The sequence below is a fragment of the Aeromicrobium sp. genome, assembly GCF_037719875.1.
In the GTDB taxonomy this organism is placed as follows: Bacteria; Actinomycetota; Actinomycetes; order Propionibacteriales; family Nocardioidaceae; genus Aeromicrobium.
In genome coordinates this window covers 56,867-167,959 of record NZ_JBBJMJ010000002.1, presented here as the reverse complement: position 1 = coordinate 167,959, position 111,093 = coordinate 56,867, and the positions used below count along the sequence as shown (strand labels likewise).

Sequence of the window (111,093 nt, the reverse complement as noted above, 5' to 3'; positions counted from 1 at the left end):
CCGTTGATGAGCAGGTTGTAGCCGTTCGCGGCCTCATCGACGGCCCGGGCCTGCTTGCGGGCCTTCGCAGCGGCCTTGTCGTATTCGGCGTTGAGATCCTTCAGGGCGTTGCGAACCTGCGCCGCGCGCTCACCGTCTGTCTCCAGGAACGGGACAAGGCTGCCCGCCTCCTTCGACCAATTCGTCCACGACGACTGGTCGTTGACGATTTCGCTCATCACCTCTCGGACGTACTCCCCCTCGGAGCCGCTGCTGGCCAACGACTCAGCAAGCTTGTCGAGATTGATGCCGAGGTCGCCCGCGTACTTGCCTACGCTGCCGCCATCGAGGCTCTTCTGAATCGCGGCGAGCGTGTCCTGGGTCGCTCTCCCGCCCTCTGAGAAGGTTCGCGTGAAGTCTTTACTCTGGTCGCCCGTCGTCTTGAGCAGGTCCTGTACGTTGCCGAATACGTGTCCTGCCTCGGCCAGCCCGAAGGTGGCGCCGATGAGCAGCGCGTTCCCTTTAAGGCTGCCCGCGAGCGCGCCGAATCCGCGGGCACCCTTCGCGGCGTCGTCGCCACCCTTCTTGGCGTTGCCGCCGAACAGCATCAGACTGCTCCCGGCGCTGTCACTGAGTCCGGGCAGCGGGCCGAGCCGGTTGGAGAGGGTCTTCGCGCCTGCCGCAAGGATCAAGGCCTGCTGGGCGGCGTCAGGAAGGCTGTTGAACCCCTCGACCAGGGGCGTGACGACGTCGGCTGCGGCCTCGAGCACGTCGACCGCGAGGCCCGCAGCTGTGCGGAGGGCGGGGAAGCCTTCCTTGGCCAGCTCGGCGAGGGTGGAGGCCAGTGGGGCCATCTCGTCGAGAAAGTCCGAGATCGCGGCGCCGCCGTCGGCTGCCCAAGACTCGAAATCGCCGTCGGCGGCCAGGCCTGAGGCGCGGTCAGCCAGGTCCTGGATGGTGGGCGCGAGTCCCTTGCCGATCTGGATCTTCGCGGTCTCGACAGCACCGTTGAGCTGCTCGAGGCTGCCCGCGGTGCCGCTCATGCCGGCATCGGCGAGCTTCTGCGCCGCCTTCAGGTCGGAGGTCTCCTTGACAAGACCTCGCACACCTTCAGCGCCCTCGTTGACCAGCACGTTCGCCGCGCGTCGCGCGTCAGCGCCGAAGACCGTCGACAGCGACGCCGACCGCTCTTCGGCGGACATGCCCTTGTAGGCCTGCTGCAGGCGACCGGCGATCTGCTCAGCGGACACGAACTCACCGTTCGCGTTCGTGAACTTCAGACCGAGCCGCCCCATCTCGTTGGCGGCCTCAGATGTCTGCGGCACCAGCCGCGTCAGCATGGTCCGCAGCGACGTGCCAGCGTCCGACCCCTGAATACCCGCGTTCGAGAAAGCCGCAAGGATTGCGGTGGTCTCCTGGACTGACAGGCCCACCGAGTCGGCCTCCGTCCCTGCCTGCGCGAGGGCCTGCGTGATGTCCTGCACATCAGCGGTCGACGCGTTCGCCGCACCAGCGAGAGCAGCGACCGCTGCCCCTGTGTCCTCAGCGCTCAGACCGAACGCGCCCATCGTGTTGACCACAGACTCCGCGGCGTCGCCGAGCTCAAGCCCACCTGCAGCGGCAAGCGTGAGGGAGTTCCGCAGCGCGCCGGCCTCGATCTGCGCAGTCGACAGACCGCCCTTCGCCAGCTCGAGCATCGCCTCCGAGGCGTCCTTGGCTGAGAAGACCGTGTCGGCGCCGAGCTTCATGGCCAGGTCGTCGAGCCGTTCCATGCCGGCGGCCGGCGCGTCGGTGGCTACCGCGACCTGCGCCATGGTCTTGGAGTACACAGCTTCCAGCATCGCGGAGTCCCGGATGAGGTCGCCGATCTTCCAGGCGGCCCCTATCCCGACGCCGGCGGCGAGGAATTTGCCGACCGACAGTGACGACCTGTCCATCTGCTTGCGCAGACGCTCGGTCTCCGCTTCGGCGGAGCGCATTTGCCGCTTGTACTGGTCCATCTCCGCGCGAAGCCGGACGATGACCTGACGGGTCTCGACACTCATGTGCTGTCCTCTCAGATCCCAGTCGCCTGGGAGATCGCCTTCATCAGGTCCGGGACGCGCCGGTCGAACGCCGGCGACATGAACGGCTGCGGGGGGTGCGCCTCGGTGCCGAACTCCACGAAGCCGGCGTACTCGGCAGTCGGACCAATCAGGGCACCCATGCCGTCGTCGTCGACGGTGACGCCGATCGACCCGACAAGAAATCCCGTGTCGACGGGAGCGAGCTGTTGTGCGTCGTGCTGGATGTCGAACGCGGTCTTTCGGATCGCAGCCGACACCAACGGGCGGGCCTTCGCGGGAGCCCCAGCGAGGTCAGCGATGAGCGTGTTCATCTGCGAGGTGTCAAACATCGGCGGGCACCTCGTCCTGGACTTGCGCTGCCAAGACCCAGGCGCGTAGTGCCTGGAGCATGAGCGCGGGGTCAGCGTCCTTTTCGCTCGCGAACTCCCGGATCGCAGCGTGGCCGAGCAAGAGGAGCGCGAATATCGTTTGGTGTGCGTCGGTCAACACCTGACGCAATCCGTCATACGACACCTCGGGCGGATCGATCATGATTCTCGTCAGCGCCTTGACGTCGCCATCCGCGAACGCCGCTAGGAGCTCCTCCGCGCGAAGGATGGCCTCAACAGTCGCGACGAACTTCGCGCCATCAGGATCAGGCGGTGGCATGCTCACGATCACCTGTCAGCGCCTCGAGCTCCGCCACGATCTCAACGCGCCGCTGCGGTGCCGACGCATGCTCCGCCTCGAGCTCGCGGATCCACGTGCCGAGGCTCGCGGTCTTGCTCCGCAACTCCTCCACCTCGTAGGTCACCTGACCGCCACGCGAGGGCGGTTGTGCATCGAGCTCCGCCTGCAGCGCGGCGAGACGCTCGCGCTTCTCGCCGATCATCGCGTCGAAGTTCCCAACGTCCGAGTCATGCTGGGCAAGGTGGCTGCGGAGGTTGTCGACCTCGCGCTCGTACGCTGGCGCCGGGACTACAGCGCCCGGGCCCCAGACCGACGCGGTGAAGTAGTCACTCTGGGGAAGACCATGGACCAGGCCATGAACGTCCGCGAGCCTCGTGAGCCGGCCGTCAGGGCCCGGGTCATGCAGGTAGACCTGCGCCGTGGGGTCGTGGCCCTCGGCGAGATCGCGCAGGACGCCCGCTTTGGTCCGTGCCTGAAAGACACGCTGCTCGAGCTCGTGCGACTGCGGCAGATCGCCCTTGACATCGAGCAAGCCGTCCATGCCAATGGCAGCTCGCCGTTCATGTACAAACACACCCTCGTGCCGTTCGAGCTGTGCAAGGAGCTTCGCAGTCTTGGCTCGATGCGTCCGCAGAATCTGCTCAAGGACCTCGGCTTCGGTGTCGAACCCGCAGGCGTCGTGCTCAAGCACCTCAGACCGAGCCGCCGTAAGGTGCGGGGCCGCGGCGGCCGCAGTCTGTCGCGCGATGTCCCTACGATCGGAAAGCTCACGCAGCCTGGTCGACAAGACGGCCGCCTGAGCCTCGTCAGCGAGGACCGTCTGCCCCATCCGGCTGCGGATCCCCTCACCTTCGGCGGCGCACGCGATGGCCTCGGCCTCCCAACGTGCGTGGGTCTGCGCCCACTCGTTGACGGCGGCCACCAGCTGGTCTCGCTTCTCATCTGTGTTCACTCAGCTCCTCCTCCTGTGGTGCGGGGTTGGGTTGCTCCGGCTAGACGCCGGACTTGCGCTCCGCGATGACTTCCGCGAGCACCGCGGTGTTCAGGCACTCGACCGCGCTGCCGTTGGCCTTGACCAGGGTCGAAGCCACAACCGCGGCCTCTCCGAACGAGTCGAACGTGCCGGCCTCAAGATCTCGTGCGGCCTTCTCAGCAATGTCAGACGGCAGACCGACTCGCTCGAGGTCCTTCACGTTCTGATCGAGCGCAACCAGGTCGTCGACGGGAGCTCCGCCGCCGAAGATCGCGTCGAACTGGGCCTCGGACACCTCACCCCCAGGAGAGGGCCAGCGGGTGGCTGGGCGTCCGAAGATCGCGTCGTACTCGGCTTCCGTCACTTCTCGCTTAGTCATCGGTTCTTCTTTCGCGTCATCAGGTATTCGTCGACCTCGGACCGATCGATCACCCACCGCCCGTTCAACCGGGTGGCGCTGAGGATCTCATCCGCGCACAACTTCCGAACCCAGCGCGGCGATCTCCTCAGCAACCCGGCCACCACGGTCGTGTCCAAGGAGGAGGGACGTTCCAAGCCTGACCCAACTTCCGCAACCGCTACTTCCGCGCTTCCGATGGCGGAAGCGGCCGAGTCAACCTCAGCCCGCCACCACCTGCGCCCCTCGCGGAGATAGGTTCTTGCCTGCTCCAGTTGACGGGCGTACTCCGGCCGCTCGAACTTCCTCGCACGCGCGATCATCGCGTCCCACCGCTCGCGCGGAATCTCGCTCATGATGAAAACCGCTACGTACGGCGGGACGACCGCGAGCGGCGGCGGAGGAGGTCGCTCAGTCATCGCTGAACCGATCGGTGATGAGGAAGAATTGGCGCTCGTCAGACCATGTATTTAGGTAGCGCCGGCCGGCGGCGGTCGATGTCTGCGCGAAGTCCCGCGCCATCAGCATCAACATCAGATAGATCGTCGACTCGTCCAGCCCCTCAAGGACCGTGCGCGCCGCTTCCAAAGCTGCGGCACCGTCCGCGGTGGCGCTCACGGCGCGAACAAGCCTGAGCTGGTGCTCCCACGGATCCTCGTCGAATGGTGGCTGCACAGCGTTCGAGAAGCGGTGCAGCTTATCGGCGATGAGTGCCCTGGCCTTCAGCAGCGGCTGAGATCCCCAGAGCCGCCTCGCCACCGCGCGGCCGAACGACTCGACGAAACATGCCCGGCTGTGTTCGCCGGCCACTACCGTTCACCCCAGACCCAAACACTGGAGCACTCCGTGACCGAACCCCTGCCCGACACCTGGCACTCACGCGACCTCGTCGTCCTCCGCGCCGTAGTTCGGCAGTACGACAACAACCTGCAGCCCGTGAGTGCCGGCGAAATTGAAGAAGCGACAGGACTCGATTCGGGAAACGCGCCACCCCGCGATGGATCTTCTGGCGCTTTTAGCCGACGACCCAGTGTCATATCTGGTCCCGTAGGAGCCGTATCACTGCAGCAGGTCACGGAGTGCCCAATCACGGGATGTTCACACATCGGACTCCCCAACCGCCCGAGCCAGGACCCCGAACCGGCGCAACTGAATCCACTCCCGAACGGCCCGCCGGCTCCTCCGCGGCCGCGAGGTCCAGATCGACTCCACCGCCAGCATCGTCGCTACCCGCCGCAGATCATCAGCGCCCAGATCGGAAGCCAAGACGCGGACGGCCTCGATCGCAGCATTCATGTCCGTCGCATCCACCGCAGCGGTCAGCATGTCCAGCCCGTACGTGTAGATGTCCTCCGCCGAGCTGCTCATCTGTTCGGTCCTCTCAGTGTGGTTACATGCCCGACGAGTGGCACGTTTGCGCAGGTCACAGGCTTGGCGGTCACGCACTGGTCACGCATCCAATCCCCCAGCCGCCGGCGGCCCGGCCGCGATCGCGCGCAGCTCACGAGGAACGACGACCGCAACCGTCGGCTCCCACATCCGAACTACGAGCCTCTCAGCCTCGTGATGGCCAGCCAGTGCCTCAAGCACTTCGTCACGCAAACGATCAAGCGACCGCCGGATGACCCCAGCGACCAACAGACCGTCCGACTCAGCCAACTGAGTGCGCCGCTCCTCGATCCGGGCGTCGAGCACCGTCTTCGCCAGCCGGTTGGTCCGATCGACCCAGGCGCCCATCGCAGCGACGTCAGCGTCAGTCGCGATGCCGGCCCGGAACCGCCGATAGAGGTGTTGGTAGATCGTGTCGCCGTCCTGCATTGTCGACACCAAGATCTCGCCCGCGTCCCTAGTGGACTGCGGAGCAGCCCGCGCAGCCTCGGCCGCCGCGATACGCGCCTCCCTCGACGCCCGCACCTGCGGCGCGTTCCCGCCGTGCAATCGGCAAGGACCGCCACCGACAACACGGATCCGACAACGTTCGCCGGTCATCTTCGATGTCGCGGTGCATTGTTGGGCCAACGGGTTCGGAACAGCCATCACAACCTCCCTATGAGGTCGACCTGCTTATGAGGTCGACGACCGAAATACCGTCGTACGCCAGGCCGGCGGGGCCGGCGGCGCTGGCGTCGGTTGGATGGTCCGGGCTGGGGGTCATGAGATCTCTCTTTCGTCGGTGTTGGTGCCGTCTTGGTCCCAGGTCTCACCTATAAGGGCGGTGGGACCTGTGGGACCTTCCACCGGATCTTGTGGGACCTCGTGGGACCTGTGGGACTCCTGCAGGTCAGGGCGTGTCTGGGGGGTTGGGACCTCATGGGACTTGACGAGTTCGAAGTGGGGGCGGCTTTTGGTGCCGGTGTCGATGACGTGGCCGGCTTCCATGAGCTCGGTTCGGGCGCGGTAGAACGTGGACTTCTTGAGTCCGGACGCTTCTTGTAGCTGGGTGGTTGATGCGCCGTTGGGGAAGGTGCGACGAAGGGTGTCGATGAGTCGTATTTGGGACTCGGTGGCGACGGGCGTGGTGGTCCCGGCTTCTTCGAGGACGAGGGAGGGGCCAACGACGCTGGCGTGGAGGCGGTGGATGCGGCCGCCTGGTCCGTCTTTCATTTTGGTGTTCTCGAGATGGAGGTTCGTGTCGTCGCGTTTGGCGTGCCAGACGACGTCGGCGTCGTCTTCGATGCCTGAGTAGCCGCGGGAGTCGTTGTCGCCTTTGTCGGTGTGTGCGACGACCAGGACTGATCCGTTGTCGGTGGCGTGCTTGAGGCGGTCGATGTTGTCGACGACGGCGCCCATTTCGGAGCTGTTGCCGTCGGCGGTGCCGGCGACTCGTCGGAGGGTGTCGATGATGACGAGGCCGTAGCCACCTTCGGTGACGGTGTCGAGGAGGTGGTCGAAGGCGGCACCGGGCTTGAACATGGAGGGGGCGGTTCGACGGATGGTGAGCATGTGGGCGGGAATTTTGATGCCCCAGGCCTGTTCCCAGGCGTCGGCCCTGGCGGCGAGACCGTAGGCGCCTTCCCCGGCGATGTACAGCACGCGGACGGTTTGGGCGGGGTGCCCTTGCCAGGTGCGGCCGGTGGCGAGGGAGAGACCCCAGTCGAGAGCGACGAACGACTTGAACGAGTCGTCGCGACCGCGGAGGATGCCGTAGGCGTGGCGGGTGAGGACTCCGTCGATGAGCGGCTCGGGTGCTGGGAGGTTGTTCAAACCGTCGCGATCGAGATACTCCTGTTGGAAATCAGCGGCCGGCGCTGGTGGGCCCGCGTCGGGCGGCTGTCGTCCGTGGATAGCGAGGTATCTGGCGGCGCGACCGACTGTGGTGGTGCGGGCGTCGGCGGCGTGACCTTCCCAAGCGTCAAGATCTGTGAGGTAGTCCCGACAGACTTCGATCACGTCTGGTGGGATGTCCGGGTGGTCATCGACCTCGAGGGTGGCGTCGGTTTCCCATGCGGCTTTGAGCTCGCGGAGGGCTGTGTCGGTCGGGCTGATGCCAGCTTCGAAGAGTTCGGCTGCGGCCTCGAGGGGAGTGACGAGGGGGTCGTTTCCTTCGTTGAGGCGGGTGGCATTGGTGAGCCTGGCGACGCAGTCCAGGCACCAGGGGTGGTCGGCTGTGGCGTGGGTGCCGGCCGTGTGGTCTGCTGTGGCGTTCTCAGCGAGGAGCCGGGCGCGGAGGATGTCTCGATCGTTGAGTGCGTGTGATGTGACTCGCCAGTCGTCGGGGTCCTTGAATGGTGGGTAGGGCTCAAAAGGGTAGTCGCGCGGTGTCAGGGTCATGCGGCGGCCACGATCGCGGCGGCGACGCTGACGAAGAGGGCGAGTTCACTTTCGGTGGGTCCGTACATCTCGGCGTAGAGGGCGCGGTTGCGGCAGGCCCGGGCGGTGGCGGTGAGGCGTTCCCACCGGGCGTTGACCTCGGCGGGCGCTGAGCGGCCGTGGAAGCCATCCCGGGCCGGGCGGGCTGCCTCGAAGGCTGCGGCGCGGCGGCGCCAATACCGGGCGGTGGCTGCTGCGTATGCGTCGAAGAGGTGCTGTGAGTCCAGCAGCTCGATCCGCTGCGCGAGGGCGTCGGCTAGGTCGTCTGTTGATGCGCCGATCAACTCCCGCGACGTCTCGATGGTGGCGGTCATGCGGCGCCGCCAGGTGTCTCGTTGCGGATCTCGCCGAGCGTCCTGAGGAAGCGGGCACGAGCGAGGTCGATGACCACACTTTCGTGGCAATCGTCCGACGATGCCGGGTCAGACGGCGGGACGGAGGGTACGATCATGGGGAGCTTTCTCCTGGCCGGGGTGAGTTTCAGCGGACGACGAGGTTGGCGCCTCGTCGTCTCGCATGTCAGGGGCTAGACCGCAGGTCTCGTAGAACGCCGCGGTCGGGATCCGCACGTACCGGCCGATCCGCAGAACCGGCAGTTGGCCAGCGCCGATCGCCGCACGAATGACCTTCTCGCCCTCGTGGCTGATTTCGGCGACTTCAGCGACTGAGAGCCACGGACGCTCGCGAGGTGTCGGGAGCCTCATGACGCGGCCACGCCAGGCTGGCCCGCCCGGAGCATACGGAGCGCCTGGAGGTATCGCGTGGCGTCGTCGCCACGCGGCGCACGAGCTCCGGTTTCCCACCTCCATACAGTTGATGAGTGGACACGGCAGGGGGCTGCCATTTCGCTGAGGCTGATCCCAGCTGTGATCCGAAGACGTCGGGCCTCGCCCGTGGCGATCAACTGCCGGACCTCGGCCAACCGCTCTAACTGATTCGTTCCCATGCCGACAAACGCTATGCCATTTCTTAACCATTACATAGCCGTTGACTTGCCCTTTTCTTGGTACTTTTCTTTGGATAAGCCTTGCCACTTCTTTGCCACTTGTGCACACTAGTGTCATGTCACCCCGAGAACACGATTACAACGAACTCCGTTGGCGAATCGAGAACATCGTCGAAGCACGCGTGAGCATCGAAGGTCAGTCCTTTCCTCGACGATTCGATGCTCGCCTCAGCCACCCCAACTGGCCACTCACCGCGGTCGTGACGGTCGGAATGGACGCCGAGCGGGGACCGGTACTGACGGGCGTCCGCGCCCTCGTCAACCCCGACACCTCGAAGCCCATCCATACGGTTCGCGAGGCGACCCGCCTGATCAGCGACACCATCGACGAGGCGCTGCTGCTGAGAGAGCTCGCGTCGGACGCTGTCGGCGAGGTCGTGAAGTGGGCCCTGTACAACGACGGGCCTGCCGCGATTCAAATGTCAGAGGAAGAGATGCAGGAACGCATTACCGAAATGAACAGCGCCGCCGAACTGGCCCGTCGGGATGCATACCCCGTCAGCCAACCTCGACGCAGACGCCTAATTACGACTGCGTACCTCCAAGAGGTGGCGCGGGTGTACCGCGACGCCATGTCTGAAGGTCTTGCGCCGACGAAGGCTGTTGAGAAGCACTTCCAGACGTCGTACTCCAACGCCGCGAAGTACGTAGCGCGCGCACGACAGGCTGGGCAGCTGGGAGAAGCGAAGGGCACGCAGCCAGGAGAACAGTCATGAGTGACGGGCGCCGCGGCAGCGTAAAGCAGGCTGAGAACGGGACCTGGTTCTTCGCGGTCGACATCGACTCCACGGAGTTCGGCCCCTCCGGGAAACCGAAGCGCCGTCAAACCCGCCGGCGCGGGTTCAAGACGAAGCGGGAGGCTCAGGCCGAGCTCACTCGGATCCTCACGTCGATCGAGAAGGTCGAGTACGTCATCCCCAGCCGGCAGACACTGCGAGAGTACCTCGAGGCGACTTGGCTGCCCGCGATCGAGCACACGGTGAAGCCGTCGACGTTCGACTCGTACAAGCGGAACATTCGCCTACACGTCTCCGGCAGGTTCATCGGGTCCCGCCAGCTGCAGAAGCTCGACGGCGCACAGCTCAACGCGCTGTACTCGCTGCTCCTGCAGGGCGATGACGATCACCGCAAGCTGTCGGTGAAGACAGTTCGCTATATTTCCCAGATCCTCCACCGCGCCTGCAAAGACGCGATGAAGTGGGGCGCGCTCAGTCACAACCCGGTCGAGCGTTCTGACCCGCCTAAGCCGGTGGCGTCCAGGGAGATGAACGTCTGGACCCCGGCGGAGGCCCGTACGTTCCTCGCATCGGTCGCGGACAGCCGCCTGTATGGCGCCTACCAGCTGCTGCTCTACACCGGCATGCGCCGCGGGGAGATGCTCGGCCTGCGGTGGTCTGACATCGACCTCGAGGCGAACCGTCTGCAGATCGTTCGGTCTTACGTCGCCACCGGTGCGCAGCGCAGGGGTGAGCTGGCGGCCGAGTTCAGCAGCCCCAAGACCACGAAGGGCCGCCGGCACCTGGCGCTCGACGTCGACACGATCGCCGCTCTCCGCGCACACAAGGCTCGACAGAATCAGGACAAGCTCCTGCTCGGCGAGGGGTATGACGACCAAGGGGTCGTGTTCGCTGAGGCCGATGGCCGCCCGATCCACCCCAAGACGATGTCGTGGTACTTCGTGCGCGACATCGCGAAGGCCGACGTCCCGGAGATCCGGCTCCACGACCTGCGCCACACTTACGCCACGGTTTCACTCAACGCCGGCGTGCACCCCCGCATCGTCCAGGAGCGCCTCGGCCACGCCTCCGTGGCCATCACCCTCGACGTCTACAGTCACGTCGACATGAACATGCAGGCCGAGGCCGCCGCCCGGGTAGCCACTCTCCTGACGGGTGGACCCTCATGAGCCGCGAGGACGACATCGCGGCAGTCCATAAGGCTGCCACCACCAAGGACTACGTCGGGCTCCGCATGCTCGAGCTCACCCTGGATCCGGAAGTCTTCGAGGCTGGCGCCGCCCTGATCCTCGCAACGCTACCGCTTCAGACGGAGGCAGAGGACCGCAACATGGCGATGTTGGTGTACCTGGCGCAGCACGCGCCCGACCTACCGATTGGTAAGGGCATCGCGTCGCTGACCGCAGACGAGCTCCTCGAGCTGCACCGGATCATATTCGGAGACGACGAATGAGCGTCCGTGACCAATCCGTGACCATTCGGGTCGTGCACCGCGTATCGAGCACCACCGCCCTTACGCTGACCAGCGCAAACGTGGACCGTGGGCGGTGCTCCCGGTGGGGGTCGAACCCACACTGCGACGGTTTTAAGCCATCTGCCTCTGCCAGTTGGGCTACGGGAGCCTCGCTCAGCCTATGCGGGACGAGAGAATCTGGTCTTGTCAGACCCCTTCCGGACAGAACCAGATTCTCTCGTCCCTCCACAGGGTTTGCGGCCTAGACCGGGATCCACAGCCCGCCAGCGCGGAGCCTCCTCGGCGCGGCGAGATCGACCAGCCTCAGGGCATGTCGATCATCGAGGACCAGCACGGCGTCCTCACACGCATCCAGGCGCTGGAGCTCATGAGTCGCCATCACCTCTATCGACTTGTCGAGTCCGGCATATGGCGCAGCCCGGCACGGGGCGTATTCGTCAACCACAACGGCCCACTCACTCCCACGCAGCGTGACTGGGTCGCACTGCTCGCCGCGCCGCCGGGGTCCGTGCTCGGAGGTCTGACCGCGCTGTCCCACGAGGACTTCGACGCATTCCGGGTCGGCAGACCGACGGTCGTGGCGAAGATGGGCGCTTCGCCGTTCGCGTACGACGACGTCGACCTTCACTGGTCGACGTACCTCGACACCCGGGACGTGCACCCGCTTCGGCTCCCTCCCCGCACCCGGCCGGCGCGCAGTGTCGTGGACGCCGCGTCCTGGGAGAAGAGCGAACGGCGAGCTCGTGCCATCGTCCTCGCCGCAGCCCAGCACGGAATCGTCTCGACCCGTCACCTGCGCGAGGCCCTGACCCGGCGCGGAGCCTGCCGCCATCGCGCCCTCATCGTCGAGTCCTATCTCGATGCTGCTGGAGGCATCCAGTCTTTGCCGGAGCGCGACTTCGACCAGATCCGCCTGGAGTGCCGGTTGCCGACACCCGATCGCCAGGCCGTCGTCCGGCGCCGGGACGGCAAGTACTACCTGGACGCCCGCTGGCGACGGTTCAACCTGTCCTGCGAGGTGCACGGCATACCCCACATGCGGGTGGAGAACTGGGACGAGGACCTGCTCCGACTCAACGAGGTGTCGATCCGCGGGGATCGCACCCTCGTCTTCAGCTCATACGCGATCCGCCGGCTGCGCAGCACCGTCAAGGACCAGCTGCTCCGGATGACCGCCTGAGGGACGGGAGAATCTGGTCTTGTCAGACCCCTTCCGGACAGAACCAGATTCTCCCGTCCCTCAGGCGGTCAGACTGCGACGATGTCCCACGCGATGCCGTCGAGGATGTCGTGCTCGCTGACCACGAGGGTCTCGGTGTCGAGCGGCAGGAGGTCGATCAACCGGTCCAGGATCAGCGCGCCGGCACCGATCACGTCAGCACGACCGGGATGCATGAATGGCAGGGCGCGGCGGTCCGCGACGGACATCTGGACGAGAGACAGGCACGCGACGCGTACGTCATCGAGCGCCAGCACGGCACCGTGGATCCTGCCCGAGTCGTATGACGGGAGGGCCAGCGAGTGGGCGGCGACTGTCGTGATCGTCCCCGCGACCCCGACGATTGATCCGAGCGGGGAGAGCCGCGCCGCAGTGATCTGGTCGACGACAGGTGCCAGGACGCTGTCCAGGTGGTTCATGCAGTCAGTGACCTCCGCGACCGACACAGGATCACTCGCCAGGTATCTCTCAGTGAGACGCACCGAACCGACGTCCAGGGAGACGGACCACTCGATCTCCTCGCCGGACCCGACGACAAGCTCGGTGGACCCGCCGCCGATGTCGACGACGAGCGTGCGTGCACGCTCCAGGTCACGCGTCGCGCCGAGGAACGACGCCCGCGCCTCATCTAGTCCGGCCAGCACGATCGGTCGAACGCCGAGTATGCCCTCGACGGCGTCCTCGAACTCTGTTGCGTTGTCGGCGTCCCGCACCGCCGAGGTGGCACAGAACCGGACGTCGTCGGCGCCGAACATCGCGATCAGCTCGGCATACTCGCGGGTCGCCTGAAGTGTGCGATCGATCGCCGCGCCGGAGAGGTGTCCGCTCACGTCGACTCCGGCCCCCAACCTCACGACCCGCATCTCACGCACCAGGTCGGTCTTGGAGCGGCCCTCGACGTCGGTGATCAGCAGGCGGATGGAGTTGGTTCCGCAGTCGATCGCGGCCACGCGTGTGCGCTGGTCAGACATGGGACGACCCTATCGGCACGCTTCGCGACAGGGGCGAGGCTCCGGGAGTCATCCCGGTACCTCGCCCCTGTCGCGCACGGCGCGAGCGTCAGAGCTGAGCCGGCGTGCGCTCGGTCTGTCCGGCCCCGACGACCACGACGTCATCGATCTCATCGTCGTCATCGATCATCGACTGCTCATCGAACGGGCTCTCACCGGACAGGGCCCGGTCGAGCTGTGCCCGGTCGAGGGTGCTGGTCCACGAGGCGACGAGCACCGTCGCTACCGCGTTGCCGGCGAAGTTGGTGACGGCGCGGGCCTCCGACATGAACCGGTCGATGCCGACGATCAGGCCGACACCGTCGAGCAGCTCGGGTCGATGCGAGCTGAGCCCGCCGGCTAGTGTCGCGAGGCCCGCCCCGGTGACCCCCGCGGCGCCCTTCGAGGCGATCATCATGAACAGCAACAGCGAGATCTGCTCGCCGATCGACAGCGGGGAGCCCATCGCCTCGGCGATGAACAGCGACGCCATCGTCAAATAGATCATGGTGCCGTCGAGATTGAACGAGTATCCGGTCGGAACCACGACGCCGACGGTCTGCTGCGAGACACCGGCGTGCTCCATCTTGGCGATGAGACGCGGCAGGGCCGACTCCGACGAGGATGTCGAGAAGATCAGCAGGAACTCCCGACCGAGATACTTCAGCAACGCGAACAGGTTGATCCCGGTCGCCACCCGCAGGATCGCGGCGAGGATCACAAAGACGAACACCGCGCACGTCGTGTAGAAACCGATCATGATGACGGCCAACGCCTTGAGCGCGTCGACCCCGGTCTCGCCGACCACGCCTGCGATGGCGCCGAACGCGCCGATCGGGGCGGCCCACATGATCATCGCGAGGATGCGAAAGACAACCTTCTGGATGTGCCCGATTCCCTTGAGCACCGGCTGGCCGGCCGTACCCATCGCCTGCAGGGCGAAGCCGACCAGCAGAGCGACGAGGAGTGTCTGGAGGATCTGCCCCGAGGTCAGCGAAGAGAGCAACGTGTCGGGGATGATGTGCAGGACGAAGTCGGTGGTCGACTCCGTCTCGGTCGAGACCTGCTCGCCTCCGGCCGCCGCCACGTCAGGGGTGATCTTGAGTCCGTCGCCGGGCTTCAGCAGGTTGCCGACGACCAGGCCGATGCTGAGCGCCACGAACGACATCGTCACGAAGTAGCCAAGTGCGAGGCCACCGACCTTGCCGACCTGAGAGGCCTTGGCGACCGAGCCGACGCCGAGCACGAGGGTGCAGAAGATGACCGGCGCAATCATCATCTTGATGAGCGAGACGAAGCCCGTGCCGATCGGCTTCAGCTCGACCGCCACATCGGGGGCCACGAGACCGAGAGTCGCTCCGGCGATGACGGCGCCGATGACGGCGAGGTAGAGGTAGTGCGTGCGGTCCTTGCGGGCCGGGCGCATCGCATTCGATGACATGAGTCCTCCTGGACGGTCGGGGTGCGTCCTCAGCATGGGTCGGGATGTGATCCGGCTCACCGTTGTGTTCGTAAAGTTCGTGATCGCCGTCACAGTGCGGCTCCGACCCGCCGCCGGGCATCAGCGACAATGAGGGATGGCCCGAGCTCGCGGACATACCGTTGCCCGGCAGATGCTGGTCTGGCAGCTGCTGGTCGTGCTCGTCATCGTGATCGGCGGCACCGGGCTGGCGTGGTTCGACGCCCGACGAGACAGCCGCGCCGATGCGCGGTCGCAGACGCTGGACGTCTCGCTCGCAGTTGCCGCTTCACCGACCGTCGCGGACGCGCTCGACGACCTCGAACCGAGCGCGGTCCTCCAGCCATATGCCGAGCAGGTCCGCACCTCGACGGGCACCGACTTCGTGGTCGTGATGAGCACCGAGGGCACCCGCTACTCACACCCCACTCCGAGCAACATCGGCAAGAAGTTCTTGGGCCACATCGAGGAGGCGCTTGCCGGGGAGCGGTTCACCGAGGACTACACCGGGACGCTGGGACCGTCTGTGCGCGCCGTCGTGCCGATCGAGCAGGACGGCGAGGTGCGCGGGCTCGTGTCGGTCGGCATCACCACTGAGCGAGTCGACGACGAGGTTCTCACGGCCCTCCCCCGCATCGTGGCTGCGGCGCTCGCGATCGGCCTGCTGGGCGCACTCGGAGCAGCCCTCGCCAACCGCCGACTCCGCCGCCAGACCCACGGTCTGGGTGAGCAGGAGATCACTCGGATGTACGAGTACTACGACGCCGTGCTGCGAGCGGTGCGTGAAGGCCTGCTCCTGCTGGATCCGACCGGCCGGTTGACGTTGATGAACGACGAGGCTGCCCGCCTGATCGGGCTTGAACCTTCCGCCGTTGGATCCACGGTCGATCGACTCGGGCTGGAGCCGGCACTCGTCGCCGAGCTCACCTCGGGGAGCTCGCTCCAGGACGCTGTGCACGTCGTCGGCGACAGGGTGCTCGTCGTCAATCAGGCGCCGGCTCGCTGGGATGGCCGCGACGTCGGGTCGGTCGTGACGTTGAGGGACCGGACCGAGCTGCAGAGTGTCACGGCCGAGCTCGACACGGTCCGCGGTCTGGCCGAGGCCCTCCGGGCGCAGAACCACGAGTCGTCCAACCGTATGCACACCATGGTGTCGCTGATCGAGATCGGCCGCACGAGCGACGCGCTCGACTTCGCGACCCGCGAGCTGGATGTCGCGAGGCGCCTCACCGACCGGGTCGTCGAGTCGATAGATGAGCCGGTCATCGCCGCGCTGCTGCTCGGCAAGACCACCCAGGCTGCCGAGCGTGGGGTCGCGTTGACGATCGAGCCGGCAACGACAGCGACCGGGCTGACCACCACGGCTCACGAGGCCGTGACGATCCTCGGGAATCTCATCGACAATGCGATCGATGCGGCCCAGTCCTCGGACGACCGCCGCGTGTCGGTCACGATCACCTCCACCAACCACCTCCTGCACGTGCGGGTCGAGGACAGTGGGCCCGGCATCCAGCCTGCGGACCGTGACTCGGTGTTCGTCCGTGGCTGGTCGACCAAGCCGGACGGCGACAGTGGGCGTGGGATCGGCCTGGCGCTGGTCGGCCAGGTCGTCCGACGGCGTGGCGGACGCGCCACGATCGGGGAGAGCGCGCTGGGAGGCGCAGCCTTCGACGTCACGATCGGGGCGGACGCATGACGATCCGGGTCCTGATCGTCGAGGACGAGGCCATCGCGGCCGAAGCCCATCGGACCTACGTCGGCCGATTGGTCGACTTCGAGGTCGCCGCGGTCGCCGCGTCGTTCCAGGAGGCCGTCCGGGCGCTCAGCAGCCAGCCGGTCGACCTCGTGCTGCTGGACATGAACCTGCCTGACGGACATGGGCTCGACCTGCTCCGCCAGCTCCGCGCGACCGGAGGACCATATGACGTGATCGCCGTGACGTCGGCACGCGACGTAGATGTGGTCCGTCAGTCCGTGTCGCAGGGCGTCGTGGCCTACCTGCTCAAGCCGTTCACCTTTGCGATGTTCGAGGCGAAGCTGCGTCAGTACGCGGCGTTCCGGCGCACTCTCGATGCCGGTGATGACGCGATCGACCAGCGAGGGGTCGACGCGGTTTTCGGCGCCATGCGCCCGGCACCCGATGACGAGCGACTGCCCAAGGGGCTGAGCGCGGAGACGTTGGGGGCCGTGCGGCGCACGGTCGGCGACGCGGAGCACGGCCTCACGGCCGGCGAGGTCGCCGAGACGATCGGCTCGTCGCGCGTGACCCCGCCGTACCTCGAGCACCTAGCCGATCTCGGCCAGACGACCCGGTTCACCCGATACGGCGGGACCGGACGCCCCCACGTCGAATATCGAGCCGTCAGGCCGTGACGGGGCCGCAGGCGTTGCCTGCCCACCAGTCGCCGAGCAGCTCGAGCGCCTCGTCTCCCAGCGGATTGGCGCCCGCCCCCCTGGCGAGCGAGTGGCCGATCAAGACGTGCAGGCACTTGACCCGCGTCGGCATGCCGCCGGCGCTGATCCCGGCGATCTCCGGGACGTGCCCGATGGCCTCGCGCTCGGCCAGGTATGCGACGTGAGCTTCGTGATAGGCCTCGGAGAGAGCCGCGTCCTCGGCGAGACGATCACTCATCTCCTTCATCAGGCCGGAGGCCTCGAGCGTGCCGATCTCGGCCGCAAGCCGGTCGCAGGTGAGGTAGAACATGGTCGGGAACGGCGTGCCGTCATCGAGCCTCGGCTCGGTCTTGACGACGTTGGGGTGGCCGGACGGGCACCGGGACACGACCTCGAGGATTCCCCGGGGCGTACGTCCCAGCTGCTCGGCCACCGCGTCGAGATCGGCTTGCTCGACTGTCACTTGTCCTTCAGCACCTTGTCCGGATCGGTCGTGGGCTTGGCCGGCTTGGGAGTCTTGCCGGACTCCTTGACGCTGCCATAGAGCTTGTCGTACCACGGCGTCGTGGCCGCTGCCTGCGGAGGCGCGTCCAGTGTCGGCACCTCACCCTTGACGGCGCCGTCGCTGCCGATCACGCGATAGCCGACCTCCCCGGGCGTGACCCAACCGAAGCGCTCCTTGGCCTGCTGCTTGACGTAGGCAGGGTCGTTCCAGCGGACCTTCTGGTCCTCCAGGTCGACGATCTGCTGCTTCTTCATCACGATCTCGGCCTTGGTCGCCTGGATGTCCCCGCGCTGCTCCCACCAGGCGTGCAACGTCGAGGTGTAGGAAGCGATCAGCAGCAGGACCACCGAGAGCAGCACGATCGCCCGCGTCGTGAGCTGCGGGCCGGTCCCCGCACTCGCGGTCGCCTTCTTCGGCGTACGACTGCGGGCCGTGCTCCGCCCACCACGCCCCGCCGGAGGCCGCCCACGGTTGGGCGGCCTCCGACCGGGACCACGGGGCGGACGCGAGGCCACGGGACCTAGATCGCCAGCCGCGGGAACGCCGAAGCGCCGGCATAGCTCGCGGAGGACCCGAGGGCCTCCTCGATGCGCAGCAGCTGGTTGTACTTGGCGACGCGATCGGAGCGGGCCGGGGCGCCGGTCTTGATCTGGCCACAATTGGTCGCGACCGCGAGATCGGCGATCGTGGTGTCCTCGGTCTCGCCCGAGCGGTGGCTCATCATGCAGGCGAAGCCGTGGCGGTGCGCGAGGTCGACAGAGTCAAGGGTCTCGGTCAGCGAGCCGATCTGGTTGACCTTGACGAGCAACGCGTTGGCGGCGGCCTCCGAGATGCCTCTGGTCAGCCGCTCGACGTTGGTCACGAACAAGTCGTCACCGACGATCTGGACGTCATCGCCCAGATTCTCGGTGAGGGTCGTCCACCCGGCCCAGTCGTCCTCGTCGAGTGGATCCTCGATCGACACGATGGGGAAAGCCGCGGCGAGCTCGGCGTAGTAGGCCGACATCTCCTCGGCTGACCTCTGCTCCCCCTCGAAGGCGTAGGTGCCGTCGGCGAAGAACTCCGACGCGGCGACGTCGAGCGCGAACGCGATGTCGGTGCCGACCGTCAGCCCGGCCGCCTCGACCGCGGTCGAGATGAGCTCGAGCGCTGCCCGGTTGGAGTCGAGGTTGGGTGCGAAGCCACCCTCGTCGCCGAGGCCTGTCGAGAGTCCCTGCTTGTTGAGGACCGACTTCAGGCTGTGGTAGACCTCGGCGCCCATGCGCAGTGCCTCGGAGAAGGTCGGGGCACCGATCGGGGCGATCATGAACTCCTGTACGTCGACATTGCTGTCGGCGTGCGAGCCACCGTTGAGGATGTTGAGCATCGGGACCGGCAGCACGTGCGCGTTGGGGCCGCCGACGTAGCGGAACAGCGGAAGCTTGGCGGAGTCGGCTGCGGCCTTGGCAACGGCCAGCGAGACGCCGAGGATCGCGTTGGCGCCGAGCTTGGCCTTGTTGGCGGTGCCGTCGAGGTCAAGCATCGCCAGGTCGATCGCGCGCTGGTCGTCGGCGTCGAAGCCCTCGAGCGCGGGCCCGATCCTGTCGTTGACGCCCGCGACGGCCTTGAGGACGCCCTTGCCGACATACCGCTTGCCACCGTCGCGGAGCTCGACCGCCTCGAACGCACCGGTGGAGGCGCCGGAAGGCACCGCCGCTCGCCCGATCGTGCCGTCGTCGAGGGCTACCTCGACCTCGACGGTGGGATTGCCCCGTGAATCCAGAATTTCCCGTGCGCCGACGGCGTCGATGCGTGCCAAGACTGCTCCTCGTTAGCGGTTTGAACGTGCGCCCACAACCCTAGACCCGTCGCCCTCGGCACCCGCACCGCCTCGCCCGCAGTGGGCAAGCCATGAGGCGGCTATCGCCCGACGAAGGCAACCGGCGGCTCGCTGCGATAGCGCGACGAGGGCCCGTCGATCTTGAGGAGCCTCCACATCCACCGAGCGGCAGGGTTCATGAGACCGGACTGCTCAGCCAGCATCCGGACGTCCGCGAACAGCTCCTGCAGCCGATCACGCGACCCTGGCGCCTTCCAGTAGAGGTCCTTCATGACCGACCGCGGGATGCCGAACTCCTTGCGGAACGAACGGGGCGGGACCATCAGCAGGTCGCATCCGGCACGCATGATGATCGGGAAGGCGATCGAGGAGATCAGCCGATTGATCCGGCCCATGCGCGGACCGCGACGCTTGACGTACTCATGGGCGAACGAGATGTGTCGCGCCTCCTCTGCGACATGGATCTGCATGATGCGTCGCATGACCGGCGGCAGGTCCCGGCCGCTGCGCAGGATCGCCTTCTGGGTGTGGTCGATCGGCTCCTCCCCAGCCAGGACCATCATGAAGAAGCCAACGGGGGCAAACGACGCGACCATCGGGAGAAATGGCACGACCATCTTGATCGGACGAGTCATCCCCGGGACGTCGACCCCGATCCGGTTGACGGTCTCCTGGAACATCTGCGTGTGGTGGCACTCCTCGGTCGCCTCGTGCGTCAGGTAGCGGAACTCCGGCGAGCCGTTGCGCAACGAGAAGACGTACTGCATGATCCCGCGGATCAGGATGTTCTCGAACTGCAGCCCGACCTTGAGGATGTTGGCCTGACGCCACAGGCCGATCTCGATCTGCCGCTCGATGGGAAGCGCGAGATACCACTCGTGCCCGCCGAGCGGATCGGTGTCCGGAGGCAGGACCCAGCGCGGATCCTGGTGGTCGATCGCGAAGTCTGGTGAGTCCCAAGGGACGTCCACGAAAGCGTCGAAGTGTCGATCGACCGACGCCTGCGACAAGCCCTGCAGGACGTCCGCGTATTCGTCATAGGTGAGCCGTGCCGGGATCGCTGGAGCCGGGGCAGAACCCACATCCATCGTGTCGGTCATCGCGCATCCTCCCTGACCCGTGGCCGGGTTCCTTGCTTCATCTTCGTCCCGGCCCTGCCATTCGTCAATGGAGATGTCACATCGGCTGATGTCCTATCGGACCCGGCGACGGCCCATCCCCGTCTGCCGCGTGGGACGACCCTGGGCAGGCGCTCGTAGTCGGCGCGACGGAACGCTGACATCTGACGGGCGAACTGGGTCGCGAAGCCGGGATACATCGTTCCGTTGTAGCCGTCCTCGGTGAGATACCAGCTGCGGCAACCGGAGTTCCACGTCGTACGGGACAGCCGCTTCTGCAGGCTGGTGTTGTAGGCCTCTTGCACCGAGGCTCGTACGTCCAGCACCCGCAGGTCCTCCTCCAGCACGGTCTCCACGCCTTTGACGGCATAGCCGATCTGGTGCTCCATGTAGACCAGCGCGGAGTTGTGGCCGGGCCCGGAGTTGGGGCCGAACGTCAAGAACAGGTTGGGATAGCCCGAGACGCTGACGCTCTTGTATGCCGACACGCCCTGCGACCACTCCTCGCCGAGCGACCGGCCCCCGACGCCGGTGATGGGGAACGGCGTCCCGGTCTTGCTGACGTCGAAGCCGGTGGCAAAGACGATCGCGTCGAGGTGGTGCTCGACCCCGTCCGAGGTGCGGATGCCGGCCGGGGACAGCGTCGCGATGGGCCAGGTGAAGAGCTTGCAGTTGTCCGCCTGCAGCGCCGGGTAGTAGTCGCTCGACATCAGCATCCGCTTGCATCCGGCCCGGAAGTCCGGCGTCAGCTGGCGCCGCATCCACGGATCCTTGACCTGGCGCCTCAGGTGCTGCTTGGAGATCTCCTGGACCACGGTCGTGATGGGGGTGTCCCACACCAGGCCGAGCGCCACCGCCTCATGGCCCCAGAACCATGCCTGCCGTGCGGCGGTCTGCACGGCCGGTCGACGCCGGAACACGCTCTGGACCCAGCCGGGGTGGCAGAAGTCGGCGCGCGGCATGACCCAACCGGGCGTGCGCTGGAAGACCTTGACGAAGCCGGCCTCCTTGACCAGCTCGGGGATGATCTGGACGGCACTGGCGCCCGTGCCGATCACGCCGACCCGTTTGCCGCGCAGGTCGATGTCGTGGTCCCACCGGGCACTGTGGATCTTGTGGCCCTCGTACGTGTCGATCCCCCGGATGTCCGGCAGGCTCGCATTGGCCAGCGGACCCGACGCGAGGGTCACCGTCCGGGCGACGACATCGTCGCCACCGCTGGTGCCGATGTCCCAGCACCCCGAGACCTCGTCGAAGGCCAGGGACTCGACCGTCACCCCGAACCGGATGAACCGGGCCAGCCCGAACTGCTCGACGATGTGGTCGACGTAGTCGAGGATCTCTGCGCTGCCGGAGTAGGCGCGGGACCAGCCGGGGTTCTGCACGAACGAGTAGGAATAGAGCAGCGACGGGATGTCGCACGCCGCACCCGGGTAGGTGTTGTCGCGCCAGGTCCCGCCGACCCGGTCCCCGCGTTCAAGGATCACGAAGTCCTCGATTCCCGCCTGGACGAGGCGCACGGCCATGCCGAGGCCCGCGAAACCGGCTCCGACGATGACCGCGGAGACGACTTGTCGGTCGTTACGCGGGGCGCTCATGCGTGCGGCTCGTAGGTGAGCTCCTTGGACCACAGCGGCACCTTCCGCAGCAGGCGTCGCGGATAGTACGTCGACATCGTCACCATGCGGTCGGCCAGCAGGTGGTAGGGATGGGTGCGGTCGATCACCATCGATCCCTGCCACTTGATCACCTGATAGAGCGGCAGCCGCCGGGTGAACTCGCTGCGGTCCCCGACATTGGAGAACCGCTGGAGCGCCGTGTAGAGGCGCTCCTCGTCGATCCCCATGTGGGCGATGTTGTCGCGCATGCGGTTGAGCAGCGGGATGTACATCAGGGCACCGATCAGCAGCGCTGGGCTCATGACGTTGCCGGCGAACTCGATCAGGATCTTGCGCATCCTGGCGTGGCCGAGCATGTCGAGCACCTCGAAGTCGACCGCGAGGTGCCGGGACTCATCGGCATTGATCTTCTTGAAGACCTCGTGGCAGATGGGGTCATCCACCTCGTCCATGAGGAACTTCACGAGCGCCCCGTCCAGAGCCACCTCGAGCATCGGGATGACCGTGCCGAGCACCGACAGCGACATGTCGTCGGCGTGCTTGTCCAGCCAGTCGATCGCCAGCCGGACGTTGATGTTGGGCTCGGGGGTCTGGTCCTCCTCCAGCATGTCCCAGCGGCGCATCAGGGCGAGCTCGGCATTGGCGTGCCGCTGCTCCTCGGCGTGGAAGTAGGTATAGATATCCCGCAGGGTGTCGGTTGGCGCCTTCTTGGCCATCGCGGCGAACCCACGGGCGCCGATGTTCTCGATCCAGACCAGGTCCGACATGAAGTCCTTGAGCTTGGCGCGCTGCTCCGAATCGACCTTCTCCGCTCCCGGAGCGTCCCAGTCGATGTCGGCGAGCGCCCACTGACGCTCCTTGATGGTCTCGAGCGTGCGATCCAGGTCCAGTGCCATGATCAGCTTCCTGTCGTCGTGGTGGATGGGTCCGTGAGCCGGCTCAGCCGGTTGAGGTGCCCCGCTGCGCGGGTGTAGGTGGTGGGGGCATGTCGTTTGAGCTGCCAGATCAGCCGCGCGTCTACCTGCGGCACGACGTAGAGCCGCCCATGGTCATGGGCATCGAGCGTCGTCCGGGCTACGCGGTCGGCCGAGATGCCGGTCCATCTCATGAGATTGGCCGCGAGGTCTGCCGAGGGGCCAGAGATGCGCCCGTCCCGGGCGACATTGGTCTTGACGAATGTCGGGCACAGCACCGAGACCGCAACTCCGGTGCCGGCGAGCTCGGCGCTGAGGGTCTCGGACAGGGCCAGCACAGCGGCCTTGCTGACGTTGTAGGGGCCCATCAAAGGTGCCGCGGCGAAGCTCGCCGTCGAGCCGACGTTGATGATGCCGCCTCCGCCAGCGGCGCGCAGCCGTGGCGTGAAGACGTGGCACCCGTGGACCACACCCCACAGGTTCACGCCGAGCGCCCACTCCCAGTCATCCAGCGGTATGTCGCCGACGACCGCTCCGCCGATCCCGACACCGGCGTTGTTGATCACCAGAGAGGGTGGCGCCGCAAACCAGGTCTCGGCCTCGACTGCGAGAGCCTCGACCTGCTGCCGGTCGGCCACGTCGCAGGTCACCGCGAGAGCGCGACCACCGTCTGCCTCGATCATCGCGACTGTCTCCGAGGCTCGAGTGCCATCGATGTCGGCACACACGACTTCGCCTCCGCGACGGGCGAGCTCGGTGGCGAAGGCTCGGCCGATGCCGCTGCCGGCGCCGGTCACCACGGCCCGCGCATCGTGTGATCGACGCGCTCGTGGCAGGAAAGGGATGGCAATCATGGGCGGACCTCCGCGGTCGTTGGTTGGGTCGTGGCGGGGAAGGGGTCCTGCGGACCCAGGGCTGCTGAGATGAAGGTCGCCGCGGCACGTACGGCCGCTCCGGCTTCGGGAATGAGTCGGGGCATGGCCTGGAAGACATGCATCTGATCCGGCCAGACCTGCAGCTCGCAGACCCCGCCGGCGGCCTCGAGGTCTTCGGTCAGCTGCTCGGCATCCCCCACCAGCATCTCGGCGCCTCCGGCCTGCACGAGTGTCGGCGGCAGGGGCGACGACGTACGCACCGCGAGCCGTAGTCGCTCGTGGAAAGGGTCGATGCCGTGCGTGTAGTGCTCGACGAGCGTGCGGGCGCGACGCGCCGAGATCATGGGGTCGCGCCGGATCCGCTCACGAGTGGCAGAGAGCTCGAACGTCGGGTCGTAGAGCGGGGACAGCAGCACCAGCGCACTGGGCGGCTCCTCTCCACGACGTGAGAGCTCGAGCGCCAGGTCGATGGCCAGGTGCCCGCCCGCCGAGTCTCCTGCGACGACGATCCGGGTGTGCCCCTGCTCCCGGAGCCACCGATAGGACGCGAGGGCATCATCGGCAGCGGAGGGAAATCGGTGGCGAGGTGCGCGGCGGTAGCGGCAGCTGAAGGCCGGCACGGATGACTCGGCCGAGAGCTGCGAGACCAGTCCGCGGTGGGTGCGGGGCGAGCAGGCGACGAACGCGCTGCCATGCAGATAGAGGATGACTGCGTCGGTGCGGATCGACGCCGGCGTCTTGACCCACTCACCCATGACCCGGCCCGCCTCGGATCGCATGTCAACCGGGGTCGCTGACGTGCCGGGCACCGTCCGGCCGAAAGCTGCCATCGCTCCGGCGATGATGCCGCGGGTCACCAGGACCCCGACCTGGTTCCCGGGCACGATCTGAGTCAGGGGGCGCAAGGTGGCCGCCGTGACGACGGCCGCGAGTCTGGTGCGTCTGGCCGCTCGGTGCATCGTGTCCTACTCTCATGAGGTCGGCTCCACCGGTGATCCGGTGTGCGTATTTCGACATTAGAGAACGTAACATTGGTCAATGTCGAATACAACGTCCAACCAGGCTAGGAGCGCGGCGTGACCGATGCACCCCACGATGGAATCTCGACCGGTGACCTCGACCAGGCGCTCGCAGGCATCGAGTCGTTCCTGCTGGGTGAGGCCCCGACGCTGACCCGCGGCGAGGTTGCCGAGCTCTCCGGCGTGTCGATCGAGCTGGCCGAGGAGCTGTGGCGCCTCCTCGGGTTCCCTCACGCCGCCGACGACGAGGTCGCGTTCACCCCCCGCGACGTGCAGGCGCTACGCCTCACCAAGGACCTGATGGCACTGGGAATCCTCAGTCCTGAGCGCCAAGCCGCGCTCGTACGCACCTGGGGGCGCAGCTTCGCGCGGCTCGCGGAGTGGCAGACCGCCCTCCTTGCCGACGTAGCAGCCGAGTCCGCCGACCCGGCCGCCCAGATCTCCGAGCTGGCTGAGCAGGTGCTGCCGAGGGTGGAGGAGCTGCAGGACTATGTGTGGCGCCGTCACCTCGCTGGCGCATCGTCGCGCCTGCTCGCGATGGACGCGTCCGGCGACACCACCTCGACCCTGGCTGTGGGGTTCGTCGACATCGTCGGATTCACCTCCCGCAGCAAGGAGCTGACCGAGGCCGAGCTGGTCGGCTGGCTCGAGGACTTCGAGTCGCAGTGCTCCGACATCGTGACCGCCCACGGTGGACGGATCATCAAGAGCATCGGCGATGCGGTCCTCTATGTCGCAGAAGACCTCACGTCCGCGATCGAGGGCGCACTCGAGATGGTCGGGCGCGGCGCGGACGAGCAGGCCGGATTCCCCGAGGTCCGCGCCGGTCTCGCCTATGGCGAGGTGGTGCCGCGCCTGGGCGATGTCTTCGGTCCGACCGTCAACATCGCCTCCCGACTGACATCGCTGGCACGGCCCGGCACAGTTCTGGTCGACGTGGGCGCGCACGACGCTCTGACGGGACACACTGGCGACCCCGACGACCACCACGAGCACGGCCCCGACACACCGTTCGAGCTGCGCCGACTGAGGCGCACATCCGTCAAGGGCTACTCACGCCTGCGATCGTGGGCAGTTCGTCGTCCACACGCCCCGCGATGAGCGCAACAGATGCATCATTGGATGATGTCCCATACCCGGTCGTACGAAGGAGGCAGGCCGTGACCGAATATCGCATCGACGACTTGGCCCGGCTCGTCGGCACGACGGTTCGCAACATCCGCGCCTACCAGGACCGAGGACTGCTCGCCCCGCCCCGTCTCCTGGGCCGGGTCGGCCTGTACTCCGAGGCCCACGTCGCGCGCCTGCGGGCCATCACCTCGCTGCTCCAGCGGGGCTACGCATCCGCTCAGATCCACGAGCTGCTGCGGGCCTGGGAGCAGGGCAAGGACGTCGGCGCCATCATCGATCTCGAGGGTGCAGTCACGGACCCGTGGAGCGACGAGCGGCCCGTTGAGATGCCGACCAGCGAGCTGCGTGAGGTGCTCGCCTCAGACACTGAGGACTTCTTCGACCGATTCGTCGAGATGGGGTGGGTCGAGCCGGCTGACGACATCAGCCGGGTACGCAGCCCGCGGCTCCTGGAGGCGTTCAAGGAAGCCGCCAGCCTGGGGTTCGACAAGCGCGCGCTCGTCGAGCTCTACGAGGCGGTCGATCCGGCCATGGACGACGTCGCGCAGCATCTCGTCGGCACCGCTGTCGAGCACCTGCTCGCCGACCATGGCGATACGTGGATGCCCGACGACAGCGAGTCGACCGAGCTCGCCGCGATGCTCATGCGGCTCCGCCAGCTGACCGTGTCGACGGTCCGGGTGACGCTGGCCAAGGCCATGGAGCGAGCAACCCAGCAGGCGGTCGAGGAGCACCTGCAACGGATCGCGGACAAGAACCGCCCCACTGGCTAGCGCAGGTCGACGTCGTCGACGAGCCAGCGACCATCGCGCTCGACCATCGACATGACCACCCGGCTCTTGTCACTACGCTTGTCCCCATCTGCCCGGTTCGTGACCCGCTGATCGATGAACATCACGACCTGCACCTTGCGCGGCCCCTTCGCCGTCGCCGCCGAGGCGACCACGGACCCCCGTGCCGTCGCCTTCAGCTTGGTGATGACACCCCGAAGCGGTTTGTTGGCGTCGCGATACTGCCGGGCGAATGACTCGGTCGCCGCATCGTCGGCCCAGGCGAAGTCGGTGTCGAGGCGGCGATAGTCGTACGACGTCATGGAGACCGCCGAGGTCCGGGCCGCCTTGAGGGCGGCAGCCTCGGCGGCAGCCTGGTCGGTCGAGTCGGCGGCATCGCCGCCCCGGACCAGCAGCGCAACCATTACGGCGAGCGCGACCAGGAGCACGACGAGCACCGAGAGCACCGCACGGTCCCGGACGAAGCGAGTCCATACGGGCTCCGGCAGGTCACGCATCGGACCACACTCTCATCGTCTGAGCTCTCATCGTCGGACCGGCGGCGTGTGAGCCGAGCCGCGTTGCTGAGCCTCGAACGACGGGTCGCAGCCCAAGTTCGTCACGACCGGTCTGCGCTGGGCTTGTTTGGGCGGGTCGAGGTCGCGACCGTAGTCGCACACCATGCTCGGTGTGGGGACGAGGTCAACCCGCAGTGATCCGCCTTGCAGGGTCGAGGCGAGCTCGCCCGAACCCTGCGGGAACGCCTTGAGCAGCGCACGGAAATGCTCCTCCCGTTCCGCCACGATCGCGGTGACCCCCTCAGTACCGTCGAGGAAGCCGGGGAACTTCTTGGACACGTCGGTCACCAGCCGGTTGACCTCCGCGATCTGGGCCGGACTGTCATCGAGGGTCGAGCGGAGCTTGGGATCATAGTCCCGCAGCCACGCTGCGACGCTCTTGGCCGATGCTGCGAAGTCCCGGAACTCATCACCCTTGTCGACGCCCGTACGCAGGACGGTCCGTCCGTTGACGAGGACTCGTTCCGTCGCGGGCCAGTTCTCATCCAGCATCGCGATCGTGGACTCCGCTTCGGTCATCAGCCGGCTGAGGTCGTCAGGGTCCTCGAATGCGACCGCCATCTCGCGCAGGACGACCTTGACGTCTTCGTCGTCGACCTGACTGAGGAGCCCGTCCATGCTGCGCATCGCCGAAGCGACGGACGTCGGTGTAGCCGTGTCGCTGCGACCGAACAAGTGGCCATCGACGAGGTAGGGCGGTCCGTCCGTACGCGGCTGGATGTCAAGGAACTGCTCACCGGCCGGTGACAGTGAGCGGACGACAGCGGCGGAGTCCGCCGGGATGTCACGGGTCGTGTCGAGCCGGGCCTTGACCGTCACCCCCTTCTCGCCGAGGGTGATGTCGTCGACGGTACCCACGCGCACGCCGCGATACGTCACTCCGGATCCCGGGAAGAGCCCACCAGTGACCTCCAGCGACACCGTGAACGTGTCGGGGCTCCGGGTGACCGATCGGTTGAGGATCCCGCCGTAGAGGTAGGACACCGCCAGCACCAGGATCGCCAGGAGAGCCCCAGCCGACACCAGGTTCTTGAGACTGATCTGCCGCTTCATCGGCCTGCTCCCATCAGCTGGTCGACCAGGCCGCCCAGACCGATGTCCGGCTGGCCGCCGGCGCCTGGATCGAGCAGGTCTCCGAGCTCTGGCACATCAAGGCCCGGGAGCAGCCCGCCGGGCACGACCTGCGAGGGCCCCTGATCGGGCGCAGCGGGACCGGTGATCGACTCGAGGCCCAGTGTGCCCTCGATGTTGAGATAGGTGTTGAGGTAGTCGGTCGGGACCCCACGGTCGAGCAGCTCTGCCAACCTGATGAGGTCATTCAGTCCCGGGCCGAGCTCGCCACGGATCGACAGGAGTCTGTCGAGGATGGGCCCGGTCTGGTCGAGGATCTGGAGGAAGTCCGCCTGCGTGCGGTCGATGACGCGGCGCGACACCTTGCTGACGCTCGTGACCCCATCGAGCAGCTCGGTCAGCTCCTCGGTGTTGTCCCTCAGGACAGCGGCTGCCGGCGCGACGTCCTTGAGCGCAGCGTTGATCGTGCTGCGCCGCTCATCCAGCTGGCCCGACACGTCGCGCAGGGCACGGAGCAATCGGCTGATGTCCTCGCTGCTCGATGCGAATGCCGCCGTCGTGGTGTCGAGCCGCTCCAACACGCTGCGCGCCGTTCCGGCGCGGCCATCCAGTGCCGCATTGGCTTCTTCCACGATCGTCCCCAACTGCGTGAGGCTACCGCCGGTCAGCAACATGGATGTCGCGGCCATCGAGTCCTCGATGCTCGGCGCCACACTCGTCATCTCGGTCCCGAGCTTGGCTCCGTCGTCCAGGACCGGGCCAGCACCGTTGTCCTGGACCTCGACGAAGAGCTCACCGAGTGGTGTCGTCGACCGTAGCCGGGCCGTCGTGCCGTCATGGAGGCGACTGGTGGAGCGGATCTCGACCTCGACCCGGGCAGTGAAGTCACGAGACTCCACCGTGCGCACCTTGCCGATCGGCACTCCCTTGAGCTTGACCTGGGCACCGATCGGCAGGTTCAGCGCGTCCTCGAACTCCGCAATCAGCTGGTACGTGTCTCCCCCGACGGAGGTGCCGGGCAGTGGCAGGTCCTCGGCACCGACACCGCAGCCGGAGGTCACCAGTGCCAGTGCGAGCGCTGCGAGTGTTGTGCGGTGCCAGCTCATTGCCCCTCCCCCCTCAAGATCTTGAGCAGATCAAGCAGGCCGGCCGTCGAGTCGAGCCCGGCGCACAGGTCCCCCGCCACGGGCAGCTCCTTGCAGAGCGCCTCGAGCGCAATCTTGCCCGGCACGAGGTCGCCCGGACGCACCTTCATCGTCAATCGGCCGCCGTCCACCGCGCGATCGAGGTTCTGCATGAACAGCGGCATGGTCTCCACCAGGTCACCGAGCTCCCCCTGGTGCTCCAGCAACGACTGCGAGAGCGTCGTGATGTCGTCGAGCTGCGAGCCGATCTCGGACCGGTTCTCCCGGACGAACGCAGCGACCTCGCGAAGCATCGCTGTCAGAGCGTCGATCGTGTCCTCCATGGCCTGGCTCTCGTCGTCGAACAGGTCGGTCGCAGATGTGAGCTGATCGGAGAACCTCCGCACGGTCTTGTCGTTGGAAGCAAGAGTCGACGTCAGCGCGTCGAGGTCGTTGAGCACCGCGATCGCATCACCCGAGCCGTCGTTGAAAGCGCCCAACGCCTTGCCGAGGTCGGACACGGTCTGCGCGATCCGAGCACCATTGCCGTCCAAGGTGTCCGCGCCGACCGAGAGCATGTCGCCCAGCGCATTTGACTTGCCATCCGGGCCGGCAACCGCCGTGGCCAGCTCATCGACCGATGCGAGCACCTCGTCGAACTCGACCGGATTGCGAGTTTGGCCCAGCACGATGGTGGCACCGTCCCGCATCGTGGCTCCGGACTCGTAGACCGGGGTGAGCTCGACATAGCGGTCGGTCGCCACCGAGCGGGAGACGATCACCGCGCCGGCATCGGCCGGGACCTTGACACCGGGATCGATCTTCAGGGTGACCCTGACCTTCGACCCGACCGGATCGATCTGGGTGACCTCGCCGACTCGTACGCCGAGAACCCCGACGTCAGCACCGTCGAACAGACCCGCAGAGTCCCGGAACTCAGCAGTCACGGTCGTGCCATCGCCGCCGCCGCAAGCGGAGAGGAGACCCACGAGCATTCCCACGACGATCGTCGCGGCGAGGCGCCTGGTCATTCGCAGCCTCCCGTCGGGTTCACGCAGGTGAAGCTGTCCGGAATGAGCGAGGGCACGTGGACATCGAGCCAGGGACCATTGCCCGTCGCGTTGGCGAAGTAGATCGAGGTCGTCGCCAAGCCATCGATCGAGTCGGTGAGACTCTTGTCGTGCTCCTGGAGAAGTCGAAGCGTCGACTTGAAGTTCTTCATCATCGACGTCAGCTCGGTCTTGTTGTCGCTGATCACGTCGGAGATCGCCTCGGCCAACCGCCGGCTGTCGATCAGCATCTGGTGGATCGCGTCCCGCCGTGACACCAGCTCGTCGAGGATCAGGTTCGACTCCTCCATGAGCTTGATGATGTCCTGACGATTGGCCGCAAGTTTGCCCGTGACCGTGCGGGTGCTCGAGAGCAGGGCGCGCATCTCGCCGGACCTGTCGGCGGCGATCTTGGACAACCGGGACACTCCCACCAGAGCGCGGCGGCCGGAGACCGATGTGCCGCGCAGTGCGTCGGCCATGACCGTCATCGACTTCGCGAGTGTCTCGCTGTCCAGCGCCTCGAGAGTTTCCCCTGCGGCCTCGACGACATCTTGCAGGTTGTATGGCACCGAGGTGCGGCTGCGCGGGATGGTGTCATCAAGGAGTGTGCCGCCGCCCTCGGGGGTCACCCCGAGGTAGTGCGTGCCGAGCAACGTCAGCACCTTGACGCCTGCGGTCGTCTTGTTGCCAAGCCGGATGTCGCTGTCGACCGTGAATCCGACCTCCACCTGCCGTCCGCGCAGCTTGACGTCGGTCACCTTGCCGACCGCGACGCCAGCGACCTGCACTGACTCGCCGACCCGGAGCCCAGCAGTGTGCTCGAGATAGGCCGTATAGCTGCTCTTGCCGATCGACGTCGTGCTGATGTATGCCAGCAGCAACGCCATCACTACCAAGAAGACCCCGCCGCCCAGGCCCAGGCGCCGAATGCGGCGGGCGCGCCGCTCGTCAAAGGTACTCATCGGCACACCTCGGAGTAGGGGCCATTGGCTCCACCGAGATTGATCTTCTCGGGTCCGAGGCCGATCGAGAGATTGCAGAGATAGATGTTGACCCACGACCCGAACGACAGCGGGCGCGAGAACGCCCCGGTTGCCACGGGCAGGGCGTCGAGCACGTCTCCCAGCTCTCCCCGAATGGCGACAAGCGTCTTGGAGAGCTGGTTGAGCCTCGTGATGTCGGCGTCCAGGTCGGGCCGAGACGCGTCCACCAGATCTGCCGCTGCTTGGGACAGCTCACTGACACCGTTGATCGCAGAGCCGATGCTCTTGCGTTCCTTGGCCAGGCCCGATGTCAGCTCGCGGAGCCGCAGGATCGTCTCGTCGAACTCGTCATCGCGCGCTGCGAGGTCCTCGAGGACGGGAGTCAGGTTCGTAATGACCGCACCGACCACCTCGTCGTCGTCCGCCAGTCGCGACGAGACGGTTGCCGTTTGGTCGAGCAGCGACTCGATCGTGCCACCCTCGCCCTGCAGGACCGAGACGATCGAGGACGCCAGACGGTTGATCTCCTTGGGGTCGATCGTGGCGAACAGCGGCTCGAAGCCATTGAGCAGCGCCGTGAGGTCGAAACCCGGGCTGGTGCGCGAGAGGGGGATCGTTGTACCGCCCGGAATCGTCGGCGCGCCCTCTTTGCCAGGGACCAGCGCGACGTATCGCTGGCCGAGGAGATTCTGGTAGCGGACCACCATCGAGGTGTTGGCGTAGATCTTCTGGCGCTCCGAGAGGATGAACTCGATCTCAGCCGCTCCCTTGTCGGTCACCCCGACGGACTGGACGCGACCGACCGAGACACCGGCTGCGCGGACATCGTCGCCCGAGCGCAGACCGCTGACGCTGGTGAACTCAGCCTTGTACGTTCGGCTGTCTCCGGAGAGCTGGTTGGACATCGTGTTGTAGAGCAGCAACATGAGCAGCGTCGCCACGGTGGCGAAGGCGAAGAACTTGATCGCGGTGAGCTTCATGGCGTCGCCCCGATGAGTGGACGGGACAGCAGCTCGCCGACCCCGCCGGATTCGAGCTCGCCCAGCCGACCCCGCACCGAGTCCAGGACTGCGGCGTCAGGCTGGGAGGCGTCCGAACCCGAGGAAGCCGTGGCGCCCGAGCCTCCACCTCCGCCTGCACAGTTGTCTGCGGCGAGCGAGCCGTAGCGCGGGCAGTCTGCCGCCGTGTAGGGGGCCACGTCGGACACCACGAAGCGCCCATCGACCCGGATGAAGGGGCCATCCGAGAGGGCGTCGCTGGCTCCCCGACCGAAGTCCACGAAGCTGCGGAAACCCGGGACCATCTGCGCCCGCTCGTCATAGAGCACGTCGGTGATCACGGCGGTCTGCCGGATCGTGCGTACGAGTGATTCCTCATTGTCAGTGAGCAGGTCGTCGGCGTTGGCGACGAGTGCCCCGGACCCGGTGAGGAGCGAGGTGAGACTGGCCCGCTTTGCCGTGATGGTCCGCGCGGTGACGAGGCCGTCGTCCACGGCGTCCAGAAGGTCCGGCGTGACCCGCTCAAGATTCTCGAGGTTGTCGGCCAACAGGCGAATGTCCTCCTGCAGGGTCGGCAGGCGCGGTTCGAGGCGCCCGAGGTAGCGGTCCAACCGCGCCATCGTGGCCCCGATCTCGTCCCCTCGACCATCCAACGCCGTGGAGATCGCCGTCAGCGTCGTCGACAGCTCGGCCGGACGCACCGCGGTGACCACCCGGTAGAGGTTGTCGAGCGTCTGCTGGAGCTCCAGCGTCTCGACCCGGCGATCCTGCGGGATGATCTGTCCGGCCTTGAGCGTGTCTGTTGCTCGGTCGGTGGGAGCGACGAGGTCGACGTAGGAGGTGCCGAACACAGTGGCAGGCAAGACCCGCGCCACCACGTTGCCGGGGATGTCTCGGGCGGCTCGGCCTTTGAGCGTGAGCGAGATCTTGACTCCGTCATCAACCAGGCGCAGGTCTGTGGCGCGTCCCACGATGACCCCGCTGGACTTGACGTCGGCGCCTGGCGTCAGTGATCCGCCCGCGTTGTCGACAATGGCATCGACCTCCACCGTCGAGCTGAAGTTGCCCTTGGTGTACGCCGTCACGAAGGCAGCAATCAGCACCAGGACCACCGCGGCGACGCCGCCGCGCAGGAACATGACCCGTGGTCCGCCGGAGTCTCGGCCGAGAAATTCTTCCATTCGACTACCCCGATATCCTCACGCCGGAGTCCGCGCCCCAAAAGGCCAGAGTCATGACCATGTCGAGGATGATGACCAGCACGATGCTGGCGCGAATCGCTCGGCCGGTGGCCTCGCCAACTCCCTCAGGGCCGCCAGTCGCGGTGAAGCCGAACCAGCAGTGGATGAGGGTCACGATGAGCGCGAAGACCATGATCTTGACGACCGACAACACGATGTCTCGGGGGTTGAGGAACGCCTCGAAGTAGTGCAGATAGGTGCCGGACGGTTGCTTGAAGACGAAGGTCACCGCAAATTGAGTCGCCAAGTACGATCCGATCAGCCCGATCAGGTAGAGCGGGAGGATCGCGATCATCGAGGCGACGACCCGAGCCGTGATGAGGTAGGGGATGGGCTCGATGCTCATCACCTCCATCGCGTCGATCTCTTCGCTGATGCGCATCGAGCCGAGCTGCGCGGTGAAACGGCAGCCCACCTGTGCGGCCAGTGCGAGCGCGGCGATGATCGGAGCGAGCTCGCGGGTGTTGACGGTCGCCGAGACGAATCCGGTCAGTGGTGACAAGCCGATGAGCTCGAGTCCGTTGAAGCCCTCGATGCCCAGTGACGTGCCCGCCGACAGGGAAAGCAGCACCATCACGCCGATCGTGCCGCCGCCCACCACCAGGGCACCACTTCCCCAGCTGATGTCACTGAGGATCGAGAACGTCTGCCCGCGATACTTCACGAGGCAGCGAGGGACGGATCCGAGAACTCGCATCACGAAGGTCAGCTGCGCTCCGAGCGTACGGACGGCGCCGGCCGGGCGCTCCAGCACATCGAGCGCCATCAGGCGATCGCCTGCGGCACCAGTGAGACGTATGCCTGGGTCAGCGCGACATTGATCACTGCGAGCATGATGAACGCCAGCACCACGGTCTGGTTGACGGCGTCAGCCACGCCCTTGGCTCCGCCCGAGGCGGTCAAGCCCTTGTGGCAGGCCACGATCGTCGCGACAAAGCCGAAGATCGCCGCCTTGCCTTCAGCGAGCCACAGGTCGGAGATCTGGGCGAAGCCTGTGAAGGATCCGAGATAGCTGCCCGAGCTCGTGACGCCGGTGCCGACGTTGAGGGCGAAGCCGGTCATGATGGCGGTGACTGCGACGACCACGTTGAGCATCAGTCCGACTGCCACGGCAGCGACGACCCGGGGGGCCACCAGGCGTTGAACCGGATTGAGGCCCATCACGGCCATCGCGTCGATCTCCTCACGCACGGTCCGCGAGCCGAGGTTGGCGCACAGAGCGGACCCGACGGCACCAGCCATGAGCAGCGAGGTGACCAGCGGTGCCCCTTGGCGCAGGACGCCGATGCCGTTGACTGCTCCGGTGAAGGACGATGCGCCGATCTGCTCGGCCACCGCACCCACCTGGACGGCCACGATGATGCCGAACGGGATCGCGACGAGCACGGTCGGCAACAGCGACACCCGGATCATGAACCACCCCTGCAGGAAGAACTCCTCCCAGGAGAACCGCCCGCGCACGATGTCCACCACCGCGAACCGCGTCGCGCCGATGCCAAGCGCGATCATCGCTCCGAAGGTGTGAAGGCCCTCCTCGAACTTGGAGCGCGCAAAACTGTCCGGGCCGAGTATCCGTCGTGCCGCGGCAGCGCCGGGCCGCGGTCGAGCGGTCTTGGCGGCAGGATCTGACACCCAAGATCCCCTTCCACATTTCCTACCCGACGGTAGGTTCTAGAACCGTAAGTGAAGAACATGCCTGCGTCAACAGCCCCAAGGGCTCGACGATTGCAGTTGCGAACAACTCTCATCGAAACCGTGACATTGGCCAATGTCAAGTATACGCTCCGAATCATGAAGCTGCGAGAGTTCGTACTATTGCCGGTCCGCGTATCCCTGGCTGCCACCGAAGCCACGCTCGCGCTCGGTCAGCTCGCTTCGCCGAAGGGACCGATCCTGCGCGAAGGCGGCTATGCCACTCGATTTGCCTCGATCTTCGGTGACGGCGGCCTGGCCGATCAGCTGAGCAAGCTGTTGGGCGACGAGCGCGGCGCTCTCGCGCTCGTCAACACCCTTGCCGACCTCACCTCCGAAGATCGCCCGATCGGCAAGGCCCTGGCCCGCGACGGGCTGGTGGACCGGCTGACCCACGAGAACGGGACGCTGTTCCGCTACCTCGAGGCCGGCGGACCGATCGATCGGCTGCTCGCCGAGGAGGGTCCGCTCTACCGGTTCCTCGAGCCCGGCGGGGCCCTGGACCGACTCTTGGCCGAGGAGGGAGCGGTCGAGCGGGTCCTCGCCCCCGGCGGACTGGTCGAGCAGCTCCTCGCCGAAGACGGGATCCTCGAAAAGCTGCTGGAGCCGGGTGGGACCGTCGATCGGCTCGTCGCGCTGGGCGACACCTTCGACGCGCTGGTCCCGCGCATCGAGATCCTCGGCCAGGCGATCCCGGAGCTCAACGGCGCCGTCATGGCACACAACGTCGCGGTCGAGCCGCTGAGCGCCCTGGCGGGACGGCTCCCGGGCAACCGTCGTGGCAACAGGGGCTCGCCGCCCGTGATCCCGGCCGTTGTCGACCCACCGCCCACTGACGTCGAGCCCCAGCCAGTTGGTGCCGACTCGAACTAGACCCAGTCGCGGCGGCGGTGCTGGGCGATGAGCGGCGCCTGATGTCCTCCGTCGATCAGCCGCAGTAGGCGGGTCTGGACGACAGTGGCGACGAGGTGTCGAGTGAGCCGCCGAGGTTGATCGCTCGCAGCAGGCCGGGGCCGCCCGGCCTCCCCCACCAGTTGTGGCGTGCCGAGACCCGGTAGCGCGTGACCTCGGCCGCGAACAGACCACCACGCAGGCAGTTGCCCCCGACGCTGCCCAGCGACCCACCGCCGATGTCGAGCCTCGATGAGGTCGTACGACCGAGGTCCTCGGCCGCGAAGTCGGCGATGCTCGACCCCACGCTCGAGCTGCCCGCGAGATTGCTGCGCTGCACCTTGACCGACAACTCGTCCAAGCCCGTGAAGTTGCGGATCGCCAGATTGCCACCGCGGTTTCCGGTGATCGTGGCGCGGTCGACGTCGACCGCGATGCGCTTGGTCGACCCGGAGCCGTTCACCACGTTGCTGCCGACCGACAGTCCATTGTTGGAGCACTCGCGCAGCGCGCTGTCACGCACCGTGAGCTCGACGTCGTTGCGAGCGCCGAGGCTGCCGGCCAGGAGGCAGTCGCCATTGTTGAACGGCACGACGAAGGTGTTGCCTACCCCCGTCGACCGCTCGGCTGTGACGCGCTCGAGCACCATCTTGAGCCGGGCATCGGTGCCCAGCGCGCCCTCCTCGATGACGTCACCGGGCGAGCCGGAGAAGGAGCTGTCCCGGACGATCGTCGTGACGTGCGAACCCTTGCCCATCGTCACCATCTCGAGGCCGTTGGCCGAGAACCCGCCGAGCCCTCGCGCGTTGGTGTAGGTGTTGTGAGTGATCGTGGCGTGCAGGCGCGACGGCCCGACCCCGTTGACGAATACGCCTTCGGAGTCAGCCCCCTCGACGATGAGGTTGAGGTCGTCCTCGTTGCCGAGATCGGCCTGGGTGTTGCGGTCGACCACCGCTGTCAGCCGAGAGGTGTCGCTGGTCTGCAGGCCGATCGCGAGGATCGACTCGAAATCGGGGCCCTGACGGAGGTGATGCACATCGTTGTCCGAGATGGTGGCGGTGGCCTGGGAGGCCCCGAACGTACGGACGTCGATCCCGTCACCGCACTCAGCGTCGTGCACCTCGTTGCCGGTGATCGTGGCAGTCACGTCCGTGCGGGAGCGGGAGTCGACCATGATGCCGGCCCACCCGTTCTGCAGGCCGTCGCTGATCGGGATTCCGACGCCGGGCACGTTGGTGGGTGCGTTGAACGCCGGGATGAGGAAACCCGGCGTGCACGACGAGTTCTGCCCGGAGACGTCATTGCCCCGTACGACGACCCCTGAGACGTCGACGCCGTAGACCGCTCCGCGACGGGCATCGACGATCCGCAGACCCGTGACCGTGGTGCGGTCGGCGAGCCGCACGGCGTCCCCGTCCAGTCGCGTGGTCGAGTTGGTCAGCGTCGGTGCACCACCGTCCCCGGACACAGCAGTGCCATCCCCGGCGAGGGTCTGGCCAGGTTGCAGCGCGATGCCCCCGTCGAGCGGCGTGGTCGAGGCCTGGACGACGATGCGGTCGCCAGGGCTGGACGCCTGCTCCACCTCAGCGAGCGAGCCGAACGGGCGCGCCACGGTGCCGTCGCCGCCTTGGGCGCCGGCGCGCACCTGCCACGTGGTGGGCACGGCAACGGCGGCGGTGGGTATGGCGAGCAGGGACGCCATCACCAGGCCGGGCAGAATGACGCGGGCAACAGATCCGGACATGTGAAGCCTCTCGATGGTTCAGCGAACGACGGTGCGGCAGGTGTTGATCGGCGTCTTGCCAGCGAAGCGCCGATCCAGGAAGCCAACGGCTCCCGGCGCGCCGAGCGCGAGCTCGGTCAGGTGCTCCCCAAGGATCTTCTCCCTGCTCTCCACGATCGTCCCGGCGCGGCAGTAGTTGGCGATCGTGTCGCGGGCCGGTCCGATGGGAGCGAACTCATCGAGCTTGGCGTGATAGTGATAGACCGGCGCGGAGGGGGCACCCGGCATCGACCGTGGGCTGTTCTCGGCCAGCATCTGGGCCACCGCAGGCGTGCTCAGAGCGTCGGGCGTCGCCTCGATCTGCCCGAGGGTCAGGAACGGATAGCGGGGGACGGACTCAAACAGGCAATCCGCCTCGGTGGCCTTGACCTTCTGCCGTCCCGACTCGTTGATGTATTGCAACAGGTCAAGCTCGGGATAGGCCCGCAGGAATCCATTGATGCCCATCGGGATCCCACCGCCGGCGAAGCTGCCACTGAAGGCATCGATGACCTCGCGCACGTCGCCCAGCAGTCCGCCGAGAGCGACGCCTGCGAGCTTGACCTCCGGGGCATACGAAGGTTGCAGCTGAGCTGCGGCGGCACTCGCCAGGCTGCCGCCGGAGTAGCCCCACAGGGCTTTCGGCGATTTCTGCAGACCGGCGGGAGCGAACCCGTCCAGCGCACGTATGCCGTCCAGCACGGCCTTGCCCTCCGTGCCAGCGACAAGGAACTCCGAGCGGATGCCTTCGTAGTCGGGCACCGACACCGCCCAACCCTTGAGCAGGAGCGAGCCGATCATCGGGGTCTCGCTGTAGGACCCGGTGAAGCCGCCTTGCAGGCCAGCGGTCAGGGCCGTAGGACGGGGCGCATCGTGTGGACACGCCGTCCTCAGCGGTCTGGTAGGAGACGACCGGACGGGAGCCCTTGCCCAGCCACGGCGCTGTCGGAACAAGGACAGTAGTGACGGTGGCCGTCGGAACACCCTTGGAGTCCTCCGTGCGGTACTTCACCTGCCAGGTCTTGGCCGGGACGGGGAGGTCGAGGACCTTGCCCGTCACGACCCGGCTGCCCAGCACGTCGCCGGGGGCCGATGTGGCGATGTCAGCGGGGATGGCAAAGAAGGGATCGTTCTCGGGGATGGGTGGTGGCGCGGCCGACGCCGGGGACGGCAGGGCCACGGTCGCCATCGCGACCGTTGCCACGAGAAGGCTCGCGGCACATGCCCTGACACGCCACACCGGCGCCGGCCGCGACATCACGGAGTGATGTTCGGAAGAACCGACACGGTGCCGCCACTGACCGCCGCGATGTCGACGTCACCGTCGCCGTCGTAGTCGGCCAGGACCGGGTTCTGCGGGAACGCAGCCGTCGCGTACGTGCCGTTCTCAGTCAGCTTTGCGGTCCCGTTGCCCTGCAGGACGGTCATCGTGCCCTGCGTCGGATTGGCGAGCGACGACACGACAAGGTCTTGACGGCCATCGCCGTCGAAGTCCGCCGCCGAGGCGCTCGTCGGGCCTGGTCCGCCATAGGTCACCGATGCAGGGATCGTCGAGCGGAAGGCTCCGCTGCCGTTGGTGAGCCCCGTCGCGACGGAGAAGCTGAACGAGCCGACGGTCGCTGCGTCGTCGAAACCGTCGCCGTCCAGATCGATCGCAGTGACATCCTCCGGGACGAACCCGGCGGCATACAGCTGACCCGAAACCGTGAAGCGCCCGTCTCCGGTGCCGCGCAAGGCGAAGGTCGTGCCGCTGGCCCCGTCCGTCACGAACAGGTCGGTGGCGGTGTCGGAGTTGAGCTTGGCGATCGAGGCCGCCGCAATCGCCCCGGCGCCCGCAACCTCCGATCGCGGGCCGACCTTGAAGGTGCCGTTTCCGTTGTTGATGAGTGTCTGCACAGCCGTGAAGGTGGGTGCCAGGATGTCCTTCTCGCCGTCACCGTTCACGTCGACGATGAGGGGCTCCACCTGTCCGCCGAGGGTCAGCGGATAGGACCCGCCGTCGCTGAAACCACCGGCGCCGTTGCCGAACCGGATCTTTGCGTCACTGGTGGATGCCGCGACGATGTCGGCGTTGCCGTCACCGTTGAGGTCACCGGCATCGAGGCCTTGGGTGTTGGTGGTGCCTGAGACCCGCACCTCTCCCCCGAAGGTGTTGGAGCCCCGGTTGAACGTGACGATGACGTCGCCCTGCGCGAAGTCACCAACTGACGCCAGGTCAGGCCGCCCGTCCGAATTGAAGTCGGCAGTCGCCGTCCCCCGGGGCGCCGGGCCGGGGCCCGCGCCGTTGTTGATGCTCGACTCGACTGCGGCGGAGAACCAGGTCCCAGCCGCCGTTGCCGGGGAGATCGCCAAGGCGATCGTCGCGGGCACCGCTACAAGAAGTGAAAATCTGAATGTTCGCATGGCGAGACGCTACCCCGCAGAACGCAAAGTGACAATACTTCGTTTCGCATTATGTCGGATCGGCGACACTGGCCCACTGGACCTATCCCGCGATCAATGTCACCGCAAGGTCGGTGAGGGCACCTTCGATCGCGGCGACACTCGGGCGGTCATCTCGGATCGTCCAGTCGTAGACGACAGCCGTCGCAGCGCCCGCGAGCGCTAGGGCCGCGAACCGGAAGTCGCGGTCGGTGATCTCGCCGCGCGCCACCGCCTCGGATCCCTCCCGCTCGATCAGCGCCACGAGCGACTCACGGAACTCCAGGCGTCGGGCCTCGAGCCGCGCGCTGACCCCCATGATCTCGACGAATGCGATGCGCGCAGTGCGTACGTCGTGCACCATCGGGCTCAGGTAGGCGAGGAAGGTCGGCGGGATCCGATCGAGGAACGGCCGCCCCTCGGTCACGGCGAGCTGCTCCGCTGCGGCTGCGTACGAGGCCGAGGTGATGGTCTCATAGAGCTCGATGAAGGCGGCTTCCTTGTTGTCGTAGTGCTGGTAGAAGTGCCGAGTCGACACGCTGGCGGTCGAGCAGATCCGCTCGACGGTCGTCGCGGCATAGCCGTGCTCACCAATGAGCTCCCGGCAGGCGTCCAGCACGCGCTGGCGCCTCCCCGCATCGCGCTCATCGGGGGTCAGGCCGCCATATCGGCGGGTCGATGTGCTCACGTCAGCGAGTCCTTCGGGTCGGGTGCTGCCATGTTAGGTGACCGTCACGAGGCGTCATGCAGTGAGCGAAACTTCGGGCTTTCAGCTCATCCCGGCGAACGATGTTGCGCCTCGACCAGCAGCCGCACGCTCCGGCGGAGCACCTCTTCGGCGTCCTGCCCCTGCGCGCGCGCCTCGGCGACCAGCGCCAGCAACCGTGAGCCCAGGTCGTCCCCACCGATGTCCACCACACCGAGCCGGCCGATGACCTTGTCGGCATAAGCCAGCGCAGGCAGCGTCACCGGTATGCCCTCGAGCGCCGACGTGCGCTTCTTCTCGGTGGCCTTGAGGCGCTGCCAGTTGGCATCGACCTCCTGGGCGCTCATGACGGTGGCGTCGCCGAACACATGCGGGTTGCGATAGATCAACTTGTCGGCGAGGCCCGCCGCAACGTCATCGATGTCCCAGCCGCCACTCCCGTCCTGCTTGGCCTCGGCGGCGATGCGGGCGTGGAACACGATCTGCATCAGCAGGTCACCGAGCTCTTCACGCAGGTGGTCGCCGTCTCCGCTGTCGAGGGCCTCGAGGGTCTCGTGGGCCTCCTCCAGCAAGTAGTGGCTGAGCGTCTCGTGCGACTGCTGAGCGGTCCAGGGACACTCGCGTCGAAGCCGGTCCATGACCTCCACGACGTCGAGCAGTGCGGAGCCCGGCAGGTCGTACGAGCCGAAGACGACCTCGATCTCGGCCTCTTCGCCGTCACCGGCCATGAGATCGCCGGCAATCGAGTGCGCCCAGGCAGCATCACCTGTTGGCGCGATCCAGGTGACATCGCGTGCGTACGCCGGGGTGATCGGTGAGATCTCAACCGCGATCCCCGAGGCCACGATGGCCCGGACGTGGGGATCGTCGGCCGGTGCGCGCACGTGTGAGGCCTCCCGCAGGGCGTCCCACGCGGGGAGCGACAAGATCCCCGGCGCCACGCGAGGGCTGAGGACGACGATCCGCATCAGGAGCAGCGTTGGGCTGCGGGGAGCTGATCCGGGTTTGCCTCGGGGTCTGCGGGCGAGACCGAGAGTGACCCTGATTCGGCGACCTGCTTGGTGCTGCCGTCGAGCCCGAACCGCGGCGCGAACTCGACGTCGTTGGTCGCGAAGGCCTTGGTGATCTCGGCCTGGCCCGCCTCGGCGAGCTGGGCCTCGTTCTCCTGTGTACGCGGCTGACCGACAGCCTGCTCACCGAGGGCGATCGCGATGGTCGAGACCTCTTGGTTGTCCTCGATCGCCTGCACGATCTGGTCGGTGTCCTCATCGGGGAACGCGTCGGCGATCTGCTGCTCCTGCGCCGTCGTGACCTCGTAGGTCGACGGCTTGATCGCGATGCCCTCCTCCCCGGCAAGCTTGCGGGCCACGATCAGCGACACCAGCGACGTCACCGCCTGGCGTCGGATATCGGCGTTCCCGGGAACGGTCGCGCCCTGTTCCTGCGCGGTGCTCAGCGTGAGCGCGCAATAGACCTCAGCGGTCTCGTTGAGGGTCTTCATCGAGATCGACTGACCATCGACCACTGCCGCATCACCGGGGTGGATGTTGGTGCAACCGGCCAGCGTCAGGGCGGCCAGGGTGAGAGCTGCGGTGCGCGCGCGGTTGAGCATGCTGACAGATTACTCGGGGGACTGATCGCTCTGCGCTTGCGTCACGCAGGCAGCGCAAACGCATCAAGATCGGTCAGGCCGGGACGAGGGTGTCGATCACGGTGCGGGTCCACTCGAGCAGATCGCGGCCGACCAGCGGGGTGCCGCCGACCGGCGCTGTGCGGGGGCGCGGGACGAGGGCGACCTCGGCGGCGACCTTGTAGGTGCTGCGCGGATAGATCCGCTGCAGGCGCATCTGGGCCGAGTCAGGCAGCTTGAGCGGTGCGAAGCGGACGTTGGGGCCCGCCGCCGTCACCTCGGTCAGGCCGGCGTCCCGCACGCGTACGCGCAACCGGGCGACGTCGAGCAGGACCTCGACGGCCTCGGGCGGCTCGCCATAGCGGTCGACCAGCTCGGCCCGCAGCTCATCGACATCGGCGAGCAGGCGCACATCGGCGAGACGCTTGTACATCTCGAGGCGCAGGCGCTCGCTCTGGACGTACTCGTGCGGCAGGTGCGCCTCGATCGGCAGCTCGATCTTGACCTCGCGCTCGGGTTCGGCGTCGCCGCGGAACTCAGCGACCGCTTCGCCGACCAGACGGACGTAGAGGTCGAAGCCGACATCGGCGATGTGCCCGGACTGCTCGCCGCCCAGCAGGTTGCCGGCGCCGCGGATCTCGAGATCCTTCATCGCCACCGCCATGCCGCCGCCGAGCTCGGAGTGCTGGGCGATCGTGGCGAGCCGGTCATGGGCGGTCTCGGTGAGCGGCTTCTCGGGCGGATAGAGGAAGTAGGCATAGGCGCGCTCGCGCGAGCGGCCCACACGGCCTCGGAGCTGATGCAGCTGCGACAGGCCGAGGGTGTCGGCGCGCTCGATGATCATGGTGTTGGCGTTGGACACATCGAGGCCGGACTCGACGATCGTGGTGCAGACCAGGACGTCGAAGCGCTTCTCCCAGAAGTCGACCATGACCTCCTCGAGCTGGTGCTCGCCCATCTGACCGTGCGCCGCGGCGACCCGCGCTTCGGGCACGAGCTCCTTGATCTTCGCGACGGCCCGGTCGATGCTCTGGACCCGGTTGTGGATGAAGAACACCTGCCCCTCACGGAGCAGCTCGCGGCGTATCGCGGCGACGATCTGCCGGTCCTCGTATGCCCCCACGAACGACAGCACGGGGTGGCGCTCCTCGGGCGGCGTCGCGATCGTCGACATCTCGCGGATCCCGGTGATCGCCATCTCGAGCGTTCTCGGGATCGGAGTCGCCGACATCGACAGGACGTCGACTGCAGCGCGCAGCATCTTGAGCGCCTCCTTGTGCTCCACGCCGAACCGCTGCTCCTCATCGACGATCACGAGGCCGAGATCCTTGATGCGGACGCCTGGCTGCAGGAGGCGGTGCGTGCCGATGACCAGATCGATCGTGCCGTCGGCCAGGCCCGCGAGGGTCTCCTTGGACTCCTTGTCGGACTGGAACCGCGAGAGCGGCTTGATCGTCACGGGGAACTGGCCGAACCGCTCGGCGAATGTCGCATAGTGCTGCTGCACCAGCAGCGTCGTCGGGACCAGCAAGATGACCTGCTTGCCGTCCTGGATCGCCTTGAACGCGGCCCGCACGGCAATCTCGGTCTTGCCGTAGCCGACATCACCGCACACCAGCCGATCCATCGGGACAGTGCGCTCCATGTCGCGCTTGACCTCGTCGATCGTGACCATCTGGTCCGGGGTCTCCACGAATGCGAACGCGTCCTCGAGCTCGGCCTGCCACGGGGTGTCAGGTCCGAACGCGTGCCCCTTGGTGGCCTGGCGCGCCGCGTAGAGCTTGATCAGCTCGCCGGCGATCTGGCGTACGGCCTTGCGGGCCTTGTTCTTGCGGTTCGTCCAGTCCGAACCGCCGAGCCGGTCGAGCGTCGGCGACTCGCCGCCGACGTAGCGGCTGATCTGGTCAAGCTGGTCCATCGGGACGAACAGCCGGTCGGCGGGCTGGCCGCGCTTGGACGACGCGTACTCGATCACGAGGTATTCGCGCGCCGCCCCCTGGACGACGCGCTGCATCAGCTCGACATAGCGGCCGAGTCCGTGCTGCTCGTGCACGACGAAGTCGCCGGTCTTGAGCTCCAGCGGGTCGACCTGCTTGCGCCGACGGACCGGCATCGCACGGTCGGCCCGGTCGGCCCGGTCCGCCGTGCGCTGTCCGACCAGGTCGTCGTACGTCAACAGCGCCAGGCCGAGCGGTGGAGAGACGAACCCGTGATCGAGCTCGCCCATGCTGACCTGGACCACGCCCAGCCGTGGCGGCGCGAGCTCCCTGCCATCGGGATCGGTGTCGATCGCTGCGGCGACATCGTTCTCGGCAAGCCACTCGACGGTGCGCTGCGCCTGTCCGTGCGCCGGCGCGACGAACACGACGCGCATACCGGCGGCAAGCCACTTCCTGATGTCCTCGAGCGCGGCCGAGGTGTCGCCGCGATAGGCAGCGGCGGCTTCCATGTCGACCGACCTGGCTTGCTCGTCACCGTCCGAGTCCAGGTTGGCCAGCCCGAAGGGTGAGACCGTGAACCAGGCGTGCCCCAGCTCGAGGCTGTCGAGCCGTACGTCCTCGAGCGTGCGGAACGCCGCCGAGCCGAGGTCGATCGGCGCCTCTCCGCCGCCCGCCGTCGCGGCCCACGAGGCCTGCAGGAACTCCTCGCTCGTCGCGACCAGGTCGGCGGCGCGGGCGCGGATGCGCTCGGGATCGCACAGGACGATCACCGAGCGGTCGGGCAGCAGCTCGACGAACAGCTCCATTTCATCCACCAGGACGGGAGTCAGCGACTCCATGCCCTCGACGGCGTGGCCCGCGGCGAGCTTGGTGAAGATCTCGGCGAGCGACGGGTGCGCGGCTGCCAGCTCGGCGGCTCGCGCCTTGACGTCGTCGTCGAGCAGCAGCTCACGGCACGGCGGGGCCCACACGTGGGTGATCTCCTCGAGCGTGCGCTGGTCGGCAACGGCGAACCGGCGGATCTCATCGACCGTGTCGCCCCAGAACTCGATCCGGAGTGGATGCTCCTCGGTCGGCGGGAAGACATCGATGATGCCGCCGCGGACCGCGAACTCACCACGGCGCTCCACCAGGTCGACCCGGGAGTAGGCCGCGCCGGCCAGCTGGCGTACGACCTCGTCGAGCGCGATGTCATCACCCTTGTGCAGCTCGACCGGCGCGAGGTCCGCCAAGCCCCTGACCTGCGGCTGCAACAACGACCGCACCGGAGCGACGATGACGCGGAGCGGGCCGGTCGAGGTGTCCGAGTCCAGCTTGTCGGGGGCGGTCGGGTGCACGAGCCGGCGAAGGACCGCGAGCCTGCGGCCGACCGTGTCAGATCGTGGCGACAGCCGCTCGTGCGGCAGCGTCTCCCACGCCGGGAAGAATGCGACGGCCTCAGGCCCGAGCAGCTCCCCGAGCTGGGCCACGAGATCCTCACCCTCTCGGGCGGTGGCGGTGACCGCGAGGACCGTCGACTGCTGCGCCAGCGCATGGGTCAGGAACGGCCGCATCGGCCCCGGCGCCTGGAGGTCCAGGGCGCTGACGCCGCTGTCCCGATCCGCGAGGGCTGCGGCGATCGTCGGCTCGGCGGCGACAAGGGTCGCGAGTCTGCTCAGGGTCATGTCGTGGTCGGCAATCTAGCGATTGAACGCGCTCTGTGTGGGTTCCAGCCCGTGCGCGATGAGGCTTTCGACCGCATCGGCGGCTTCTTCGACATATGTCGGCAGGTCCTTGCGCTCGGCAGCGGTGTAGGGCTTGAGCACGAAGTCGTGAACGCTCTGGCGGCCGGCCGGACGGCCGATGCCGACCCGGACTCGGAAGAAGTCACCCGTGCCGATCGACTGGCGGATCGACTTGAGCCCGTTGTGCCCGTTGTCACCGCCACCGAACTTGGCCCGCAGCATGCCGAAGTCGATGTCGAGCTCGTCGTGAATCACGATGAGGTGGTCCGGCTCGACATCGAAGAACTTCGTGAGGGACGACACCGGTCCACCGCTCTCGTTCATGAACGAGCGCGACCGGCCGAGCACGACTCGCTCGCCGGCCAGGCGTCCTTCGATGACGTCCGCGCGTCCGGACTTGTCCTTCTTCCATGAGCCACCCGTGCGGGTGGCAAGCACCTCGGCGACGAAGTAACCGACGTTGTGACGTGTGCTGGCGTACGCCGGGCCCGGATTGCCGAGCCCGACGACCAACCAGGTCACTCGGACTCGGTGCTCTCCGAGCCCTCGCCCTCGGCGTCCTCGCCTTCGCCCTCGGCAGCAGCCTCGGCTTCTTCGGCGTCGGTCAGGTCGTGCTCGATGCCGGCCTCGGCCTCGGCCTCGGCGAGCTCAGCCTCGAGCTGCGCCTCGGTGGGCGCCGCGGTGACGTTGACGATCAGCAGATCGGCGTCGACGGCCAGCGTCGAGCCCTTGGGAAGCTCGATGTCGCTGGCGTGGATCTGCGCACCGGCGTCGAGGCCCTCGACCGAGATCTCGAACGACTCCGGGATGTGGGTCGCCTCGGCCTCGACGGCCACCGTCGCGTTCTCCAGGATGACCAGGTTCCCGCTGATGGCCTCGCCTGCGATGTTGATGCGCACGTCGACGGTGACCTTCTCGCCCTTGCGGACGATCAGGAGGTCGGCGTGCTCGATGAAGCCCCGGAGCGGGTCGCGCTGGACCTGCTTGGGGATCGCGAGGTGCTTCTCGGTGCCGAGGTCGATCGTCAGCAGCGCGTTGGAGTTCTTGAGCGCCATCATGAGCTGGTGGCCGGGCAACGTCACGTGCACCGGGTCGGTGCCATGTCCGTAAAGGACGGCGGGCACGTTGTCGGCGCGACGGATGCGGCGCGCGGCGCCCTTGCCGAATTCGGTGCGCGCCTCGGCGGCAATCTTGATCTCAGCCATGGGGGAATTCTCCTGATGGTGCTGGGGGTGGCGGGTGAAAACGAAAGTTGGGTCGTCACCCGGGAAAGACGCTCGACACAGCACTCCTGTGGAGCACCCTGTCGATCACGGTCCGAAGGACCCTCGCCGAGGCAACTGGACGATCTTATCGCAGTCGTCACGTGAGTGAGAAATCCACTGAGCCCGAGGCGGCCCGCGACCGAGGGTGAGCGCAGCGAGGTGGAGCCCGTGGTGGTCTGCTCAGCGCCGATCGCGCCCGCTTCGACGGCCGGCTCCCGACGCGAGCCATCGCGGCACCCGACGCCATACGAGGACCGCGAGGATGACGAAGCTGACTGCGAGCACGCCGATGGCCACGAGCTCGGCGACCTCACGGTCCACCGGCAGGAATGACATCAAGGTCTGGGTCACCAAGAAGGCGCCAAGACCCGCGACGGGCACCGTCATGGCCACCCGGGCGAAGGTCGAGGGGGTCTTCGGACCGAGGGCGGCGGGGGGCGCCGGGGTCCCCCACGCCGGGGCCTGGTCATCAACGGCCGCGATTGAGCTGAGGTCGACCAGGCCGGGCAGCATGGCCCACGAGATGGCCCCGGCGAGCGGGCCGATCAACAGCACACCGACCAGCAGCACACCGAACCCCGACGCCAAGGGTGAGAGCAGCACCAACGAGCCGATCCCGAGGACTCCCCCGGCAACGAGGGCCCCGCGCATGCGCCGATGGGACGGGTCACCGCTCGTGGTCTGGGCAGCGCGCGCGGCGAGCACCAGGCCCACCGCCCCGCTGACCGCACCGATGACGGCGCCAATGAGCGCTGCGATGAGATAGAGGACGGGCAGGTCCTCGGCATCGGCGATGTCGGGGATGTCATCGGTGCCGATGACCAGGAGGCCCACACCCAGTGCAACGCCGGCACCGACGAGCGCCCCGATCCCGGCACCGCGGAGCCCCACGGTCGCCAGGCGCATCAGGACTTGAACAACGAGGTGACCGAGCCCTCTTCGAAGACCGCTGCGGTGGCCTGTGCCAACAGTGGCGCGATCGACAGGACCGTGAGCTTGTCGAAGCGCTTGTCGTCCTCGATCGGCAGCGTGTTGGTCACGATGACCTCGCACGCCGTCGAGTTCTTGAGGCGGTCGACGGCCGGTCCGGAAAAGACTGCGTGCGTCGCGACGATCACGACATCCTGCGCGCCGTCAGCCATCAGCGCCTCGGCGGCCTGGACGATGGTGCCACCGGTGTCGATGAGGTCGTCGACCAGGATGCAGACCCGGCCCTCGACGTCACCCACGACCCGGTTGGCCTTGGACTCGTTGGGCTTGCGGGGATCGCGGGTCTTGTGGATGAACGCCAGCGGCGCACCCTTGAGCGCTGCAGCCCACGACTCAGCAACCTTGATGCGCCCGGCGTCCGGCGACACGACGGCCAGCGGCTTGCGGCCGTAGTGCTTCTTGACGTGGCGGGTGAGGATCGGCATCGCGAGCAGGTGGTCGACCGGGCCGTCGAAGAAGCCCTGGATCTGGGCGGTGTGCAGGTCGACGGTCATCAACCGGTCGGCGCCCGCGGTCAGGAACAGGTCGGCCATGAGCCGGGCCGAGATGGGCTCGCGGCCGAGATGCTTCTTGTCCTGCCGGGCATAGCCGTAGAACGGGAGGATCACCGTGATGCGCTTGGCGGAGGCCCGCTTGAGCGCATCGATCATGATGAGCTGCTCCATGATGGCTTCGTTGATCGGCGCCGCGTGGCTCTGGATCACGAAGGCGTCGCAACCGCGTACGGACTCGTCGAAGCGGACATAGATCTCACCGTTGGCGAAGTCATAGGCCGTCGTCGGCACGAGGTCGATCTCGAGGAGATCAGCGACCTCCTGCGCGAGGGTGGGATGCGCGCGGCCGGAGAACAGCAGCATGTTCCGCATCGGAGTGCGTTTGGACAGGCTAGTCACCGGTCGGCTCCTCAGTTGGTTCGGTCTGCGCCGACTCCGGGCGTGCGTCGCGCGCGGCATCGGCGGATGCGGTGGCCGGCCGCTTGGCGGCCACCCACCCCTCAATGTTCCTCTGCGTCCCGGCGCTGACGGCCAGCGCCCCCGGAGGTACGTCCCCGCGGATCGTCGAGCCGGCTCCGGTGAACGCCCCGTCACCCACCGTGACGGGTGCAACGAAGGTGTTGTTGGACGAGGTCTTGGCGTGCCGGCCGATCGTCGATCGGTGCTTGTTCACGCCGTCGTAGTTGGCGAAAATCGTGCCTGCTCCGATGTTGGCGCCCTCGCCGATGTCGGCATCGCCGACGTAGGACAGGTGCGGGACCTTGGCGCCGTCACCGATCGTCGAGTTCTTGACCTCGACGAAGGCGCCGATCTTGCCGTCTGCACCGAGCTCGGTGCCTGGTCGGAGGTAGGAGAACGGGCCGACCGTGGCCCGGTCGCCGATCACGGCGTCGGATCCGTGCGTACGAATCACGGTCGCCCCGGCGCCGACCTCGACGTTGCGCAGCGTCGTGTCGGGACCGATCACGGACCCTCCGCCTATGACCGTCGCCCCGAGCAGCTGCGTGCCGGGCAGCAGCGTGACGTCCGCGGCGATCGTGACCGCCGAGTCGATCCAGGTCGTGGCCGGGTCGACGATCGTCACGCCCTCGGACATCCAGTGGTCGGTCAGCCGGCGATTCAGCTCGCGACCCAGGCGCGCCAGCTGGCCCCGGTCGTTGACACCTTCGGTCTGCCAGACGTCCTCGAGCACGTGTGCACCGACCGGGCGACCCTCGGCGACCGCCTTGCCGACGATGTCGGTCAGATAGAGCTCGCCCTGCGCGTTGCCGGACTCGAGCCTGGCCACCGCGTGGGTGAGGAAGGCCGCCTCGACGACCAGGATGCCGCTGTTGATCTCGCGAACCGCGAGCTCCTCGTCCGACGCATCCTTGTGCTCGCGGATCGCGGTGACGGCGCCGTCCGCGTCACGCACGATGCGGCCGTAGCCGGTCGGGTCATCGACCTCGGCCGTGAGGATCGTGACAACGCGGCCGGCGACCCGGTGGTCGACCAAGAGCTCCGACAGCGTCTGCGCCGACAGCAGCGGGACATCTCCATACGTCACGATGACGGTGCCTTCGGGCGGACTGTCGAGCGACTCGAGCGCAATGTGCACGGCATGACCCGTGCCGTTCTGCTGCTCCTGGACGACCTGAATCACGGCCGGGTCGTATGCCGTGATGGCTTCGGCGACCTGGTCGCGGTCGTGCCCGACGACCGCGACGGTCGTGCGTACGCCGGCTCCGGACACCGCGACCAGAGCGTGCTCGATCATGCTTCGACCTGCAATCTCGTGCAGGACCTTGGCTCGCGCGGACTTCATCCGGGTGCCTGCCCCTGCTGCCAGCACGATGGCTGTCACCAGCTCTGGATGCGACTTGGTGGTCACCAGTCTCCTTCGTCGACTCGAGATGCTGCTGGCTCCCCGGGTAGGAGTCGAACCTACGTCGCTAGTCCGCATTCAAAGTGCGGCGGGCCCTGCCGGCAGACCAACCGGGGATCGCAGCCGTCAGCCTACCGGAGTCGACCCTCGCGGCGGGCCACGGCAAATGTCCGGGTGAACGGCAGGATCGTCCCGAGAGGACGCGCGGGATAGGCCTCGCGCAGGGCCGCCTTGTAGGTCGTGACGAAGTCGTCGCGCAGGTCATCGGGCAGAGCCTGCAGGATCGGGCGGGCACCCGTCCCGGAGATCCAGTCAAAGACCGGGTCAGCGCCCGGCAGGACGTGCAGGTACGTCGTCTCCCACACATCCGGGGTCCAGCCGAGGCTCGCGAACAGCTCGAGGAAGGCCGCAGGATCCGTGCCGCGATCGGCGTGGAGTCCATCGGTGTGCTCGCCGAACGGTGGCCGTGAGGAGATCTCATGGAGCAGTCGGTGGCTCGGGGCGTCGTAGTTGCGCGGCACCTGGAGCGCGAACGTTCCTCCCGGCACGACCAGCTGCGCGAGCCGCCGGATGACCGCGAGCTGGTCCGGGACCCATTGGAACAGCGCATTGGAGATCATCAGCTCGACCGGGGCGTCGGTCGTCCAGGTCGCGACGTCGGCCAGCTCGTACGTCACACGGTCGTCGCTGGGCGAGGCGTTGTCGGCAGTCGCCTCGTCGATCATCTCTGCCGACGAGTCGACCCCGTGGATCCGCGCCTCCGGCCAACGGGCACGCAGCACAGCGGTGAGGTGGCCCGGTCCGCAGCCGAGATCGACGATCGTGCGGGGTTCGCCCTGGACCCGCCCGACGAGGTCGACGAATGGGCGGGAGCGCTGGTCAGCGAACTGCAGGTAGCGCGCCGGGTCCCAGGTCGTCATCGTGCGTTGGCACGTTCGAGCTGCCCCGCCAGAGACATCAGGCGCGCGTCATCCCCACGGCGCGCAATGAGCTGAACCGCGAGGGGCAGACCGTCATCGGTGGCGCCTGCGGGCATCGAGACCGCCGGCATGCCGGTGTGGTTCCACTGCGCCGTGTAGGGATAGAACGCATTCATCGACAGCACCGTCGCGAGGCCGCCCTTGCCGTTCCAGTTGCCGACCGGGACTGCCGGGCCCGACATCACCGGGGTCAGCAGGACGTCGACCTCGAGGGCGTCGTGCAAGCCGTCGCCGAACGCCAGACCCTGGCGCTTGGCCCATTCGACTGCTCGCGTGCCGAAGGGTCGTCCGAGACGCACGATCGCCTTCGTACGCTTCTCGAGCCGGCTCGGGTCGTCCACCTCGTCGGCGACATCGCGGATGCCAGCGAGGTAGCGAACCGTGAACGCCTTGGAGGGGAGCTTGTAGGGAATGCCGACCTCGACGACGGTGTGCCCGGCAGCTCCGAAGACCTCCGCGGCGTCCTCGAGCGCCGAGCGCACTCGTGGGTCGAGCGGCAGCGCCTTGGTCGCGGCGGCCGCACTGACGGACACACCGATCCGCAGAGGCGCAGGGTCCGTGCCGGCCGCATCGACGAGGGAGGTGGCAAAGGAGCCGAACGTGTCGAGGAAGAGCGCGCTGTCGATGAGGCGCGTGGCCAGACTGCCTTGCGTCGAGAGGTCGTGCCATCCGCCGGAGCTCGGCATCGTGCCGTGAGTCGGCTTGAAGCCGGCCAGGCCGCAACAGGCAGCGGGTATGCGGATCGAGCCGGCTCCGTCCGAGGCCGTCGCGATGCCCACGGCCCCGGCGGCGACGATCGCTCCCGAGCCGCCGGAGGACCCACCGGAGGTGTGGGCGATGTGATGCGGGTTGCGCGTCACGCCGAGCCGCTCGGACTCGGTGAACCCGAAGATCGCCAGCTCGGGGAGGGCCGTCTTCGCCACGATCGGCATGCCCGCCGCGCGGAGCGCCGCGATGAGGTCGGCGTCCTGCGTCACCGGTCGGGTCATTCCGTGACTGCCGCGGGTGGTCACGTGACCCGCGATGTCGAGATCGTCCTTGACCGCGATCGGGATGCCGAGCATCGGCCCGGACTCCCCCGCGGCGCGGCGCCGGTCCGCATCCGCCGCCGCCTCCATCGCGTCCTGGGCAAACACCTCGACGACCGCGTTGATCGACGGGCTCATGGCTGCGATCGCGGCAAGCGTGGCCTCGGTCAGTCCGCGGGAGGTGAGTGCGCCGGAGGCGAGCAGCTCACCCTGGCGGGTCGGTCCGGCGCTGACAACTTCGATCTCGTCCATCCCGCGAGCCTACGGTCAGGCGACTCGCAAAGAATCTCGACATCAAGAATCTTGACGCATAAGATGGCCTGGTGGAAGACGACGTCGATCGGCTGATCGAGGCATGGCAGCGAGAGCGTCCTGACGTGGACGTGTCGCCGATGCACGTGCTGAGCCGCGTCACGCGACTCGCGCTCCACCTCGATCGGGCCCGCAAGGAGGCATTCGCCGACCACGATCTCGAGCCCTCGGAGTTCGACGTGCTCTCGGCGCTTCGGAGGTCCGGCGAGCCCTATCAGCTCTCCCCCGGAGCGCTGGTGCAAGAGACCCTGGTGACGAGCGGCACGATGACCAACCGGGTCGACCGGCTCGTGAGCAAGGGTCTCGTCGAGCGGCTGCCCGATCCGGCCGACCGTCGCGGCATACAGGTCAAGCTGAGCCGATCGGGCCTGGCAGCTGTCGACGGCGCCCTCGACGCGTTGCTCGCACACGAGACCGATCTGCTGGCCGGGCTCTCCGCCGAAGAGGCGACGTCACTCGCCGATGCCCTGCGGACGCTCTCGCACCCGTTCGACCGCTGACCCGCCTCGCCGCGCTCGGCCCATGGTCGAGCAAGTAACCTTCTCCGGTGGCACATCTCCTCGGCGTCGAGTCCATCGCGCTCGACTTCCCGACCAAGACCGTCTTCGAATCCGTCACGATCGGCATCGACGAGGGCGACCGGATCGGCATCGTCGGGCGCAACGGTGACGGCAAGTCGACCCTCCTTCGCATCCTCGCCGGTCTCATGGAGCCCGACTCCGGTCGCGTCACGACCCGCGGTGGCGTGCACATCGGCATGCTCGATCAGACCGACACGCTCGACCAGGAGCAGACCGTCGGCCACGCGATCGTCGGTGACAAGCCCGACTACGAGTGGGCCGGCGACGCCAAGATCCGCGATGTCATCGCAGGCCTCGTGTCCGACATCGGGTGGGACACCGTCGTCGGGACCCTGAGCGGTGGCCAGCGGCGCCGGGTCGCGCTCGCCGCGCTGCTCGTCGGCGATGACGACGTCCTGTTCCTTGACGAGCCGACCAACCACCTGGACGTCGAAGGCATCACCTGGCTCGCGGGACACCTCAAGACGCGGTGGTCGCCCAACGCCGGCGGCCTGCTGGTCGTGACCCACGACCGGTGGTTCCTCGACGAGGTCTGCAATGCGACCTGGGAGGTCCACGACGGCATCGTCGAGCCGTTCGAGGGCGGCTACGCGGCATACATCCTGCAGCGCGTCGAGCGTGATCGGCACGCCTCGGCGACCGAGTCGAAGCGACAGAACCTGATGCGCAAGGAGCTCGCCTGGCTGCGCCGTGGCGCTCCCGCGCGCACGTCCAAGCCGAAGTTCCGCATCGATGCCGCCAACGAGCTCATCGAGAACGAGCCGCCGCCGCGCGATCCGATCGTGCTGAAGCAGATGGCCACCTCACGCCTCGGCAAGGACGTCGTCGACATCCTCGATGTCAGCGTCTCTTATGACCACGAGGTCCTCAAGCACGTCGAGTGGCGGATCGGGCCCGGCGAGCGTACCGGCGTCCTCGGAGCCAACGGTGCGGGCAAGTCGACGCTGCTGGGGCTCGTGACCGGTGTCGTCGAGCCGACGTCGGGGCGGGTCAAGCGAGGCAAGACCGTCAAGGTCGTCACGCTGACCCAGGAGCTCGACGAGCTCAAGGACGTCGGCTCCGACCGGGTCAGCGACGTCGTGGGCCGCCAGCGCACGGCATATGTCTCCGGTGGCAAGGAGATGACGCCCAGCCAGCTGCTGGAGCGGCTCGGCTTCTCCAACGCGCAGATGGCCACGCCCGTGCGCGATCTCTCCGGTGGTCAGAAGCGTCGCCTGCAGCTGTTGTTGATCCTGCTCGACGAGCCCAACGTCCTCGTGCTCGATGAGCCGACCAACGATCTCGACACCGACATGCTCGCCGCGATGGAGGACCTGCTCGACTCGTGGCCCGGCACACTGCTCGTGGTCTCGCACGACCGCTATCTGCTCGAGCGCATCACCGATCAGCAGTATGCGATCCTCGACGGCCACCTCCGGCACCTGCCCGGCGGCGTCGACCAATACCTCCGGCTGCGCAAGGAGCAGGACTCCCCCGCGGCGTCCAACCCGAGCAAGGCCGGGCACACAGCCTCGGCGCCCAGGTTGTCGAGCGCCGAGCTCCGCAACACTCGCAAGGAGATCGCCTCGATCGATCGCAAGATGGAGAAGCTGTCGGGTCGCATCGACGCGCTGCACGTCGAGATGGCGCAGCATGACCCTTCTGACGGCCCCGGGCTGATGACGCTCACGAAGTCGGTCCAGGAGCTGGAGCAGCAGGTCTCCCAGCACGAGACCCGCTGGATCGAGCTCAGCGAGCTCGTCGACGGCTGACCCTTCGGGGGGTCAGCTCGTGATGCGCGCTCCGGTCACGGGGCCGCGCGACTGGACGACGTCCGCGCACGCCGCCGCGCTGCTGAGGGCGAACGCGATGTCGAGGCTGTGCTGCTCGTCGGAGGCCAGGAACAGCGCCGTCGGACCCGATCCGGACAGGATCGCGCCGAGCGCACCGGCCTCGATGCCGATCTCGAGGGTGTCCTGCAGCTCGGGGCGCAGCGACAGCGCGGCCTCGGTGAGGTCGTTGGACAGCGCGTCGCCGAGGGCATCGGCGTCGCCGGCACGCAGCGCGGCGAGCAGGGCGTCCGGCACGGCCGGGTCCGGCACCCTCGATCCCTTGTTGATCCGGTCGAACTCGGCATAGACCGCCTGCGTCGATAGTCCCTCGTAGGCCATCGCGAACACCCAGTGATAGGACCCGCGCGCCAGCACCGGGCTGATCGTCTCGCCCCGCCCGCCGCCGATCGCGTTGCCGCCGTGCAGCAGGAACGGCACATCACTGCCGAGCTGGGCCGCAATCTGCTCCAGCTCCGTGCGGGACAGCCCCGTGGCCCAGGCGTCGTTGCACGCGACGAGCGCCGCGGCCGCATCGGCCGATCCACCGGCCATACCACCGGCCACCGGGATGACCTTGCGGATCGCGAGGTCGACGCCACCGGGGGCACCGGTCACGTCGCGCAACAGGCGAGCGGCCCGCACGGCGAGGTTGTCGTCGTCCTCGGGCACGAGCGCGAACTCGGCGCGCACGTCGAGCTCGCTGTGCACAGCAACCGTGATCTCGTCGTCGTCGCGTGATGTGGCCTTGACCTCGTCGTGCAGGTCGACGGCCTGATAGACCGTGGCCAGCGGGTGATAACCGTCCTCTCGGACCGGTCCGACACCGAGGCAGAGGTTGATCTTGGCGGGGACGCGGACGGTCGCAGAGCTCACCCGCTCAACCTAGTCGCCGAGGAGCCAGCCCGGGCTCGCCGGGGCGAACTGCTCCGCCATCGGCGGTGAGTCAGCGACCCTTCGTGCGCGCTGATCCGACGCTTAGTCACCGCCCTGCAGCGGCGGTGAGTTAGCGACCATTCGGGCGCCTTGATCGGACGCCAAGTCACCGCCTTCGCAAGGGATTGGTCGCCAACCCACCACTCAGGCAGGGGTGAGGAACTGGCCGAGGCGGAAGAACTCCTCGACGCCCAGCTGCTCGCCACGGGCCTGCGGGGAGATGCCGGCCGCGACGAGCGCCTCCTCGGCAGCAGGGCCCGAGCCCGCGAGCTCTGACAGCGCCGCGCGCATGGTCTTGCGACGCTGCGCGAACGCCGCGTCGACGACGGCGAACGTACGCAGTCGCTGCGCCTCGTCGCCGGGTGCCTCACGTCGGGTCCACGCGACAAGCGCCGACTCGACATTGGGCATCGGCCAGAAGACGTTGCGGCCGATCGAACCGGCGAGCCGGAGCTCGGCATACCAGGCAGCCTTGACGCTCGGGACGCCATACGTCTTGGAGCCCGGGCCGGCCGCGAGCCGGTGTGCAACCTCGGCCTGGACCATCACAAGACCGGTCCGGATCGTCGGGAACCGCTCGAAGAACGTCAGCAGCACCGGCACGGAGACGTTGTATGGCAAGTTGGCCACCAGCGCCGTGGGCGTCGGCCCCGGCAGCTCTGTGACCTGCATCGCGTCGGCCGTCACCAGGTCGAAGTGCGCCGCCTGGTCGGGGGCCTGCTCCGAGATCGTGGCGGGGAGCTGCGCGGCGAGCACCTCGTCGAGCTCGACCGCGGTCACGTGAGCGGCGACTTCGAGCAGCCCGAGGGTCAACGAGCCCAGACCCGGTCCGATCTCGACCACGACGTCATCGGCGCTGATCGCGGACGTGCGGACGATGCGCCGGACCGTGTTGGCGTCGATGACGAAGTTCTGCCCGCGCTGCTTGGTCGGACGGATTCCGCATGACTCGGCCAGGCGTCGGACGTCAGCGGCCCCGAGCAGCCGGGGTGGCGTCAGCCGAACCTCGCGTGCGCGCAACCCCACTGGCCCCAGCCGGAGCGGGCCTGGAGGATCTTGGCGTACTTGATCTGCACCTCGCGGCTGCTCTGGTGGGGCAGGCCGGGACCGCCGACGCTGCGCCAGGTCGCGGCGCTGAACTGCAGGCCGCCGTAGTAGCCGTTGCCGGTGTTGATCGACCAGTTGCCGCCGGACTCGCACTTGGCGATCCTGTCCCACGCGCTGTCGGGCGGCGTCGTGCTGGTGCCATGCTTCTCGATCTGCGGGCGGGGCGACGACAGCGAGCGCGAGACCAGAACGATCTTTTCGCGGACCTTGCCGTCGGCGTAGACGTAGCTCACCTTCTGGCGCTTCTCGCCTGCCCTGCCCTCTTGCACGACGACCTTCTCGCCGGCCATCGCGTCGGCATCCTTGCGGACCTCGACCTCATAGCTGACCGGCACGGTCACGGTCTTGGTGACCTTCTCGATCCGGACGACCCGCAGCTTGGTCTCGCGCTTGACGTAGGCGTCCTTGGCGGGCTTGACCTCGTCGTCGGAGTCCAGGGTCACGTCGGCGCTCTCGAGCACACCGGCCACTGTCGGGGCGGCCGAGGTGATGGTCTTCTTCTTGCCGTCGGCGACCACAGTCAACGACTTGGAGGTGCTCACGACGAGCTTCATGCCCCTGCGCGGGACGACGGACGCGGTCTTGGCGGAGACATATGCGTCACTGCCCGGCTTGACCCCGAGGGAGTCGAAGGCATCGCCGACCGTGCGGTCATAGACCGTGTGCTCACTGACGGCGCCGTCGACCGTGAGGGTGACGGGCTTGGCATAGTCCACCTTGATGTCGTCGCCGTCGTCGAGCGAGGCCGACTCCGCCTTGCTGAGCCGATCACCGGGGCGGATCGTGACGTCCTTGGACTTGAGCACGTCGGAGACGGTGTCGTCGAAGGTACGGATCGAGTCGCTGCGCCCGTCAACGGTCAGCGTGACGGTGTGACTGAGCGCTCCGTAGGCGACGGTCCCGCCCGCGAGGACGAAGACGATCGCCAGGCCGAAGGCGAGGATCGGGAGAGACTTCCTCCGCAGGCGGCGCCTGCCTGGAGCGGGCGAACCTGACGATACGGTTGAATCTGAGTGCACGGATTTCCTTGGCAGTCGGTGACGGGGCCGACTTTCCACCATAACGACGCTCCTTCGAAGGTCAAATCCTGTGCGGCCAGGCGCCCCCGAAGGCACGATCGGTGTTCGCATCGATGTCCTGGCACATCTTGTCGACCGATTTGCCTGTAATTTCAGCCATAAATCGCACGGTGTGCGGGATCAGGAACGATGCGTTCGGTCTCCCGCGATGCGGTGTCGGTGTGAGGAACGGCGCATCGGTCTCGACAAGGATACGGTCCGAAGGTGTCACATGGAGCGCTTCGCGGAGGTTCTCAGCGTTCTTGAAGGTGATGGTGCCGGCAAACGACAGGTACGCGCCGCGCTTGACGCACTCCTTGGCGAAGTCGGCGTCGCCGGAGAAGCAGTGCATGACAGTCCGTTCCGGGGTCCCCTCATCGTCCAGCACCGCGAGGACGTCCCGGTGTGCGTCCCGGTCGTGGATCACGAGTGCCTTGTCGTGCCGCTTGGCCATCTGGATGTGCGCCCGGAACGACTCATGCTGCGCCGCACGTCCTCCTTCGCCGGTCCGGAAGTAGTCGAGCCCGGTCTCACCGACCGCCCGTACGTGCAGCGACCCGGCCAGTGCGTCGATCTCGTGCAGCGCGTCGTCGAGCGCACCCAGCTCGGCCAGGCGAGGCGCCTCGTTGGGGTGCAGCGCGACGGCAGCAACAACGGAGTCGTATGCCTGCGAGGTCTCGACCGCCCACCGCGAACCCGCCACATCACAGCCGACCTGCACGATGCGGGTGACGCCGACCGCCGCGGCGCGGTCGAGCGCCTCGTCGACGGGGATCAGCAGCCCGCCCTCACTCTCCCCTTCTTCCTGGCGCTTGCCGTACGCCCGATGATCCAGGTGGCAGTGGTTGTCCACGACAGGTGAGGGCAGTGCCTCCGGCGCGTCGGGCCACCCCTCGGTGATCGTCACTCTTCGGCGGTCTCGATGCGCGGGAACAGCGAGGCGGGCTTGGTGATCGTCGCGCCCACCGGGAGCTGGCCCCACGCCGCCACGGCGTCAATGCGCTGGTCGGCCAGTGCGCCGAGCGCGGGCCCGGCGCCGAGCGAGTCCCACAGCACGGCCGACGCCTTCGGGGTGACCGGGTTGAGCACGACCGCGAGCACACGCAACCCCTCCGCGGCAGTCGAGAGAATCGTCGCGAGCCGGTCGCCGGCTGCATCATCCTTCGCGACCTTCCACGGCGCCTGCTCGGTGAGATAGCCGTTGAGCTCATCGACGATGCGCCAGATCGCACTGAGCGCGTCCTGCGGCGCCACGGCCTCGATCGCCGCATCCGCCTCGGCGACGGCCTCGGCGACGACATCGATGACTTTCTGCTCGGCCGCTGTCGTGGCACCGGCAGCGGGCAGGGATCCGCCGAAGTATTTGCCGATCATGGCCGCAACGCGCGATGCGAGGTTGCCGAAGCCATTGGCGAGCTCGGCGTGATAGCGAGCGCTGATGTCCTCCCACGAGATCGAGCCGTCGCTGCCGAAGGTGAGTGCACGCGCGAAGTAATAGCGATAGGCGTCGGATCCGAAGGTGTCGACGATCTCGTCGGGTCGGATCCCGTTGGCCTTGGACTTGCTCATCTTCTGTCCGCCGACGAGCAGCCAGCCGTGGGCGAACACCTGGTGCGGCACGGACTCGCCCGCCGCCATCAGCATCGCGGGCCAGATCACGGCGTGGAACCGGGCGATGTCCTTGCCGACCAGATGGATGCCCGCGGGCCACACCTCGTCGAAGCGCTCACGGTCGTTGTGGTAGCCGACCGACGTCGCGTAGCTGAGGAGCGCCTCGATCCATACGTAGAAGATGTGCTTCTCGTCCCAAGGAACGCTGATGCCCCAGTCGAACGTCGAGCGGGAGATCGACAGGTCACGCAACCCACGGCTCACGAATGAGATGACCTCGTTGCGTGCCGACTCGGGCTGGATGAACGACGGGTTGGCCTCATAGAAGTCGAGCAGCTTCTGCTGGTAGTCGCTCAGGCGGAAGAAGTAGTTCTCCTCCGCGATCAGCTCGACCCGGCTGCCGTCGAGCTTGGAGACCTTGAACCCAGCGTCATCATCCTCGCCGTCGATGACGTCGTCGTCACCGACGAACTCCTCGGCGCCGACACTGTAGAAGCCCGAGAACTCGCCCTTGTAGACCGCGCCGCGCTCGTTGAGTGCGATCCAGAACGCCTGCGCCCCGTCGAGGTGGCGCTGGTCAGTCGTACGTGTGAAGTCGTCGTTGGCGACGTCGATGGTCTGCAGGAGCGGCCGCCACTCCTCCTCGACGAGCTTGTCGACCCATTCCTGGGGAGTGACGCCGTTGGCCTCCGCCTTGCGCAGGACCTTCTCGCCGTGCTCGTCGGTGCCGGTGGTGTACCAGACGCTCTCGCCCCGCTGGCGGTGCCACCGCGTGATGATGTCGCCCATGACGGTCGTGTAGCCGTGCCCGATGTGTGGAGCATCGTTGACGTAGTAGATCGGCGTGGTGACGTAGAACGTGGATTCGGACACGACCTCAATCCTAGTGGTGCTCCCGGCACGCCCTAGGAGTGCGCTGCGTCGTAGACATCCTTCTTGCGCACACCGGTCTCACCCGCGACCTGCTCGATCGCGTCCTTGCGGCTCAGGCCGTCGGCCTGCCGCGCGGTGACGAGCTCACGGAGGTCCTCTGCCTCGTATGTCCGGGTGTCCGGCCCCGCCCCGCCCACCACGATCGTGACCTCGCCGCGAACTCCGTGCTCCTGCCCGGCCGCCCACGCGACGAGCTCCCCGATCCCGCCGCGCGCCACCTCTTCATACGTCTTGGTGAGCTCACGGCAGACAGCACCGGCCCGCTCGGCGCCGAAGACCTCGGCCATCGCCCGGAGCGAGACCTCGGTGCGGTGCGGCGACTCGAAGAACACCATCGTGCGGCGCTCGGCGGCCAGCTCGGACAGCGCGCGCGTACGCTCACCTGCTTTGCGCGGGAGGAAGCCCTCGAAGCAGAATCGGTCGACGGGCAGGCCCGACACGGCAAGAGCCGTGAGCACGGCCGATGGCCCGGGGATCGCCGTGACGGCGACATCGGCAGCGATCGCGGCGACCACCAGCCGGTAGCCGGGGTCGGACACGCTCGGCATACCGGCGTCGGTCACCAGGACGACAGTGGATCCGCCGGCAAGCAGCTCGGCCAGCTCGGGCGTCCGACGCTCCTCGTTGGCCTCGAAATAGGACACGATCCGTCCCGTGATCTCGATCCCGAGCTCGGCAGCGAGGCGCTTGAGCCGCCGGGTGTCCTCGGCGGCCACGACGTCGGCCGATGCGAGGGCATCGGCGAGACGGCCGCTGGCATCGGCGACCTGACCGATCGGCGTCGCCGCGAGGATGAGCATTCCGTCATCCTCTCAGGCCCTCCAGCCCCAGCCCCGATGCGCGGTGGATTCTCCACCTCACAGGGGCATTTGAGGTTGCGATCCAACCCGCGTCCGCCAGGTCGGGGCGGGGATGGGCTGGCCGAAGAGCGAGTCCCAGCGAGGCCCGAAGGCCGGCGCTGGTCCGTTGTAACCGCGAGCCGCCAGGGCGCGGTGTACGGCCCGCACCATCGACTTCGGGCTCCTGAGATGTCGCTTGGTGACCTGCACGTACTCCCATTCGGCGCGGCGCAGGCCTGCATAGCGGTCGACGTCGCTGACGATCTGCACGGCGCTGGTCCAGTGCTGTCCGCCCTCGTACTCAACGATGAGCTTGAACAGCAGGTAGACGAGGTCACCGCAGCCGAGGAACCTGCCGTCATCGGCCCGCACGTCCCGATTGACCTCAGGTTTGGGCAGCCCGGCGAACACCAGCGCCGCACGGGTCTCGGACTCCGGCAGCGAGCGCGCTCGTCCGTCAAGGTGACGCAGGACGGTCGCAGCCTGTCCCGCGCCGGGGCGCCACGGTTGGGCGTGGATGAAGTAGACCAGCGACCCGACCGTTAGGTGTCCCCGATTCAGCAGCCAGTCGCCGACAGCGATCAGGTCGATGGTTCGTGCCGTCGCCGCGTATCCGACGTACGCAGCCTCGACGCTGACCGCCACGCCGTCGTGCGCCGGCATGAGCACTGTCCGGTGCAGCGTGATGCCGGGGATGTCAAGGTGCAGGTCTCGGCCGACAGTGAAGTGGAACGGGGTCAGGTCTCCACGCTCGAGTCCCAGCATGCGCAGCCGAGACGCGTGGCTGACTCGGGCATCGGCCGGCATCGCCAGCTGCGCCGCGCGAAGGCGTCCGCTGTCGTCGAGCCCGACGTCGTCCAGGCGGTAGACGGACGGATGGATCTCCACGAAGCGCTGGTGCTGGAGCATCCTGGGGGTGATGCCGGCGCTGCGCGCCTCGTCCCGGCTGAACGCGCGGGCGGCGAGGCGGGCCGGGACGGGTCGCGGGGGTCTCATGTCAGCAGATTGCAGCGTCGCTGCTCCCCTCCTCCACCGCGCGATCTGCTGCTGTGGACAGCGCTCGTCCCGCACCCTTCTGTGGACCCGCCTGTCGGGCGGTGGATTCTCAACCTCATTCGGTCGAATGAGGTTGAGAATCCACCGCGCCACGGGCTCACCTACGCTGGCGGGGTGACATTGCTGGCTCGTCTGTCCCCTTACAGGTGGTCAGATCGCGTGTGGGGCTGGATCGGGCCGATCGCCGTCGCGATCCTCGCCTTCGTGATCCGGGTGTGGAACGTCGGCAGGCCCCGCATCCTGATGTTCGACGAGACCTACTACGCCAAGGATGCCTATTCACTGCTGGGTCACGGCTATGTGCAGGACTTCGTCGACACCGCCAACAAGCAGGTTCAACGGGGCGACACCACCGGTCTGCTGACCGGAGATCCCTCGTGGATCGTGCATCCCGACGGCGGCAAGTGGGTCATCGCGCTCGGCGAGGCGGTGTTCGGTCTGGACCCCTTCGGCTGGCGCATCGCCGCGGTGGTCATCGGCTCGCTGACCGTCCTGGTGCTCGCTCGCCTGGTCCGCCGCATGACCGGGTCGACCGTCCTCGGTTGTTTTGCAGGGCTGCTGCTGGCGTTCGACGGGATGCACTTCGTGATGTCCCGGCTCGCCCTGCTCGACGTGTTCCTCGCATTCTGGCTGGTCTGCGGTGTCGCCTGCCTGGTTGCTGACCGGGACTGGATCCGGGAGCGGCTCGATCGCTACCGGATCATCCGCCCGTGGCAGCTGCTCGCCGGGATCAGCTTCGGGATGGCATGCGCAACCAAGTGGAGCGGCCTCTACGTCCTGGCGGTCTTCGGGGTGTTGACCGTGATCTGGGAGGTCCTGGCGCGGCGCCGCGCTCCCAAGGACTCCCCGGTCAGGCGGCACGGCTGGGTCACCACGACGCTGGTCGTCGGAGCGCCCGCGTTCGTCTCGATCGTGGTGGTTGCCGGGCTCGTCTATGTCACGACCTGGACAGGCTTCCTGATCCACCACGAGCTGTTCGAGGCACGCTTCGGCCGTGGCTACGGTGACTATTCGGCGCCCTGGGGCTCATACGTCGACCGGCCGACCACTGGCTTCCTCGGTGAGACGCGCGATGCATTCAGGTCTCTGTGGCACTTCCACGTCATGACATACGACTTCCACACCCAGGGTCTCGACAGTGCCGAGCAACATCCCTATCAGTCCAACCCCTTGGGCTGGCTCGTGATGGAGCGACCCGTCGGCGTCGAGTACACCGGCGACATGCCTGCGACCGAGTGCGGGGCCAGGTCCGGGTCCACGTGTCTGCGGGAGGTCCTGATCCTCGGCAACCCGATCATCTGGTGGTCGGGTGTGCTGGCACTCTTCGCGTCGGTTGTTGCCTGGATCGTCACGCGCAGCTGGCGCTGGGGCGTCCCGGTGCTCGCCGTGCTCGCCGGCTGGGTCCCGTGGTTCCTCAATGCCGACCGGCCGATCTTCTCCTTCTATGCCGTCGTCGTGATCCCGTTCACGATCATCGCGATCTCGCTGGTCCTGGCCGAGCTCGCCCGTGCGGCCGAGTCACCGCGGCACCGCTATGTCGTCGGACTCTTCGCGGGCATCTTCCTCACCGCGGTCGTCGTGACGTTCTGGTTCTTCCACCCGATCTACACCGGCAAGATCATCCCTTACGACTCCTGGCACGACCGCATGTGGTTCGACCGGTGGATCTGAGCCGATCTTCAACCACCGGACGCTCGGGCGCCACCGGATGTTCGTACGATCGACCGCGGGAACTCTGCAGGTGAGACCCTCCGCACCTCATACTGGGTAGTCCACGATCGTTCGGGAGGCGAGCTGTGAGAATCACGGCAGTGATGACGCGCCGGCGACGACGTCTCGCTCTGGCGGCTCTGCTCGCAATGGTCACGATCCCGCTCGTGACCTCCTCGGCCCAGGCCGCGGCCTGCCAGCCAGGTGACTCCTGCGTCACCATCGAGTACGTCAGCACGAAGGACGGGGTCGCCAATCGCGTGGTCGGCCCCTACACCTATGCGATCAACAAGGATCCAGCTCTCGTGGCAGAGGGGAAGCCATACACGATCCGCACCAAGCCGGGTGGTCCAGCAACCCCGATCCGTGAGGGTGGCATCCCCAACACCCTGCCCCTGTCGGCGCTCGTCGCACAGTCGGATGCTGAGCCGAACAACCAGGTCCGGAACGACGTCACCTTCTCCGAGACGCCTGGGTTGGACAAGGTGCCCGCAGTCCTCAGCCCCGCTCGACTCAGGGGCACCTCTCCGTACGCCGACAACCTCGTCCCCGCCGTCTACGTGGCGGACGATGGCGGCGTCGGTTACGTCCGCCCACTCGCCGACGGCACCAAGGACGTCAACGCGCTGGAGGTCTTTGCGACCGAGCCGGGCACCCCGCTCACGCTCACCTTCCACGTCACGGGCGAGCTGGTCTCCGCCACGATCAAGTCCTCTCCCGCGAAGCCCACCACGGCCGGCCCCGTTTCGTTCTCCGCCGAGATCGGCTCCGACAGCGACGAGTCGTTCTCGTATGCGTGGAACTTCGTCGGAAAGTCCGACGTCCAGTCCAAGAAGGCCGCGCCGACCTACACCTACACGCGCAAGGACTCCTACTCCGTCAACCTCTCTGTCCGCGGCGACGATGGCTCCTACGGCCGCGCGTCAACCGCGACCGTCAAGGTCGGCAACGTGCCGAAGTCCTCGTCCAACGGAACCGGGAACGGAACCGGGACCGGCGGCACGGGCGGCGGCGCAGGCGGCGCGGGTGGTGGCACCGGATACACCCCTCCCTACGACCCGAGCACCCCGCCGGTCGCCGATCCTCCGGCTGATGCGACCCCGCCCCCGGACAACCTGACCCCGCTCGATGACGGACTCGAGGCGGTCGAGGGCTTCGTGCTGGCCGGAGCGGGAGCCGAGGAGGGCGAGAGCATCCCGGGCACCCAGGCCACCAGCCAGCCGACACAGGCAACTGAGCTGTCCGCCGGCCGCAAGATCAATGGAGCGGTGATCGGCACCCTCGCAGTGATGCTGCTGCTGGGACTCGGCGCAGAGATCGAGGCACGATGGGTCAGCAACCGGCTGGGCCACCTGAGGAGACGCACATGAGTGACGGCATCTACAACATCATCTTCCGGGTCGCGGAGGTGCTGGAGCTGCCGGTGGTGATCCTCGCGCTGCTGGCCCTTGCGGCTGTGCTGGTCGAGCTGGGGATGTTCATCGTCGAGATGGTCAAGCGCCGCCGGCGTACGTTTCCCGCTCTTGCCAAGGCCGGCGCCTCGGCGCGCCAGGCCGTCGATGCCGGCCGTGCGGAGGAGGCGTCCGCCCTGCTGCAGACCGTCGCGTGGAGCGGGGCGGTCGGGAAGGCGTTCGGCGTCGTCGTCCGCGAGGTCGGCAACCCCGGCGCTGACACCCGCATCGCCAAGGAGCTCGCCGACTTCGACTTCTCCCGGCAGGCCCGACTGTCCCGCACTCGCCTGCTGGTCCGCCTCGGGCCGGCGCTCGGCCTCATGGGGACCCTCATCCCCCTCTCGCCGGCGCTCGACGGCCTCGCCCGCGGCGATGTCGACGCGTTGACCGAGAACCTGCGACTCGCCTTCAGCATCACGGTCCTCGGCATCCTGATCGGCGCCCTCGCCCTCGCGCTCTCGCTCGTACGCGAACGGCTCTACGGCCAGGACTTCTCCGATCTGGAATACGTCGCGGCGGTCCTGACCGACGACGGAACGGGAGCCGCTGCCGTCACCCATGCACCTGCGATACCCGCGCCGACAACATCCCGCGACACCGTCACGAGCCCGTCCCTGAGCCCGCCACCCGGTGCGACATCGAGCCCGACGACGACCCTTCCGGCCCACACGGATCCGCCGGCATGATCCACGTGACGCCACGGGCGCGCATCTCCAGTGACCGCGCAGGCGACCCGCTCGACGGGCTGGTCAACATGTTCGACCTCGGCATCGTGCTCGCGGTCGCCTTCCTGCTCGCGGCGCTGTCGTCGCTCGGGCTCTCCGGGGCCGTCAGCTCAGGTGGCCTGACCAAGCCTGCGCTCGGCGAAGTCACCACCCAACCTGGCGAGACCGTCGAGGACGTGCCGGCCAACGGCACGAAGACTGTGGGGCGCGGCACCCCGGTCGGCACGGTCTATCGCCTTGCCGACGGCCGGCTCGTCTATGTCACCCAGGACGCGGCCGGCGCGCCGAGCCTCACGCCAACCAGCCCGGCGCCAACCAGCCCGGCGCCATCCGTGCCGGCACCCTCACAGCCGGCGCCCTCACAGCCGACGCCAGCTCCCTAGCCAGACCCGTCTAGCCGCCGGCGCCCTTGAAGGCGAGCCCGACGATCCAGGCGATGTCGGTCGCGGCATCGGCCGGCGGCTTCGAGGGGCGTGTGATGGCCGACAGGACGAGTCGCACCACGACCTCCACGGCGACCTCGAGCTCACCGTCGGTCAGGGGCGTCGGCGGATAGAGGTCGAGCACGGACTGCTTGACCACGATCACGGCCGACTCGACGATCTCGCCGGACTCGGTGGTCAAGATCTTGAGGAAGTCGGTGTCGTGCTCATCGGGCAGCGATCCCATGATCGTACGGACCAGCAGGCTCCGCTCACCCATGAGCAGGACTCCCTCGCAGGCGGCGCGGATGCCCTCCACCAGCTCGGTCTCGCTCGCCATGCGCTCGCGCACGACCTCGAGGAACCGGCCCAGCTCACGCATCGCGAGCTGCTCGGCGAGCCCATGCTTGGTGCCGAACTCGTTGTAGACCGTCTGCCGGCTCACCCCGGCCTGCTCGCCGATCCGCGCCATCGTCACGCTCGACCAGCCGGTGTCCTCGATCGTTGCCTGGGCCGCGTCGAGGAGTCGGTCGCGGACCAGGCCGACGCTCTGCACTCCCGCTGTCATGTCACTGAGCCGTCGTCGAGGACCGCGTCGAGACGCTCCTGAGCGGAGATCCAGGCGCGCGCCGTCCGTATGTCCCTCGGCCGGCCGATCCCGATCGCGCCGCGGACGATGCCATCGTCGAGGAGATAGGCCACAAAGTCGCGATCGGCCATCGAGCCGTGCACGACGAGCTCATGCGCCGCGTCGGGCCACCCCACGACCTGGAGGTTGTGGCCGTACTGGTCCGACCAGCACCACGGCACCTCGACGAAAGGCACCTCACCACCGGCCATGACCTTGCCGACCGCGGTCCCGTGATTCTGAGCGCCCTGCCAGTGCTCGACCCGGTGCCGGCCTCCCAGCACACCATTGGGTTGGTTGGCCACGTCGCCGGCCGCGAACACGCCCGGCGCCGACGTCCGGCCGAGCGCGTCGACCGTGATGCCACCTCCGAGCTCCGGCGCCGTGGTGACGATCCCCGCGGCGTCGGCGAGCTCGACGTTGGGCTCCATGCCGACCGCAACGACGACGACCGGCGCCGACCACGTGCGCCCATCGACCGACCGCACAACCGTCTGGTCGCCATGCTCGTCGATCGAGGAGACCATGACGCCGGTGTGCAGGTTGGTTCCTTCGGTCTTGTGCAGGTCGACGTAGAGCTCGCCCAGCTGTGGCGGCAGCAGCCTCGGGAGCGGGAGGGACGCAGTCTCGAGCAGTGTCACCTCACACCCCAGGCCACGCGCACTGGCCGCGATCTCCGAGCCGATCAGCCCCGCACCGACCACGATGACATGGCCACCCCCGGCCAGCTCGGCCTGCAGCCGTGGGACGTCGGCGAGACTGCGGAGCGTACGGATGCCGGGCGCAGACCACGGCGCGCGAGCCCGGCCACCCGTCGCGAGCAGCAGATGGTCGTAGAGGATTGCTTCATCCCCGGAGAGCCTCAGCGCACGCGCCTCGGTGTCGATCGAGGCGACCGTGACGCCCGTGCGCAGGTTGATCGCCTGCTCGTCGTACCACTCGGCCTTCTTGATGCGGATCTCGTCGGGTGTCTTGACGCCCTGCACGATCTCCTTGGAGACCGGCGGCCGGCGATAGGGCAGCTCCGGCTCCGCGCCGAGCAGGTCGATGTCGCCCACATAGCCGCTGTTGCGCAAAGCGGCTGCCGCGCTGACCCCGGCGATTCCGGCCCCGACGATGACCGTGCGATGCGTCATGCGATCAGACCAGCTCGAGCATCGTGAAATCGGCCTTGGCCGCGCCACAGTCGGGGCACGTCCAGTCGTCGGGGATGTCCTCCCACTTGGTGCCCGGCGGGATGTTCTCCTCTTCCCAGCCCTCGGCCTCGTCGTAGATGAATCCGCACTGCTGGCACTCCCACTGCTTCACGCCTGGTCTCCCTCTCGAATGTCTTCGGTCGTGCTGCCCGCGGGCACGAAATCGACCTGCTCCCTCACGCCACAGTCAGGGCACGCCCAGTCGGCGTCGATGTCCGCAAATGGCGTCCCGGCCGGCCACCCTTCGCGCGGGTCGCCCTTGGCCTCGTCGTAGACATACTCGCAGTTGGGACACACGAACTGGCTCATGCTGCGCCCTCCTTGACCGCGCCATGCTTCCGCGCGTACTTCTTGGCCGTCCTCGGATGGAGATTGGTTCGGCTCAGGTCGCCCTCGTAGTGACTCAAGACCCGTTCGTCCATGACCGAACGCCAGATCTGCGGCACCCAGCTCAGCACGATCATGCCCGCATAACCCGTGGGCAGGACCGGCGCCTCCTTGAAGTCCCGCAGGGCCTGGTAGCGCCGGGTCGGGTTGGCGTGGTGGTCGCTGTGGCGCTGCAGGTGATAGAGCAGCACATTGGTCGCGATGTTGTTGGAGTTCCAGCTGTGGCTCGGGTTGACCCGCTCATACCGGCCGGACTCGAGCTTGGCTCGCTTCATGCCGTAGTGCTCGAGATAGTTGACCGATTCGAGCAACCAGATGCCCGCGACCGCCTGCAGCACGAGATAGGGCAGGATCTCCCAGCCGAATGCGGCAACGAGGCCGCCCCACAGGACGACGGAGAACATCCAGGCGTTGAACAGGTCGTTCTTGATCGACCAGTGCGACTTCTTCTGGCGCTCGAAGCGCTTCTTCTCCAGCCCCCACGCGCTCTTGAGGCTGCCCCAGACGGTGCGGGGCATGAACTCCCAGACGGTCTCGCCGAGTCTGCCGCTCGCCGGGTCCTCCGGGGTGGCCACGCGGACATGGTGCCCCCGGTTGTGCTCGATGAAGAAGTGGCCGTAGAACGTCTGCGCCAGCGCGACGCGAGCGAACCAGCGCTCGTGCTCCTCCTTCTTGTGGCCGAGCTCGTGCGCGGTGTTGATGCCGATTCCGGCGACCATGCCGAGGCCGAGGGCGAGGCCGATCTTCTCCGCGACGGTCAGCGGGTCATCGATGCCCGGCAACGTGCCTCCACCGAGGAGGTAGGCGCCCCAGATCAGTCCGGCGATCTGCACGGGGATGAACGCATAGGTCACCCAGCGGTAGTAGCGGTCCCCCTCCAGCGCCTCGATCACCTCATCCGGCGGGTTGTCGGGGTCGAGACCGGCGAGCAGGTCGGCGATCGGGATGAGCACGAAGACGAAGAACGGCCCGAAGTACCAGACGAGGCTCGAGCCGGTGAGGACGTAGAGGCCCCACATGCTGACCGGGATCAGGGGCACGATCGCCCCCACGATCCAGAGGTGCCGCTTGCGGTCACGCCACTGGATGACTTCGCCGTCCACGGTTGCTTCGATCGTCATGCTGCTCCTCCTTGGTCCGCCCTGGGAGGGGCGCTTTACAAGAAGGTAGCAAATGTAAAGTAGGAAGGCAATGGTCCCGTCATCCGCCGATCACGAGGCCAGGGTCGGATCGAACAAGTTGACGCCGACGAGGACCATCCTCTCCGGGGTCACGCAGGTCTGGAGAACGACATCCGTGGGGGGCAGATCCCGGACCTCGGCCTTGCCTCGAACCTCGTGCTCGATCGCCGTGACGACATAGGTCCCCCGCTTCACCCCGTCGCCCCTGAGCTTGACCGCCTGACCGATCTCGAGCTTGGGGATCCAGGCCGACCCACCGCAGAAGTCATGCTCGGCGACGAGCACGGGCCGCCCATCACCGAGACCGATCGCGATCGGTCCACGGCAGAAGTCCAGCATCAGCTCAGAACGCTCGAGGGTCGAGGTGGCATAGATCGTGCGGTCGAACTTCGCCTTCGGGGGTGGAGGTGGCGACGGCGGGGGCAGCGTTGGCTTGGCGACCTCGGTCGACTTCGTGTCCGAGGCGGCGGGTTCGCTGGCATCCTCGGGCGTTGAGGAACTCGACGCCAGAACGACCGCGAGGATCACAGTGGCCACGCCGATCAGCACCACGACGGCACGCTTCATATCCACCACCTCCTGCCTCGAACCCACTCTACGAGCGACAACCCAACGGGGCGACTCCCGATCTTGTGGACGGGATCGTGAGACGGTGTGGCTGGTCCGGACATCTTCGGTTAGAGACGTCCGCACATTGCACAGATCGGAGCGCCGGGTGACGACACCGACGACCATCGACGACAACCCCGTCATCGGGGACCGTGCCCTGCTGGAGCGTGCTGCCAATGGCGACCGAGCAGCATTCGGTCAGCTGTACGACCGGCACGTGCGTCCGGTCTATTGGCAGGCCTACTCGGTCGTGCAGGACGCGGACGAGGCGCAGGACATCACCCAGGACGTGTTCATCACGACGTGGGACAAGATCCGGCGGATCTCGGTCGTCGACGAGTCGGTGCTTCCCTGGTTGCTTGTCACGGCACGGTTCACCGCCCTCAACGCTCGCCGCCGCACCCAGAAGGCCCGAGCGCACAGCTGGCCGCTCGACCCGGACCTGCCCGACAGTGCGTCCGTCGAGGATGAAGTTGCGGCGGGACAGGTCCGCAACGAGATCGACAAGGCGGTCGCCGCCCTGTCCCCCACCGACCGACAGCTCTATGACCTCTGCGTCGTCGGGGACCACACCTACGAGCTGGCCGCCCGCGAGCTCGGCGTCAGCCACGCCGTGGTCCGCAACCGGCTCTCGCGCCTTCGCACTCGGCTGCGCGCCGACCTCCGATCCATGAGGGAGACATCATGAACCATCCCACGCTCGACGATGACCGCATCGCTTCGATGCGCTCCTCAGTCATGCAGGCCGTCGATCAGGACATCAACCGCCGGAGTCGCCGGGCTCGCCGCACGATCGGACTGGCCGCGGCGAGCGTTCTGGTCGTCGGGGCCGGCTCGATCGGGGTCGATGCGCTGAGCAACATGTCCACCTCCAGCGATGACAGCGCTGGCACGTCCTCCCAGTCCGACTCCAGACTCATCGAGCAGCCGGGGACCTCCTCACTCGAAGACAGCGGATCGGAAAGCGCCGACAAGCCCCTCGCCCCTGAGGACGACCGCAAGGTCATCACGACCGGCTCGATCTCCGTCACGGTCAAGCAGCCGCGGGTGACCGCGCAGCAGCTCAGCGCGTATGTCGACAGCATCGGCGGCCGCGTCGACTCCCGCACCGAGGACGGCACGGGCGAGGACGCCAGTGCCGACCTGCTCATCCGGGTGCCGAGCTCCAAGCTGACCGCGACCATCGCGCAGCTCAAGACGTACGGCACGGTCGAGACGGTCTCACTCCGAAATGACGACGTGACTGCGGCGTCGAAGGATCTCGACGCGCGCATCGACGCCCTCGAGCTGTCGATCGGACGGCTGGAGAAGCTCCTGGGCACAGCCAGCAACAACCGCTCGATCATCGCCGCCGAGTCTGCTCTGACCAAGCGGCAGTCACAGCTCGAGCAGCTCGAGTCGCAACAGCGCAGCATGGACGGCCAGGTCGAGCTGTCGACCATTCAGGTCAGCCTGGCGCAGAAGCTCGGCGTCGAGTCGGTCGAGCCGGGCGGGTTCAAGGGCGGCCTGACCAATGGGTGGAACGCGCTGGTCTCGACGGTCAACAATGTCGTCGAGGTTGCCGGGACCCTGCTTCCCTGGGCTGCCATTGCAGTCCTCGTCTACGGCGCCTACCGGCTCGTGTCTCGGCGCCGCGGCTGGAGCTGACGTCAGACTTCGCCGAGGAACTCCCGGGCCACACCTTGGGGCACGCACATCCGCCAGGCGTCGATGACCAGCTCCCGCATCTCGTCGCGACCGAGTGCCGCCATCTTGGCCACGACCCACTGATAGCGCATGTCGCCTGCCGGTGGCAGCTGGAACTCCTCGGGGCGCGAGGAGACGAGGTGCTCGCGCTCCTCCCGAGGGAAGCCGAAACCCATCAAGGTCTCGTCGCGGGAGAACGACACGAACACCAGGCTCCCGACCCGGAACTTGATCCGGTCACGCACCAGCGCCTCGTATGCCCGAGGCAGGGTGAGCGCAAGCCCTCGCACGTCCTCGACCGTGACCATCTCCGGAGCCTATGCGGGGGGTCGGACGATCAGCCTTCGGACTGGGCTTGCGGACCCAGTGCGTTGACCATCCACGTAGTCCCGAAGCGGTCGGTGAGCATGCCGAAGGTGTCACCCCACGGGGCCTGCACAAATGGCTGGTCGACCGAGCCGCCGTCGGCGAGTCCGTCGAAGAAGCCGCGCAGCTCGGACTCGTCCTCGCCGCTGAGCGAGATCGCCATGTTGTTGCCGGCCTGGAGCTCCACATCGGGCGGCACGTCGGCCGCCATCAGGGTCAAGCCGCCTGGCGTCTGAAGCTGAGCGTGCATGATCTTGTCGGAGTGGGCCGGATCCTCGCTCATCCCGAACTCCCCGAAGGTCGATGTCGTCAGGTCGCCACCGAGCACGGACTGATAGAACGTCATCGCCGCCGCGGCGGTGTCCTCGAACGACAGATAGGGGTTGAGAATTGTCGCCATGGAACGTGTCTCCTCGGGTTGAATCGGGCTGTCGTCTGAGTATCGACCAGATCCGGCACGAGCACGAGGGCTCAGGCGCCCGCAATCAGATCCCGAAGCCCCTCGTCGGAGGCGAACAGCGCCTTCCGGTCATATGTCGACGTGGACGCCAGCAGCTCGTCGGCGCCGGTTCGATCGGCGAGACGGTCGAGCGCGCGACTCACGGTCCGTGGGCCGCCGGCGACCGCCCGATCGAGGGCCGAGTCGACCCGCTCGCGGATCTGCGGCGACCACGCCTGTGCTCGTATGTCGCGGAGCGACTCCAGAGGCGGGAACGCCCCGGTCTGGCGGGAGCGAGCCATGGCCCAGGCTTCCGGCAGAGCCAGCTCACGCGCCGTGGCATCGTCGTCCGCGACCGTCACGTCGAGGGACACCACGACATACGGGTGGGCGCACAGAGGGCTCGGGCGAAAGTCTCGGCGATAGGTCGCAAGCAGCTCCTCCACCGCGGGATCACCCAGGATCGGGCCGCCAAGCACGACCGGCAGGCCATGCCTGGCCGCGACGACCGTCCCCCGGTTCGTGGCGAGGACGAACATCGGGATGCGCCCGGGTGACTGTGGCCGCGCGGTCACGGAGGCGTCGCCGTCGAGATAGGCACGCAGGTCACTCAGATCGTCCTCGAACCCGCCTGCGTCCTGCTCCCGCAGCGCTGCCCGCACCGGAGCGGTGAATCCCGATGAGCGGCCGAGTCCCAGGTCAATTCGCCCAGGATGCAGTGCCTCGAGCATGAGGAACTGCTCTGCGACGACGATCGGCTGGTGGTGCGGCAGCATCACGCCGCCGGACCCGAGCCGGATGCGGTCGGTCCGGGCACCGATCGCAGCAAGCAGCACGGGCGGCGATCCGCTCGCGATGCCGGGGACAGCATGGTGCTCGGCCACCCAGAAGCGGTCATAGCCGAGCCGCTCGGCGTTGACCGCCCTCTCGATCGAACCGGTGAGAGCTTCAGCCTCAGGACGACCCGTCCGCGTGCGCGAACGGTCCAGGATCGAGAGCCTCACACCGAGGTCAACTCATGCGGCGCGCTGTTGCTTCCCGTGGGAGAACCACAGCGCGGTCAGCGTGATGAGAGCGCCGATGTTGGCCACCACCAGGGCAGCGAGGAGCCTGACGCCCCGTTTTAGGCGGCGTGGCGTACGGCGTTCATGCGTTCCCCTGCGGGTCGATTGCCATGGAAAGGAGTGCGAGTGCGGCCGGCACGAGCGACGGGGCCGATCCCTGCCCGCCGAGGAGCTGGCCATTGGCATATGCCCCGTCGATGAGCAGGACCAGCTGATCGGCCAGGGCGTTCGGGTCGCCCCCGCCGACCTCTGCCACCAGGGCGCCCAGCCGCCGGCGCAGCTCGGTCTTGTGTCGCACCGCCACCGCGCGAGCGGGGTGCCCGTCGGACGGGAACTCGGTTGCCACATTCAGGAAGGGGCATCCGCGATACATCGGTTGCGCGATGTAGTCAGCAATCCACCGAAAATGTGCCTCGAGCTCGGAGCGCGCGTCGTCGTGCCCCTGGCGGGCGATCTCGTCCCAGCGCTGCCAATAGGTGACGTCGTCGCGCTCGAGCACTGCGACGACCAGGAGGTCCTTGGTCTCGAAGTGTCGATAGAGACTCGTCTTGGCGACCCTGGACCGGTCCACGATGAGATCGACCCCGACTGCTCGAACGCCCTCCTGGTAGAACAGCTCGGCTGCGGTGTCGAGAATTCGTTCCCGTACGCCCGCACGGACCGTGTCGTCCCTTGCAGGCCCGTCGACCTCGTCGTGCATGGTGGCTCCTCGATCCCGATCGGTGATTCTGTGTCTCCAGACGCTACAGATCGGTATCATCAGAGATGAAACAGACCGGTCTGTCCATTTTTGCACGGGAGAACTCATGAAATCCACACCTTCGGTCACCGTCTTCGGCGCCAGCGGCCATACCGGCCGCTTCGTCGTGGCTGAGCTCATGAGGCGGGGATGGGCCCCGACCCTGTCCGGGCGGGACGCCGACAAGCTGCAGGCCGTCGGCGCGGAGCTCGGCCTCAAAGACCTCCGACCCGCAACGATCGACGACCCCGCCTCCCTTGACCGGGCCCTGTTCGGCGCATCGGCCGTGATCAACTGCGCAGGCCCATTCGCCGACACCGCCGGCCCGGTGGTCGAGGCAGCACTGCGTGCCCGAATCCCCTACCTCGACGTGGCCGCTGAGGTCGAGGCCAACCTCGACACCTTCGAGCGGTTCGCTGCGCGCGCACAGGATGCCGGCGTCGTGGTCCTGCCGGCGATGGCGTTCTACGGCGGTCTCGGTGACCTGCTGGCCACGGCGGCCATGGACGACTGGACCGCAGCCGACGAGATCGCGATTGCATACGGCCTCAGCAGCTGGGAGCCGACGCCCGGCACGAGGGCAGCCGGTCAGGTCTCCCGGCAGCGCAGGGACGGCCGACGGTTGGTGTTCTCCGACGGGCGCCTGGAGCTTCGGTCCGACAGCGCTCCGCTGACGGACTGGACGTTCCCAGCGCCGTTGGGCACTCAACCCGTCGTCGGCGAAGTCACGATGGCCGACACCATCACGATCGCGCGGCACCTGCCGTCAACCGAGATCCGCTCCTACATGACGGTCTCAGCCATGAAGGACCTGTCCGACCCGGACACCCGCGCACCCTCGGCGACCGACGACAGTGGTCGCTCGTCGCAGACCTTCGTGGTGGAGGTCGTGGTCCGCGCGGCCGGCTGGAGCGGCGGGCCGCGGCGAGCGGCCGCGACATCTATGCCGTGACCGCTCCCCTCGTCGTCGAGGCCATGGAGCGCGCCATCGACGGGGTCGGCAAGGTCGGGGTACTGACCGCAGGCGAGGCGTTTGACGCACGGGACTTCCTGGAGTCCCTCAGTCCCGAGCATCTGTCGATCAGCTTCGACGCGGGCGAGTCAGCACACCTTAGGAAGCAATCAGTCGTGGAGCAAGGGTCGTGACGCGGCGATCGAGCTCGGCGTAGGCCTGGTCGAAGGCGATGTCGCTGCCTTGCGTGACCGGGTCGGGGATCGACCAGTGCAGCGAGACCGCGGGACCAAGCTCTTCATAGGCGCTGTCGCAGACGGCGACGACGAAGTCCCTGCTGCTCACGATCGCGCCGAAGGGTTGTGGGGCCGCCGCGACAAGCTTCAAGGAGCGCCTGTCGGCGACTGCCTTGGCCCCGGCGGCGATCTGCCTGGCCGGGTGGGTTCCGGCCGATGCGACGGGGACGTCGCTCGTTCGAGTCCAGAGCGCGGCAGCGAGCTGCGAGCGGGCGGAGTTCGCGGAGCAGACGAAAACGACTCGACCGACCGCAACCTCCTCGGATGGTGCGCTGTCGATCAGGGCGGTGTCGACCAGGGTCAGATAGGTGCGCCGACGGTCGCCCTCGGAGCGGCGCCGCGCGACCATGCCGACGTCCTCGAGGACCTTGAGGTGATGGGCCATCAGGTTCGACGGCAGACCAATGATGGCCTGCAGCTCGCTCGGCGAGCGGTCCCCCAGAGCAAGCTCGTCAACGACCGCAAGTCGTGCGACGTCTGCCAACGCGGCGTGCCGAGTGGCGCGCCGGTCCCTCGTCATTCGCTCAATATTCATTGAGTCGAGTTTGACTGAGCGATTGTCCCCCGTCAAGATGAGCACGTGACCCATACCGACCCCGTCCCTGACTCTGTCGCTCCGCGTCCACTGGCCCGGCGCCTGCTCGCCGAGTTCCTCGGCAGTGCCCTGCTGGTCACAGTCGTTGTCGGGTCGGGCATCGCGGCCGCGCAGCTCTCTCCGGACGACACCGGCATCCAGCTCCTGGAGAACAGCACAGCGACCGTCCTCGGCCTGGCGATCCTGATCCTCATGCTCGGGCCGGTCTCCGGCGCCCACTTCAACCCCGTCGTGACGATCGCCGACTGGTTCCTGTCACGCGGCGACCCCCAGGGATTCTCGGCCGGACACATCGCGCCCTATCTTGTCGCCCAGACCGCAGGCGCCGTCGGCGGATCCCTGCTCGCCAATGCCATGTTCGACGTCGGGACGACCTTTTCGGATCACCAACGCGCCAGCTCCGGCCACCTGCTCGGTGAGGTGGTCGCAACCGCGGGACTCGTGCTGCTGATCTTCTCCCTCGTCCGCACCGACCGCACCGTTGTGGTCGCACCTGCGGTCGGTGCCTACATCGGCGCCGCGTACTGGTTCACCAGCTCGACCTCGTTCGCCAACCCGGCCGTCTCGATCGGTCGGATGTTCAGCGACACCTTCGCCGGCATCGCGCCGAGCTCCGTCCCCGCATTCGTCGTCGCACAGGTCGTCGGCGCCGCGATCGGCGTCGGGCTTGCCCTCGCGCTCTATCCGTCTGGAGCGGCCATGCCGCACACCCACCAAGGAGAATCACATGTCTGACCGCCCTGGTCCTGACCGACCGACCGTCCTGTTCGTCTGTGTCCACAACGCAGGTCGCTCCCAGATGGCTGCGGGTTTCCTGCAGGCCCTCGGCGAGGACCGCATCGACGTACGCTCGGCCGGGTCCAAGCCCGGCAGCCAGATCAATCCCACCGCCGTCGAAGCGATGCGGGAGGTCGGCATCGACATCTCCGGCGAGCAGCCCAAGAAGCTGACTGACGACGCCGTCCTCGCCTCCGACGTCGTCATCACCATGGGCTGCGGTGACGAGTGCCCCTACTTCCCCGGCAAGCGCTACGAGGACTGGGTCCTCGACGACCCGGCCGGCCAAGGCCTCGATGCGGTCCGCCCGATCCGTGACGAGATCAAGTCCCGCGTCGAGGCGCTCATCGCCTCGCTGGAGCCGGCGTCCGCATGAGCGACTTCGGCTGAGCGATGCCGGCGGTTGTCCGGCTCGGCTCGACTCGACTGCGGCATCGGCGTGATCCGGCGATAGGTTGTCTGTGATGACACAAAACGATCCTCGCGAGGGCGACCAGGCCCATGTAGTCCCGAGATGGGCTGCGGTTGCTAGAGGCACGTTCCGAGCCCTTGTGGCGATATGGGCAGTCCTCTATCTTGTCAGCGGTCTTGTCTCGAAGTTGTTCGACTTCGATGTGCCGGCACTGTCGATCCCCGGAGTCGTGGCGTTCGCAGCCGTTGCCGGTGTGCTCTGGCTGATCGGAGAGGGCATCGCCGGGTTCAGAGATGACGACTAACGGCACATCGCAGACGGATCGATTCGCGGGCTGATTTAGAGGTGCCAGAGGTAGCCGACGCCCAGACCGAGCAACGATGCGATCACGAAGGCCGGGACGAGAAGAATCGCCGATCGTATGAGTGTCCGATCTGCCAAGACCGAACGCCATCCATAACTTCGAACGATCACGAACGAACAGGTCGCCGCGATTGAGGCTGACGTGAGTAGCAATGGCAAAGCGTCTTGGATGAGAGCAAGGCGTGCACGATTGAACGTCATCTCCTCCGCACCGACCTCGTCCGCAAGTCCCTGGAAGCCGAACAGCACCGCGTACACGAGTCCGACGACCTGGAGCGCGAGCGTCGCAAGGCTTGCGAACGCCATGGCAGTCAGACCGCTCCGGGCCCATACGTGCCCGGTCGGTCGAACTTGGTCCGCACTAGCGACGCTCACAGCATCGAATGTATCGACTTGAAACGTCATCTGACCAGACGGTTCGAAGCCGCTCGAAGCGTGCAACCGCGTGTTGCCAGCTGTCAACCAAAATGGTGGAGCATAGGAGATTCGAACTCCTGACCTCTTCGACGCGAATGGAGGGTGGTCGTCTGGCGAGGTCTCGCCCAGTCCTGTGATGACCGGCAGGCTCGGGGATTCTCATCCTTGAGTCTGCCGGTATCCATCGGTGTCTCACCGACTCTGTGACATCGGCGTGACGTCCGAGGGCACCCCTACCCCCGCCACTCCCATAGACACGGCGCTGGTGGAGTCGCTGCCCGGCCCGCTATCCACACCAGATTTTCCGGCATGTGCGCCCTGATCGATCCGACCTACTCCTCCGGGTTGGGCACGACGGCCTTTTCTTTCTTCCGCCGCTGGTAGGTCTCCCAGCCCCAGATGCCACCCGCAATAAGCAGTGTTGCCGTGAGGGCATATCTAGGGATGAGCCACCAGCCTTGCCCAAGAAAGTCCATGCCCCACCAGTCGTCAAGGACTACGCCAATCACCCACTGGACTCCAAAAGCCGTCCAGAGCCAAGCCCGAGCAATCTCAGCACGGGGGGATCGCTCCTGCGCATCAGCCATCGCTCTCGTCCCGTCGTGTCTTCGTGACTTTGGGTCATCCTGTCAGCCCAGATGTGGTCCGCAAGTCTGGCGGGCAGTCAGCATCAGGTCAGCCCGAGCGCCTTCCGAGCGGCGCTGACAAACTCGTCCCGCACCTGATTCGCCTCAACGGATTCGATGTGGCCGTACCCGTAGTCCCCCAGTGCTTTGCTCATCTCTTGCGCCGCCTTCACCACATCGTCCGGCCCGACCAGCACGACGAGACAGGGGCTGCCTGATATCGCGGGGCAGTGACTCGAACTCGCGATCACGGGGCCACTCCTCAGCCCCGTCTCTCAAGGGGTAATGCCTGCAATTGCGACTGTTTATCTACCTAGTCGAACTGGTGGAGCATAGGAGATTCGAACTCCTGACCTCTTCGATGCGAATAGAGGGAGGTCGTCTGGCGAGGTCCAGCGCAGTCCTGTGATGACTGGCAGGCTCGGGGATTCCTGTCCCTGAGTCTGACGTCGTCCACCGATGTCTCACCGACTCTGTGACATCGGTGAGCCACTTCAGTCGTGACTGAAGACCCCCTACCTCCCCGGTTCCCCGAGCACGCGCTCCCACAGGCTCGCTCCCCAGCCCTCTGGATATCCGGTGTCTCCCCGATTCGGACGCGCCCAGTGGACTTGCCATCTCGTCGAGAACCCGCCACCCCCGAGATGATGCACCGCACTGCGATTTAGTCCATCAACTGACACGATGTGCGGATGGACTGGCCCTTCATCTTCGATCTCGCGCTCATAGCGGCGGGCGCTGCGTGCTTCGTAGTGGTGTTGATCTTCCTAGCCACCGGGCGCATTGCGAGGCTGCGAGAGAGCAAGTTGATCAGTGTCCTGGGATTCCTAACTCTGGGGCTCGCCGTGATTGCCTTGGTCACGTAACTTCGCCTCTGCAGACGGCGGCTTGCAAGCCCGCCTCACCAGATATCCGGTGTCAGACCGATGCGAAAAGTAAACGCATCGTGAGCGCCTCGGAGGCGTCACCAGCACCAGATGCCGCTAAGCCGCTCGTCGAGCTGGGACGACCTCAGCAGAGAGCCGGCGCGCCATAGGGGGCGAATCTAGTCGTCGTCCATGAGTTCGCCAACGATGACTTCTCCAGCCTCGATGACGGCCACCACAGCCGATTCGGTGCTCTCGATGGCCGTCTGCGTGTTGACGACTATCCCGGTGTAAAGCGCCAGCGCAACCGCACCCTTCTTCCATTTCGCGCGTCCCTCCGGCCGAACCTGAGGTGCAGCCAGCGCGACCGCTCCTAGCGTCTGCTGCGCTGCGCGAGCCACCGGGGCATCCCCAAACATGTTTCGGTTCGCGATGAGCCAGAGGACTTGATCAAGGCTCTCGATAAGAGTGAGCCGCAGCGCGTCGCTCTGGAGTACCGACGGGTCGGCGCGAAGGTCCGCGAGCCAATCTTCAACGCTCTGTCGCAACCCCTCGATGAAGACTCCTCCAGGGGACACCGGGCTTCCACGAAAAGCGCCCTCCAGCACGTCTCCCAGAGCGTGCAAGAGACTCAATTCCAACTCGCCGATGATCCGTGTGCTTTGCTGCTGGCTCCACTTGTGATCGGGTGCTGTGACGGCCTGCCACCATGTAGGCAGGAACCAAGCGGGTCGACCGACTCGACTACCGAGCGATGGAGAGCCTCGCCTCGTGGCTCATCCGTGAGGGTGGGCGTAAGGGCCGACCTCTCTCACGTCGTACGGCGCGATGCTCCCTGAGCACTCTCCAGTCGGCGCTAGACCGGGCGGTCAGGGTCCACAAGGTCATCCCCGTCAACGTGGCCACTGGTGTCACCCTGCCGACCGACCAGTCTGCCGACAATCAGCGGACTCTGGAGCGCTGGACTGCCGACAATCTGGTGAAGTTCACCAGACACGCCGACACCGACGATCTCGCCATCGGATGGAGGATGCTCAGCCTCGGGATGCGCAGGGAGGAAGTCCTCGGGATGGCATGGGACGCGGTCGACTTCGAGGCCGGGACCATCACCATCAAGCGGGCGCGGGTGAGGGTGTCCAAGGGCACCGATCCTCGCGGCTGGGTGGTCGGCCCACCGAAGTCCAAGGCCTCACGTAGGACCATCCGACCGGACGACATCCAGCCCGGGACGGTGACCATGCTCAAGGCTCGTTGGTTGGCGGCTGGACGGCCCGCGACTGGCTTCGTGGTGGTCAACTCGTTCGGTGAGCCCGTCGAGCCCGGCTGGTTCTCCGACAGGTTCGCAGCGGTCCAGCGGGCCGCTGGCGTGCCGGTCATCAGGGCACACAGTTGCAGGCACACCGTCGCCTATTTGTTGCACTCCGCCGGAGTGCCTGCCGTCCGAGCCGCTGCCTACCTCGGCCACCGGCTCGACGTCCACGTCTCAGTCTACTTGTTCGCCCGCGATGGTGACATCGACACCGCAGCCGTGGCTCTCGGTGAGGTGCACGCGACTGCCAGAACCGGCACCTGAGCCGACATCCGTGACATTCCGTGTGACATCCGGGACGGGCAGAGCGTGAACCACGCGGGCTCAAGCCACCGTCTCCGTCGCCGAAATGCCTACGACTACAACTGTTTATCTACATAGTCGAACTGGTGGAGCATAGGAGATTCGAACTCCTGACCTCTTCGATGCGAACGACCACCGGCCGCGCTTCTCTGCGGACCGACAACGCCACTATCGGACCCTGACACGTTGGAGTCGGACCATATGCGCAGGTCAGACCGTGTCTCGAGCTCGAGAGTCGCACCAAATGAGCCGGATAACGAGCACACCATTCGAGAGGAGCTGTGGCCTCACCGTGGCCTCGGGCGTGGTCGGCCGAGTGCAACTTCGCTAGTTTGAGTCGTAGCCCCCCAGTGTGACCATCGGGGAGTCGCGTGTGCCAAAGCTTTGCCTTCCTCATAAGCTCTCCGGATCCCACCACCCATCCACTCCGGCAATCGCAATTGCGGTAGAGGGACTCCGGTCGTTGCTCACAAGGCGAAGTAGCCGATCACACCGTCCGCTGTGACCATCCCGTCACATCGTGAACGATTGCCGCGATCGACCCACGGCAACCTACTTCTGACATTCAGCTATCAAATAGTCGTAGCCGCCGGCCTTGGCCTTCGCCTCGATTGCTCCCTTGTATTCCGCTGCAGGGATGATTCCGACTGATGTGTCCTTGCCCCTTGCATCTCCGCTCGGGCTGCACACGCCAACCACCGTCCATCGACCTTTGGCTTCTTCCTCGTTCGGGTCGTACTCATCGGCGGTGGTCGTCAGTCGTGTGGTGAGGTCGTAAACCTGAAGCCCACCCTCAGCAATATCTTCGGCTTGACTGAGATGAAGTCCGATCAGGGATTCAGCTGACGGCTCCGACGACTGACATCCGCCAGCAACAAGCGTCACTGCCATGAATGCGCCACTCAGCCAGAATTGGTATCTCACCGCGGAGACCCCCGAGGTCTAGTAGTCCCAAAGAACGCATGCTATGTCGTTCGGATATGGGTTATAGGGCCTCAACGTGGACCCACACCCAATCGAGCCTCAGGCCATTTCGGACCGAGCGTCGATGTTACTGTCATTCCGGCTACTTCTACTGGTGGAGCATAGGAGATTCGAACTCCTGACCTCTTCGATGCGAACGAAGCGCGCTACCAACTGCGCCAATGCCCCTCGGTGCCCGACAGACTTTATCAGGCGGTTCAGTGCCCAACTGCGCGGCGTTCGTCGCCCGATTCGTCGCCGCGTTGGGGCAGCTTCACGTCTTCGCCCTCGATGTGCCCCGAGGTCCAGGCGCCCGCCTGGCCGAAGTCGATCGTGCGGACCGTGCGGCCGGCGCGAGGCTTGGTCACGTAGGTCGGCAGGGTGACCGGCAGCGGATCCCACAAGGCTTCACCGGTGGTCGCGACCGACGGGACCGCGATCACGATCTGGTCGTCGAGTGCGGTCACCTCGAGTGGGACGTCCTCCATCTGGTGCTTGCGACCTGGATTGATGTCCTCGAGCTGACCGGAGACGATGACTGTGTCTTCCTCGTCGTCGGCAACCCACGTCGACTTCTTGCCGACCTTGGTCTTCTTGCCGACCTTGCCGAGCCTGGGGATCTTGGGGAAGGCACCGACCTTGGGGATCTTGCCGAGCTTGGGGATGTAGGGCAGCCGGGGTGCCTTGACGCGCGCCAGACCGCGCTCGCCGCGCACCTGGATGCGGCAGGCGACGAGCCATGCGACGACAAGCCCGACCGGGGCGGCAACCCAGAACGGAGCGATGACCGACGTGGCGGCGAGGACACCGACCAAGATCGTGGTGCCGAGCAGGGTCAGCAGGGTGCGGCGGCGGCGCTTCGCGGCGAGGCGCGCGGCCGGACGGTCGAGCGTACGAGGTGCGGAGGTGGCCGAGGCTCGGACCGGTTCAACCGGCTCGTCGACCGGGGATGCGGGCTGTTCGGCAGCGGCCGGCGTGGGGCGGCGGATGACCCGGCCCAGCGAGCCGGAGGTCTCGACCGAGGCGTTCTGGCTGGCCTCGTCGTAGCGACGCAGCACGAGGGGCACGAAGTACGCGGCCCACACGGCCACGACAAACGCGATGATCAATCCACTACTTCCGCCCACGTGGAAAACGGTAGGCGCTGCGGGCGGGCATCCTCCGCACCCCTCGCCGTGTGTCGCCTGAGAACTTGTGGTTGCCACCGATCTTTGTGCGTTCGCGCTGCCAGAGCCACGCAAAGGCAAAAAGATCGGTCGAACTTCAGGTGCGATCCAGGCGGGCGACGAGGCCTCCGGGGACATCCTCGGCGAGCAGCTGGAAGACCCGGTGATCCCGCCAGTCCCCCGCGATGTGCAGGTATCGCTTGGCCAGGCCGATCTCGGTGAACCCCAGCTTGTCGACGACTCGCAGGCTCGCGGCGTTCTCGGGCCGGATCGAGATCTCGACCCGGTGCAGTCCGACCGTCGTGAGCAGATGGTCCGTCACCAGCGCGACGGCCGTCGGTGTGATCGAGCGACCGGCGTGACTGCTGGCGACCCAGTAGCCGAGTGCCGCCCACCGCGCCGAGCCCCACGTGATGCCGTTGACGGTCAGCATGCCGACCATCTCGTCGTCCCAGGTCAGCACGAACGGCATGGCCTGACCCATGCGTGCCCGCCGCCGCAAGGTGCCGATCATGCCGACGTAGGAGGTCGCAGGCTGGCCGCCTCCACGAGGCAGCGTCGCCTCCCACGGACCGAGCCAGGCGGCATTGTCGGCTCGCAACCGTGACCACGTTCGGGCGTCGCGGCGTCGCAGAGGGCGTACGCCGACGTGGCCGTGCCGCAGGACAACCGGCCAACCGGCACTCAGGAGGCACCGCCGGGATGATCGCCGCCCATGAGCTGGTCGACGGCATGGGGCAGCACGTCGGCGAGCACGGCCAGACCGTCCTTGACCCCGCCACGGGAGCCGGGCAGGTTGATGACGACGGTCGATCCGGCCACACCTGCCACACCACGGGAGAGCATCGCCGTCGGTACGCCCTGGGCGACCCCATAGGCGCGGATCGCCTCGGCCACGCCGGGTAGCTCGCGGTCGAGCAGGGGGCGAGTCGCCTCAGGCGTGCGATCCGTCGGGTTGATGCCCGTGCCGCCGGTCGAGAGGACCACCGCGACGCCGTTGGCAAGGGCGGCAGCAATCGCCTCGGCCACCGGAGCTCCGTCTCCCACGACCGCCGGCTCGCCGACCTCGAAGCCCCAGTCCCTCAGGGCCTGGACGATGAGCGGTCCGGTCGTGTCCTCATAGACACCGGTCGATGCCCGGTTGGACGCGACGACGACAGCTGCCTTCATGCCTGCCCTGCTCGAGGACGGGTCCAGTCGCCGCTCTTTCCACCGGACTTCGCGAGCACCTCGATGTCGGTGATGCGCGCGAGTTTGTCCACCGCCTTGACCATGTCGACGATCGTCAGGGCGGCGACGCTCACGGCGGTGAGCGCCTCCATCTCGACGCCCGTGCGGTCGGCGGTCCGGACTGTCGCGGTGATCGTCACGGCATCGTCGTTGACCACGAGGTCGACCTCGACCCCGCCGATCGCGAGTGGATGGCACAGCGGGATCAGGTCGGGGGTCCGCTTGGTCGCCATGATCCCCGCGATGCGCGCCGTGGCGATCGCATCGCCCTTGGGGACGCCCTCACCACGCAACAGCTCGACGACGCGGGCGCTGACTTCGACCCGTCCCCGCGCGGTGGCGCTGCGAGCCGTGACGTCCTTGGCGGTCACGTCGACCATGCGCGCCGCGCCGGAGTCGTCGACATGCGTCAACCGCTCGGACATGGTCAGAACGGCCGATCAAGCACGAGCGTGCGGACCGTGTCGCCCAGGTTGAGCGCGGTCTGGTCCTCACCGACGATGATCAGCGCATTGGCCTTGGCCAGCGCGCCCACGAGATGCGACCCATGGCCCTGCAGCGGGGTGACCTTGGCGCCGCGGTGGGTGACCTCGAAGACCCCGCGGACGTATTGGCGGATGCCGGGAGTCGACCGCAGGTCCGAGGCGAGCACGGCGTGGACCATCGGTCGGCGGTATGGTGTGCGACCCATCATCCGGCGGATGGCGGGCAGCACGAAGACCTCGAACGAGACGTAGGCCGACACCGCGTTGCCCGGCAGCGTGATGATCGGCGTCTGCTCGTCGAAGACCCGGCCGAATCCCTGCGGCCTGCCGGGCTGCATCGCGACCTCGACGAAGTCGACCGTGCCGAGAGCTGAGAGCGTCTCCTTGACGACGTCGTGGTCGCCCTTGCTGATGCCACCACTCGTCACGACCAGATCGGCCCGCACGAGCTGGTCGGAGAGAACCTTGCGGAAGGTCTTGGGGTTGTCGTCGACCGCACCGACCCGATAACAGATCGCACCGGCATCGCGCACGGCTGCGGCGAGCATGTAGCTGTTGCCGTCGTTGATCGAGTCGTAGTCGAGGTGGGTGCCGGGCTCGCGCAGCTCGCTGCCGGTCGAGATCACCACGACGCGAGGTCGCGGACGAGCCTTGACCCTCGGCGCGCCAAGCGCCGCCAGCAGGCCGATCTCGCGCGGGCCGAGGACCGTGCCCTCGGCGAGCACGGTGTCGCCGGCCACGATGTCGCCGCCCTTGCGCCGGATGCAGGCGCCGGGAGTCGTCGACTCATAGATCTCGACGCGGGCGTTGCCGCGGTCGGTCTTCTCGAAGGGGATCACGGCGTCGGCCCCACGCGGGATCGGCGCTCCGGTCATGATCCTGACGGCGGTGCCAGCGCTGATCGCAAACGGTCGCGCCGAACCGGCAGCGATCTCGCCCACGACCGGCAGCACCGCAGGCTCCTCGCGGGAGGCGCCGGCGAGGTCCTGGGCGCGTATCGCGTAGCCATCCATGGCGGAGTTGTCGAACAGCGGCAGGTCAGAAGGACTCACGAACGACTCGTGCAGCGGCAGGCCGAGCGACTCGACGATGGGCTGGTCGTAGGCACCCAGGGGGCCGATGCCGCGAAGAATCTTCTCGAGGTGATCCTCGACTGTCAGCAGTCCGTCGCGGATGCTCGAGGGGCGTGGTCGCGTGGCCGGCGGCGTCTCGACTGCCGCGGCCGGTGCGGGCGTCGGAGCCGGAGCCGGGTCAGCAACCGGAGCCGCGGCGGGGTCAGCCACCGGAGCCGCGGGAAGCGGTACCTGCTCGGTGGCCTCGCTGTCGGAGGCGGTGGTCGGTGGGGAGACGGGACGTGGATCGGGCGGAGTCTCCGAGCCGAGCGGCAGCATGCTTTGCTCCGGTCCGTCGTCGGTGTCTCCTGGGGGCATGCGTGTCAGCCTAACCGGGCGCCCGCGGGGACGCTCTCGGCCGCGCCGGTGTCCTCCAGCGTCACGTCCCCCTGCACGACCACGCCGCGACCGAAGCGCCAGTCACCCGCGACGGTCAGCGATCGGGCATCGACCAGCGACGGGACCTCGGGGAGTCGGGCGTCGAAGTCGGCGATCGTGGAGAAGAAGCGCCGATCGAGATCGACCAGCGGCGCCGAGTCGACCTGAGCGCGCATGCGGAAGTCCTCGCCGACCCCGTAGACGTCTGAGCGCAGGAGCAGTAGGTCGTTCGTGGTCTTGACCGGCAGGAATCGCGACCTGTCGACCTCGATGGCCGTGGCTCCCTCGAACACCTCGACCGCCGCCCCCATCGCGGACTCGATCTGCACCACCTTGGTCGACGTCGGGTCGGTGGGGTCGACCGTCTTGTCGTTGCGGATCAAGGGCAGTCCGAGGATGCCGTCGCGCTGCTCGAGAGATGACTTCATGACCCGGAGGTCGAGCCACAAGTTGTTGGTGTGGAAGTAGCGATGCCGCTCCGGGTCGGACGCCGCCTCGGCGTCCTCGGCTGCGGTCTGGGCGGTCTCGCGCAGGACCAGCCGCCCATCGCTCTTGCGCACGACGATGTGCCCGCCCTTGACATCGGCAGGCGTACGCCGGCAGACCTCGGCGGCATAGGGCGCACCCGACGCCGCGAACCAACCCATCATCGCCACATCGGGAGCCGCGCCGAGGTTGTCGGCGTTGGACACCGTGGCGTAGCGGAATCCGGCATCGATCAGGGCGTCGAGGATGCCTGAGACCTCGAGTGCGGTGTAGAGGTCGCCATGTCCTGGCGGGCACCACTCCAGGCTGGGATCGGCCGGCCAGTCGACCGGGGTCAAGTCGTCGGCCCGCAGCTTGGGCTCACGATTCTGCAGGAAGTCGATCGGCAACCCCTCGACGGCGAGGTCGCCATGCTTCGCCAGGGCCGACAACGTGTCGTCCCGGGTGCGGAAGCTGTTCATGAACAACAGCGGCATGCGCACGTCGAGGGACTCGCGCAGGTGCCGGACCTGGCCGACGATGACATCGAGGAAGGTGAGGTCGGGGCGCACGGGCAGCAGGGTCTTCGCGCGGTCGAGACCCATCGAGGTGCCGAGACCGCCGTTGAGCTTGATGACCGCAGTGACGGCCGCGGCGGCCCTGCACTCCTCGTCACTCAGCTCGATCGACCCGGCGTGGTCGAGGCCGTCCAGAGGTTCGACGTCGGACTCGCGGATCATCCCGGTCTCACCCTGCTCGAGCTGGGCATAGAAGGAGGAGAAGACATCGATCGCGTGCTGGGGCACGCCGACGTCAGTCATTCGCTGCTGCGCTTTCACCAAACCCGACATCGCACATACGTTAGCGTCAGCGCGTGACGAAGGCACAGGCGCGCGACGACCTGCTGGCCCGCCGACGCGCCATGACCCCCGAAGCGCGTGCGGGAGCAGCCGACGCGATCGCGCTGCACGTCATGGCCGTCCCGGTCGTGGCCCGCGCCAGACGCGTCGCCTGCTATCTCTCGATGCCGTCCGAGCCGGGCACCGGGCCACTCATCTCCGGCCTGCTCGACCGCGGGGTCGAGGTCGTCGTGCCGATCAGCCTGCCGGGACACGTCCTCGACTGGGTCGCCTATGACCCGGCGTCGCCATCGGTCACGGGACCACTCGGCATCCCGGAGCCCGCCGGCGTACGCCTGGGGGCTGGCGCCCTCGAGTCGTGCGGCGTCGTGATCGTGCCCGCCCTCGCAGTCGACCATACCGGCCACCGGCTGGGTCGTGGCGCTGGCTACTACGACCGGGCGCTGGTGGGCGTGCGCGCTCCGCTGTGTGCCGTGGTCTTCACCCACGAGCTGCTGCCTGAGGTGCCGCACGAGCCCCATGACATACCCGTGCACATGGCCGTCACACCTGACGGTCTCTTCCGCATCCCCTGAACCCACCCGCGAGGGGCTTCCGGTCAGCCGCGTCTGCCGTCGGCCGCGCTTCCACTGCGAATCTCCCCCACCAGCTCTTCGAGGACGTCCTCGAGCATGATGACGCCTGTCACGGTGCCGGCCTCGTCGGCCACCCGCGCCATGTGCGAGCCGCGAGCCTGCATCGTGCGGAGCGCCTCATAAAGACCCGAGCCCGCGGTGACCGTCGCGAGGGGCCGCAACCACTTGTCGGCGATCGTCTCGAGACGCGACCTGTCATCGGTCTCGAGGACGTCCTTGATGTGGAGATATCCGGCGATCTCGTGATTCGCGTCAAGCACCGGGAACCGCGAGAATCCGGTCTCCGCGCAGGCGCGCTCGACATCGACCGGCGTCGCGCTCGGCGGGATCGTGACCAGCCCCGCGCGCGGCAGGAGCACCCGGTCGATGGTCCCGTCGTAGAAGTCCAGCGCACCGGACACCAGGCCATACTCGTGCTCGTCGAGCAAGCCCTCGCGGCGGGACTCCTCGACCAGGCCGGCAACCTCGTCGTGGGTGTATGTCGAGGAGACCTCGTCCTTGGGCTCGACGCGAAACACCCTGCGCACCAAGAGGTTGGCGACGCCGTTGAGGACCACGACGAACGGCTTGAGGATCACCACGACGCCGAGCATGAAAGGCCCGAGCACCAGTGCGGCCCGGTCCGGCCCCACCAGCGCGAGGTTCTTGGGCACCATCTCGCCGAGCACGACATGCGCGAACACCACGATCGTCATCGCGATCACGAACGAAATCGGGTGGACAAGTCCCTCGGGCACCGACAGTGCCTCGAACCCCGGCTCCATGAGGTGCGCGATCGCCGGCTCACCGACAGCGCCGAGGCCCACCGAGCAGATCGTGATGCCGAGCTGGGCTGCGGCCATGACCTGGGTGATGTTCTCGATCGCCCGCAACGCCATCCTCGCGGGGCGTGACCCGGCCGCGACCCGCGGCTCGAGCTGCGTCCGGCGGGCCGAGATCAGCGCGAACTCGGCCGCCACGAACAGCGCGTTGAGCGCCAGCAGGACGAATGTCAGGAGCACTCCGGCGTAGTCGCTCACGTGTCCCCCCGAGCAGCGACGGCACCGGCGTCCTGGACCGTCAGCGAGACCCGGTCGATGCGTCGGCCCTCCATGCGCTCGATCGTCAGCTTCACGATCAGTGGCTCGGCTTCTTCCTCCGCGTGATCGTGGCCGCGGTCGAGGGTCAGCGTCACCACATCTCCACGTGCCCCGATGTGACCGAGCTCGAACTGGATCAGCCCGGCGATCGTCTCGTAGTCCTCGTTCTCCGGGAGGGCCAGACCGGTCTGCTCCTCGACCTCGTCGGGACGCAACAGCCCCGACAGTGACCACGTGCCGTCCCTCCGGTGCCGGCTGCGGGCCGAGAGCCGGTCGTGCTCATCGGCGATGTCCCCCACGATCTCCTCGACGAGATCCTCGAGCGTCACGACCCCGTCCGTCCCGCCGTACTCGTCGACCACGACGGCCATCTGCATGCCCTGCTCACGCAGCAGCGAGAGCAAAGGGTCCAGCTCGATGCTGTCCGGCACGATCGTCGCGGGGTCGGCGATGTCGGAGACGCGTACGTTGCGGCGCCGATCAGGCTCGACGCTGACAGCCTGCTTGACGTGCACGATGCCGAGCACGTCGTCAGGGCTCCTGCCGATGACCGGGAATCGGGAGTGGCCGGTCTGCCGGGCCGCCTCGATGACGTCGAACGCCGTGTCGCGGCCCTCAACGAAATGGACCCGGACACGGGGCGTCCGCACGTCGGCGGCGGTGCGGCTGCCGAAAGCGATGCTGCGGGCGACCAGATCTGCCGTCTCGTCATCGATCGCACCTTGCTGAGCCGACCGCAGCACGAGTGACCGCAGCTCGACGGGCGATCGGGCCGAGCGGAGCTCCTCCTGCGGCTCGACCCCGAGTGCGCGGAGTATCGAGTTGGCGAGGCCGTTGAGCAGGCGGATCGGCCATGCCATGGCCTTGGTGAACAGCCGCTGCAACAGCTGCGTACGCGCGGCGGTCTGGCGTGGCAGGGCGAGCGCGAGGTTCTTGGGCACGAGCTCGCCGACCAACATCGTCACGACCGTGCTGAGCACGACCGCGATGGCGTAGGAGAACCCCCGCACGGCTCCGTCGTCGAGACCCAGCGCCTCCAAAGGATCGTGCAGGAGCCCGCCGATCGCGGGTTCGGCGAGGAAGCCGATCACGAGGTTGGTGATCGTGATGCCGAGCTGTGCGCCGCTCAGCTGGGTCGAGAGCGATCGCAGCGCGAGGAGCGTGCCCTGTGCACCCTTGTCGCCTGCCTCGGCCTCGCGCTCGATCGTGGCGCGGTCGACCGTGACGAAGGAGAACTCGGCCGCGACAAAGACACCGCAAGCGAGCATCAGGAGGAATGACGTGGCCAGGAGCAGCCATTCGGTCATCACTGGGCTCCGGGTGGGACTGGATCGGTCACGGTCCGGCAACTGTACCCTTGGCGTGCACCATCAACCGAGCGGGAGCAAGACGTGCCGAAGTACCAATATCAGTGCAAGGACTGCGGGGAAGCACTCGAGGTCCAGCAGAGCTTCACCGACGATGCACTGACGGTCTGCCCCCCGTGCGGAGGCGATCTTCGCAAGGTGTTCAACGCCGTCGGGGTCGTCTTCAAGGGTTCCGGCTTCTACCGCAACGACAGCCGGCCCACCTCGACCTCCGCGGACGCCGCCAAGCCGGCCGCAAAGGAGAGCTCCACGTCGACGCCATCGCCGTCGGACTCCTCCTCGAGCAAGCCGAGCGCGCCGGCACCGGCCAAGAAGGCCGGCAAAGACTCCGCAGCCTGACCATTCCGAGCCTGTGGACGGGGCACAGCGCCGCCCGGCGGAACTTCCTAGAGTCCGGGCATGGACCGGATCAATCGTTTCGTCTTCGAGCACCGTCGCACACTCGGCGCGGTCTTCACCGGGCTGGCGGTCCTGACCGCGCTCGGAGCACTCACCCAGTCGCCGGACGGCACTCGTGTCCTCGTCGCCCGCCACGATCTGCGCAGTGGACACGTGCTCACCGCCGCCGACGTGCGTACGACCACGGTCCCTCCTGCCGATCGACCCTCGCGCACCCTGGGCCGAGGCGACGCGATCGGCCGGCGGGTCGCCGGCCCCATGCGAGCGGGTGAGGCGGTCACGGACTATCGGGTCCTGCAGGACGGGGCCCTGACCGGATATGCCGACGATGCCGTCCTGACCACGGTCCGGGTCGATCGTGCCGATGGCCTGACCGGCCTCCAGGTCGGTGATCGCGTCGACATCATTGCCGTCGACCCTGACGGCGAGAGCAAGGCCGAGGTCGCGGCACGGTCCGTCCAGGTCGTGACACTGCCGGCGGCGAGCGCCGACTCCGACATCGTCCCGGTTGGCATCGTCACGACCGAGAAGGTCGCCCTGGCGCTCGCAACCGCCGCAATCGAAGCGCGTTTCAGCGTCATCACGTCGTCCTAGAGCTCGGCGGAGCGCGCTCGCTAGGCTCAAGGCACCAAACAGACCCACACCCACCCAAGGGGACTCATGATCAAGGGCTTCAAGGACTTCCTGCTGCGCGGCAACATCGTCGACCTCGCCGTGGCCGTCGTCATCGGCACAGCGTTCACCGCTTTGGTCGCCGCATTCACCAAGTCATTCATCGACCCGCTGCTCGGCCTGATCGGTGGCGGCGGGCCCAAGGGCATGACCGTGGTCGTGGACAGTCAGCCGTTCACCTTCGGGGCCTTCATCACGGCCTGCATCACGTTCGTCATCACTGCGGCGGTCGTGTACTTCGCGGTCGTGGTGCCGATGAAGAGGCTCAACGCACTTCGGGACCGCGGCAAGGAGCCGGAGCCCGAGGGTGTTGCCGAGGACATCGCGCTGCTGCGCGAGATCCGGGACTCGCTGGCTCACCAACAGCGCCCGCCCGTCTAGCGTCCACCGCTCGCAGTACCCTCGGCCGCGTGCGGCCTCGGTCTAGCCATGGTGGGGTGGGACGTCGCGGAGATATTCCTCGTCGCGTGACGTCCCCGCCCCGTCACGATCGGGCTTCTCACTCCAGCCCTCGTCGGTCTCATCGGTCGCGGTGGTCGGCAGCAGGTCGCCGAGCAGCTCGGCGGCACGCCGGCGGCGCTCCAGCTCGACCGGGTCAGACTCGGACGAGGTCATCGAACCAGTCCGGTGTGAGCTTGGGGTGATAGGGATGCCAGCCCGTCCTGTCGCTGAAGAGCTGCGAGCTCACCCGTTGCGAACGCGTGAGAATCTCGAGCTTCTCGCCGCCGAGCCGCAGGATCCAGCCGGGGAGGAAGTGCCCGGATCGATGTCCGGCCGCCAGCGCGATCGCATCGACGTAGTCGCGACGCTGCACCGGCTCGGCGCCGACGTTGTAGACCCCTCCGGGTGCGGTGAGTGCGTGCACGACGGCGGAGCCGACGTCATCCGGATGGATGACATGCATCCACGAACGCTCCGTGCCGAGACCGATCGACCGGCCGGCAGCCGCCCGGCGGAACAGCCACGCCGTGTTGGGGTCGTTGCCCGTGATGAGCCCGAACCGAAGGCTGACCGCTGTGCCGCCAGAAGCCGCGAACGTCTTCATGTTGTCCTCGGCCACGACCACCGGCTCGGTGGCGCGGGTCACGTCGACCGCGCTGTGCTCATCGATCCAGGCGTCGTCGCCGTCCGCATACATGAAGCTGAGGCTCTGCTGGACGATGCGACCCACCCCGGCGGCACGGGCGGCGTCCGCCACGACCTTCGAGCCGTGCAGGCGAATCCGGTCGATCGCCTTCAGCGAACCGGGACGCAGTGCGCCCAGTCCGACCGGGACCTTCGTCGCGAGGTTGGCGACCGCGTCACACCCCCGCATTCCGGCGATGAGCGCATCGCGATCGAAGACATCGCCCAAGCAGGGCTCGGCGCCGCCTGCGCCGACCTGCTCAGCACTGCTGGACGTACGGGCCAGCCCAACCACGTCGTGGCCCGCGAGGCGTAAAGCGTCGATGGACGATCGGCCCATCACACCGCTCGCACCCGTGAGGAAAACTTTCACGCATTGCTCCCTGGTGGAGGATCCCCCTGCACAACCTGTCCGGGGGGAAGTCCCCGGACAAAGCGGGTGAGCCCGCCGGAGATGACGAAAGAATAACAATCCCCGGCGAGAATGTGTTACCCGCAGGTAACCAGAGGGACGATGTCCGCGATCGAGTCGAACACCTGGGTCGGACGGAACGGGAATCGCTCGACCTGGCCCGGCGCAGTGGATCCAGTCAGGACCAGGAAGGTGCGCAGTCCGGCCTCGAGCCCCGACAGCACATCGGTGTCCATGCGATCGCCGATCATCACCGTGGTCTCGGAGTGGCCCTCGATCTGGTTGAGCGCACTGCGCATCATCAACGGGTTGGGCTTGCCGACGAAGTAGGGCTCGACGCCAGTGGCCTTGGTGATGAGGGCCGCGACCGATCCCGTCGCGGGCAACGAACCGCCGGGCGAGGGGCCGGTGGCGTCGGGATTGGTCGCGATGAACCGCGCACCGTTCTCGATCAGCTGGATCGCGCGGGTGATGGCCTCGAAGGAGTAGGTCCGGGTCTCCCCCAGGACGACGTAGTCGGGCTCGCGGCTCGTCATGATGTAGCCGACGTTGTGCAGGGCCGTCGTCATGCCGGCCTCACCGATGACATACGCCGTGCCCTCGGGACGCTGCTCGCTCAGGAACTTCGCGGTGGCGAGTGCCGAGGTCCAGATCGCCGACTCCGGCAGGTCGATACCGGCGGCACGAAGTCGCGCGCACAGGTCGCGCGGCGTGAAGATCGAGTTGTTGGTCAACACCAGGAACTTGCGCCCCGTCGAGGTGAGCCGGGAGATGAAGTCGGCCGCTCCGGGGATCGCCTTTTCCTCGTGCACGAGGACGCCGTCCATGTCGGTGAGCCAGGTCTCGATCGGCTTGGTCATCGCGGCTCCCATGTCATGCCCCTATTGTCCACCCAGGGCGTGGCGATCGAAGAATCCCCAGATGAGGGCACTGGCATTGATCTCGTGGGTCGTGACACCCGAGGCTCGCCCTGGTGAGGGCCGCTCGCCGCCGGGCCAGCGGTGACCGCCGTTGTCGACGACATAGACATCGACTCCTGAGCCGCCCCGGCATGCCTCCCAGGTGAAATGACGCACGTGCTGGGACACCGTCGTCGTGGCGCTCGCCGCAGGACATGCGTCGTGGGCGGCCCAGCTCGCCATGGCTTCGTTGACGGGCGGCAGCAGCCCGATCACGGTGTCCGCACCGTCATAGTCCACGACCTTGTCCTGCAGCCCGTGGAAGTAGATGACAGAAGCCGGCGGCGACTTGGTGCATGAGTCGGCCCAGTATGGCCCCGAGACCCCTGCGTAGGCGGCGAACGTCGTCGTCCCGTCACACGCCAGCGCGAACGCCAGGGCCGAACCGTTGGAGAACCCTGCGGCGTAGAGCCGCGAGGAATCGACACATGCGCCTGACTCCAGCTCCTCGACCAGATCGCGTACGAATGCGAGATCGGACGTGGGCTCGCTGATCGGCGACCGGAAGTCCCACTCCGAGACCTTCCCGCGAGCCAGCGGGGCCACCAGGATCGCCGTGTTGTCATCGGCGAGCTCGCCCATGCTCGTGGTGTTGACCACGGACTCCGGCGCTCCCCCGAGACCATGGAACAGGACCACGACGGGCGTGCGGACCGAGCCGTCATAGCCCGGAGGCACCCGGAGGAGATAACTGCGACTCTGGCCACCGACCACGAGCGTCTGTTGCGAGGAGCCCGGGGACAGCGAGTGCGCCGGAGTGCACCCGCGGCTCGATGCGCTCTTCGTCTCCTTCGTCTCCGGCGTGTCCGCCGGCCCGCAGGCAACCGTCGCGGCCGTCGAAAGCGCAAGAATCGCAACGAGTGCCAGCCACCTTCTCACCACCGAGATCGCCCGCAGCACGGGTGGTGGTGAAGGCACGACATAGAGGCGATCGTAAGGGCTTCGACCCCGACTGGATAACCTGAGTCCTCACGCCCTCGTAGCTCAGTCGGATAGAGCGACCGCCTCCTAAGCGGTAGGCCACAGGTTCGATTCCTGTCGAGGGCACCCAGTTGGCGTCAGGACGGGCCCGTAGCACCACCGAGCTGCGAGGCGATCGAGGTGGCGGTCTCCCGACCGATCCTGATCGCACCGTCGACGTGCTGGTAGCCCTCGGCCGCCAGATCGCTGGTCGACCAGTGGATCGGGCCGACCGGATCGCGAAGCAGCGCCCCGTAGCGACTTAGACCGCCGATGTCGAAGCTTGCCGCGTATGCGCCGCGCGTCCACTCCTCGCTGGCCCAGTCGCTCTCGAAGTAGACCACGGGGTCGAGGGCCTCGGGGCCGAAGTAGGTGGCGAGGCATTCGAGGAGGTGCTCTCGTCGGGCGTCCGGTTCCAGCGCGATCATCGCGTCGGCGCTGGTGTCGGAGACGAAGCCGACCAGCGTGCCGCCCTCACTGCCGAGGTAGGTGTTGTCGTAGGCCTCGTGGAGCGTCATGTGAGGACCGAATGCCGTTCCGCTGAGACCCGTATCGCGCCAGAACGGTCGGTCATAGACGGCATGCACCTTGATCACGAGGCCGAGCGACAAGTGCTGGTGGAGCTGGTGTTGCGCCGCGGGCAGCGCCGGCTCGAAGGACAGCCGGCCATACAGATTGGGCGGGACTGCGACGATGACGCGCTTGGCCCTGACCATGAGCGAGTCGGTCGTGACGACGACCGACTCGTCGTCCCACGCGACACGCCGGGCTGCCTGTCCGAGCTGCACACTGCTGCCCAGTCGAGCGGCCAACCGGAGCGGGACCTGCTGCAGCCCGCCCACCACGCGCTTGTCGAGCAGGAAGCCGTCGTCGACCAAGTGGGTGAAGCTGCCGGCCGAAGCCGCCATCAGCAACGCCTGGAGGAGGGAGAACGTGTGCGCCGGCTTGGTCAGCATTGCCTCCGCGACGAAGATCGAGACCAGGGTGCGCGCCTCGACGTCGTCGGTCTGCTCGGCGAGCCAGTCGCGCCAGCTGATCGAGTCGAGCTCGGCGGCTCGCGGGTGTGACCAGGGCGCCTTGACGTCGATCTCGGCCACGAGGGCATCCACCGTCTCGATCAGGCCCTGGATCTGGTCCTGGGTCGAGGCCGGTACCGGGAAGTCCTCCTCGAAGCGGCTGACCGCCCCCGACTCGGCGACATAGATGCTGTCGCCGTCGCGATAGCGCGCGTACGTCTCGAGGCCGAGCTCTTCGATCATGTCGATCAGCGCAGTCTGGTCCGGAGAGACCCATTGGCCACCGAGCTCCAGGGTGACGCCCTGGATCTCCTCGGTCCAGAGGCGGCCGCCGACGCGATCCCGCGCCTCGACGACCGTGACGGTGAAGCCATCGGCGACCAGCGCGTCAGCGGCGCTCAGCCCAGAAGCTCCCGCGCCGATGATGACGACGTCGGATTCAATTTCCTGCATGGTGATGTCCGGCTTTCGAAAGGAGGGGGTCAGAGTACTTGCGGGGATCCGTTGCCCGCGGCACACGCTTTAACGAATACTATTCGTTTAAGTATCCTGACCACATCTCGTTCTGTAAAGGGGGCGTCCGCGAGCCGCTCATTTCCACGCTCGCACCCAATCGACCTGCATCGTCGCAGGCAGGGGAGTCGTCGCGGGATCGAACGTGTTCGCCGTCGACGCCGATCGCCTGGCCCACCGGCCTCGTTCGGACGTGGCAATTGCCGGGCCACAGTCCACTTGCATCATGGCGCCTGAGACTACGACATGCGGGCCCGCTCACCGTCACCTAGCGTGATCTCACCATGGTCCGCCTCCGCCGTACGTCCGCCAGCTCGCCCGGTTGGGCACGGGTCCGCCACGGCCGTGGGTTCCGCTATCTCGACGAGGACGGCGGACCTCTCGAGCCCGAACAGGTCGAGCGGTGCAAGCTCCTCGTCATCCCGCCGGCCTGGAACCCGGTGTGGATCTGTGCTGTGGACAACGGCCACCTGCAGGCCGTCGGCACCGACGACGCCGGCCGGCGACAGTACATCTACCACCCCGACTGGCGGGTGCGGCGCGACCTGGAGAAGTACGAGCGGATGGAGGGATTCGCCACCCAGCTGCTCAAACACCGGACCACGTCACGCCGCGATCTCAGTGGCGAGGAGCTCAGCCTCGAGCGAGTGGCCGCCACCGCGTTCAGCCTGCTCGACCTCGGCATGTTCCGGATCGGCTCGGAGCGCTACGTCGAGGAGAACGGCAGCTATGGACTGACGACGCTCCAGAAGCGTCACGTGCATGGCTCGGGTCGCGGCATGACCTTCGCCTACGCCGCGAAGTCCGGGCAGGAGGTCGAGGTCACGGTCCGCGACGAGCGGGTCCGAGCCGTGCTCGAGGTGCTCAGGCGGCGGCGCGGCGGGGGCGATCAGCTGTTGGCATACAAGAAGGAGCGCAGGTGGCACGGCCTGGGCGCCGACGACGTCAACGCCTACGTCAAGGGGCTGCTCGGCGAGCACTACACCGCCAAGGACTTCCGCACGTGGCGCGGCACCACGATTGCCGCCCTGGCCCTGGCCCGCAGCGACCGCAGCACGCCGACTCGCCGCAAGAAGGCGGTGGCCGCGGCGATGCGAGAGGTCTCCGAGCACCTCGGAAACACGCCCGCGATCGCTCGTTCGTCGTATGTCGATCCGCGGGTCATCGACCTGTTCGAGGACGGGGTGACGGTCCGTGCCGATCACCGGCGGATCGCGCCCGGAGCCCGGACGAGCCGCACGCTGGAGCGCCAGGTGCTGCGGATGCTGAAGCGCGCCTAGCTCACGGCTTCGTCGCGGTCCCCGAGCGACGCGCGAAACACCGGTCGCGTCGGCGAGCGACTCGGCGCGCAGGATGCGCCATGATGAAATCAGCCCGATCACCACATCACTCCGGGAGTCCCATGGCACAGGTCCACGTCGGCTACGCGGCAATGAGCGAGCAGTTCCACCCCACGGAGCTCGTCGACCTGTGCGCGTACGCCGAGGCCGCCGGCTTCAACGGCGTCATGGCCGCGGACCACTTCCAGCCGTGGGTGCCCGCCCAGGGTCATGCGCCCTACATCTGGAACGTTCTCACCGCCGCAGGCGAGCGGACCACGGGCGACATTGGGCCCGGAGTCATCTGCCCGTCCTTCAAGACCCATCCCGCGATGGTTGCCCAGGCGTCCGCGACGCTCGCCGCGATGTACCCGGGGCGGCACTGGCTCGGACTCGGCTCGGGCGAGGCGCTCAACGAGCACATCGTGGGCGGCTACTGGCCCGAGGCTCCCGAGCGGCTGGCCCGCATGTGGGAAGCCATCGCGATCATCAACAAGCTCTTCAGCGGCAAGGACGTCAAACACAAGGGTGAGTACTTCACCCTCGAGAAGACCCGCCTCTGGACGCTGGATGAGAAGCCGCCGATCTATGTCGCAACGGCCGGACCCATCACCGCCAAGCGGGCCGGCAAGGAGGTCGACGGCATCATCACCCCGGGCGCGACTACCGACAAGGTCGCGGGACTGCTCGGCAAGTTCGCCGACGGCGCCAAGGAGGCTGACAAGGACCCCGACGCGATGCCCAAGATCCTGCAGCTCCACCTCTCCTGGGCACCGACCCATGAGGAGGCCCTCGCCAACGCGATGACGGAGTGGCCCAACGGCGGCATGAAGTTCCCGAAGGGCGACATCCGCTCGCCGTTCGAGCTGCAGGAGATGGCCAAGATGGTCCGCCCCGAGGACTTCGAGGGTCGAATGCTCATCTCAGAGGATCCCGACGCCCACCGCGCCGAGATACAGAAGTTCCTCGACGAGGGCATCGACACGGTCTACCTCCACAACGTCGGGAGGAACCAGCGCGAATGGATCGACGTCTTCGGACGTGACGTCCTGCCGCAGCTGCACGGCTGATGATGACGGCACCCACCGCCCGCGAGATCAGTCGCGCAGTCTCGCGCGCCGTCGCGGGCAAGACGATCGACGCGCGCGAGGCCGCCGGGCTCCTGAGCGCGCGGGGTGAGGCGTTGCGCGTCCTGATGGCGGCAGCGGCGCGGGTCCGCGACGCGGGGCTGGAGTCGGCCGGCCGGCCGGGCGTCGTGACATACAGCAAGAAGGTCTTCATCCCACTGACCCGGCTGTGCCGCGACCGTTGCCACTACTGCACCTTCGCGACGACTCCAGGTCGCCTGCCCGCGCCGTTCCTGTCGCCCGACGAGGTGCTCGACATCGCCCGCAAGGGTGCTGCGATGGGGTGCAAGGAAGCGCTGTTCACCCTTGGCGACCGCCCCGAGGACCGCTGGGACGACGCGAAGGACTGGTTGACCGCCGCCGGCTATGACAGCACGTTGGAATACGTGCGCGCCATGGCGATCCGGGTGCTGGAGGAGACCGGGCTGCTGCCCCACCTCAACCCCGGCGTCATGAGCTGGAAGGAGATGTCGCGCCTCAAGCCGGTCGCCCCGTCGATGGGCATGATGCTCGAGACGACCAGCCGTGCACTGTTCGAGCAGAAGGGCCAAGCGCACTACGCCAGCCCCGACAAGGACCCCGACGTACGCCTGCGGGTGCTCGAGGACGCCGGACGCCTCAACATCCCCTTCACGACAGGCATCCTCGTGGGCATCGGCGAGACCATCGAGGACCGGGTCGAGAGCATCTTCGAGCTGCGTCGGATCGCACGGACATACGGCTCGATCCAGGAGGTCATCGTCCAGAACTTCGTGTCGAAGGATGACACCGCGATGCGCCGGACACCAGACCTCGACGTCGAGGAATATCTTGCTGCCATTGCGACGACCCGCGTCCTGATGGGGCCCGCGATGCGCATCCAGGCACCGCCCAACCTGGTGGACCTCGCCGACTGCCGCGCCCTGCTGGACGCCGGCGTCGACGACTTCGGTGGCATCAGCCCCCTCACCCCCGACCACGTCAATCCCGAGCGCCCCTGGCCCGAGCTGACCGCACTGTCCGAGCTGTGCACGGCACAGGGCTTTGCGCTGACCGAGCGCCTCACGGCCCACCCGCCGTACCTCGACGAGCCATGGCTCGATCCGCGCCTGCGCCCGCACATCAACGCGCTGGCGGCCGACGACGGCCTCGCCAGTGCTGACGCGATCCCCGAGGGCCTGCCCTGGCAGGAGCCCGACGGTGGTTGGACCACGACCGGCTGGCTGTCACGCGGACGCACCGAGCTGCACACCGAGATCGACACCGTCGGCCGAACGACGGATCGGCGCAGCGACTTCGAGGACGTCTACGGGGACTGGTCGCTGCTGCGCGCCGGACAGGCCGGTCGTGACGGCGCGGCCGCCCCCATCGGGATCGGTGACGACGGTTTCACCGCCGCGATGCGCGCCGCCGAACGTGACCCGGCGGGGCTGTCGGATGCCCAGGCCCTGCACCTGATGACGGCCGAAGGGCCACGACTTGATGCGGTGGCGAGCCTGGCCGACGATCTGCGCAAGCAGGCGGTCGGTGACGAGGTCACCTACATCGTCAACCGCAACATCAACTTCACCAACGTCTGTTACACCGGGTGCCGGTTCTGTGCGTTCGCCCAGCGGCGCACCGACGCTGATGCCTACACGCTGTCCCTGGCCGAGATCGGGGACCGGGCCAGCGAAGCCGTGGCCATCGGCGCGACCGAGGTGTGCATGCAGGGCGGCATCGACCCCGAGCTCCCCGGGACGGCCTACTTCGACATCGCGGCCGAGGTCAAGCGCCGCGAGCCGAGTCTGCACGTCCATGCGTTCAGCCCCATGGAGGTCATGAATGGCGTGACCCGCACGGGCATGTCCATCCGTGACTTCCTCGTCCGGGCCAAGGAGTCCGGCGTCGACTCGCTGCCCGGCACCGCTGCGGAGATCCTCGACGATGACGTGCGGTGGGTGCTGACCAAGGGCAAGCTGCCCACCGCCGAGTGGATCGAGGTCATCCGCACGGCCCACGAGATCGGTCTGCCGACGACATCGACCATGATGTACGGCCACGTCGACCACCCCGGCCATTGGGTCACCCACCTTCGTACGCTGGCGAACCTCCAGCGCGAGACCGGCGGTTTCACCGAGTTCGTGCCACTGCCGTTCGTGCACCAGTCCTCACCGATCTACCTCGCCGGCGTCGCGCGCCCCGGGCCGTCGGTGCGGGACAACCGCGCGGTGCACGCGATGGCCCGCATCATGCTCCATGGCCTGATCGACAACATCCAGTGCTCGTGGGTCAAGCTCGGACCCGCGACCTGCACCCAGGTGCTCCAGGGTGGGGTCAACGACCTCGGCGGCACGCTGATGGAGGAGACGATCAGTCGCATGGCCGGCTCGACCAACGGCTCCCGCAAGTCGATCGAGGAGCTCGAGCAGATGGCCGCCGCGGTGGACCGACCGGCCGTCCAGCGCACGACAACCTATGGCCGCGTCGCGGCTCAGCCGGCTGCGGTGTGACGACATGATGGTCGAGGCATCCGCCCTGGGCACGGGTTTCACCGTCATCATGCCGATGAAGCCGTGGGATCGCGCCAAGTCCCGTCTGCACGTCGAACCCCACGCCCGCCGGGCCCTAGCCGGAGCCTTCGCCCGTGACACCCTCGAAGCCGTGCTCCACTGTCCCGACGTGCAGGAGGTCGTGGTCGTCACGCGAGGCGATCTCGTCGTGAAGTATGTCCGGTGCGCCGGTGCGCACGTCATCCAGGAGCCGACGGACCGGCCGCTCGACACCCTCGGCTCGGCCATCCGCCACGGCATTGCCTGGGCCGCCGAGCGCCGTCCACACGCACCGGTCGCCGTCATCCCCTCCGATCTGCCCGCCCTCACCTCCCGGGCGCTCAGCGCCCTCCTCCGCGAGGTCGCGGGCCATCCCCTCGCCTTCGTGGCGGACGCAGGCGGCGACGGCACCACGATCCTCACCAGCAGGACACCCGGCCAGATGCACGCTGGATACGGCCCCGACTCGGCCGAGCGGCATCGCTCCTACCGGGCCTTCGAGATCACCGACGCCGACCCTGTGCTGCGCCGCGATGTCGACGTCTTCGCGGATCTGATCCAGGCGCACCGGCTGGGCCTCGGCCCCAACACCCTCCGCACCTTCGTCCACCTGACCGCCGAAGACGCCCAGGCCCAACGCTTCGTCGCGACCTTCTAGCTGGCTCTAGTCGGTCACGACCGCGATCACCACGTCCTGACGCAGTGCGCGTGCCAGGATGCGGAGCCGCTCGGCGAGCGCGCCCGCCTCGACGTATGCCTCTGGCGCACCGCTGACCCCCAGTGCGCGTACGTCGAGCGCACCGTCAGCCCCGACCGAGACATCAGCCAGGGACAGGTCCGCGCCAGCGCGGGCCAGGGCAATCAGGTCGTCGCCCGCCTCCGCCGACGGGAAGCCCCGCGGCATCCCTCCGCGCGCTGTCGCGGCGAGGACGGCTTCCCGCGCCCCGAGACCGAACAGATCGCTGTCATCGTCGCGGATCAACGCCGACGCGCCGCCGTCATGGGCATCGAACCACTCGATCGGCAGGCCACGCACGACGACAACGGGCTGGCCGTCGAGCTTGCCCGCCACGAGGTCGGCCGCGCCCGCGATCTCATCCGCGACGGCCGGTGCGGTGACCGCGAGGACATTGCCATACGCATCCTCGACCCCGTCGAACGACAGGTAGGGCGCGATTCCGGCGGACCCGATCGCGATGTCGGTCTGCCCGATCCGCCAGGCCCGGCCGGCGGTGTCGGTGATCAGCACGGCCAGACGTACGCCGGTCAGTGCCTCCAACCGCGAACGCAGGTCCCGGGCCGACCCATCGGGGTCCGGCGGCAACGGGATGACCGTGCCGGCAGCCAGGTTGGAGGCATCGATGCCCGCCGCGGCGAGGGTCAGGCCGGCGTGCGTGCGGACGATGCTGGTCTCGCCGCGTCTGGCCACCACCCGGTCGGTCTCGGCATCGAGCAGCGAGACGCGATCGCCGGTGGTCGCCAGCCCGGCCGCCTTGCTGACGACCTTGCTGGTCACCACAACGACATCCCCGTCGACGAGCGGCTCGGTGAGGTGCTCAACGATGATCGTGGCGAGATCGTCGCCGGGGTTGATCTCGCCGATCCCCTGCAGGGACCACACCTGAAGACCCATCTCAGCCTCCGGCGATCGTCGTGGCGAGGTCGAGCGTGTCCCGGGCAAGTTGTGCCGTGGTGTCGTCATCGGTCATGTAGAGCGGGACAGCACGCGACGTGATCCCGGCGTCCTCGATCGCCGCGACCGAGTCAGCATCCGAGCTGTCGACGAGCCAACCGTCAAGCACTCCCCCGGCCCTGCGAGGTCCGAGATGGCTGGCGACCCCGGCAGCGCTGATCTCGATCCCGAGACCCGTCAGGAGCTGGTCGGCCATGCCACGCACCGCTGCTCTGCCGATGATGGGCGAGACACCGACGACGGGCGCGTCCGTCGTGCGCACGGCGGCGGCGATCTCATCGACCGACAGGATCGCGCCGATCGACACGATGGGGTTGGACGGCGGCAGGATGACCCGGTCGGCGTCGAGGATCGCCTCGACCACGCCGGGGCCAGCCTTCGCGCCATCCGCACCCTGGAAAGTCAGCCCCCGCACCGGGACCTTGGCCCCGAGCCGGATCCAGTACTCCTGGAAATGGATCACGTCGACCCCGTCCTCGCCATCGATGGCGATGTGGGTCTCCACCTCGTCCTCGGTCATCGGCAGGAGGCGTACACCCGGGTTCCAACGCTCGCACAGGCGCTCAGTGACGTCAGCCAGTCCGGCGCCCTGATGCAGCAGCTGGGTCCGAAGGATGTGGGTCGCGAGGTCGCGGTCGCCGAGCCCGAACCAGGTGTTGGCGACGCCGTAGGCCGTGAGCTCATCCTTGGCGTTCCACGTCTCGTCGGTCCGACCCCACCTGCGTTCCGGGTCGATCCCGCCGCCGAGGGTGTACATCACGGTGTCGAGGTCAGGGCAGACTCTCAGGCCGAACAACCAGATGTCGTCCGCAGTGTTGCCGATGACCGTGACCTCGTCGTCGGCCCCGATCGCAGCGAGCAGTCCGGACAGGAATCTGGCGCCCCCGACCCCACCCGACAACACCGTGATCCGCACATCTTCATTCTGCCCGACGCCCGTGGCCGAGCCATCGGCGAGGCCGCGTCGTGATGCGTCTCAGAGAGCCGACTCGATGGCCCGCCAGAACGTCGGATAGGCATAGACCGTGTTCCTGAGCGTCGCGACCGGGATCTCGGCGCGGACGGCGAACGCCAGGCCGGCAAGGGTCTCCCCGCCCATCGGACCTGCGCTGGTCGCACCGACGATGACTCCCCGGTCCTCGTCGACAACGATCTTGATCAGGCCCTGGTTGCCGGCGCCGTGCAGCCAGCCCCGGCTGCTCGCCGCGATGTCGGTCAGTCCGACCCGCACGTTGAGACCGCGCTCGCGCGCCTGGGCCTCGGTGATGCCGACACCCCCGACCTCGGGATCGGTGAACGTCACCCGCGGGAAGCTGTCGTCATAGTCCTCAAGGGGCTCGCCGAGGATCGACCGCGCGGCGCGCTCGGCGTGGTACATCGAGAGGTGCGTGAACGCGCCACGACCCGCGATGTCGCCGATCGCCCACAGGCCGTCCTTGACGCGCATGTCGTCCTGGACGGTCAGGAATCGCTCCACCTCCACCCCGACGGTCTCCAGGCCGATGTCGTCGAGTCGAGACCTGCGCCCGGCGGCCACGAGCAGCCGCTCGGCGTCGAATGTCGAGTCACCGCAGCTCACGGTGAAGCGCGAACCATCGTGCTCGACGCGGTCGATCGTGATGCCGGCGTGCACATCGATGCCTTCGGCCTCGAAGACACCAGCCAACAGCTCAGAGGACTCCGGCTCCTCAGGTGCGAGGATGCGCGGTCCGACCTCGAGGACCGTCACCTCGGTGTCGAACCGGGAGAACGCCTGCGCCAGCTCCAGGCCGATCGCTCCACCGCCGATCACGATCATCGAAGCGGGCGCCCGCTCGGCCTTGAGAACATCGCGGTTGGTCCAGTACGGTGCGTCGGCCAGACCCGGGATCGGCGGCACCGACGCCGTGGTGCCGGTGTTGAGCACGACCCCCTTCGCCGCGACGAACTTCGCCGGTTGCCCGGAGTCCCCCGGGCGGGTCACTTCGACCGCACGTTCGCCGGTGAGGCGGCCGTGACCGCGCACGAAGGTCGCACCGCTGGCCGTGATCCGGTCGGCCGCCACCTGGTCGTCCCAGTTGTCGGTCGCCTCCTCGCGAATGCGCCTGGCCACGATCGAGAAGTCGGGCACGATCGAGGCACCACCAGCGAGCGACTCGACCCGGCGCGACTCGGCGAGGAGATTGGCGGAGCGGATCAGCATCTTGGACGGGATACAGCCCCAATAGGGACACTCACCGCCGACCAGCTCGGCCTCGACCGCGACGACATCCAGGCCGGCCGCCGTGAGGCGGGCGACGAGGGCCTCCCCGCCCGGACCGAGACCCACGACCACGACGTCACACTGCTGCTGATTCATACGGCCATCCTGTGGCATGCGGACCGGTCCTGCCAGACCTCGCTTGACCGATTTCGACCCGGCGGGGTCATGCCGTGGCTACGCTGCGCTGCATGGAAGCCGTACCTGCGACGAATGCCGATCGACGCGGAGCGCTCGCCGAGCTGGAGGCGCTCCACTCCGCCGGTCGAATCGATGCCAGCGAGCTCGCCCGGCGCAGGGCAGCGATCGCGAACGCGCAGACCCTGTCGGACCTGTCGGTCCTGGTGGCCGATCATGGCCGCGCCCCGGCGACAGGCCAGGACCGCGCCAACCGGACCTTCGGGGCCGTCGTGGTCGAGCGGTTGAACAGCCCGCTGCTCGGCGGATCGATTCGTCGTTTCACCGTCGGGCTCGGGACCCGCCGGATCGTCATCATGTTGATCGGGCTGGCGCTCGCGGCCTGCGTGGCCGTTGCCATCCCGTGGCTCGGCGCCCTCTCGGACGGCGGCCCATCGACGCCGGAGCTGCCCGGCGTGGACCCGCCCACCACCACCGCTGCCGCCGATCCTCGGCTCCTGACAGCCGAGGGGTTCACTGCGCTCCGCAACGACATGCGTGAGGAGCTCGGCAGCACCCGATATCTCAGCGCCGTGATCTATCCGGACTATGCCTCGATCGAGGTCCCCATATCCGGAGACCCCCGCCACTCTCGACGCTTGTACTACAACGGGAGCTTCCCGAACAGCTCGGTCGAGAGCCCTCGAGCAGCGGGTTCCGCGCCGGCTGACCTACGCGATGTCGACCTGGCCGCGCTGACCAGCACCATCGGCCAGGCGCCCACGCAGCTCAAGGTCGCCGATGTCACCTCTCGCTACGTCATCTTCGATCGACGGAAAGGTCGGTCAGTCATGTCGGTCTATGTGAGCAATGCGGCCGGCGAGTCGGGCTACTGGACGATGGATCTCAAAGGTCGGACCATCACCAAGCTTCAGAACCGCTGAGGTCACCGGGGGGCGAGGAGACGGCGCGGATTGATCACTCCGGTGCCGGTCCTGGTGTCGTAGCCCGCCGCACCCACGTCGTCGGCGGTCGACCGGATCAGCGAGCGAACCGTCGCCTGGTTGTACCTCGAGCCGCGACGGGCGATCTCCAGCGCAGCCGTGGCCGCCGCGTGGGGCGATGCCATCGAGGTCCCGGAGAGCACGCAATAGTTGGGTCGACAGCCCAGCGAGGAATGCGGGCGCGCGAGCATCGTCGAGACGATCCCGGAGCCGGGCGCCACGACGTCGACCCATGTCCCGCAGCTGGAGTAGGACGCGGTCGACCCGTTGGAGGCGATGGCCCCGACACCGAGCACACCGTCGTATGCCGCGGGGTAGGCCCTGGGAGACCCGAACAGGCCACACCCGTCGTTGCCGGCCGCAGCGACCACCACGACGTTCTTCGACACGGCATACGCGACGGCGGCTCGTCCGGCTGAGTCGGCCCGATTCGAGGAGAGCGAGAGGTTGATGACCTTGGCCCCGTTGTCGACCGCCCAGACGATGCCCCGGGCCACCCCCGCGGAGTCGCCGGAACCGGCGGAGTTCAGCACACGTACCGGCAGGATGCGGGACGACCGGGCCAGCCCGGCGATGCCGCGACCGTTGTTGGCAATCGCCGCGATGACGCCGGCCACGTGCGTGCCGTGACCGTTGTAGTCCTTGCCCGAGCTCGAAGCCCCCACGAAGTCGCGGCCCCGGAGCACGCGCCCGCTGAGATCGGGGTGGCTGGCACTCACCCCGGTGTCGACGACTGCCACGAGGACTCCGCGTCCGGTCGACGTCTGCCACACCGACTCGGCGCGGAAGCGGTTCAGCGCCCACTGGGAGGAGCGAAGGGTGTCGTTCGTGGCGTCGATCGTCACCGAATGTGCCAGGTCGACGCCGATCGTGGACGGCTTCGAGAGCCCTTCGAGGATCAGGTCGAGCGCACTGGACCGGCTCGCGGCGACGACCGAGGTGATCTTCGGCGCCCCCGAGGTGCGGGTCGTCGTGACGACCTTGAGCGGGCTGCCTGGTGTCGCCGAGGCGAGGATCCTGTCGGCTGTCGCCAGAAGCGTGGCGTCGATGCCGGACAGCGGATCGTCCGAAGCGTTGGCGGTCGACGCGGTGGCCGCTGTCAGGGTTGCGGCGAGAATCGCCGTCGTGATGATGCGTCCGGCCAGCATGCGCACGTGGTCACCTCTCGCTCGTCCCCTGTGACCAACGCGCCCGGGCTGGCAGAGTTACGCCATCGCCCGCGGCCCGTGGGTCTGGAGGAACAGCACGGGTCCGGCGAGCTCGGATCCAAGCTCGCGGATCGCCCCCAGCGCCTTTGCCGTGTAGACGGGCTCAAGCTCAAGGCCTTCGGTCCGCCCGGCCAGCTGAAGTGCCTCGACACCAGCTGGAGTCGAAGCACCGTACGTCTCACCCATCCACCTGTCGCTCGCGACGAGGTCGTCCGGCCCGAGCTCGATGGACACGTCTGCCCCACGGGTGCGCAGTAGCTCGGCCGTCCGGTTGGCCAACCGGCTGACCGTCACGGCATCAAGACGGAACGAGTCGTTGACGACGACGCCCAGGACCCGTGTCCGAAGGCCCGCCAGCCGCAGGCCGAGCGCGAGACCGGCTGCTGTGCCACCGGAGCCGACAGCCGTCACGATCGTCGCGGGCTCCGGCATTGCTCCGCTCTCGACCTGCTCGGCGATCTCCAGCGCAGTCTCGACATAGCCGAGGCTCCCGACGGGCGATGAGCCACCTGCGGGCAGATAGTAGGGCAGGCGTCCATGCGACGAGTGCCGCGCAAGGATCCACGGCGCAGCCAGCTTGAGCCGGCGCACCGACCGATGGCGGTGGATCACCGCACCGGAGGCGTCGAGCCTGCGGAGCTGATCCCGCACGTGGTCGTCGATGGGCTGGTCGACGAGGCCGAGCACGACCTGCAGGCCGTGCTCGGTGCCATAGAGCGCGGCCGCCAGGCCCCAGTGCGTACCGATGCCGCCGACCGTGAACAACGTGTCCTTGCCGCGGCGGTGCGCCTCCGGGATGATCCACTCCAGCTTGCGGACCTTGTTCCCACCCCACCCGCCGTCGCCGAACACGCTCTCGTCCTTGAGCCAGACCTCGGCGTCCAGACCGAGCCGGTCGAGGCGGCGCACCGGGGTCGGGGACGTGCCCAGTCCTATGAACGGGA

118 protein-coding genes and 4 tRNA genes (2 of these 122 only partly in view) are annotated in these 111,093 nt (G+C 67.4%); 34 read left to right on the top strand and 88 right to left on the bottom strand.

Translation table 11 applies throughout. The features are described from left to right. From WKF39_RS03520 to WKF39_RS03465, 12 genes are all read right to left on the bottom strand, one after another. Positions 1-2,024 carry the 5' portion of a phage tail tape measure protein gene (locus WKF39_RS03520; RefSeq protein WP_340385844.1) on the bottom strand. The gene continues 766 nt to the left of window position 1, outside the view, so the window shows 2,024 of its 2,790 coding nt (coding positions 1-2,024); the start codon lies at positions 2,022-2,024; its stop codon lies off the left edge, out of view. Positions 2,025-2,035: 11 nt separating this feature from the next. Beyond that, entirely contained in the window at positions 2,036-2,374 is a 339-nt protein-coding gene (locus WKF39_RS03515) for an HK97-gp10 family putative phage morphogenesis protein (RefSeq protein ID WP_340385843.1), read from the bottom strand. Continuing rightward, the gene (locus WKF39_RS03510) at positions 2,367-2,699 is read right to left on the bottom strand and encodes a hypothetical protein (RefSeq protein ID WP_340385842.1); all 333 of its coding nucleotides are present in this window, start codon (positions 2,697-2,699) and stop codon (positions 2,367-2,369) included. The genes WKF39_RS03515 and WKF39_RS03510 overlap by 8 nt, the downstream gene beginning before the upstream one ends. Continuing rightward, complete coding sequence (locus tag WKF39_RS03505) at positions 2,680-3,666, bottom strand: hypothetical protein (protein WP_340385841.1); 987 nt, start codon at positions 3,664-3,666, stop codon at positions 2,680-2,682. The genes WKF39_RS03510 and WKF39_RS03505 overlap by 20 nt, the downstream gene beginning before the upstream one ends. A gap of 40 nt (positions 3,667-3,706) precedes the next feature. After that, positions 3,707-4,066 carry a hypothetical protein gene (locus WKF39_RS03500; protein ID WP_340385840.1) on the bottom strand — a complete coding sequence of 120 codons (360 nt, stop codon included), beginning with the start codon at positions 4,064-4,066 and terminating at the stop codon, positions 3,707-3,709. Further along, positions 4,063-4,440: a helix-turn-helix domain-containing protein gene (locus tag WKF39_RS03495; RefSeq protein ID WP_340385839.1), complete on the bottom strand. Its 378-nt coding sequence runs from the start codon at positions 4,438-4,440 to the stop codon at positions 4,063-4,065. The genes WKF39_RS03500 and WKF39_RS03495 overlap by 4 nt, the downstream gene beginning before the upstream one ends. A 55-nt stretch (positions 4,441-4,495) precedes the next feature. Then, a complete protein-coding gene (locus tag WKF39_RS03490) occupies positions 4,496-4,894 on the bottom strand; it encodes a hypothetical protein (RefSeq protein ID WP_340385838.1) in 399 nt (132 codons plus the stop codon). A 288-nt stretch (positions 4,895-5,182) separates the two neighbouring features. After that, positions 5,183-5,452 (bottom strand): hypothetical protein, encoded by a 270-nt coding sequence (locus WKF39_RS03485; RefSeq protein WP_340385837.1) that lies wholly within the window; start codon positions 5,450-5,452, stop codon positions 5,183-5,185. Positions 5,453-5,533: 81 nt separating this feature from the next. Continuing rightward, a complete protein-coding gene (locus WKF39_RS03480; protein WP_340385836.1) occupies positions 5,534-5,998 on the bottom strand; it encodes a hypothetical protein in 465 nt (154 codons plus the stop codon). Between the two features lie 237 nt (positions 5,999-6,235). Continuing rightward, positions 6,236-7,855, bottom strand: coding sequence for an AAA family ATPase (locus WKF39_RS03475; RefSeq protein WP_340385835.1), 1,620 nt, complete (start codon positions 7,853-7,855; stop codon positions 6,236-6,238). Continuing rightward, positions 7,852-8,208, bottom strand: a complete 357-nt coding sequence (locus tag WKF39_RS03470; protein ID WP_340385834.1) for a hypothetical protein — start codon at positions 8,206-8,208, stop codon at positions 7,852-7,854. Before WKF39_RS03470 ends, WKF39_RS03475 begins: the two co-directional genes overlap by 4 nt. Continuing rightward, positions 8,205-8,345, bottom strand: a complete 141-nt coding sequence (locus WKF39_RS03465) for a hypothetical protein (protein WP_340385833.1) — start codon at positions 8,343-8,345, stop codon at positions 8,205-8,207. Before WKF39_RS03465 ends, WKF39_RS03470 begins: the two co-directional genes overlap by 4 nt. 611 nt (positions 8,346-8,956) lie before the next feature. Here WKF39_RS03465 and WKF39_RS03460 point away from each other — a divergent pair. From WKF39_RS03460 to WKF39_RS03450, 3 genes are read left to right on the top strand one after another with little or no spacing between them, the layout of a single operon-like run. Continuing rightward, positions 8,957-9,616 (top strand): hypothetical protein, encoded by a 660-nt coding sequence (locus tag WKF39_RS03460; RefSeq protein ID WP_340385832.1) that lies wholly within the window; start codon positions 8,957-8,959, stop codon positions 9,614-9,616. Next, positions 9,613-10,806: a tyrosine-type recombinase/integrase gene (locus tag WKF39_RS03455; protein ID WP_340385831.1), complete on the top strand. Its 1,194-nt coding sequence runs from the start codon at positions 9,613-9,615 to the stop codon at positions 10,804-10,806. Before WKF39_RS03460 ends, WKF39_RS03455 begins: the two co-directional genes overlap by 4 nt. Then, positions 10,803-11,090 carry a hypothetical protein gene (locus WKF39_RS03450; RefSeq protein ID WP_340385830.1) on the top strand — a complete coding sequence of 96 codons (288 nt, stop codon included), beginning with the start codon at positions 10,803-10,805 and terminating at the stop codon, positions 11,088-11,090. Before WKF39_RS03455 ends, WKF39_RS03450 begins: the two co-directional genes overlap by 4 nt. A gap of 95 nt (positions 11,091-11,185) precedes the next feature. On the opposite strand, the gene WKF39_RS03445 is transcribed toward WKF39_RS03450, so the two are convergent. Next, positions 11,186-11,259: transfer RNA gene (locus WKF39_RS03445), tRNA-Leu, on the bottom strand. A gap of 162 nt (positions 11,260-11,421) precedes the next feature. Here WKF39_RS03445 and WKF39_RS03440 point away from each other — a divergent pair. Continuing rightward, complete coding sequence (locus WKF39_RS03440) at positions 11,422-12,291, top strand: type IV toxin-antitoxin system AbiEi family antitoxin domain-containing protein (RefSeq protein WP_340385829.1); 870 nt, start codon at positions 11,422-11,424, stop codon at positions 12,289-12,291. 68 nt (positions 12,292-12,359) lie between these two features. Here the strand turns inward: WKF39_RS03440 and WKF39_RS03435 are convergent, their stop codons facing one another. Both WKF39_RS03435 and WKF39_RS03430 read right to left on the bottom strand, forming a co-directional pair. Then, positions 12,360-13,301: a Ppx/GppA phosphatase family protein gene (locus WKF39_RS03435; protein WP_340385828.1), complete on the bottom strand. Its 942-nt coding sequence runs from the start codon at positions 13,299-13,301 to the stop codon at positions 12,360-12,362. Positions 13,302-13,389: 88 nt separating this feature from the next. Further along, entirely contained in the window at positions 13,390-14,760 is a 1,371-nt protein-coding gene (locus tag WKF39_RS03430; protein WP_340385827.1) for a cation:dicarboxylase symporter family transporter, read from the bottom strand. A gap of 136 nt (positions 14,761-14,896) precedes the next feature. On the opposite strand from WKF39_RS03430, the gene WKF39_RS03425 reads away from it, so the two are divergent. Together WKF39_RS03425 and WKF39_RS03420 are read left to right on the top strand one after the other, a co-directional pair. Beyond that, on the top strand, positions 14,897-16,474 hold the full coding sequence (locus WKF39_RS03425; RefSeq protein ID WP_340385826.1) for a sensor histidine kinase: 1,578 nt from the start codon (positions 14,897-14,899) through the stop codon (positions 16,472-16,474). After that, positions 16,471-17,151: a response regulator gene (locus WKF39_RS03420; RefSeq protein ID WP_340385825.1), complete on the top strand. Its 681-nt coding sequence runs from the start codon at positions 16,471-16,473 to the stop codon at positions 17,149-17,151. The genes WKF39_RS03425 and WKF39_RS03420 overlap by 4 nt, the downstream gene beginning before the upstream one ends. Here the strand turns inward: WKF39_RS03420 and WKF39_RS03415 are convergent. The 8 genes from WKF39_RS03415 to WKF39_RS03380 all read right to left on the bottom strand — a co-directional run bounded on the left by WKF39_RS03415 (position 17,141) and on the right by WKF39_RS03380 (position 24,981). Then, positions 17,141-17,635 carry a DUF501 domain-containing protein gene (locus tag WKF39_RS03415; RefSeq protein ID WP_340385824.1) on the bottom strand — a complete coding sequence of 165 codons (495 nt, stop codon included), beginning with the start codon at positions 17,633-17,635 and terminating at the stop codon, positions 17,141-17,143. The genes WKF39_RS03420 and WKF39_RS03415 overlap by 11 nt on opposite strands. After that, a complete protein-coding gene (locus WKF39_RS03410) occupies positions 17,632-18,036 on the bottom strand; it encodes a septum formation initiator family protein (RefSeq protein ID WP_340385823.1) in 405 nt (134 codons plus the stop codon). The genes WKF39_RS03415 and WKF39_RS03410 overlap by 4 nt, the downstream gene beginning before the upstream one ends. 161 nt (positions 18,037-18,197) lie before the next feature. After that, positions 18,198-19,475 (bottom strand): phosphopyruvate hydratase, encoded by a 1,278-nt coding sequence (gene eno, locus WKF39_RS03405; RefSeq protein ID WP_340385822.1) that lies wholly within the window; start codon positions 19,473-19,475, stop codon positions 18,198-18,200. A gap of 101 nt (positions 19,476-19,576) precedes the next feature. Further along, positions 19,577-20,596: a diiron oxygenase gene (locus WKF39_RS03400; protein WP_340385821.1), complete on the bottom strand. Its 1,020-nt coding sequence runs from the start codon at positions 20,594-20,596 to the stop codon at positions 19,577-19,579. Next, positions 20,593-22,212 (bottom strand): NAD(P)/FAD-dependent oxidoreductase, encoded by a 1,620-nt coding sequence (locus WKF39_RS03395; RefSeq protein ID WP_340385820.1) that lies wholly within the window; start codon positions 22,210-22,212, stop codon positions 20,593-20,595. Before WKF39_RS03395 ends, WKF39_RS03400 begins: the two co-directional genes overlap by 4 nt. After that, the gene (locus WKF39_RS03390; RefSeq protein WP_340385819.1) at positions 22,209-23,129 is read right to left on the bottom strand and encodes a ferritin-like domain-containing protein; all 921 of its coding nucleotides are present in this window, start codon (positions 23,127-23,129) and stop codon (positions 22,209-22,211) included. The genes WKF39_RS03395 and WKF39_RS03390 overlap by 4 nt, the downstream gene beginning before the upstream one ends. Positions 23,130-23,131: 2 nt before the next feature. Continuing rightward, the gene (locus WKF39_RS03385) at positions 23,132-24,001 is read right to left on the bottom strand and encodes an SDR family NAD(P)-dependent oxidoreductase (RefSeq protein ID WP_340385818.1); all 870 of its coding nucleotides are present in this window, start codon (positions 23,999-24,001) and stop codon (positions 23,132-23,134) included. Further along, positions 23,998-24,981 (bottom strand): alpha/beta hydrolase, encoded by a 984-nt coding sequence (locus WKF39_RS03380; RefSeq protein WP_340385817.1) that lies wholly within the window; start codon positions 24,979-24,981, stop codon positions 23,998-24,000. Before WKF39_RS03380 ends, WKF39_RS03385 begins: the two co-directional genes overlap by 4 nt. A 117-nt stretch (positions 24,982-25,098) precedes the next feature. Between WKF39_RS03380 and WKF39_RS03375 the strand changes: the two genes are divergently transcribed. After that, entirely contained in the window at positions 25,099-26,142 is a 1,044-nt protein-coding gene (locus WKF39_RS03375; RefSeq protein WP_340385816.1) for an adenylate/guanylate cyclase domain-containing protein, read from the top strand. Positions 26,143-26,201: 59 nt separating this feature from the next. Continuing rightward, entirely contained in the window at positions 26,202-26,945 is a 744-nt protein-coding gene (locus WKF39_RS03370; RefSeq protein WP_340385815.1) for a MerR family transcriptional regulator, read from the top strand. Here the strand turns inward: WKF39_RS03370 and WKF39_RS03365 are convergent. Genes WKF39_RS03365 through WKF39_RS03325 form a run of 9 tightly spaced genes read right to left on the bottom strand, consistent with a single transcriptional unit; the run spans position 26,942 to position 35,621 of the window. Then, positions 26,942-27,460: a hypothetical protein gene (locus WKF39_RS03365; RefSeq protein WP_340385814.1), complete on the bottom strand. Its 519-nt coding sequence runs from the start codon at positions 27,458-27,460 to the stop codon at positions 26,942-26,944. The genes WKF39_RS03370 and WKF39_RS03365 overlap by 4 nt on opposite strands. Positions 27,461-27,487: 27 nt before the next feature. Next, positions 27,488-28,573 (bottom strand): MlaD family protein, encoded by a 1,086-nt coding sequence (locus WKF39_RS03360; protein WP_340385813.1) that lies wholly within the window; start codon positions 28,571-28,573, stop codon positions 27,488-27,490. Further along, positions 28,570-29,697, bottom strand: coding sequence for an MCE family protein (locus WKF39_RS03355; RefSeq protein ID WP_340385812.1), 1,128 nt, complete (start codon positions 29,695-29,697; stop codon positions 28,570-28,572). The genes WKF39_RS03360 and WKF39_RS03355 overlap by 4 nt, the downstream gene beginning before the upstream one ends. Beyond that, entirely contained in the window at positions 29,694-30,746 is a 1,053-nt protein-coding gene (locus WKF39_RS03350) for an MCE family protein (protein ID WP_340385811.1), read from the bottom strand. The genes WKF39_RS03355 and WKF39_RS03350 overlap by 4 nt, the downstream gene beginning before the upstream one ends. Then, the gene (locus tag WKF39_RS03345; protein ID WP_340385810.1) at positions 30,743-31,729 is read right to left on the bottom strand and encodes an MCE family protein; all 987 of its coding nucleotides are present in this window, start codon (positions 31,727-31,729) and stop codon (positions 30,743-30,745) included. The genes WKF39_RS03350 and WKF39_RS03345 overlap by 4 nt, the downstream gene beginning before the upstream one ends. Further along, positions 31,726-32,730 (bottom strand): MlaD family protein, encoded by a 1,005-nt coding sequence (locus WKF39_RS03340; protein WP_340385809.1) that lies wholly within the window; start codon positions 32,728-32,730, stop codon positions 31,726-31,728. The genes WKF39_RS03345 and WKF39_RS03340 overlap by 4 nt, the downstream gene beginning before the upstream one ends. Next, a complete protein-coding gene (locus WKF39_RS03335) occupies positions 32,727-33,929 on the bottom strand; it encodes an MCE family protein (RefSeq protein WP_340385808.1) in 1,203 nt (400 codons plus the stop codon). Before WKF39_RS03335 ends, WKF39_RS03340 begins: the two co-directional genes overlap by 4 nt. Positions 33,930-33,933: 4 nt before the next feature. Beyond that, positions 33,934-34,755 carry an ABC transporter permease gene (locus WKF39_RS03330; protein ID WP_340385807.1) on the bottom strand — a complete coding sequence of 274 codons (822 nt, stop codon included), beginning with the start codon at positions 34,753-34,755 and terminating at the stop codon, positions 33,934-33,936. Then, entirely contained in the window at positions 34,755-35,621 is an 867-nt protein-coding gene (locus WKF39_RS03325; RefSeq protein WP_340385806.1) for an ABC transporter permease, read from the bottom strand. The genes WKF39_RS03330 and WKF39_RS03325 overlap by 1 nt, the downstream gene beginning before the upstream one ends. Before the next feature lie 159 nt (positions 35,622-35,780). Between WKF39_RS03325 and WKF39_RS03320 the strand changes: the two genes are divergently transcribed. Then, a complete protein-coding gene (locus WKF39_RS03320; RefSeq protein WP_340385805.1) occupies positions 35,781-36,554 on the top strand; it encodes a hypothetical protein in 774 nt (257 codons plus the stop codon). 55 nt (positions 36,555-36,609) lie between these two features. On the opposite strand, the gene WKF39_RS03315 is transcribed toward WKF39_RS03320, so the two are convergent. Beyond that, entirely contained in the window at positions 36,610-38,316 is a 1,707-nt protein-coding gene (locus tag WKF39_RS03315) for a hypothetical protein (RefSeq protein ID WP_340385804.1), read from the bottom strand. A gap of 18 nt (positions 38,317-38,334) precedes the next feature. Then, a complete protein-coding gene (locus WKF39_RS03310) occupies positions 38,335-39,135 on the bottom strand; it encodes a lipase family protein (protein ID WP_340385803.1) in 801 nt (266 codons plus the stop codon). A 197-nt stretch (positions 39,136-39,332) separates the two neighbouring features. Between WKF39_RS03310 and WKF39_RS03305 the strand changes: the two genes are divergently transcribed. Continuing rightward, a complete protein-coding gene (locus WKF39_RS03305; RefSeq protein ID WP_340385802.1) occupies positions 39,333-39,602 on the top strand; it encodes a hypothetical protein in 270 nt (89 codons plus the stop codon). Here the strand turns inward: WKF39_RS03305 and WKF39_RS03300 are convergent. From WKF39_RS03300 to WKF39_RS03240, 13 genes are all read right to left on the bottom strand, one after another. After that, entirely contained in the window at positions 39,592-40,737 is a 1,146-nt protein-coding gene (locus WKF39_RS03300; RefSeq protein WP_340385801.1) for a VCBS repeat-containing protein, read from the bottom strand. The two genes, WKF39_RS03305 and WKF39_RS03300, sit on opposite strands and share 11 nt — an antisense overlap. A gap of 82 nt (positions 40,738-40,819) precedes the next feature. Then, a complete protein-coding gene (locus tag WKF39_RS03295) occupies positions 40,820-41,443 on the bottom strand; it encodes a TetR/AcrR family transcriptional regulator (protein WP_340385800.1) in 624 nt (207 codons plus the stop codon). An 86-nt stretch (positions 41,444-41,529) separates the two neighbouring features. Beyond that, a complete protein-coding gene (locus WKF39_RS03290; protein ID WP_340385799.1) occupies positions 41,530-42,429 on the bottom strand; it encodes a MazG family protein in 900 nt (299 codons plus the stop codon). Further along, the gene (locus WKF39_RS03285; protein WP_340385798.1) at positions 42,429-43,073 is read right to left on the bottom strand and encodes a hypothetical protein; all 645 of its coding nucleotides are present in this window, start codon (positions 43,071-43,073) and stop codon (positions 42,429-42,431) included. The genes WKF39_RS03290 and WKF39_RS03285 overlap by 1 nt, the downstream gene beginning before the upstream one ends. A 73-nt stretch (positions 43,074-43,146) precedes the next feature. Then, positions 43,147-46,695, bottom strand: coding sequence for a transcription-repair coupling factor (mfd, locus tag WKF39_RS03280; protein ID WP_340385797.1), 3,549 nt, complete (start codon positions 46,693-46,695; stop codon positions 43,147-43,149). A 15-nt stretch (positions 46,696-46,710) separates the two neighbouring features. Then, positions 46,711-47,277: an aminoacyl-tRNA hydrolase gene (gene pth / locus WKF39_RS03275; protein WP_340385796.1), complete on the bottom strand. Its 567-nt coding sequence runs from the start codon at positions 47,275-47,277 to the stop codon at positions 46,711-46,713. Further along, positions 47,274-47,960 carry a 50S ribosomal protein L25/general stress protein Ctc gene (locus WKF39_RS03270; protein ID WP_340385795.1) on the bottom strand — a complete coding sequence of 229 codons (687 nt, stop codon included), beginning with the start codon at positions 47,958-47,960 and terminating at the stop codon, positions 47,274-47,276. Before WKF39_RS03270 ends, pth begins: the two co-directional genes overlap by 4 nt. Positions 47,961-48,200: 240 nt before the next feature. Further along, the gene (locus WKF39_RS03265) at positions 48,201-48,926 is read right to left on the bottom strand and encodes a hypothetical protein (protein WP_340385794.1); all 726 of its coding nucleotides are present in this window, start codon (positions 48,924-48,926) and stop codon (positions 48,201-48,203) included. Continuing rightward, positions 48,926-49,903, bottom strand: coding sequence for a ribose-phosphate diphosphokinase (locus WKF39_RS03260; RefSeq protein ID WP_340385793.1), 978 nt, complete (start codon positions 49,901-49,903; stop codon positions 48,926-48,928). The genes WKF39_RS03265 and WKF39_RS03260 overlap by 1 nt, the downstream gene beginning before the upstream one ends. Continuing rightward, complete coding sequence (gene glmU, locus WKF39_RS03255) at positions 49,896-51,374, bottom strand: bifunctional UDP-N-acetylglucosamine diphosphorylase/glucosamine-1-phosphate N-acetyltransferase GlmU (protein ID WP_340385792.1); 1,479 nt, start codon at positions 51,372-51,374, stop codon at positions 49,896-49,898. Before glmU ends, WKF39_RS03260 begins: the two co-directional genes overlap by 8 nt. 29 nt (positions 51,375-51,403) lie before the next feature. Next, a tRNA-Gln gene (locus tag WKF39_RS03250) sits at positions 51,404-51,485 on the bottom strand. 14 nt (positions 51,486-51,499) lie between these two features. Continuing rightward, entirely contained in the window at positions 51,500-52,288 is a 789-nt protein-coding gene (locus WKF39_RS03245; protein WP_340385791.1) for a methyltransferase domain-containing protein, read from the bottom strand. Next, positions 52,285-53,628 (bottom strand): amidase family protein, encoded by a 1,344-nt coding sequence (locus WKF39_RS03240; RefSeq protein WP_340385790.1) that lies wholly within the window; start codon positions 53,626-53,628, stop codon positions 52,285-52,287. The genes WKF39_RS03245 and WKF39_RS03240 overlap by 4 nt, the downstream gene beginning before the upstream one ends. Before the next feature lie 71 nt (positions 53,629-53,699). On the opposite strand from WKF39_RS03240, the gene WKF39_RS03235 reads away from it, so the two are divergent. Then, complete coding sequence (locus tag WKF39_RS03235; RefSeq protein WP_340385789.1) at positions 53,700-54,188, top strand: MarR family transcriptional regulator; 489 nt, start codon at positions 53,700-53,702, stop codon at positions 54,186-54,188. A 47-nt stretch (positions 54,189-54,235) separates the two neighbouring features. Continuing rightward, complete coding sequence (locus tag WKF39_RS03230) at positions 54,236-56,020, top strand: ABC-F family ATP-binding cassette domain-containing protein (RefSeq protein ID WP_340385788.1); 1,785 nt, start codon at positions 54,236-54,238, stop codon at positions 56,018-56,020. Positions 56,021-56,032: 12 nt separating this feature from the next. On the opposite strand, the gene WKF39_RS03225 is transcribed toward WKF39_RS03230, so the two are convergent. The 7 genes from WKF39_RS03225 to WKF39_RS03195 form a co-directional block, all read right to left on the bottom strand. After that, positions 56,033-56,953 carry a 4-(cytidine 5'-diphospho)-2-C-methyl-D-erythritol kinase gene (locus tag WKF39_RS03225; protein ID WP_340385787.1) on the bottom strand — a complete coding sequence of 307 codons (921 nt, stop codon included), beginning with the start codon at positions 56,951-56,953 and terminating at the stop codon, positions 56,033-56,035. A 204-nt stretch (positions 56,954-57,157) separates the two neighbouring features. Next, the gene (gene rsmA / locus WKF39_RS03220; RefSeq protein ID WP_340385786.1) at positions 57,158-58,039 is read right to left on the bottom strand and encodes a 16S rRNA (adenine(1518)-N(6)/adenine(1519)-N(6))-dimethyltransferase RsmA; all 882 of its coding nucleotides are present in this window, start codon (positions 58,037-58,039) and stop codon (positions 57,158-57,160) included. Beyond that, on the bottom strand, positions 58,009-59,139 hold the full coding sequence (locus tag WKF39_RS03215) for a ubiquitin-like domain-containing protein (protein ID WP_340385785.1): 1,131 nt from the start codon (positions 59,137-59,139) through the stop codon (positions 58,009-58,011). The genes rsmA and WKF39_RS03215 overlap by 31 nt, the downstream gene beginning before the upstream one ends. Positions 59,140-59,200: 61 nt before the next feature. Next, positions 59,201-60,079: a TatD family hydrolase gene (locus tag WKF39_RS03210; RefSeq protein ID WP_340386076.1), complete on the bottom strand. Its 879-nt coding sequence runs from the start codon at positions 60,077-60,079 to the stop codon at positions 59,201-59,203. A 2-nt stretch (positions 60,080-60,081) separates the two neighbouring features. Beyond that, positions 60,082-61,662, bottom strand: a complete 1,581-nt coding sequence (gene metG, locus WKF39_RS03205) for a methionine--tRNA ligase (protein WP_340385784.1) — start codon at positions 61,660-61,662, stop codon at positions 60,082-60,084. 32 nt (positions 61,663-61,694) lie between these two features. Then, entirely contained in the window at positions 61,695-62,522 is an 828-nt protein-coding gene (gene rsmI, locus WKF39_RS03200) for a 16S rRNA (cytidine(1402)-2'-O)-methyltransferase (RefSeq protein WP_340385783.1), read from the bottom strand. Between the two features lie 57 nt (positions 62,523-62,579). Then, complete coding sequence (locus tag WKF39_RS03195) at positions 62,580-63,557, bottom strand: hypothetical protein (protein WP_340385782.1); 978 nt, start codon at positions 63,555-63,557, stop codon at positions 62,580-62,582. Positions 63,558-63,731: 174 nt separating this feature from the next. Between WKF39_RS03195 and WKF39_RS03190 the strand changes: the two genes are divergently transcribed. The 4 genes from WKF39_RS03190 to WKF39_RS03175 all read left to right on the top strand — a co-directional run bounded on the left by WKF39_RS03190 (position 63,732) and on the right by WKF39_RS03175 (position 67,886). After that, entirely contained in the window at positions 63,732-65,288 is a 1,557-nt protein-coding gene (locus tag WKF39_RS03190) for a phospholipid carrier-dependent glycosyltransferase (RefSeq protein WP_340385781.1), read from the top strand. A gap of 143 nt (positions 65,289-65,431) precedes the next feature. Continuing rightward, positions 65,432-66,697 (top strand): PKD domain-containing protein, encoded by a 1,266-nt coding sequence (locus WKF39_RS03185; protein ID WP_340386075.1) that lies wholly within the window; start codon positions 65,432-65,434, stop codon positions 66,695-66,697. Then, on the top strand, positions 66,694-67,464 hold the full coding sequence (locus tag WKF39_RS03180) for a MotA/TolQ/ExbB proton channel family protein (RefSeq protein WP_340385780.1): 771 nt from the start codon (positions 66,694-66,696) through the stop codon (positions 67,462-67,464). Before WKF39_RS03185 ends, WKF39_RS03180 begins: the two co-directional genes overlap by 4 nt. Next, positions 67,461-67,886 (top strand): DUF2149 domain-containing protein, encoded by a 426-nt coding sequence (locus WKF39_RS03175; protein WP_340385779.1) that lies wholly within the window; start codon positions 67,461-67,463, stop codon positions 67,884-67,886. Before WKF39_RS03180 ends, WKF39_RS03175 begins: the two co-directional genes overlap by 4 nt. Positions 67,887-67,896: 10 nt before the next feature. Here WKF39_RS03175 and WKF39_RS03170 read toward each other — a convergent pair whose 3' ends face one another. The 6 genes from WKF39_RS03170 to WKF39_RS03145 form a co-directional block, all read right to left on the bottom strand. After that, positions 67,897-68,493: a TetR family transcriptional regulator gene (locus WKF39_RS03170; RefSeq protein WP_340385778.1), complete on the bottom strand. Its 597-nt coding sequence runs from the start codon at positions 68,491-68,493 to the stop codon at positions 67,897-67,899. Next, complete coding sequence (locus WKF39_RS03165) at positions 68,490-69,689, bottom strand: FAD-dependent oxidoreductase (protein WP_340385777.1); 1,200 nt, start codon at positions 69,687-69,689, stop codon at positions 68,490-68,492. The genes WKF39_RS03170 and WKF39_RS03165 overlap by 4 nt, the downstream gene beginning before the upstream one ends. Before the next feature lie 4 nt (positions 69,690-69,693). Continuing rightward, positions 69,694-69,861 carry a rubredoxin gene (locus WKF39_RS03160; protein ID WP_340385776.1) on the bottom strand — a complete coding sequence of 56 codons (168 nt, stop codon included), beginning with the start codon at positions 69,859-69,861 and terminating at the stop codon, positions 69,694-69,696. After that, positions 69,858-70,058, bottom strand: coding sequence for a rubredoxin (locus WKF39_RS03155; protein ID WP_340385775.1), 201 nt, complete (start codon positions 70,056-70,058; stop codon positions 69,858-69,860). The genes WKF39_RS03160 and WKF39_RS03155 overlap by 4 nt, the downstream gene beginning before the upstream one ends. Continuing rightward, on the bottom strand, positions 70,055-71,257 hold the full coding sequence (locus WKF39_RS03150; protein ID WP_340385774.1) for an alkane 1-monooxygenase: 1,203 nt from the start codon (positions 71,255-71,257) through the stop codon (positions 70,055-70,057). The genes WKF39_RS03155 and WKF39_RS03150 overlap by 4 nt, the downstream gene beginning before the upstream one ends. Before the next feature lie 90 nt (positions 71,258-71,347). Then, positions 71,348-71,884, bottom strand: coding sequence for a hypothetical protein (locus WKF39_RS03145; RefSeq protein ID WP_340385773.1), 537 nt, complete (start codon positions 71,882-71,884; stop codon positions 71,348-71,350). A gap of 148 nt (positions 71,885-72,032) precedes the next feature. Between WKF39_RS03145 and WKF39_RS03140 the strand changes: the two genes are divergently transcribed. Beyond that, entirely contained in the window at positions 72,033-72,614 is a 582-nt protein-coding gene (locus WKF39_RS03140; protein ID WP_340385772.1) for an RNA polymerase sigma factor, read from the top strand. Further along, a complete protein-coding gene (locus WKF39_RS03135) occupies positions 72,611-73,573 on the top strand; it encodes a DUF4349 domain-containing protein (protein WP_340385771.1) in 963 nt (320 codons plus the stop codon). Before WKF39_RS03140 ends, WKF39_RS03135 begins: the two co-directional genes overlap by 4 nt. A gap of 2 nt (positions 73,574-73,575) precedes the next feature. Here WKF39_RS03135 and WKF39_RS03130 read toward each other — a convergent pair whose 3' ends face one another. The 4 genes from WKF39_RS03130 to WKF39_RS03115 form a co-directional block, all read right to left on the bottom strand. Continuing rightward, complete coding sequence (locus tag WKF39_RS03130; protein WP_340385770.1) at positions 73,576-73,920, bottom strand: MmcQ/YjbR family DNA-binding protein; 345 nt, start codon at positions 73,918-73,920, stop codon at positions 73,576-73,578. A 29-nt stretch (positions 73,921-73,949) separates the two neighbouring features. Beyond that, a complete protein-coding gene (locus WKF39_RS03125) occupies positions 73,950-74,378 on the bottom strand; it encodes a VOC family protein (protein ID WP_340385769.1) in 429 nt (142 codons plus the stop codon). Positions 74,379-74,449: 71 nt separating this feature from the next. Next, positions 74,450-75,421, bottom strand: coding sequence for an LLM class flavin-dependent oxidoreductase (locus WKF39_RS03120; protein ID WP_340385768.1), 972 nt, complete (start codon positions 75,419-75,421; stop codon positions 74,450-74,452). Between the two features lie 142 nt (positions 75,422-75,563). Next, the gene (locus tag WKF39_RS03115) at positions 75,564-76,181 is read right to left on the bottom strand and encodes a TetR/AcrR family transcriptional regulator (protein ID WP_340385767.1); all 618 of its coding nucleotides are present in this window, start codon (positions 76,179-76,181) and stop codon (positions 75,564-75,566) included. Between the two features lie 106 nt (positions 76,182-76,287). Between WKF39_RS03115 and WKF39_RS03110 the strand changes: the two genes are divergently transcribed. Both WKF39_RS03110 and WKF39_RS03105 read left to right on the top strand, forming a co-directional pair. Next, positions 76,288-77,172 (top strand): saccharopine dehydrogenase NADP-binding domain-containing protein, encoded by an 885-nt coding sequence (locus tag WKF39_RS03110; protein WP_340385766.1) that lies wholly within the window; start codon positions 76,288-76,290, stop codon positions 77,170-77,172. Next, entirely contained in the window at positions 77,169-77,366 is a 198-nt protein-coding gene (locus WKF39_RS03105; RefSeq protein ID WP_340385765.1) for a hypothetical protein, read from the top strand. The genes WKF39_RS03110 and WKF39_RS03105 overlap by 4 nt, the downstream gene beginning before the upstream one ends. On the opposite strand, the gene WKF39_RS03100 is transcribed toward WKF39_RS03105, so the two are convergent. Beyond that, positions 77,332-78,003, bottom strand: a complete 672-nt coding sequence (locus tag WKF39_RS03100) for a helix-turn-helix domain-containing protein (protein ID WP_340385764.1) — start codon at positions 78,001-78,003, stop codon at positions 77,332-77,334. The two genes, WKF39_RS03105 and WKF39_RS03100, sit on opposite strands and share 35 nt — an antisense overlap. 45 nt (positions 78,004-78,048) lie before the next feature. Here WKF39_RS03100 and WKF39_RS03095 point away from each other — a divergent pair, with 45 nt between their 5' ends. The 3 genes from WKF39_RS03095 (at position 78,049) to WKF39_RS03085 (ending at position 79,556) form a co-directional block, all read left to right on the top strand. After that, entirely contained in the window at positions 78,049-78,798 is a 750-nt protein-coding gene (locus WKF39_RS03095; RefSeq protein ID WP_340385763.1) for an MIP/aquaporin family protein, read from the top strand. Continuing rightward, complete coding sequence (locus tag WKF39_RS03090) at positions 78,791-79,216, top strand: arsenate reductase ArsC (RefSeq protein ID WP_340385762.1); 426 nt, start codon at positions 78,791-78,793, stop codon at positions 79,214-79,216. Before WKF39_RS03095 ends, WKF39_RS03090 begins: the two co-directional genes overlap by 8 nt. A gap of 175 nt (positions 79,217-79,391) precedes the next feature. Then, a complete protein-coding gene (locus WKF39_RS03085) occupies positions 79,392-79,556 on the top strand; it encodes a hypothetical protein (RefSeq protein WP_340385761.1) in 165 nt (54 codons plus the stop codon). A 35-nt stretch (positions 79,557-79,591) separates the two neighbouring features. On the opposite strand, the gene WKF39_RS03080 is transcribed toward WKF39_RS03085, so the two are convergent. From WKF39_RS03080 to WKF39_RS03070, 3 genes are all read right to left on the bottom strand, one after another. Then, a complete protein-coding gene (locus tag WKF39_RS03080) occupies positions 79,592-79,921 on the bottom strand; it encodes a hypothetical protein (RefSeq protein WP_340385760.1) in 330 nt (109 codons plus the stop codon). 781 nt (positions 79,922-80,702) lie between these two features. Further along, entirely contained in the window at positions 80,703-80,909 is a 207-nt protein-coding gene (locus WKF39_RS03075; protein WP_340385759.1) for a hypothetical protein, read from the bottom strand. Between the two features lie 794 nt (positions 80,910-81,703). Beyond that, a complete protein-coding gene (locus WKF39_RS03070; protein WP_340385758.1) occupies positions 81,704-82,165 on the bottom strand; it encodes a hypothetical protein in 462 nt (153 codons plus the stop codon). A gap of 257 nt (positions 82,166-82,422) precedes the next feature. Between WKF39_RS03070 and WKF39_RS03065 the strand changes: the two genes are divergently transcribed. After that, positions 82,423-83,097: a site-specific integrase gene (locus tag WKF39_RS03065; RefSeq protein ID WP_340385757.1), complete on the top strand. Its 675-nt coding sequence runs from the start codon at positions 82,423-82,425 to the stop codon at positions 83,095-83,097. A gap of 591 nt (positions 83,098-83,688) precedes the next feature. On the opposite strand, the gene WKF39_RS03060 is transcribed toward WKF39_RS03065, so the two are convergent. From WKF39_RS03060 to WKF39_RS03025, 8 genes are all read right to left on the bottom strand, one after another. After that, positions 83,689-84,027, bottom strand: coding sequence for a hypothetical protein (locus WKF39_RS03060; RefSeq protein ID WP_340385756.1), 339 nt, complete (start codon positions 84,025-84,027; stop codon positions 83,689-83,691). A gap of 185 nt (positions 84,028-84,212) precedes the next feature. Then, a tRNA-Ala gene (locus tag WKF39_RS03055) sits at positions 84,213-84,288 on the bottom strand. 29 nt (positions 84,289-84,317) lie between these two features. Beyond that, positions 84,318-85,226 (bottom strand): hypothetical protein, encoded by a 909-nt coding sequence (locus WKF39_RS03050; protein WP_340385755.1) that lies wholly within the window; start codon positions 85,224-85,226, stop codon positions 84,318-84,320. A 136-nt stretch (positions 85,227-85,362) separates the two neighbouring features. Beyond that, entirely contained in the window at positions 85,363-85,899 is a 537-nt protein-coding gene (locus tag WKF39_RS03045) for a GNAT family protein (RefSeq protein WP_340386074.1), read from the bottom strand. Positions 85,900-85,949: 50 nt separating this feature from the next. Further along, positions 85,950-86,435: a MogA/MoaB family molybdenum cofactor biosynthesis protein gene (locus WKF39_RS03040; protein ID WP_340385754.1), complete on the bottom strand. Its 486-nt coding sequence runs from the start codon at positions 86,433-86,435 to the stop codon at positions 85,950-85,952. Next, positions 86,432-86,920, bottom strand: a complete 489-nt coding sequence (gene moaC, locus WKF39_RS03035) for a cyclic pyranopterin monophosphate synthase MoaC (protein ID WP_340385753.1) — start codon at positions 86,918-86,920, stop codon at positions 86,432-86,434. The genes WKF39_RS03040 and moaC overlap by 4 nt, the downstream gene beginning before the upstream one ends. Before the next feature lie 2 nt (positions 86,921-86,922). Further along, entirely contained in the window at positions 86,923-88,410 is a 1,488-nt protein-coding gene (glp, locus tag WKF39_RS03030) for a gephyrin-like molybdotransferase Glp (RefSeq protein WP_340385752.1), read from the bottom strand. A 5-nt stretch (positions 88,411-88,415) separates the two neighbouring features. After that, complete coding sequence (locus tag WKF39_RS03025; RefSeq protein ID WP_340385751.1) at positions 88,416-89,786, bottom strand: UTP--glucose-1-phosphate uridylyltransferase; 1,371 nt, start codon at positions 89,784-89,786, stop codon at positions 88,416-88,418. A gap of 23 nt (positions 89,787-89,809) precedes the next feature. Between WKF39_RS03025 and WKF39_RS03020 the strand changes: the two genes are divergently transcribed. Then, positions 89,810-90,370: a 5-formyltetrahydrofolate cyclo-ligase gene (locus WKF39_RS03020; RefSeq protein ID WP_340385750.1), complete on the top strand. Its 561-nt coding sequence runs from the start codon at positions 89,810-89,812 to the stop codon at positions 90,368-90,370. A gap of 23 nt (positions 90,371-90,393) precedes the next feature. Here the strand turns inward: WKF39_RS03020 and WKF39_RS03015 are convergent, their stop codons facing one another. Together WKF39_RS03015 and WKF39_RS03010 are read right to left on the bottom strand one after the other, a co-directional pair. Continuing rightward, positions 90,394-91,449 (bottom strand): hemolysin family protein, encoded by a 1,056-nt coding sequence (locus WKF39_RS03015; RefSeq protein WP_340385749.1) that lies wholly within the window; start codon positions 91,447-91,449, stop codon positions 90,394-90,396. After that, positions 91,446-92,816, bottom strand: a complete 1,371-nt coding sequence (locus WKF39_RS03010) for a hemolysin family protein (RefSeq protein WP_340385748.1) — start codon at positions 92,814-92,816, stop codon at positions 91,446-91,448. The genes WKF39_RS03015 and WKF39_RS03010 overlap by 4 nt, the downstream gene beginning before the upstream one ends. A gap of 84 nt (positions 92,817-92,900) precedes the next feature. Between WKF39_RS03010 and WKF39_RS03005 the strand changes: the two genes are divergently transcribed. The 3 genes from WKF39_RS03005 to mscL all read left to right on the top strand — a co-directional run bounded on the left by WKF39_RS03005 (position 92,901) and on the right by mscL (position 94,328). Continuing rightward, positions 92,901-93,215, top strand: a complete 315-nt coding sequence (locus WKF39_RS03005) for an FmdB family zinc ribbon protein (protein WP_340385747.1) — start codon at positions 92,901-92,903, stop codon at positions 93,213-93,215. A 60-nt stretch (positions 93,216-93,275) separates the two neighbouring features. Next, positions 93,276-93,869 carry an SAF domain-containing protein gene (locus tag WKF39_RS03000; protein ID WP_340385746.1) on the top strand — a complete coding sequence of 198 codons (594 nt, stop codon included), beginning with the start codon at positions 93,276-93,278 and terminating at the stop codon, positions 93,867-93,869. 66 nt (positions 93,870-93,935) lie between these two features. Then, positions 93,936-94,328 carry a large conductance mechanosensitive channel protein MscL gene (gene mscL / locus WKF39_RS02995; RefSeq protein ID WP_340385745.1) on the top strand — a complete coding sequence of 131 codons (393 nt, stop codon included), beginning with the start codon at positions 93,936-93,938 and terminating at the stop codon, positions 94,326-94,328. Positions 94,329-94,370: 42 nt separating this feature from the next. On the opposite strand, the gene WKF39_RS02990 is transcribed toward mscL, so the two are convergent. From WKF39_RS02990 to WKF39_RS02975, 4 genes are all read right to left on the bottom strand, one after another. Next, a complete protein-coding gene (locus tag WKF39_RS02990; RefSeq protein WP_340385744.1) occupies positions 94,371-94,562 on the bottom strand; it encodes a hypothetical protein in 192 nt (63 codons plus the stop codon). Beyond that, entirely contained in the window at positions 94,543-95,445 is a 903-nt protein-coding gene (locus tag WKF39_RS02985) for an NAD(P)-dependent oxidoreductase (protein WP_340385743.1), read from the bottom strand. Before WKF39_RS02985 ends, WKF39_RS02990 begins: the two co-directional genes overlap by 20 nt. 116 nt (positions 95,446-95,561) lie before the next feature. Then, positions 95,562-96,356 (bottom strand): HAD-IIA family hydrolase, encoded by a 795-nt coding sequence (locus tag WKF39_RS02980; protein WP_340385742.1) that lies wholly within the window; start codon positions 96,354-96,356, stop codon positions 95,562-95,564. A gap of 9 nt (positions 96,357-96,365) precedes the next feature. Next, positions 96,366-97,361: a PHB depolymerase family esterase gene (locus WKF39_RS02975; protein WP_340385741.1), complete on the bottom strand. Its 996-nt coding sequence runs from the start codon at positions 97,359-97,361 to the stop codon at positions 96,366-96,368. 55 nt (positions 97,362-97,416) lie between these two features. Here WKF39_RS02975 and WKF39_RS02970 point away from each other — a divergent pair. Beyond that, positions 97,417-97,490, top strand: a tRNA-Arg gene (locus WKF39_RS02970). Positions 97,491-97,501: 11 nt separating this feature from the next. Here the strand turns inward: WKF39_RS02970 and WKF39_RS02965 are convergent. Continuing rightward, complete coding sequence (locus WKF39_RS02965; RefSeq protein WP_340385740.1) at positions 97,502-98,872, bottom strand: NAD(P)/FAD-dependent oxidoreductase; 1,371 nt, start codon at positions 98,870-98,872, stop codon at positions 97,502-97,504. A gap of 344 nt (positions 98,873-99,216) precedes the next feature. On the opposite strand from WKF39_RS02965, the gene WKF39_RS02960 reads away from it, so the two are divergent. The 4 genes from WKF39_RS02960 to cofC all read left to right on the top strand — a co-directional run bounded on the left by WKF39_RS02960 (position 99,217) and on the right by cofC (position 104,546). Continuing rightward, positions 99,217-100,212, top strand: a complete 996-nt coding sequence (locus WKF39_RS02960) for a DNA topoisomerase IB (protein WP_340385739.1) — start codon at positions 99,217-99,219, stop codon at positions 100,210-100,212. A 122-nt stretch (positions 100,213-100,334) separates the two neighbouring features. Continuing rightward, complete coding sequence (locus WKF39_RS02955; protein ID WP_340385738.1) at positions 100,335-101,321, top strand: TIGR03557 family F420-dependent LLM class oxidoreductase; 987 nt, start codon at positions 100,335-100,337, stop codon at positions 101,319-101,321. Beyond that, positions 101,321-103,849: a bifunctional FO biosynthesis protein CofGH gene (locus WKF39_RS02950; RefSeq protein WP_340385737.1), complete on the top strand. Its 2,529-nt coding sequence runs from the start codon at positions 101,321-101,323 to the stop codon at positions 103,847-103,849. The genes WKF39_RS02955 and WKF39_RS02950 overlap by 1 nt, the downstream gene beginning before the upstream one ends. A 4-nt stretch (positions 103,850-103,853) precedes the next feature. Continuing rightward, positions 103,854-104,546 (top strand): 2-phospho-L-lactate guanylyltransferase, encoded by a 693-nt coding sequence (gene cofC / locus WKF39_RS02945; protein WP_340385736.1) that lies wholly within the window; start codon positions 103,854-103,856, stop codon positions 104,544-104,546. A gap of 6 nt (positions 104,547-104,552) precedes the next feature. On the opposite strand, the gene cofE is transcribed toward cofC, so the two are convergent. Genes cofE through WKF39_RS02930 form a run of 3 tightly spaced genes read right to left on the bottom strand, consistent with a single transcriptional unit; the run spans position 104,553 to position 107,919 of the window. Next, complete coding sequence (gene cofE / locus WKF39_RS02940) at positions 104,553-105,521, bottom strand: coenzyme F420-0:L-glutamate ligase (protein ID WP_340385735.1); 969 nt, start codon at positions 105,519-105,521, stop codon at positions 104,553-104,555. A 1-nt stretch (position 105,522) separates the two neighbouring features. After that, the gene (cofD, locus tag WKF39_RS02935) at positions 105,523-106,497 is read right to left on the bottom strand and encodes a 2-phospho-L-lactate transferase (protein WP_340385734.1); all 975 of its coding nucleotides are present in this window, start codon (positions 106,495-106,497) and stop codon (positions 105,523-105,525) included. A gap of 60 nt (positions 106,498-106,557) precedes the next feature. Next, positions 106,558-107,919: an NAD(P)/FAD-dependent oxidoreductase gene (locus WKF39_RS02930; RefSeq protein ID WP_340385733.1), complete on the bottom strand. Its 1,362-nt coding sequence runs from the start codon at positions 107,917-107,919 to the stop codon at positions 106,558-106,560. 92 nt (positions 107,920-108,011) lie between these two features. On the opposite strand from WKF39_RS02930, the gene WKF39_RS02925 reads away from it, so the two are divergent. Then, entirely contained in the window at positions 108,012-108,881 is an 870-nt protein-coding gene (locus WKF39_RS02925; protein WP_340385732.1) for a DUF1707 domain-containing protein, read from the top strand. 2 nt (positions 108,882-108,883) lie between these two features. Here the strand turns inward: WKF39_RS02925 and WKF39_RS02920 are convergent, their stop codons facing one another. Then, on the bottom strand, positions 108,884-110,089 hold the full coding sequence (locus WKF39_RS02920; RefSeq protein WP_340386073.1) for a S8 family serine peptidase: 1,206 nt from the start codon (positions 110,087-110,089) through the stop codon (positions 108,884-108,886). Positions 110,090-110,146: 57 nt separating this feature from the next. After that, positions 110,147-111,093, bottom strand: partial view of a pyridoxal-phosphate dependent enzyme gene (locus WKF39_RS02915; protein ID WP_340385731.1) — the 3' portion only. Its footprint extends 37 nt past the window's final position; only the last 947 of its 984 coding nucleotides appear in the window; its start codon lies off the right edge, out of view; it ends in the stop codon at positions 110,147-110,149.

Coding starts and splice junctions, on each gene's coding strand:
- WKF39_RS03515 (WP_340385843.1), bottom strand. CDS start 2,374: ATGTTTGACACCTCGCAGATGAACACGCTCATCGCTGACCTCGCTGGG.
- WKF39_RS03500 (WP_340385840.1), bottom strand. CDS start 4,066: ATGACTAAGCGAGAAGTGACGGAAGCCGAGTACGACGCGATCTTCGGA.
- WKF39_RS03495 (WP_340385839.1), bottom strand. CDS start 4,440: ATGAGCGAGATTCCGCGCGAGCGGTGGGACGCGATGATCGCGCGTGCG.
- WKF39_RS03485 (WP_340385837.1), bottom strand. CDS start 5,452: ATGAGCAGCTCGGCGGAGGACATCTACACGTACGGGCTGGACATGCTG.
- WKF39_RS03475 (WP_340385835.1), bottom strand. CDS start 7,855: ATGACCCTGACACCGCGCGACTACCCTTTTGAGCCCTACCCACCATTC.
- WKF39_RS03470 (WP_340385834.1), bottom strand. CDS start 8,208: ATGACCGCCACCATCGAGACGTCGCGGGAGTTGATCGGCGCATCAACA.
- WKF39_RS03465 (WP_340385833.1), bottom strand. CDS start 8,345: ATGATCGTACCCTCCGTCCCGCCGTCTGACCCGGCATCGTCGGACGAT.
- WKF39_RS03460 (WP_340385832.1), top strand. CDS start 8,957: ATGTCACCCCGAGAACACGATTACAACGAACTCCGTTGGCGAATCGAG.
- WKF39_RS03455 (WP_340385831.1), top strand. CDS start 9,613: ATGAGTGACGGGCGCCGCGGCAGCGTAAAGCAGGCTGAGAACGGGACC.
- WKF39_RS03450 (WP_340385830.1), top strand. CDS start 10,803: ATGAGCCGCGAGGACGACATCGCGGCAGTCCATAAGGCTGCCACCACC.
- WKF39_RS03440 (WP_340385829.1), top strand. CDS start 11,422: ATGTCGATCATCGAGGACCAGCACGGCGTCCTCACACGCATCCAGGCG.
- WKF39_RS03435 (WP_340385828.1), bottom strand. CDS start 13,301: ATGTCTGACCAGCGCACACGCGTGGCCGCGATCGACTGCGGAACCAAC.
- WKF39_RS03430 (WP_340385827.1), bottom strand. CDS start 14,760: ATGTCATCGAATGCGATGCGCCCGGCCCGCAAGGACCGCACGCACTAC.
- WKF39_RS03425 (WP_340385826.1), top strand. CDS start 14,897: ATGGCCCGAGCTCGCGGACATACCGTTGCCCGGCAGATGCTGGTCTGG.
- WKF39_RS03420 (WP_340385825.1), top strand. CDS start 16,471: ATGACGATCCGGGTCCTGATCGTCGAGGACGAGGCCATCGCGGCCGAA.
- WKF39_RS03400 (WP_340385821.1), bottom strand. CDS start 20,596: ATGACCGACACGATGGATGTGGGTTCTGCCCCGGCTCCAGCGATCCCG.
- WKF39_RS03395 (WP_340385820.1), bottom strand. CDS start 22,212: ATGAGCGCCCCGCGTAACGACCGACAAGTCGTCTCCGCGGTCATCGTC.
- WKF39_RS03390 (WP_340385819.1), bottom strand. CDS start 23,129: ATGGCACTGGACCTGGATCGCACGCTCGAGACCATCAAGGAGCGTCAG.
- WKF39_RS03385 (WP_340385818.1), bottom strand. CDS start 24,001: ATGATTGCCATCCCTTTCCTGCCACGAGCGCGTCGATCACACGATGCG.
- WKF39_RS03380 (WP_340385817.1), bottom strand. CDS start 24,981: ATGCACCGAGCGGCCAGACGCACCAGACTCGCGGCCGTCGTCACGGCG.
- WKF39_RS03365 (WP_340385814.1), bottom strand. CDS start 27,460: ATGCGTGACCTGCCGGAGCCCGTATGGACTCGCTTCGTCCGGGACCGT.
- WKF39_RS03360 (WP_340385813.1), bottom strand. CDS start 28,573: ATGAAGCGGCAGATCAGTCTCAAGAACCTGGTGTCGGCTGGGGCTCTC.
- WKF39_RS03355 (WP_340385812.1), bottom strand. CDS start 29,697: ATGAGCTGGCACCGCACAACACTCGCAGCGCTCGCACTGGCACTGGTG.
- WKF39_RS03350 (WP_340385811.1), bottom strand. CDS start 30,746: ATGACCAGGCGCCTCGCCGCGACGATCGTCGTGGGAATGCTCGTGGGT.
- WKF39_RS03345 (WP_340385810.1), bottom strand. CDS start 31,729: ATGAGTACCTTTGACGAGCGGCGCGCCCGCCGCATTCGGCGCCTGGGC.
- WKF39_RS03340 (WP_340385809.1), bottom strand. CDS start 32,730: ATGAAGCTCACCGCGATCAAGTTCTTCGCCTTCGCCACCGTGGCGACG.
- WKF39_RS03335 (WP_340385808.1), bottom strand. CDS start 33,929: ATGGAAGAATTTCTCGGCCGAGACTCCGGCGGACCACGGGTCATGTTC.
- WKF39_RS03330 (WP_340385807.1), bottom strand. CDS start 34,755: ATGGCGCTCGATGTGCTGGAGCGCCCGGCCGGCGCCGTCCGTACGCTC.
- WKF39_RS03320 (WP_340385805.1), top strand. CDS start 35,781: ATGAAGCTGCGAGAGTTCGTACTATTGCCGGTCCGCGTATCCCTGGCT.
- WKF39_RS03315 (WP_340385804.1), bottom strand. CDS start 38,316: ATGTCCGGATCTGTTGCCCGCGTCATTCTGCCCGGCCTGGTGATGGCG.
- WKF39_RS03310 (WP_340385803.1), bottom strand. CDS start 39,135: ATGATCGGCTCGCTCCTGCTCAAGGGTTGGGCGGTGTCGGTGCCCGAC.
- WKF39_RS03300 (WP_340385801.1), bottom strand. CDS start 40,737: ATGCGAACATTCAGATTTTCACTTCTTGTAGCGGTGCCCGCGACGATC.
- WKF39_RS03290 (WP_340385799.1), bottom strand. CDS start 42,429: ATGCGGATCGTCGTCCTCAGCCCTCGCGTGGCGCCGGGGATCTTGTCG.
- WKF39_RS03285 (WP_340385798.1), bottom strand. CDS start 43,073: ATGCTCAACCGCGCGCGCACCGCAGCTCTCACCCTGGCCGCCCTGACG.
- mfd (WP_340385797.1), bottom strand. CDS start 46,695: ATGACCCTGAGCAGACTCGCGACCCTTGTCGCCGCCGAGCCGACGATC.
- WKF39_RS03270 (WP_340385795.1), bottom strand. CDS start 47,960: ATGGCTGAGATCAAGATTGCCGCCGAGGCGCGCACCGAATTCGGCAAG.
- WKF39_RS03265 (WP_340385794.1), bottom strand. CDS start 48,926: ATGCGCCTGGCGACCGTGGGGCTCCGCGGTGCCGGGATCGGGGCGCTC.
- WKF39_RS03245 (WP_340385791.1), bottom strand. CDS start 52,288: ATGACGACCTGGGACCCGGCGCGCTACCTGCAGTTCGCTGACCAGCGC.
- WKF39_RS03240 (WP_340385790.1), bottom strand. CDS start 53,628: ATGGACGAGATCGAAGTTGTCAGCGCCGGACCGACCCGCCAGGGTGAG.
- rsmI (WP_340385783.1), bottom strand. CDS start 62,522: ATGCTCATCCTCGCGGCGACGCCGATCGGTCAGGTCGCCGATGCCAGC.
- WKF39_RS03195 (WP_340385782.1), bottom strand. CDS start 63,557: ATGAGACCCCCGCGACCCGTCCCGGCCCGCCTCGCCGCCCGCGCGTTC.
- WKF39_RS03185 (WP_340386075.1), top strand. CDS start 65,432: ATGACGCGCCGGCGACGACGTCTCGCTCTGGCGGCTCTGCTCGCAATG.
- WKF39_RS03180 (WP_340385780.1), top strand. CDS start 66,694: ATGAGTGACGGCATCTACAACATCATCTTCCGGGTCGCGGAGGTGCTG.
- WKF39_RS03175 (WP_340385779.1), top strand. CDS start 67,461: ATGATCCACGTGACGCCACGGGCGCGCATCTCCAGTGACCGCGCAGGC.
- WKF39_RS03170 (WP_340385778.1), bottom strand. CDS start 68,493: ATGACAGCGGGAGTGCAGAGCGTCGGCCTGGTCCGCGACCGACTCCTC.
- WKF39_RS03165 (WP_340385777.1), bottom strand. CDS start 69,689: ATGACGCATCGCACGGTCATCGTCGGGGCCGGAATCGCCGGGGTCAGC.
- WKF39_RS03155 (WP_340385775.1), bottom strand. CDS start 70,058: ATGAGCCAGTTCGTGTGTCCCAACTGCGAGTATGTCTACGACGAGGCC.
- WKF39_RS03150 (WP_340385774.1), bottom strand. CDS start 71,257: ATGACGATCGAAGCAACCGTGGACGGCGAAGTCATCCAGTGGCGTGAC.
- WKF39_RS03145 (WP_340385773.1), bottom strand. CDS start 71,884: ATGAAGCGTGCCGTCGTGGTGCTGATCGGCGTGGCCACTGTGATCCTC.
- WKF39_RS03135 (WP_340385771.1), top strand. CDS start 72,611: ATGAACCATCCCACGCTCGACGATGACCGCATCGCTTCGATGCGCTCC.
- WKF39_RS03130 (WP_340385770.1), bottom strand. CDS start 73,920: ATGGTCACGGTCGAGGACGTGCGAGGGCTTGCGCTCACCCTGCCTCGG.
- WKF39_RS03125 (WP_340385769.1), bottom strand. CDS start 74,378: ATGGCGACAATTCTCAACCCCTATCTGTCGTTCGAGGACACCGCCGCG.
- WKF39_RS03115 (WP_340385767.1), bottom strand. CDS start 76,181: ATGCACGACGAGGTCGACGGGCCTGCAAGGGACGACACGGTCCGTGCG.
- WKF39_RS03110 (WP_340385766.1), top strand. CDS start 76,288: ATGAAATCCACACCTTCGGTCACCGTCTTCGGCGCCAGCGGCCATACC.
- WKF39_RS03100 (WP_340385764.1), bottom strand. CDS start 78,003: ATGAATATTGAGCGAATGACGAGGGACCGGCGCGCCACTCGGCACGCC.
- WKF39_RS03090 (WP_340385762.1), top strand. CDS start 78,791: ATGTCTGACCGCCCTGGTCCTGACCGACCGACCGTCCTGTTCGTCTGT.
- WKF39_RS03080 (WP_340385760.1), bottom strand. CDS start 79,921: ATGGCGTTCGCAAGCCTTGCGACGCTCGCGCTCCAGGTCGTCGGACTC.
- WKF39_RS03060 (WP_340385756.1), bottom strand. CDS start 84,027: ATGGCAGTGACGCTTGTTGCTGGCGGATGTCAGTCGTCGGAGCCGTCA.
- WKF39_RS03040 (WP_340385754.1), bottom strand. CDS start 86,435: ATGAAGGCAGCTGTCGTCGTCGCGTCCAACCGGGCATCGACCGGTGTC.
- moaC (WP_340385753.1), bottom strand. CDS start 86,920: ATGTCCGAGCGGTTGACGCATGTCGACGACTCCGGCGCGGCGCGCATG.
- glp (WP_340385752.1), bottom strand. CDS start 88,410: ATGCCCCCAGGAGACACCGACGACGGACCGGAGCAAAGCATGCTGCCG.
- WKF39_RS03025 (WP_340385751.1), bottom strand. CDS start 89,786: ATGTCGGGTTTGGTGAAAGCGCAGCAGCGAATGACTGACGTCGGCGTG.
- WKF39_RS03010 (WP_340385748.1), bottom strand. CDS start 92,816: ATGACCGAATGGCTGCTCCTGGCCACGTCATTCCTCCTGATGCTCGCT.
- WKF39_RS03000 (WP_340385746.1), top strand. CDS start 93,276: ATGGACCGGATCAATCGTTTCGTCTTCGAGCACCGTCGCACACTCGGC.
- mscL (WP_340385745.1), top strand. CDS start 93,936: ATGATCAAGGGCTTCAAGGACTTCCTGCTGCGCGGCAACATCGTCGAC.
- WKF39_RS02990 (WP_340385744.1), bottom strand. CDS start 94,562: ATGACCTCGTCCGAGTCTGACCCGGTCGAGCTGGAGCGCCGCCGGCGT.
- WKF39_RS02980 (WP_340385742.1), bottom strand. CDS start 96,356: ATGGGAGCCGCGATGACCAAGCCGATCGAGACCTGGCTCACCGACATG.
- WKF39_RS02965 (WP_340385740.1), bottom strand. CDS start 98,872: ATGCAGGAAATTGAATCCGACGTCGTCATCATCGGCGCGGGAGCTTCT.
- WKF39_RS02960 (WP_340385739.1), top strand. CDS start 99,217: ATGGTCCGCCTCCGCCGTACGTCCGCCAGCTCGCCCGGTTGGGCACGG.
- WKF39_RS02955 (WP_340385738.1), top strand. CDS start 100,335: ATGGCACAGGTCCACGTCGGCTACGCGGCAATGAGCGAGCAGTTCCAC.
- WKF39_RS02950 (WP_340385737.1), top strand. CDS start 101,321: ATGATGACGGCACCCACCGCCCGCGAGATCAGTCGCGCAGTCTCGCGC.
- cofC (WP_340385736.1), top strand. CDS start 103,854: ATGATGGTCGAGGCATCCGCCCTGGGCACGGGTTTCACCGTCATCATG.
- cofE (WP_340385735.1), bottom strand. CDS start 105,521: ATGGGTCTTCAGGTGTGGTCCCTGCAGGGGATCGGCGAGATCAACCCC.
- WKF39_RS02930 (WP_340385733.1), bottom strand. CDS start 107,919: ATGAATCAGCAGCAGTGTGACGTCGTGGTCGTGGGTCTCGGTCCGGGC.
- WKF39_RS02925 (WP_340385732.1), top strand. CDS start 108,012: ATGGAAGCCGTACCTGCGACGAATGCCGATCGACGCGGAGCGCTCGCC.
- WKF39_RS02920 (WP_340386073.1), bottom strand. CDS start 110,089: ATGCTGGCCGGACGCATCATCACGACGGCGATTCTCGCCGCAACCCTG.